The organism is Janthinobacterium aquaticum (genome assembly GCF_009208565.1).
In the GTDB taxonomy this organism is placed as follows: domain Bacteria; phylum Pseudomonadota; class Gammaproteobacteria; order Burkholderiales; family Burkholderiaceae_D; genus Janthinobacterium.
Genome location: NZ_WFLK01000008.1, coordinates 57,672 through 173,014, shown reverse-complemented (window position 1 = coordinate 173,014; position 115,343 = coordinate 57,672). Strand labels below are relative to the sequence as shown.

Here is a 115,343-nt window from a genome sequence, read left to right as displayed (position 1 = left end):
CCGTTGCCGCAGCGTTGCAGTACATTAGCTACTACCACCCTGCCGATTACATCGAACACCTGGCCCGCGCCTATGAGTCCGAGCAAAGCCCGGCGGCGAAAGATGCGATCGCGCAAATCCTGACCAACTCGCGCATGTGCGCGGAAGGCAAGCGTCCGATCTGCCAGGACACCGGTATCGTCAACGTCTTCCTGAAAATCGGCATGGGCGTGCGCTTTGAAGGCTTTACCGGCACCGTCACCGACGCCGTCAACGAAGGCGTGCGCCGCGCCTACAACTTCGACGACAACAAGCTGCGCGCCTCGATCGTGGCCGACCCGCATTTCGACCGCAAGAATACCAAGGACAACACGCCAGCCGTGGTGCACATGGAACTGGTTGAAGGCAACACGGTCGACGTCAAGGTCGCAGCCAAGGGCGGCGGCTCGGAGAACAAGTCGAAGATGATCATGATGAATCCGTCCGATTCGCTGGTGGACTGGGTCATGAAAACGGTGCCGACCATGGGCGCAGGCTGGTGCCCGCCTGGCATGCTGGGCATCGGCATCGGCGGCACGGCCGAGAAAGCCATGCTGATGGCCAAGGAAGTGTTGATGGAAGACATCGACATGTACGAACTCAAGCAACGCGGCCCGCAGAACAAGCTGGAAGAACTGCGTATCGAGCTGTGCGACAAAATCAACTCGCTGGGCATCGGCGCGCAAGGCCTGGGCGGCCTGACGACCGTGCTGGACGTGAAAATCATGATGCACCCGACCCACGCCGCCTCCAAGCCGGTGGCCATGATCCCGAACTGCGCCGCCACCCGCCACGGCCACTTCGTGCTCGACGGCTCGGGCCCTGCCTACATGACGCCGCCACCGCTGTCGACCTGGCCTGACGTATCGTGGGCGCCGGACACCGAAAAGTCGAAGCGCGTTGATTTGAACACACTGACCAAAGAAGAAGTCGCTTCGTGGACCCCGGGCCAGACCCTGCTGCTGAACGGCAAAATGCTGACCGGCCGCGACGCTGCCCACAAGCGCATCCAGGACATGCTGGCAAAGGGCGAAGAGCTGCCAGTGGACTTCAAGAACCGCGTGATCTATTACGTCGGCCCGGTCGATCCGGTACGCGACGAAGTCGTCGGCCCAGCCGGCCCGACCACCGCCACGCGCATGGACAAGTTCACCGACATGATGCTGGAAAAAACCGGCCTGATCGCCATGATCGGCAAGGCCGAGCGCGGCCCGGTTGCCATCGAGTCGATCCAGAAACACCAGTCGGCCTACCTGATGGCTGTCGGCGGTTCGGCCTACCTGGTGTCGAAAGCCATCAAGGGCGCGAAAGTGCTGGGCTTTGCCGACATGGGCATGGAAGCGATCTACGAGTTCGACGTAGTCGACATGCCAGTGACGGTGGCGGTCGACGCCAAGGGCACCTCGGTACACAACACCGGCCCGAAAGAATGGCAGGCAAAAATCGAGCAGCTCAATAGCGTGAGCAAGATTCCTGTCACGGTGGCCTAAGCCGTAAAACCCTCCACGCCGCGCGGCAATCTCAGCGCGGCGTTTTTTATTTTATCGGCCTATATGACTTCAACCCCAAGTGACGGCGCAGCCATCAAGCTGCCGGTCGGCATCTTCGACTCCGGCGTCGGCGGCCTGTCCGTGCTGCGCCATATCCGCGACCAGCTGCCGCTGGAAGACCTGATCTACGTGGCCGACTCGGCCTACGCGCCGTATGGCGACAAGACCGAGCAGCAGGTAATCGACCGTTCGCTGGCAATTGCCGCCTTTCTGCTTGCGCAGGGCAGCAAGGCGCTGGTGGTGGCCTGCAACACCGCCACCATCGCCGCCATCAAGGCGCTGCGCGCGCGCTACCCGGAGCTGCCCATCGTCGGTGTCGAGCCTGGCCTCAAACCAGCGGCAACGGCCAGCCGCAACGGCACCATCGGCGTGCTGGCAACCGAGCGCACCCTGCGCGGCGAAAAGCTGCTGGCCCTGCGCGAACAGGTCAGCGCGGCCACCGGCGCCACGTTCATCTTGCAGCCGTGCATCGGCCTGGCCGACCGCATCGAGCAATGCGCCCTGGGCAGCGACGCCGACGACGCCACCAGCGCCATGCTCGAACGCTATATTGCCCCTGTACTGGCGCAAGGCGCCGACACACTGGTGCTCGGCTGTACCCACTACCCTTTCGTGCAGCAAGCGATCGAGCGCATCGTGCGCAGCCATACCCAGCAGCCGATTATCCTGATCGACACCGGCGAAGCCGTCGCCCGCCAGCTGGCCCGCCTGCTCGACGCCGCCGGCCTGCGCCGCGCCGATATCACTGCACCGCACATGCAGGGCTACACCACCGCTACCGTCGCATCACTGCAGCAAGCATTCGACGGACTGCTCGGCTGGCACCCGCCCGTGGCCCACCTGTCGGTGTAGATCAAGATGCCATTCATGCAATCTATCGAAAAGTAAAAAAAGATCGCATTTATATTTGCAAGTTCGCTGGGTTTCTTTGTATAATTCGGCACCTGTTCAGCAAAACAGCTAAACAAGGTAGTTAGTAAGACAGTGGTGGCTGTAGCTCAGTTGGTAGAGTCCAGGATTGTGATTCCTGTTGTCGTGGGTTCGAGCCCCATCAGCCACCCCACAGAATGAGTAGGAAAATCAAAGGGTTACATGCTTCGGCTTGTAACCCTTTTTTTGTATTTTCTAACGGTTTTTCTTATTTTCCAACGCGGCTTCAGTCGTGATTCAATCGACCTTGACGCGATACCTGTCCAGTACCACCCTACCGGCGCCGGTTTTGATTTCCGTGCCGGCCTCGACCATCATGACGTAATTGGCAGGGCCGAAAATGTCGGGGCGGCGCGTAGCGGCCTCGGCAAAAAAATCCTTCAGGTTGTGGTGGAACGAGCGGCTGTCGACGCGCTTGCGGAACTGCGTCACGTGCCAGCTGTGGCCATGCGATGTTTGCGTGGCTTGCCATACGTACCAGGTCTCGGGTCCGATGAGGAATGGCCGGCTGTCCCTGGCGCCCCAGCCATGCGTCCGGGCATCCTGAGACGATTCGGTGATGATCATGATTTCGCCGCGGATCTCCGTCTGTTTCATGCTCGCGCTGGCGTTGAAGAAGATGTCGAGCGTGTGGTTGTATTTGCCGTCGATACTATCGGCCGTGAAATCCCATGCGACGTTAATGTTGCGCTGATTGTCACCCAGGAGATAAGGCAGACCCGATTCACCAGGCACATTGTGCTGGTTGCTGGCGCCGTAACGCACGCTGGCATAAGCCTTCACGCTGTCGCTGCTGCCGCCGACGCCTGACCAAGTGTAGCCGGCGCCATCCATGCTCGACGGCGCATGCGTAAAGAGACCGACCGCCCACGCGCTGCCGGCGTCACGGATACCCCAGAGATTGGTCGCCAGGTCGTACTGGCCGGCGTAGAGGTGCTGGTCGGCCGGATGCGCAGGGTCGGCTAGCGCGGTATCTGCATGCGCGCCAGCAGGCAGCAAAACCGCGGCGATGGCGCACAGGGCGGGCAGCAAGCGCGGGTGTCGTGTCGGTTGCAATGGTTTGCTGCGCATGCATGCACCTGTATGGAAAGTGGTTTTCTCCAGTATCGCATTTCACTGCCAACCATGGCCGATGCAAGGTCTGACCCACCTGCTACAATTGCCTCGACGCACTAGCACGGGGGCTCTTTGGCACTTGGCAATATCAACGACATCGCCACCTTTGTCGCCGTGAGCAAAGCTGGTGGTTACACTGCTGCGACGGCGCAGACCGGGCTGACCCGCTCTGCCATAGGCAAGAGCATTGTTCGACTGGAAGAAAGGCTGCATGTGCGGCTGTTCAACCGAACCCCACGCAGCTTCAGCCTGACCGACGACGGCCGCGCTTTTTACGCGCGCTGCCTGCTCATACTCGAAGAACTGGAAGAAGCGGAGTCCATGATGGCGACGCGCAGCGAGGCCCACACGGGCTTGCTGCGCATCAGCCTGCCGCTGGTGCTTGGGCAACTGTATGTCATGCCCATCGTCGAGCGCTTTTTGCAGCAATGGCCGGAACTGCGCACCGAAGTGGCGTTCAGCGACCGTCTGGTGGATCTGATCGACGAAGGCTTCGATGTCGCCTTGCGCATAGGTGAACCGAAATACGACTCCAGTTTGATTTCAAAGACTATCGCCAGTGAGGCGATGCTCACCTGTGCAGCGCCAGCTTATCTGGCAGCGGCGGGACCGATAGCCACCCCGGACGACTTGCACGCCCATCAGTGCCTGTTCTTTGCCAGTGCGGGCCGGTCGCTGCCGTGGGCATTTCAGCGCGATGAGCAGAAAATCAGTTTCAGCAAGGCGGCCCGCTTGCAGGCCGACAGTGCCGACGTGCTGTGCCGCGCCGCCGTCAACGGCATGGGCATTGTTCACCTGCCCGCCTATCTGATGCGCGAAGCTATCGCTACAGGACAACTACACGTGCTGCTGCCGGACTATCAGACGGCCCGGCATCCGATCCGCATTGTCTATCCGGTACGCAAGCACTTGTCGCCCAAGGTGCGCCTGTTCATCGACTTTCTGGCCGGGGCATGGCAACGCGCACCGCTCTAGCATCGCGATTCAGGTCGCAGTGCCGTCCAGCGCACTGGCAATAAATGCGACACTGCTACGCAAGGCTGCAACAGCTTGCGACTGCTTATTTCCCATGAAGTGCCAGGCGTGAAACATGCCTGGCCACGACTCCAGCGTCACGCGTACGCCGCTTTCTGCCAGGTGCGTGGCCAGGCGCAAGGCGTCGCTGAGCATGACTTCGGATTCGCCGATCTGGATCATGATCGGCGGCAATCCGGTCACATCGGCAAACACCGGCGACGCCAGGGGCTCATCGGGCGCGGCGCCGCCAAGGAAAAACCCGGCCATAATGTCCAGACCCGCCTTCGAGACCGTCGGGTCGATGCCGTCGCGGGTGCGCATTGAGGTGCCGGTGTGCTGCAGGTTGACCCACGGCGAAATGGCGACGCCAGCCGCTGGCAGCGGCAGATGCTGCGCGCGCGCCGCTACCATCGTTGTCACGACGAGCGCGCCGCCTGCCGATTCGCCGATCAGCACAATTTTTTGTGCAGCAATACCGGATTCAAGCAGGCCGCTGTAAAACGCCAGGCTATCGTCCAGGGCGGCAGGAAAGGGATGCTCGGGTGCCAGTCTGTAGGCCGGTAGATAGACCCGTGCGCCCAACGCCTGCGCATAGTTGCCGCCGATTCCGAGATAGCCGCTCGGGTCGCCGACGAGATAAGCGCCGCCATGGATGTACACCGCTACTGCATCGGTGAGCAACTGCTCAGGGGTGATGAGCGTTCCAGAAACGCCGCCGATTGTGACCGGCTCGAACGTCAAGCCGGGAGGTGGCATATTTTGCGCCAGCACGTCATTGTAGGCAGCACGCATATTGGCCATGGCGGTGGCGTCCGCCCGGCCAAGCAGGGCGGCGCCGACATCGTTAGAAATGGCATTCCATTGCTGGATAAATTGTTGGGTATCGCGGGATAACATGTTGCAGTCCTTTCATGGAAATGGTGACTGCATGTATCGTAGCCATTTCAACAGGGAATGTGCTTCCCTATAAAGTGGCCGCCCAAGCGTGGTGTAACGCTATGGCACATCCATGTTCTGCCCGCGTGAATATCTACAATAGTGCTTGCGGGGCCCGGGCGCCGCGCCGATTCCAGCCAGGCGATGAAATGGCGCAGGCAGGCGGGTTTGTCTGCGTCCATGAGCCGGCCGAAGATTCCTGACGATGCGATTCAAGCCGCGATGCAGCCCGTATTGATCAGCGATGTCAGCACATGGTCGGCCCAGCGGCCATTGATATTGAGATACTGCCGCGCCAGCCCTTCGCACTCAAAGCCCAGGCTGTGCAGTAATTTTTCGCTGTTGATATTGGCCGGCTGATAGTTGGCCATGATGCGGTGCAGTTGCTGCACTTCAAACATATGCGCAATGGCCAGCTTGAGCGCCTCGCGCATCAGCCCCTTGCCTTGCCAGATGTGTCCGAGAGAAAAGCCAAGATGGCAGGCCTGGAACGGGCCGCGGATGATATTGGTGAAGCTGCACTGGCCCACGATGTCGGCGCTATCGTGCAGGCGCAGCAGGAAATGCAGGGCGGCGCCGGCGGCATGCTGCTGCTCGATCTGCAGCAGATGCTGGCCGACCGCCTCTGCGGTGTAATACGACGCGCTGCGCTGCGGCTCCCACTGGGCCAGATGTTCCCGGTTCAGTTCGCGGTAATGCAACACGGCATCGCCATCTTCGCGACTGGCCAGCACCAACGCGAGGCGCTCGCTGAGCAGGACGCCAGGAAGGTTCACGCTGAACTCAGCCCGCCATCACCGACGCCAACGTGGCGGCAATATCTTCCAGCCGCGCCGGCTTGACCAGGAAGTGGCGAAAGCCCACGGCCAGCGCATCGTCCATATACATCGGCAGGCTGTGGCCGGTGACGGCGATCAGCACGGCGTTGGCGGTGTCGGGGTTGTTGTGCAGGCGGCGGCCGATTTCAATGCCGCTGATGCCGGGCATTTCAATGTCCAGATAAACGGCGTCGGGCACGCACAGCTTGACCTGTTCGACGGCCATCTGCCAGTTGCGCACCACCACGGTGTTGTGGCCAAACGCTTCGAGCAACATGGCCAGCGATTCGCCGACCTCGGGGTTGTCGTCGACCACCAGCAAATTGAGCTTGCGGGCAGGTTCAGGCGCGGCCCCGTCGTTCTGGCGACGCTCGCCTGGCGCTGGTTCGGACTCCATGGTGTTCTCGATAGTTTGGCTCATTTTTACGCTGTGGTCAGGTACGGCAAAAACGGCAGTATACAAGAAGCGCAAAAGTTGCCGCGCACGGCCCGGTACGGCTGTTTGTGCTGCCAGCGCAACACCGGCAGTTCTGCCAAGCAATTATGGCTGCCATACAATTGACGCCACCATTGAGAATAATTATCATTCTTATCCCCTTGCTTAGAGAACTCTTATGTCTGCCTCTTCTTTCGTCCTGCGCCCTTGCGTACTGGCTGTCGCCCTTGCCTGTGCCGGCATGCCTCTTTCCTCGCTGGCGCAAGACGCCGTGGCCAACAGCGCCGAGAATGCCGGTCCGGTCCTGGAATCGATCCAGGTCAGCAGCAATCTGCTCGGCACCAGCATGGCGGCCAGCACAAAGAACTTTGCCGGCGCACGCACGGTAGTGCAAAAAAGCGATATCGAAAACTCGGGCGCGGCCAGTGTCAGCGATGTAATGCGCCGCATTCCCGGCGTGCAGATCAGCGACAACTCGGGCAGCGCCGGCAGCGCGGTGTCGCTCAATATCGGCGTGCGCGGCCTGGCCGGCCGCTATTCGCCGCGCAGCACGGTGCTGCTCGACGGCATCCCGATGTCGGTCGCGCCTTACGGCCAGCCGCAGCTGTCGTTCGCGCCGGTCAGCCTGGCCAATATCGAAACGGTGGACGTGGTGCGCGGCGGCGGGGCGGTGCGCTTCGGGCCGCAGAACGTGGGCGGCATTATCAACTTCAAGACGCGCCGCATTCCGACCGAAGCGGGTGTGACGGGCGACGCTACCGTGCGCTACAACAGCTACACCGAGACCGGCCACAACACCCAGGCCAGCGTGTTTGTCGGCACCCAACTCGACAGCGGCCTGGGCCTGGCGGTGCTGTATTCAGGCATGCGCGGCAGCGACTGGCGCGTGGGCAGCGATGAAAAGGTCAACGACTTTGCGCTCAAGTTCCGCTATGACTTGAGCCCAACGGCCGAGGTGTACGGCAAGCTGTCGTACTACGATGTGCTGTCGCGCACGCCGGGCGGGCTGACGCAGGCGCAGTACAAGGCTGATCCGTTCCAGAACACGCGCCCGACAGACTACTGGGATGGCGAGCGCAAGGGCTTTGACGTTGGCTACCTCAATGCGCTGTCGAGCACCCAGGAAGTGGAAGTGCGCGCTTATTACAACGACAGTTCGCGTTCGAGCACGCTGATCAATGCCGCGCGCACCGGCCTGGGCAAGCAGCCGCGCAATTATGAAACCACCGCCATCGAACCGCGCTATACGCAGCGCTTTGCAACAGGCAAGGTCACGCATGATGTGACGGTCGGCTACCGCTACCTGCGCGAGCGCGCCGATGAAACCATCTATAACGTGGTGCTGGCCACCGGCGTGCAGCAGGCTCCCACGCGTTTTGCCGACAACGCCACCGATGCGCAGGCCGTGTATATCGACAACAAGATCGCCATCGACGCCTGGCGGATTACGCCGGGTGTGCGCTACGAGCATATCAAGACCGAGCGCTTCAATCACCTGCCGGCCGACCAGAAGATCGAGCTGCTCAACAACAAGGCGCTGCCGTCATTGAATGTCGCGTATCTGCTCAATGGCAATATGACGCTGTTTGCCAACTACAACAGTTCGTTTGGCGCAGTACAGAACACCCAGCTCAATTCGCAGTCCGACAAGAACCCGCTGCAGCCGGAACTGGCCAAAACGGGCGAGCTGGGCGGTCGCTGGAAGAGCGGCCAGCTGTCGGCCGAAGCGACGCTGTTCAATATCAAGTTCAACAACCAGATCCAGTCGGTCGGCAGCGGCGAAAGCGCGGTGTTCTTCAACCGTGGCGCCACCCACCATCGCGGCCTGGAAACAGCGCTCGACTACCGCTTCGACCAGGCCGGCCCGCTGGCTGGCCTGAACGCCTACGCGACCTATACTTACACCAAGGCCACGCTGAAGGATGGCGTCAATGCCGGCAACGACGTGCCCTATTACTCGCGCAATACCGATACAGTGGGCGCCCACTATCAGTTGGGCACCTGGGGCTTCGACCTGTCGACCAGCCACCAGAGCGGCCAGTATGCGGACGACGCCAATACGGCGGTGGAAAACCTCAATGGCAGCCTGGGCCGCATTCCCGGCTACCGCACCTGGAACACCCAGCTGAAGTGGAAAGTGCCGGGGCAAAAGGGGCTGGAACTGGTCGCCGGCGCCAACAACCTGTTGGATCACCGCTACTTTACGCGGACCTCGGACGGCAATCTGGGCAAGCTGGTCGGCGCGCCGCGCATGGTCTATCTGCAAGGCCGCCTGGCGTTCTGAACATGGCAGGAGGATGTTGCAAGGAATGCACAATTCTTTCTAATATGAAAATATATTTTGTAGATATTGTATCGCCGGGAGAATTTTGGTGATATTCTGTCGATGTGTTTTAAGAAATGAAATTTATATTTAACCAATTATTGGATCAACGATGAAAAAGCTTGCCACCCTCTTCCGAATCGCCGCACTGGCCACCCTGGCTAGCGCTGGTGCCGCCAACGCTGCGACTGAACTGGTCGTGAACGGCAGCTTTGAAGCCAACACCATTTCCGGTGCGGTCCAGCAATTGAGCAGCGTGACGGGCTGGACCTCGTCGGTCAACGGCGGCAACGCTTTCGAGATTCAAAAAGGCGCAACCCAAGGCGGCCAGAGCGGCTTTAACCCGGTCGCGGCCAACGGCATCCAGTACCTGGAACTGAACACCGACCGCTTTACCTCGGTTTCGCAATCCCTTTCCACCACGGCTGGCGGCACCTATATCCTGTCGTTCGCCTACTCGGGTCGCCCGGATACGGCCGGCGGTGCCAACAGCCTGATGAATGTGTACTGGGGTAATACCCTGCTGACGGCCTCGCCACTGGTCGGCAACACCACCGGTATCTGGCAGACCTATAGCGGCAGCGTGACGGCGCTCGGCACCTCGACCGCGCTGCGCTTTGAGTCGGTCGGCCCGGCTTCGTCGCCAAGCTTTGGCTCGTATCTGGACAACGTGTCGGTGGTCTCGGCCGTGCCGGAACCAGGCACCTACGCCATGCTGCTGATGGGCCTGGGCCTGGTGGGCTTCATGGCGCGCCGCAAGCGTTCCGCATAAACCACAAGCACTCAGCCACAGCCGCCCTTGCAATTGCCGGGCGGCTTTTTTCATGGCTGTCAGAGAAGGTAAAACCTTCACAATGTTGCCCGACAGAATTAAATTAAGTCTACAATAGCAGCATATCTTATCAAGCAATGCCCAGCATCGCTCCGCCAAAGCCGTTACCCCCCGCTTTGATCAACGCACGCATTTTTTGAACAGGATGGTGAGCAGTCCACGCCAGACCGGCGGCCAACTGAGCTCGCCACAACGCCATGTCTGAAGAGAAAACAATTACTGAAACCAGTTCCTACGGCAAGGACACGCCGGTCGGACGTCCCGATATCGATGGCCGCGCCGGCGTCTTCGTGCCGACCGCCGAATTTGATATCGACAATAACAGCACCACCATCCGCCGCGGCGCCGGCATTGTCGGCTACGGCAACCTCGATGGCACGCTGACCGTGTATTTCGAATCGAACCGTTTCGACGAGAGCGGACTGCACAAATGGGAAAACAAGGCGCGCAAGGCGTATGACCGCCTGGTCATGACGGCGCCCACGGTATCGAAGGCCAAGCTGGACGCGCGCCTGCTCGAACAGGTCGGCATTATCGATGGCATGGGTATCAACCTCAAGCATCCCGAACGCCTGACCCACTGGCTGGAAATTTCGAACGTGCCGGACACGGCGCCTGAAGAACCGATCGTGCGCTGGAAAAACCGCTCATAAGCGATTTCACGGCATGTCGTCCTACAGGGCGATGGTCATTCTTCCGATTCCTGTAGGCATTACTCTGGCCTACCATAGAGGCATACGGTCAGCAGTGAAGCAAGCGCTGACCATCCCCTACACAGCCCACAGGAGTACGACATGTCCCGCTTCATCCCGATCAGCTTTGGCGCCTTGCAAATAGGCTTGGCCGGCGCGGCGATGTACTTGCTGTGCTCGGCAGACGTGTTACACCAGGCGTCGATCTACTTCCATTAAGCTTAGCCGGCCTGACCTCAGCGCCGGCCGTGATACCGGCCATAGCCACCCCAGCCGCCGCGCGGACCACGATAGCCGGAGCGGCCGAAGCCGAACATGAAGTCCAGGCCGATCGACACGGGCGGATTGTAATAGTACGGCTGTGGCGCATAGACGGGTGCCGGCACATACACCGGTTGCTGCACGTAGACCGGCTGCTGCTGGACATACACCGGCTGCGGCTGTGCATACACCGGCTCGCTGGTATATTCCACGCGCGGCGAACCGACCACGCGCGACGTCTGCACCGGCTCCGACGACACGGTATGCCATTCATAGGGATTGAACGCGGCTTGCGGCGCACGCGTACCGTAATAGGCCGGGCCCGGTGGCGCGACTGCGCATCCACCGAGAGCGGCCATCGAGATTACTGCCAACAAGGTTTTCATCGCACACTCCTTCTATAATTTAGCACTATAAGAAATTAAGCGATGCTTTGCTGCGGTTTTACCCAATGTTACACGCCGAAGCATAGTGCAACATGAAGTGTCGCGTGCCAGCCACAAGCCTGCTGCCGGCCGCCACGATCATCAAATAAACGGGATCTCGCAAACGTCGATGGCCTTGCCAATGGCGTCGTGGCGCTGCGCACACAACTGGTAGCGCACGCCGTGCTCCAGCTCCACCTGTTCAACCTTGCCGTACTGCAGGCCAACAGTGCGCCGGATATCCTGATGGCCAGCCAGTGCCGGTACATCTTTCGGTATGGCCATGGCAGTTTGCACTTCACCCTGGCGCGCCGCCTGGCGCCGCGCCACATCGATATCGAGCGCAAAGGTCACATTGACGCCGCCTTCGGCATACACAAAGCTGGGCACGCTGCGCTGCGCGCGCATCACGCCAAACGCGCATTGTCCTTTGCTGTCGCACTGTTTCAGTTGCGCCAGAGGAAAATTTTCATTCGCCAGCCGGCCATCCTTCAGCGGCCAGCTGGTACGCACGCCGTCGCGCTTGCCATCGACTGGATTGACCCAGCTCAGGCTGTTGACCAGCGACACCGTCTGGCCGGCGGGCAAACCGGATGACCCGCCGACACTGGCGCAGGCCGACAATATCAGGCTGGCGACGGCCAGTGCGGCAACTTTTTGAATGGAATACATAGCAGGCCTTTCGATCCGATGCATGACGATGACGATGAAAGTTGCCAGAGTACCAGATGCCGGCCTGCGCACAGCGCTCTGGCGCACATTCGTGCCACACAGTCGACTGCAACAAAGCAAAACGGGCGACACCATCGCTGGCGCCGCCCGTCATGCTATCAACGCGCACCGCTAGTGCGCGCCGGTATCAGTCCAGCTTCCAGGCGTAATCGACCTTGGTCCAGGTCTGCGCTGCACTGCCGTCCTTGGTGCCCGGCTTGAATTTGCAGGCGCTCAGGCCCTTGACGGCGGCCTTGTCCAGGTTCTTGAAGCCGCTGCTTTTTTCAATTTTCGAATCAGCAACGCTGCCGTCGGCATTGACCAGGAACGACATCGTGACCGTGCCCTGCTCTTCGTTCATCAGCGAGGCTTTCGGATAATCGACCTTGCAGCCTTTCGGATCAAACGTCGCCGGCACTTCGGCCGCCATCACGGCAGACGACAAGGACATCAGCAAGGCGGCTGCAACACCGGTAACTGGCATATTTTTAAACATGTGCTTCCCCATAATAATCAGACAGCGTCATCGCTAGTTCAGTTTTTAAAACGTTAAAAGGTCAATCAATCAGCTGCGCTTAAAACTCTTCCCACTCGTCATTGCTGGTGGCAGCAGCGGCGGCCCGCTTGGGCGCCGGTGTTGTCTTTGGCGCGGCAGCCGTCGCCGGCTCGGTCGCTACGCTCTTGCGCGTCAGCGACTTGATCGGACGCAAGGCCGTTGCCGGCTTGCGTGGCGCGACCGGCGCTGCAACCGCTACCGGGGCCGGCGCTGCAGCAGCCGCTACGCGCTGCTCACCCTCGACCAGCGTGAAGACGCTGACCACATTGGACAGCTCGGCAGCCTGGTCCTGCAGGCTCTGCGCGGCGGCAGCGGCCTGCTCGACCAGCGCGGCATTTTGCTGCGTCATGCCGTCCATTTCGATAATCGACAGGTTGACCTGCTCGATGCCGGCGCTCTGCTCGGCGCTGGCACTGGCGATTTCGCTCATGATGTCGGTAACGCGGCGCACGCTGTCAACCACCTCACCCATCGTGACGCCGGCCTGGCCGACCAGGCGCGTGCCGCGCTCGGTCTTCTCTGCCGAATCGTCGATCAGGATCTTGATTTCCTTGGCCGCGCCAGCCGAACGCTGAGCCAGGCTGCGCACTTCGGACGCTACCACCGCAAAGCCACGGCCCTGCTCGCCTGCACGCGCCGCTTCCACCGCCGCGTTCAGCGCCAGGATATTGGTCTGGAAGGCGATGCCGTCGATCACGCCGATAATGTCGACAATCTTCTTGGCCGATTCGTTGATCGAGCTCATGGTATCGACCACTTGCGACACCACCGAGCCGCCTTTCAGGGCCACGTCCGAAGCGGTAGCGGCCAGTTTGTTGGCTTCACGCGCATTGTCGGCGTTCTGCTTCACGGTCGACGTCAGCTCTTCCATGGCCGAGGCGGTTTTTTCCAGCGCACTGGCCTGCATTTCGGTGCGCGAAGACAGATCGATATTGCCGTCGGCAATTTCACGCGAGGCCATGCCAATGGTTTCGGTCCCCACGCGCACCTGGCTGACAATACCGACCAGGCTGTTGCGCATTTCTTTCATTTCGGCCAGCAGGCTGCCGTTATCGCCGGTCTGGGTCTGGATGCCGATCGACAGGTCGCCCTTGGCGATGCTGCCGACAATGGTCGACGCATAGTCAGGCTCGCCACCGAGCTGCTTGAGCAGGCCGCGCGTAATCACCAGCGCCGCCACCACGCCCAGCGCCACGGCCAGCGCGCCCAGCACGATCATGAACACGCGCGCGCTGTCAAAAGCGGTGCGCGCGTCGGTCTGCATCTGCGCGTTGAGATTGTCTTCCAGCGTGGCCAGCTGCTCGAGCGCTTCCATCCATTTTTTCTGGACCGGACGGATTTCCTTGATCAGCACGCGGGTGGCCGCTTCGGCATCGTTGGCCAGCCACAAGGCCGAGGCTTTGGCAATCGCCGGCATGGCGGCAGCTTCCTGCTCCTTGATCGTGGCCAGCAGCGTTTTCTCTTCGGCGGTCGACTCGATGGCGAACTTTTCCTCCAGTTTCTTTTGCGCTTCCTGGTAGACCGCAGTTTGCGCCTTGATGCGCGCCATGTCGGGTTCCATGTCGGCAGGATCGGTCATCAGCGTGAGCACGCGCAGCGAATTGATGCGGTCGCTGACGTTGGTGCGCATGTCGATCACCAGCCGGGTTACCACGTTGTTGACGTCGATGACGTGATCGAGACGATTCTGGATTTGCGCCATGCGCACGATACCCAGCAACGTCACCGCTGCCAGCAGCACCAGCACCAGGGCGAAGCCCAGACCGAGACGGGTACCAACCTTCATTTTTGTTAAATTCATTTCGGCTCTTCGTAAAATGAAACTATTGATAAGAATTCACCCGACACAACAACGCGAAGGCCGCGTCGCGCCGGACTCCGCCTGCGCATCCGGTCTCCGTGGATGTCAGCGATATCCAGCTGCGCGCAGCCCGGGATACATCCTGCTATAAGCAAACACCAGGCCTGGTGACTGCGCATGCAAATTTCGTCTTACCATATGCATTTTTTGCATCTTAATTACCAATAAGAAACTAAAAATTCACATGATAAATATTTGTCTATAATCAATTATAGGTGTAAATTTTGCCTCAGAGCAAGCAATAACTGGTCGATTGATAGGCGCATTAATTTTCTTCGGGAAAATGGCAACATGACCGACTGATACGTAAATAAAACGCCCCAAAGCTGTGCATGCATGCGCCGAAACGGCGCATTTACAACACATGCCATAGTCTTATGGCATTGTTTTTTTAGATAGAAAAGAAGGAAGTTGCGCGAAGATCAGCTATCCCAGCTGCATTGCAGGACATAGCTGTGGCCGGCTACGCCGAATACATAGACGCTCCAGATGGCGCCCAGTTGTGCGGCCAGATTGCGCTGGCCGTCGGAGACCAGTTGGCGCCACTCGGGTACGTCACCGAGCAGTTCAAGCAGCTGCTGCTCAAAACCGGCATACAGCCGCGCATCAAGCGGCGCCTGGTCGGCGATGGTCATCGGCCGCAAGCGCTCGAGCAACCATTGGCGCGGCGTGCAAGCGAGCCCATGGCAGGCCACCGCCGCCTGCGGCTGCAGCGACAGGTTGCCGGGCGGCACCTCAAGCGCGACACACAGTGCATCGAAAGCGTCAGCTGGCGCAACCGGCCCCAGGTAGAAGCAGCGCAGGGCGCTGCCATCGTCCTTCAACGCGCTGACGGCCTGCAGATAACCATCGAGCTGCAAGCTGACATCGTTGTGCGCGCTGCGTTCCATCAGACCGGCACGGAAAGGCGCGCGGCCGCTTCCAGCAGCAGGCGAGGGTCGCCCGAGGCGAGCTTTTTCGAGTCCGACAAGGTCTGACGGAAACCGCGTGCACCGGGCAGATTCTGCATCAGGCCCAGCATATGGCGCGTAATGCTGTTCAGCTTCAGGCGGCCGCCCTCTTTGGCCAGCTGTTCGGCGATGTACGGCATCATCGCTTCAAGCACCTGCTCGCGCGTCTTGGCCGGCGCCGTATCGCCGTAATAGCGCTGGTCGAACTGCGCCATCAGGAACGGGTTATGGTAGGCCTCGCGGCCCAGCATGACGCCATCGACATGCTGCAGGTGCAGATCGATTTCTTCAATCGTCTTGATGCCGCCATTGATCAGGATTTCAAACTGCGGAAACTCGCGCTTGAGGCGATACGCAAAATCGTATTTGAGCGGCGGCACTTCGCGGTTTTCCTTCGGGCTCAGGCCTTTCAGGATGGCATTGCGCGCATGCACGATAAACGTCGTGCAGCCGGCCTCGGCCACGGTGCCGACAAAGTCGCGCACAAAGTCATACGACTCGCTGTCATCGATGCCGATGCGGTGCTTGACGGTCACGTCGATCTCGACCACGTCGCGCATGGCCTTCACGCAGTCGGCTACCAACTGCGGCTCGGCCATCAGGCAGGCGCCAAACGCGCCCTTTTGCACGCGCTCGGACGGGCAGCCGCAATTGAGGTTGATCTCGTCATAGCCCCATTGCTGGCCCAGCTTGGCGCTGGTGGCCAGGTCCTTCGGATCGCTGCCGCCCAGTTGCAGCGCCACCGGATGCTCTTCCTCGTTGAAGCGCAGATGGCGCTCGACATCGCCATACACCAGCGCGCCGGTGGTCACCATTTCCGTGTACAGCCAGGTATGACGCGTAATTTCGCGGTGGAACTTGCGGCAATGGCGGTCGGTCCAGTCCATCATCGGGGCGACGGAAAGGCGGCGGGAAGGCAGGGAAGAAGAAGTCATGGTGTCGATCAAAAACAGGGCTGCAAATGACAAACCCGCTGCGCGCATCACCGGTTAGTGTCATGCGGCGCAGCGGGTTTGGAAGCAGCATGGCCAGGCGGCCATGCTTGCACTACATATTACGCGTCACGCGACGCTTTTTTACGCTCGTGCTCTTTCAGGAAGCGCTTGCGCAGACGGATCGATTTCGGGGTGATTTCCACCAGCTCGTCGTCCTCGATGAATTCGACCGCGTATTCCAGCGACATCTGAATTGGTGGTACCAGGCGCACTGCTTCGTCGGTACCCGACGAACGCACGTTGGTCAGCTGCTTGCCCTTGATCGGGTTGACGACCAGGTCGTTGTCACGCGAGTGGATACCGATGATCATGCCTTCGTACACTGGATCGTTGTGCGACACGAACATGCGGCCGCGGTCCTGCAGTTTCCAGATGGCGTAGGCAACAGCGGCGCCGTCGTCTTGCGAGATCAGCACGCCGTTACGACGGCCAGCCATTTCGCCACGGGTGTTGTCGACCGGTGCGTATTCATGGAATACGTGGCTCATCAGGCCGGTACCGCGGGTCAGGGTCATGAATTCGCCCTGGAAGCCGATCAGGCCACGTGCCGGGATCAGGTACTCGAGACGCACGCGGCCCTTGCCATCCGATTCCATGTTTTGCAGGTCGCCGCGACGACGGCCCAGTTCTTCCATCACGCCGCCCTGGTTGGCTTCTTCAACGTCAACCGACAGGTTTTCAAACGGCTCGTGGCGCACGCCATCAACCATTTTGAACACCACGCGTGGACGCGACACGGCCAGCTCGAAGCCTTCGCGACGCATGTTTTCAATCAGAATCGTCAGGTGCAACTCACCACGGCCCGACACTTCAAAGATCGTGTCGTCGTCGGTGGGCGCAACGCGCAGAGCCACGTTGGCTTTCAGTTCTTTTTCCAGACGGTCACGCAGTTGACGCGAGGTCACGAACTTGCCTTCGCGGCCAGCCAGTGGCGAGTTGTTGACCATGAAGTTCATGGTCAGGGTCGGCTCGTCGACGGTCAGCATCGGCAGCGCTTCTGGCGTGTCGACTGCGCACAGGGTCGAACCGATACCGATTTCATCGATACCGTTGATCAGGCAGATGTCGCCGGCAACAGCTTCGTCAACCAGCACGCGCTCGAGGCCCTTGAAGTTCAGCACCTGGTTGATGCGGCCCTTGATCGGGGTTGCGCCTGGGCCATTGATGACCAGCACGTCCTGACCAACCTTGACGGTACCGCGGTTGACGCGGCCAATGCCGATCTTGCCGACGTACGACGAGTAGTCGAGCGAGGTGATTTGCATCTGCAGCGGGCCTTCCGGATTGTCGTCACGTACAGGCACGTGTTCCAGGATGGCGTCGAACATCGGCTTCATGTCACCGCCGCGCACTTCTTCAGTCAGGCCGGCGTAGCCGTTCAGGCCCGAAGCGTAGACGATAGGGAAGTCCAGCTGTTCGTCGGTTGCGCCCAGTTTGTCGAACAGTTCGAACGTCTGGTTGATGGCCCAGTCCGGGCGTGCGCCTGGACGGTCGATCTTGTTGACGATCACGATCGGTTTCAGACCCAGGGCCAGCGCCTTGCGGGTCACGAAACGGGTTTGCGGCATCGGGCCTTCCTGGGCGTCGATCAGCAGCAATACCGAGTCAACCATCGACAGAACACGTTCCACTTCGCCGCCGAAGTCGGCGTGGCCTGGGGTATCGACGATATTGATGTGGGTGCCTTCGTACTCAACGGCGCAGTTCTTCGACAGAATCGTAATGCCGCGCTCCTTTTCGAGGTCGTTCGAGTCCATCACACGGGTGTCGACCGCTTGGTTTTCACGGAAGGTGCCGGACTGGCGCAGCAGTTGATCCACCAGGGTAGTTTTACCGTGGTCAACGTGAGCGATAATGGCGATATTGCGAATTGCGCGTTTTGTAGTAGACATGGTCGTTATATTTGCTGAAAAACTGCAGAGTTCGTACGGGCTGTACGGTGCGTTTCGGTACTGGCTGAAACTGGAACCGCGTAGTATAGCATGTTGCGTTGCAAGGCTATCTAAAAATGCTGGCGGGCTCGATGTCTCAGGATGGGATTTCTTAAAAATGCAACAGGGCGTAGGTCGGATTAGGCGCGCAGCGCCGTAATCCGACAACACCGAGGACGCTAACAATATTGTCGGATGGCCGCAGGCCGTAATCCGACAACACCGCGAACGCCAACAATGTTGTCGGATTACGCGGGGCTTTGCCCCGCTAATCCGACCTACGCGCCATTGCGTTACGGGTTGGCGGTGGCAATCAACCGCTCAGGCGCCAGGATGCTGTATTGCTGCAGCTGGCCGGTGCCCAGCAGCTTGTCGCCGTGGTACACGCGCACCCTGCCCGGCTCGGCTGGCACGGCGACGTCTTCCTTGCCCAGCGCCAGGCGCTGGCCTTGCAGGAAGCGCTTGGCCAGCTCGTCCGTCAGTGCAACGGCAGGAAAGCTCGACAGCAAGGCATCGACCGGCGCCAGCGTGGAGAGCGGCGTTTCGTGCGCACCCAGCTCGTCGAGCGTGACCACGCCGGCCAGCGTCAGATCGCCAACCTGCGTGCGGCGCAAGGCGTTCAGGTGCGCGCCGCAACCGAGCGCGGCGCCAATGTCTTCACCGAGCACGCGGATATACGTGCCCTTGCTGCACATCACCGACAGCTTGAGGAACGGCGCTTCATAGCCGAGGAACTCGAGCTTGTGGATCGTCACCGGACGTGCTTCGCGCTCAAGCGTAATGCCTTCGCGCGCATATTCATACAGCGGCTTGCCGTCGCGCTTCAAGGCCGAATACATCGGTGGCGTCTGCATGATGGGGCCGCGGAACTGCGCCAGCACCGCCTCGATCTGCTCCACCGTCACATTGACTTCGCGCGTGGCCAGCACGGCGCCTTCGGTGTCGCCGGTGTCGGTAGTCACGCCCAGGTGCACCAACGTTTCATAGGTCTTGTCGGCTTCAAGCAAGTCCTGCGAAAACTTGGTGGCCTCGCCAAAGCACAGCGGCAGCAGGCCGGTGGCAAACGGGTCGAGCGTGCCGGTGTGGCCGGCTTTTTTGGCGTTCAGGATGCGCTTGACCTTGATCAGCGCGTCATTGCTGGACCAGCCAACCGGCTTGTCGAGCAACAGTACGCCGTCGACCAGGTCGCGCACCCGCTTGACGCCGGGTGGTCGTTTCGGGCCGGCCACGCTTATTGCTCGTCCGGCTTGTTTTCCTGCGGCTCGTCCGGTTCGGCGTCGGCGGCGCGCGTGGCGTTGGCCTTGTCGATCAGCAGCGACATTTCCATGCCGCGCGAGGTCGAGCTGTCGTGCACGAAGTGCAGCTGCGGCAGCGTGTGGATATGCAGTCGCTTGCCCAGCAGGCCGCGGATAAAGCCGGCGGCCGCCATCAGGCCTTCGGTGGTGTTCTTGATCGCTTCCTTGCTGTCTTTCAGGGTCGTGAAAAACACCTTGGCGTGCGCGTAATCGGGCGTGATCTGCACTTCGGTCACGGTAATCATGGTGCCCACGCGTGGGTCCTTGAGTTCGTAGGCGATGATTTCGGCCAGGTCGCGCTGGATCTGGTCTGCCACGCGCAAGCCGCGCGCCGGCATGGTTTTGCTATGTTTAGCCATTTCTGCTGTCCTAAGTGACGCAGGGCGCATGAGTCAAACGGTTGCCCGCCGACCAATGCGCCCCACGTGTTGCGCGGACATCGACATGTCCGCGCGCTTGCTTCTGTGATTACAGGCTACGAGCGATTTCCTGGACTTCGAACACTTCCAGTGTATCGCCAACCTGAATCTCGTTGTAGTTCTTCAGCGACAGACCGCACTCCAGGCCGGCACGGACTTCTTTCGCATCGTCCTTGAAACGTTTCAGGGAGTCGATCTCGCCGCTCCAGACCACGATGTTGTTGCGCAACAGGCGGACAGACGAAGCACGCTTGACCACGCCATCGGTGACCAGGCAACCGGCAATCGCGCCCACTTTCGAGACCAGGATAACCTGGCGGATCTCGACCTGGCCGATGACCGTTTCGCGTTTCTCTGGTGCCAACATGCCCGACAACGCCGATTTGATCTCGTCGATCGCATCGTAAATGATGTTGTAGTAGCGAATGTCGACGCCGTTCGATTCGGCCAGCTTGCGCGCCTGTGCATCGGCACGGGCGTTAAAGCCGATAATGACTGCCTTCGAAGCGACTGCCAGATTGACGTCCGACTCGGTGATGCCACCGACTGCGGCGTGCACGACTTGAACGCGCACTTCCGAGGTCGACAGTTTCTGCAGCGAGCCAACCAGCGCTTCCTGCGAACCTTGTACGTCGGTCTTGATGATCAACGGCAGGTTTTTCACTTCGCCTTCGGCCATCTGGTCGAACATGTTTTCCAGCTTGGCAGCTTGCTGCTTGGCCAGTTTCACGTCGCGGAACTTACCTTGACGGAACAGACCAATTTCACGCGCCTTGCGCTCGTCAGCCATCACAACGACTTCTTCACCAGCGACCGGCACTTCCGTCAGACCCTGGATTTCGACCGGGATCGATGGACCAGCTTCGGCGATCGGCTTGCCGTTTTCATCCAGCATGGCGCGTACACGGCCATACGAGGAGCCTGCCAGAATCACGTCGCCGCGTTTCAGGGTACCGGACTGCACCAGGATCGTTGCCACAGGACCACGACCTTTGTCCAGACGCGCTTCAACTACCAGGCCACGGGCCGGTGCATCGACAGCAGCGGTCAGTTCCAGCACCTCGGCTTGCAGCAAGACTTGCTCGAGCAGGTCATCGATGCCCTGGCCGGTTTTCGCCGACACTGGCACGAATGGCGACTCGCCACCGTATTCTTCCGGCACGACTTGCTCGGCCACCAGTTCCTGCGTGACGCGGTCCACGTTGCCACCCGGTTTGTCGATCTTGTTGATCGCCACCACCAGTGGTACGCCGGCAGCTTTTGCGTGAGCAATCGCTTCCTTAGTTTGCGGCATCACGCCGTCGTCGGCAGCAACGACCAGAATCACGATGTCGGTTGCCTTGGCACCGCGGGCACGCATAGCGGTAAACGCTTCGTGGCCTGGCGTATCGAGGAAGGTGATCATGCCGCGTGGCGTATCGACGTGGTATGCACCGATATGCTGCGTAATGCCACCAGCTTCGCCGGATGCAACCTTGGCGCGGCGGATGTAGTCGAGCAGCGAGGTTTTACCATGGTCGACGTGACCCATGACGGTGACCACCGGTGCGCGCGGCTTGCTTTCGAAGTGCGCGTGTTCGCCCACATCGGCCAGCAGTGCTTCCGGATCGTCCTGCTCGGCAGCAAACGCCTTGTGACCCATTTCCTCGACCAGAATCATGGCCGTTTCCTGGTCCAGCACCTGGTTGATGGTGCACATCTGGCCCAGTTTCATCAGATGCTTGATGACCTCGGAAGCCTTGACGGACATTTTGTGCGCCAGTTCGGCCACCGTGATGGTTTCCGGTACGTGCACATCCTTGACCACCGCTTCGGTCGGTGCCTGGAAGTTCGATTCGCGTTCTTCGTGATGCGACGGACGGCGGCCTTTGCCACCACCACGCCAGCTGTCACGGCCGGTCGAACCCGTGTTGCCACGTGGTTTAGGACCACCGGTCGTGCCGCGTTTTTTCGCGTCATCGGACCAGGTCGACGAGACATTGGCCGACTTGATCGACTTCTTGTCAGCCGTTGCGGCCGGCTTCTTGTCGCCCGGCTTGTCGCCTGGCTTCTTGTCGGCTGGCTTGTGCAACGTGCCTTCCGGTGCTTTTGGCTTGACTGGCACTGGCGCAGGTTCAGGCGCCTTGATGGCGCGACGTGGCGCGTTCATCATGGCCTTGATCTGGGCCACTTCGTCAGCCACGGCTTTACGGGCGCGTTCGGTCGCTTCGGCTTTTTCAGCCGCTTCCTTGGCAGCCTGTGCAGCAGCAGCGGCTTTTTTCTTGGCTTCTTCGGCAGCAGCGGCTTTTTTAGCTTCGGCAGCAGCATCGTCGACTACCGGTGCAGCGGCAGCAGCAGCCGCGACAGCAGGCGCAGCAGCGGCCTTGGCGGCAGCTTTCTTCGCTTCGGCTTCGGCTTCTTTCTTCGCGTTCAGTTCAGCCTGTTGCGTGGCTTTCGCCTGAGCTTCTTTTTCAGCGTCGAGCTTGGCCAGGCGTTCCTGCTTTTCACGCAGGTCAGCTTCCTGGCGGGCGATCAGTTCAGCCTGTTTGCGGGCTTCTTCTTCACGACGCGCCACTTCGGCAGGATCGATCACCGGCGCTGCAGGTGCAACCGGTTCAGGCGCAACTGCTGGCGCCGCTTCGTCGCGCTGGACGAAGGTGCGTTTCTTGCGCACTTCCACCTGGATGGTGCGCGACTTGCCGCTCGAGTCGGCTTGCTTGATTTCAGTCGTTTCCTTGCGGGTCACGGTGATTTTCTTCTTTTCAGTATCTGCCGCTGCGCCGTGGGTACGGCGCAGGTGATCCAACAGCTTGTCCTTATCATCTTTCGACAATGGATCTGACGTCGAACTTTTCTCGACGCCGGCAGAACGCAGCTGCGTCAGCAGCAAATCTGCAGGCATCTTCAGTTCGGTGGCAAATTGGGCTACGTTGTTACTCGCCATTCAGTCCTCTTTTCTTTGTGTCGCGACAGATGATAAAGATACTCAAATTAAGCCTTTGCGGATTCAGCCAGACTCCATGCCTTGGCTTGCAGCGCCTTGGCACGATCGTCATATTTCGAGTCAACCAACTTCATCTCATCGTCGGTCACATCTTCAAATTCACTTGTAATCAGTTCACGCGCACGGTCCGCAGACAAGGCCAGGATTGCGCCAAATTCGTCGTATGCCAGTGCTGCAAATGCTTCAACAGTCTTGATACCAGCCAGACCCAGCTTGCCTGCGGTGATGCGGTCCATGCCTTCCAGACCCACCAGGGCTTCGTCCATGCCTTCCAGACCCTCTTCCGAAGCGATTGCTTCGGTAACGAGCGCATCACGCGCACGGGTACGGAGTTCATTGACGGTATCTTCGTCAAACGATTCGATTTCCAGCATTTCGGAGATCGGCACGTAGGCGATTTCTTCCAGACTGGCGAAACCTTCTTCCACCAGAATGTCTGCAACTTCTTGGTCAACATCAAGCTTTTCCATGAACAGGATGCGCACAGCAGCCGTTTCCTGGGCAGCTTTGTCAGCCGATTCTTCGGCCGTCATGATGTTGATCTTCCAGCCGGTCAGGTCGGCGGCCAGGCGCACGTTCTGGCCCGAACGACCGATGGCGATGGCCAGGTTCTCTTCGTCGACCACCACGTCCATGGCATGCTTTTCTTCATCGACCACGATCGACGACACGTTGGCCGGCGCCAGGGCGCCGATCACGAACTGCGCCGGATCTTCCGACCACAATACGATGTCGACGCGCTCGCCGCCGAGTTCGCCGGTCACGGCCTGCACGCGCGAACCGCGCATGCCGACGCAGGTACCGATCGGATCAATGCGCTTGTCAGCCGTATAGACGGCGATTTTTGCGCGCACGCCAGCGTCACGCGCTGCCGATTTGATTTCCAGCATGCCTTGTTCGATTTCCGGCACTTCCAGTTCGAACAGCTTGGCGATAAAGTCCGGCGCGGTGCGCGACAAAATCACCTGCGGGCCACGCATATTGCGGTCCACGCGCAGGATGAAAGCACGTACGCGGTCGCCGATACGCAGGTTTTCTTTCGGAATCATCTGGTCGCGCGGCAGGCGCGCTTCGATCTTGCCCGATTCAACGATCGCGTCGCCGCGTTCCATGCGCTTGATGGTACCGGTCACGAGCGAGTCGCCACGTTCCAGGAAGTCGGCCAGGATCTGTTCGCGCTCGGCATCGCGCACGCGCTGCAGCACCACTTGTTTGGTGTCTTGCGCAAAGCGGCGGCCAAATTCCACGGACTCGATCGGCTCTTCGATATGGTCGTCCACCTCGATGTCGGCGATCTGCTCTTTTGCCTCGAAATGCAGGATTTCCTGGTCAGGCAGTTGCAGACCCGCTTCGTCAGGCACAACGTGCCAGCGGCGGAAAGATTCGAACTCACCCGACTCGCGGTCGATCGAAACGCGAATGTCGACTTCACCCTCGTAGCGTTTCTTCGTGGCTTGCGCCAACGCGAATTCAAGTGCGCCGAAAACGACATCCTTATCGACGTTTTTTTCGCGCGCCAGCGCGTCAACCAATAATAAAACTTCGCGACTCATGCTTTGCGTCCCTTAAAAACCACCTGCGGCACCAAACGTGCCTTATCCACGTCGGCGAGCGTAAATTCCAACATCGCCGGACCATCCTTACCTTCAAATTCCAACGACAAATTCTCGCCCACGGGTTCTTGCAAGATCCCCTGGAACGATTTCCGGTTGTTCGTACCCGGCATCGCCACGCGCAGCTTGACGATGGCTTCCTGGCCCGCAAAGCGGCCAAAATCTTCCAGCTTGCGCACCGGCCGATCGAGGCCAGGGGAAGAAATTTCAAGACGTTCGTAAGGAACGTTCTCGACCGTCAACACATGCGATAACTGGTGACTGACTGTTGCGCAGTCCTCTACCGTGATCGGACCTTTTTCAGCGGCATCGGCGGCGCTGAAATCAATAAAGACGCGCAGCAGCCCGCGCTCGGCACGTTCAACATCAACGAGCTCGTAGCCCAGACCGGTCACTGTCTTTTCAATCAATTCCAACTGCTGCAAGAAATTCTCCAGAAAAAGGCGGGTTTGCGCTTGAAAACAGGCAAAAACCGCTGCACGGCTTGCATATGGCGCCTTTTTGCGCCCTTACAAACGATTCAACAAAAAAAAAATGGGCATCTGCCCACCTTCTTGTACTACAGCCAGATGCTGCTCTCCTGCCAAACTGCTGTGCGGAGAACTTTTATCAGGCTGCAGATTATAACCTCTTATTAACTTCGCTGCAATCGCACATAACACGGGAACGCTGTACTTTACAACAGTTACACGCGTAACACTCTGCACATGAACAACGTGCAGAGCGTGTCAGCGCGGCTGTTTAGCGATTGCCACCGCTGCGGCGGCGCGGCGCACCCTGGTCCATGCCGCCACGCGGCTGACCGCCGGAACGCACCTGACCAGCACCGCCACCGCCGCTGCGACGCGGCGATGGCGAAGCAAAACCGAAGGTCGTTTGCAGCGGATCAGGCTGGCGCGGACCACTCTGACGGCCACGACCTTCGCCAGCGCCGCCACTGCGACCCTGGCCCTGCCCCTGACCGCCGCCATTGCCACGCGGCGCACCCTGGAAGGGACCTTGCGGCTGGCCACGACCCGGGCCGCGCGCGTCGCCTGGACGGCCGCTGCCGCCCGGACGACCCTGCCCTTGCGCACGGCCGAACTGGCCCTGTCCCTGCGGCTGGCCACGGCGCGGTGCGACCGGGAACGGATCGGCATTGCGGTTGCTGACATCGAGACGGTTGCCGTTCGGCTCGTCATCGCGCTCGCTCTTGCGTGCCTTGCCGCCAGCGGCACGGCCGTCATTCGAGGCCGGCGCTTTCTTTTCCACGCCATAGGCGGTCAGCAGTTCGCGCACGGTGTTTTCATCCATCTCTTCCCAACGGCCGCGCTTCAAGCCACTAGGCAGCATCATGGCGCCGTAGCGGGTACGGATCAGGCGCGACACGGTCAGGCCGATCGCCTCGAACATGCGGCGCACTTCGCGATTGCGGCCTTCGCCGATCACCACGCGGTACCACTTGTTGATGCCCTCGCCGCCGCCATCGGCGATCTTCGAGAACTGCGCCATGCCGTCTTCGAGTTCGACGCCAGCCAGCAGTTTCTGGCGCATGCCTTCTTCGAGCTCGCCCAGCGTACGCACGGCGTATTCGCGGTCGATGTTGTAGCGCGGGTGCATCAGACGGTTGGCCAGGTCACCGGAGGTGGTAAACAGCAGCAGGCCTTCGGTGTTGAAGTCCAGGCGGCCGACGGCCACCCATTTGCCGGCCTTCATGGTAGGCAGGCGGTCAAATACCGATGGACGGCCGTCCGGATCGCTCTGGCTGACGATCTCGCCGGCCGGCTTGTGGTACACCAGCACGCGCGGCGGCTTCTTGCTCACGCGGCGCTGGATCAGCTTGCCGTTGATACGCACATGGTCGGTCGGCAGGATGCGCTGGCCGATATGGGCCGGCTCGCCGTTGACCGACACGCGGCCCGAAATGATCAGGTCTTCCATGTCGCGGCGCGAACCGAGACCGGCTTCGGCCAGCACTTTGTGCAGTTTTGGCGCATCGTCGTCGGAGGTCAGGTCGCGGCGCACGGCAGCTTTTTGCGGGCGGCCATTGCCACCGTCTTCGCTGTCAAACGCATCGGAGGTCACGAACGAGAAGATCGCATCGGCTTCGTTGAGCTTGCCTGGCGCTGCCTGGCGGCCCTTGCCTTTTTTGCGGCTCTTGCCGGCATTCTTGCCGGCGCCCGGCACATCGTTGCGCTGGCGCGGCTGGCGCGGTACGCCATTGCCGTCGGCTTCCGCGACCGGTGCGGCGTCTGCCGATGGGACTGGCGCTGCAGCTACGACAGCAACAGCAGCAGCGGCGGCGGCCTCTTCGGCGTCGCGGCGCGGTTGCTGGCGTAGCGCGCGCTCGGCCTGCACGCCGCGCATCTGGCGCGGACCACGGGCAGGACGCGCTGGCGCAGCGGCAACTTCAGCCGCTTCTGGCGATGCTTCGACCACAACTGCAGCGGCCTTGGCGGCGGCACGGGCGCGTGGCGGACGCGGCGCCGGAACGGCCGGTGCAGCCACCTCGGCTGCAGCAGCGGCAGCTGCTTCGCCCAGGGCCTTGGCCACTGGCTTGGCGCGTGCTTTCTTGACGACGGCTGGCGCCTCACTATCTGCAACGGTAGTAGCAGCAGGCGTGGCGGCATCAGCTTTGGTACGGCGCTTCGGCTTGGCCGCTACCGGCTCGCCAGCAGCAGCGTGCGCTGCCGCATCAGCTTCGATCTGGGCCTTGGTGCGGCGCTTGGGCTTGGCAACCACGGTATCGTCGCTGGCGGTTGCTGTCTCAGGGGTATTCGGATTATTCATTCTTCATTTCTTGGCTGGGCTGACCTGGCGCAGCGTCAACCGTTGGTTCTGGCGCAGGGTCGTGAGGGTCGTCAATATGGGCTTCGTCCGTAGGCGAAACATCGGGGCCGGCATCAGGGCTTGCTGTTACTGTTGTCACTGCGGTTACTTCGGTCACAGTCGGATTGCTGCCTGCACCAGGCTGGGGTGCAACTTCATTGCTTGCTTTGTCAAAATTTTCTTGCAGGGCCGCTTCCAGCGCTTCCAGGCCGTTGCCCTGCATGTCGCTGATTTGCTGCAAAGGCGGCAGCTGGGACAGCGCATTCAATCCCAGGTCATCGAGAAACTGACGGGTTGTGCCCAGCAACGCCGGGCGCCCCACCACATCGCGGTAGCCGATCACATCGATCCAGCCACGGTCCTCCAGCATCTTGATCGTCTGCGAATTGACGGCAACACCGCGAATCTCCTCGATATCGCCGCGCGTGACGGGCTGGCGGTAGGCGATGATGGCCAGCGTTTCCAGCGTTGCCCTGGAATATTTGGGCGGGCGCTCGGGCGTCAGGCGATCAAGATACACCTTCATTTCCGGGCGACTTTGAAAGCGCCAACCCGATGCCAGGCTGACTACTTCAATGCCGCGCCCTTGCCACTCCTGGCGCAACTCTTCGAGCAACTGCTTGATGGTGTCGGCGCCGACACCGACTCCACGGCCACGACCGCTCTCGTCGGCGTCGACAAACAGCTTTTTCAGGCTGTGGATCGTCAGCGACTCACGCGCACACAGCAATGCTGTTTCGAGGACTCTCTTTGCCTCAATTGTGTTCATGGCAATTGTGTACGGATGTGTGTTGCAATTCGTTTGCAGAGAAAGAAATCAAAAGTTCATTTCAACGTAACAGATGGCCGGCATCGCTGGCGATGACTGACTGGTTACAAGTTGAGGCTGTTGTTCCGAGGCTCTGGCTGATGCGCACAAAGCGGGAGTCTTGCAGATGCAGTGAAAGTCCTGCCATCCATGGTGCTGGCCTGCGCCGGCTTTAAATGACCAGCATGCTAATAAACCAGCATTGAAACGATCTGCCTGGCGGTGCTTACCGCTCGCGGCGCATCACGCTCGGCGCAGCCGCTCATGATCATCGTTTCATCCAACGTGTTCCATTGTACCTGATAAAAGCCGGAAAAGCGTAAAACCGGGCAAAACAGCGTTTGCCCGGCTTGCCAGTGGCGTCAGTGCGCGACAGCTCAGGCCGCAGCCAGGCGCTCGCTGAGAATGGCCGAGGTGCCGAGGAAGGCAGGATACTTGGCCGTGATGACGTAAGTGGGTACTTGCGCAATATAGCTGGCAAAGCGACCCTTGGCTTCGAAGCGGGCGCGGAAACCCGATTGATCGAAGCGTGCGCCCAGGCGCGGCACGATACCACCGCCAATATAAATACCGCCCAGGGCGCCCAGCGTCAGCGCCACATTGGCCGCCACTGTGCCGAGCATGCAGCAGAACGCTTCGATGGCGTCATCGCACAGCTGCGACTCGCCAGCGAGCGCGCGGCGGGTGATTTCGGCGGCCGGCAGCGCGTCGTCCTGGCCGGCGCGGTTGGCCAGCGCGCGGTAGATCAGCTCGAGGCCGTCGCCGGAAATCAGGCGCTCGGCCGAAACATGCTCGAATTCACGCCAGGCAAATTGCAGGATTTCCACTTCCAGCTGGTTGAACGGTGCAAAATTGACATGGCCGCCTTCGCTTTGCAGCGCGATCCAGCTGCCATGCGACGGGATCAGTCCCGATACGCCCAGGCCGGTGCCGGCGCCGATCAGGCCGATGGCCGTTTCCGCACGGGCCGTACCTGAACCGACCTGGCGCTTTTCTTCTGGCGACAGCATCGGCACGGCGCGCGCCAGCGCGGTAAAGTCGTTGACCACATCCATGACGGAAAAGCCGCACTCCTCGCGCATGGCGCTGATCGAGAACGACCAGTGATGGTTGGTCATGCTGAGGTAGTCGCCGGCGACCGGATTGGCAATGGCGATCATGGCGTTGCGCACCGACTGGCCGCCAGCAGCGGCCACAGCAGGCAGCGCCAGATAGGCTTGCAGCGCGGCGGCCAGGCTCGGATAGTCGGCGCAAGGCAGCACCTCTACCTGGGTGATTTCACCGGGCGCCGTCTCCAGGGCAAACCGGGCATTGGTGCCACCCACGTCGGCCAGCAAACGCGGACCATCAGGATAGGTGGAAACAGACTCTGCAGATGATGACATGGCGCTCATAGTTTTAAGTGTAAGTGGGAGGCATGGGACGCCAAGCTTAAAGGAAAAACGCGTAACGAGGCAAGCAAAGTTTGTAGTTTAAGTACAGAGAAAGCAGGCTTTATTGGTAGTTCCACTCCAAGCACGGTTTTTATGGCACGCAGCATTTGCAGCATAAAATTAAGTAAGTGCCTGCTATCGCGCTATGCAAACAGTGATTGCTGCGTCGCAGCAAAAGCCGACCAGATGCAAGCTGATGCCGGATTTTGCACGATTCCCCACAAATCTCACGGCATCGACTGTTTTTTGTATTTTTACTACAACCGCTGGCACGCAAACGCAGCAAACGCAGGGTCAGTTCCGCCATTTGGACACAGGCTGGGCTGTGGCAGCCGCACCATTGGTATCGAGGCACAGCATCAGCACGATACAGACGAGGTCGTGTCCGTTTGGCGGAACTGACCCCGCTTGGGGGTTATGGCGCTGGCGCGAGTTCGGTGGCGAGGCCGTCTTCGGGGGCGGGCTTGTCGGAGCGGTAGACGGCGTTCCAGGCGTCGAGACCGCCATGCAGCGGCTTGGCGCGGTGGAAACCGTGCTGGTGCAAGAGCTTGGCGACCTGGGCGGCCGTCACATCATTGGGGCAACTGCAGTAGACAATGATATGGCGATCCTTGTCCAGGCCGATCAGGGCCGAGATCGGCTCCTTGCCGTTATAGAACAGCGCGCCGGGTACAGCCGGCTCGAGCGCCTGGGCAGTGGCGCTGCGCGCATCGATCAGTTGCGGCTCGTGGCCCTGCTCGATCAGTTCGAGCAGTTCATGGATGCCGATGCGCTCGATCTGCAGCGCCTCGCGAAAGCGCCGGCGCTCAAGGAATTTGTACAGCAGGAACATGGCCAGCAAGGTGGCCAGGATCAGCAACGCGGTACTGCCCATGGTGCTCAGCAGATCAAGCACCTGCTGCACGCTGTGGTGGAAAATCACGCCGACCATGACGCCGGTGCCACACCACAGCAGGCCGCCCAGGCCGGCATACAGGAAGAAACGCGGCGCCGGCGTGCCCATCGCGCCTGACATCGGCGCGGCAATGGTGTTAAAACCAGGTACGAATTTGGAGACGATCAGCGCTTTCGGGCCCCAGCGCTTGAACTTGTCTTCGGTCTGGCTGACGCAGTAATCGGGCGACAGGGAAATGCGGCACAACAGGCGCAAAATGCGCTTGCCGAAGTGGCGACCTGCCCTGAACCAGGTCAGATCGCTGATCAGGCAGGCGCCCAGCGCGGCAATCAATACCAGCGCCAGGTTCAGGTCGCCATCGACCACCAGCGCGCCGGCCACCACCAGGATCGGAAAGGCGGGAATCGGCAGGCCGAGCTGCTCCACCAGGACGATCCCAAAGACAATCAGGATACCGTAGTGTTCGAGCAGGAAGATAAGGTTGGGCATGGCGCTATCTTACCGCAAAGCGTACTCAGTTTTGCACTCCCTTCGGTATGGCACTAAGCAAAGTACGGGTATAGGGATGGACCGGATTGCGGTACAGCTCGTCTGAATCAGCCATCTCCACCACCTGTCCCTTGTGCATCACCATCACCTGGTCGGCGATGTATTTCACCACCGACAGGTCGTGCGAGATAAAGATATACGACAGGCCAAACTCGTCCTGCAGGTCCTGCAGCAGGTTCAGTACCTGCGCCTGCACCGACACGTCGAGCGCCGAGACCGATTCATCGCACACCAGGATTTCCGGCTGCATGGTCAGGCAGCGCGCAATGGCGATGCGCTGGCGCTGGCCGCCGGAAAATTCATGCGGATAGCGGTGAAACGCATGTTCGGGCAGGCCGACCTTGTCGAGCAGCCAGTAGGCCTTGGCAATCCTCTCCTTGTCATTGGCGCCGATGCTGTGGATGCGCATCGGTTCAAGCAGGATCTGGCCCACCGTAAAGCGCGGATTGAGCGAGGCATAAGGGTTCTGGAAAATGATCTGGATACGGCGCTTGTAGGGCAGGTATTCCTTGGCCGGCATGCTGATCAGATCCTTGCCGTGGAACAGCGCGGTGCCGCCGGTGGCCTGATGCAGGCGCAGCAGCGTCAGGCCCACCGTTGTCTTGCCGGAACCCGATTCGCCCACCACGCCCAGCGTCTTGCCACGCGGCAAGGTGAACGACACATCCTTGACGGCCTGGAACTCGCGCTTGCCAAACAACCCTTCGCGGAAGTAAAAACTCTTGCTCAGGTTATTGACCACCAGCACCGGTTCATCCTCGGGCAAATAACCGCGCGTGCGTTGTTTTGTTACCACACCAGGGCCGGCTTTGCCGTCCATATAGTCGGCAATCACCGGCAGACGCCATGGCCGTTCGTCCAGCGACGGGCGGCAATGCAGCAAAGCCTGGGTGTAAGTATCCTTGGGCGCATCAAACACCTGGCGCACCGGCCCGGTCTCACGCACTTCGCCGTGGCGCATCACGATCACATGGTCGGCAATCTCGCCCACCAGACCCAGGTCATGGGTAATGAACAGCACCGACATCTGGTGTTTCTTTTGCAGCGCAGCGATCAGGTCCATGATCTGCTTCTGGATCGTGACGTCGAGTGCAGTGGTCGGCTCGTCGGCGATCAGCAGTTTAGGCTCGCAGGCAATCGCCATGGCAATCATCACGCGCTGCTGCTGGCCGCCCGACATCTGGCTCGGGTAGGCGTCGATCTTGCTGGCCGGATCGGGAATGCCGACTTCATCGAGCAGCGCCAGCGTGCGTGCCCGTGCCTGCTTGCGGTTCATGCCCATATGCTGGCGCAGCACTTCGGCAATCTGAAAACCCACCGTAAACACCGGATTGAGCGACGACATTGGCTCCTGGAAAATCATCGAGATATCCTTGCCGCACATCTCGCGCCGCTCGGCCACCGACAGTTTCAGCAGGTTGCGTCCGCCAAACATGATGGACGAGGCCGGATCGATAATGGTGTTGTCCGGCGGCAGCAGGCCCATCACGCCCAGCGAGCTGACCGATTTGCCGCTGCCCGATTCGCCCACCAGCGCCACGGTGCTGTTGCGCGGCACGTCAAAGGAAATGCCCTTGACGGCCTCGAAGGTAGTTTTCTTGTCAATACGGAAGGTCACGCGCAGGTCGCGCACTTCCAGCAGATTATTCTGGTCCATGGGCTTTCCTATTTCACTTTGGGGTCGAGCGCATCGCGCAGGGCATCGGTAAACAGCGAGAACGCCGTCACCAGGATGGCCATGGCCGTGGCGGCGGCCGTCAGCTGCCACCATTTGCCCAGGATCAGTTCATTTTGCGCCTCGTTGAGCATGCTGCCCCACGACACCGTGCCGACCGGCACGCCGAAGCCGAGGAAACTCAGGATCACTTCGGCCTTGATAAAGCCCACCACCAGGATCGACATCTGCACCAGCGCCACATGGCTGACGTTGGGGAAGATATGCGAGAACATCTTGCGCCAGTGCGAGGCGCCAATCGCATCGGCCGCCATCACGTACTCGCGCGCTTTGTGCTTGATGTATTCGGCGCGGATCAATCGGTACGGCCCGGTCCAGCCGGTCAGGCCAAGGATCAGCACGATGGTCAGCACGCCTTTTTGCTGCAGCACGGCGGCCACCGTCAAAATCATCAGGATCGACGGAATCGAGGTAAAGATGCTGTAGAACCAGTTGAAAAAGTCATCGATCTTGCCGCCGAAATAGCCGGACACGGCGCCAAACAGCGTGCCCAGCACCACTGCCAGCAAGGCCGCCACCAGGCCCACCACGATCGAGGTCTCGCCGCCCTTGATGGTTTTTTCCAGGATGTCATGGCCCCATTTGTCGGCGCCGAACGGCAGGGTAGCGGCCTTGTGGGTAATGACTTTCTTGCTCTTGCCCATGCTGGCGCGCAAGGCGGTCAAATCGTCGGCCAGCGGGTCGGTCACGCCGTACATGTCGACGCTGGCAGACGGACTGCCGCCCATCTGGGCGCGCAGTTCGGCAATATCGTCGGCCAAAGGATCGAGCACATTGACCGGCGTGGGAGCGCCGACACCATCAGGCATGGCGTGTGGAATGGCGCCGTCGGCACCATTATCGGCATCGGCGCCGACAAAGGTGGGCGGCGCGTAGCTGACAGCGACCTCGTCTTCCCAGCTGGAAGCGACCAGGCCGCTGGCTGAGGCCAGCACCAGCAGGAAAAAGGCGCCGACTACCGCCAGCGAGAACATTGCGATCTTGTCGCCGCGCAAACGGCGCCACGCCAGGGCCCACAGGCCGGGCGAAGTATGGGTATTGGACATCGGTTCTTTCTACTTCAGTTGGACGCGTGGATCGACAGCCTGGTACATCAGGTCGGTCAGCAGGTTGAACAGCATGGTGGCTGCCGCCACGTACACGGTAATGGCCTTGATCACCGGAAAATCGCTGCGTTCGACCGCCAGGATCACTTCACGCCCGATGCCGGGAATGCCGAAGAAACGTTCAAGCAGGAAAGCGCCGATCAGCAGCGCCGGCAGGTTCGACATCACATAGGTAATGATGGGAATGGCGGCGTTGCGCAGCACGTGCACCCACATGATGCGCCGCTCACTCAAGCCCTTGGCGCGTGCGGTGCGCACATAGTCCTGGTTGGCTTCATCAAGCACAAAGGTGCGAAACAGGCGCAGCGTGGGCGCAATCGACACGGCCAGGCCGATCAGGATCGGCAGCGTGGAGTAACGCAGCAGGTTTTCCCAGAAGCTGTCGCCCCAGCCCTGCACCGGGAACAGGCCCAGCTTGTAGGCAAAGCCGTACTGGAACACGATGATGTAGACCAGGATGGAAATCGACATGCCCACCGTGCAGGCAATCATCACCGCGCGGTCGGTCAGCGAGCCGCGCACGAAGGCGATCGCCAGCGCCAGCGCAATGCCGAAAAACGTTTCCAGCACGGTCAGCGGAATCAACACCATCATCGACGGCCCCAGGCGCGAGGTGATGATGTGCGAAACGGACTCGCCGGTAGCCCAACTCTGGCCAAAATCAAACGTGACGATCTGCTTGATAAAGATCCACAGCTGCACATAGTAAGGTTGATCCACGCCAAGCTGGCGGCGGATATTGGCGATGCTCTCGGCACTCGACATCTTGCCGGCCAGGATATAGGCCGGGTCGCCGCCGACCCAGTTGAACAGCACGAACACCAGCAGCACCACGCCCAGCATGGTGGGCAGCATCTGCCACAGGCGGCGCAGGATATAAGCAAACATGATAATTCCTTGTCTTGATCAGCTGCGCTTATTTGGCTGCCGGGGCGGCCTTGGCCGCAGGTGCGGGGGCGCCATTGCTGTCGATATCCATATAGGCCCATTCCTGGAACAGGATCGGATGCTTCTTGTAGCCCTGCACGGTTTTCTGCGCCAGCATATTGCGGTAGCGCGCGTAGCCGATCAGCGCACCGGCATTGACTTCCAGGCGGCGCGCCATCTGGTGGTACAGCGCGTCACGCTCGGGGCTGGCCGGCATGGCCTGGCTGGCCGCGTACAGCTTGTCATATTCCGGGTCCTGGTAGCAGCCGTTGTTGTTCTGGTGCGTGTTCGGACCATAGAACAGCTGCATGAAGTTGTCGCCGTCCGGATAGTCGGCCAGCCACGGCGCGGTGCGCGACTGCAGCTTGCACTGCTTTTCCGTTTTCAGGATGTCGGAAAAGATCATGCGATCGTTTTCCATGCGGATGCCGAGCGAGTTATAGGTCTTGCGCCACATTTCTGCCTGCAGCACGCCGTTCGCTTCATTGCGCGAGGCATAGCGGATCAGCAATGGCTTGCCGTCCGGCAGCGTGCGCCAGCCGTCGGCGCCCTTCTTGTAGCCATACTTGTCGAGCAATTTATTGGCCAGCACAGGGTCGTATTGCAGCAGGCTCTTGTAGTGCGGATCGTAGCCGACCACGCCTGGCGGAATCGGGTATTCAAGGCGTTTGGCCTGGCCGTTCCAGATAATGCGGATTTCCTCGTCGATATTGTGCGCCATGGCAATGGCGCGGCGCAGCGCGATCTTTTCCTTGGTAAAGCCACCGAGCACCGGGTCTTCCATATTCCAGTAGTAATAGCTGATTTCCGGGTCGAGCAGGCGCGACAGTTGCACGCCCTTCTCGGCCAGCTCGGGACGCAGCTTGCCATTGAGCATGGCCTTGGGCGCCAGCGGACCGTCGAGCCAGAACACATCGGTGCCACCGCTCTGGAACGACAGCCAGCGCGACTGGTCTTCAATCATCACGGTAATTTCAATGCGGTCGATGGCCGGCATCGCTTTGCCCTGCATCTGGCGCACGATGCGTTGGTCGTCCGGGTCATCGCCTGGCGTGAAATTCCAGGTTTCCGGCAGATGCTGCGGATTTTTGTTGAGCACAATGCGGTTGCCGCGTGTCCATTCGCCCAGTGTGTAGTAGCCGGTGCCGACCGGGTTCGACGCCACTTCGCCCTTCACATCGCCATATTTCTCCACCACTTCGCGCGCCACGGCAGCCGTGGGCACATAGGCCAGGATCATCGGGAAATTGAAGTCGGTCTTGGTCAGGGTAATGCGCAGCGTGTAAGGGTCGACAATCTCAAGACCAGCCACCTTTTTGCTGTAGTCGAGCTTGTTGGCCTTGGCCGCTTCCTTTGCCAGATCATCGAGTCCCACCACCTTGCCTTCAAACAGCCAGCTGTGCGGCGAAGCCAGGCGTGGATCGAACAGGCGCTTCCACGAATACACATAGTCGGCCACCGTCAGCTCGCGCTTCTTGCCGCCAAACGCCGCGTCCGGCGTGTACAGGATGCCTTTTTTCAGGTGGATGGTATAGGTCTTGCCGTCGGCCGACACTTCCGGCATGGCCGCCGCAGCAGCGGGCACCACCTTGACCGGGCGCGCCAGGTAATCGTAGGTGTACAGGGTGTCAAATACGGCCTGGGTAATATGATTGGAGTACAGGTCGCGCGCGGTGGCTGGATCGAAGCCGGTTTCGGCCGCTGGCAGAATATAGCGCAGCGTCTTGATCGGCTTGGCTGCAGTGGCTGCCGTGACTGCATCGGCTGCCGTGGCGGCCAGCGGCATCAACCCCACGCAGGCCAGCAGCGCCAGGCGCCGCATCCATATTGACTTCATGTAATACCCTTCTCTGATGAAACTGCCGCACCATATGGGTGCGCCTGTACTGGTTTTGCCCTGGGATACAGGACGCCACCGCCAAAACCAACCAGGCACGCAAGTTCCGTGCCGCATGCGCCAATAGTGCTTTTGCAAGCCTCGTAGCGACGCCAAAGCGCGTAACGATAACGCATATTTTGCCGTGTGGGCAGAAAGCCGCATGGTTGATGCAGATCAAATAACTGTGTCGGATCAAGCTTGCTGCACTGCACCGTGGCGATTGCTACTCTCTCTTGCCACTGCTTTTGCGCGCTCTGGCCAGACTGCAATATTGCATCGCAACATCGCACCTCATACCGGCTTTGCGCTGGCTCAAATCGGCCACTGGCGGCGGCTGTTAAAAACATGAACCGGGCCCCGCGCCCTCTTCCTTCATCTGACCCTGGAGCGAACATGTCCCAACCACTTCCCCCTTTGCGCCTGCTGTGCGCAGCCTTGCTGGCCCTGCCGATGGCGCCAGCGCTGGCGCAGTCTGCCGATACACCGGACGAGCCGGAGATGCAGCGCGTCGAGGTCACCGGTTCGTCGATCAAGCGGCTGATATCGGAAACGGCCACGCCACTGTCGGTACTGCGCGCCGAGGACTTTGCCCGACAGGGCTTGACGACGGCGCAGGAAGTGCTGTCGCGCCTGCCGGCCAATGGCTCGATGATGGGGAGCGGCAATGCAATCGGCGGCAATACCAGCGGCCTGCCCACCGGCGGCCAGGCCAGCGCCGACCTGCGCGGCCTGGGCGGCGACAAGACGCTGGTACTGCTCAACGGCAGGCGCATTGCCAACCACCCGTATGACGGCGCCAGCGTCGACCTGAACATGATCCCGATTGCCGCCCTGGAACGGGTGGAAGTGCTGCGCGATGGCGCGTCAGCCATCTACGGCACCGATGCGATCGGCGGCGTGATCAATTTCATTACCAAGCGCGCGCTCAATGTCACCACCATCACGGCTGAAGTAGTGGCGCCGCAGCACCGGGGCGCCGATGAACAGCGCGCCAATCTCTCTGGCGGTTTTGGCCGGTTTGACACCGATGGCTACAATGTTTTTGGCGTACTCGACTACCACCGGCAACAGGTGCTGACCTCGCAGGAGCGCGCTTTTTCCAGCTCCGGCATCGTGCCCGGGCGCGGCCTGTCGGTCACCAGCGGCACGACCTTCCCCGGCAATTATTTCGACGCCGCCGCCAACAACGGCGCCGGCTTGGCCGGCAATCCCTACGCGGCCAGCGGCTGCCTGCCGCCGCTGTCAGTCGCGATGGCCAACGGCACCTGCCGCCAGGAATACACGCGCCAGATCGACGACCTGCCCGCACAACGGCAGATTGCGCTCTACAGCAAGGCCGCCTTCAGGCTCGGCGCCGGCCACCAGGCCAGCATCGAATACCTGCATGCGCAAAACCGCGTGCAGGCGCGCACGGCGCCGCCGCCGCAGACCGGCCTGGTGCTGCCCGTCAGCAGCCCCTACTATCCTGGCAATGTGGGCGGCGTGCCGGCCCAGGCCGGTTTGTCAGGCCAGCCACTCAGCGTCAACTGGCGGCCGGTGGAAGCGGGCCAGCGCCAGATCGATTCAAAAGGCCAGGCCGACCGGCTGGTGCTGGCGCTGTCGGGCGAGGCGGCCGACTGGGATTACAAGGCCGGCCTGGCGCGCGCCATCAGCCGCTCCAGCGAAGACTTTACCGGCGGCTATGTGCAGGATGCGGCGTTTGCCGCAGGCGTACTGAACGGCATTCTCAACCCGTTCGGCCTGCAAAACGCGGCCGGCGCACAATACCTGGCTGGCACCGCGCTGCGCGGCGAAGTCCAGAACGCGCGTGTAACCACTACCGGCCTCGATATACAGGGCAGCCGCGAACTGATGCAGCTGGCCGGCGGCCCGCTGGCGCTGGCGCTGGGCGCCGAGTGGCGCCAAGAAAAAGCCGGTTTCAATGTCAACCGCGAGATTGCCGGCCAGGCCGCCAGCTCAGGCCTGTCCGGCTCGCTGTCGAAACACGGCGCGCGCCGCATCCAGGCACTGTTCGGCGAACTGAGCCTGCCGTTGCTGCGCAAGCTGGAAGTGCAGCTGGCGGCGCGCTTCGACCATTACAGCGATGTCGGCAGCACCACCAATCCCAAACTGGCGCTGCGTTACCAGGCCAGCGACGCGCTGGTACTGCGCGGCTCGGCCAGCACCGGCTTTCGCGCGCCGACGCTGTTTGAAAAAAATGCGCCGCCATCGAAAAACGATACCAACGACAGCTATGACGATCCGTTTCTGTGCCCGGGCGGCGTGCCCCAGCCGGGCGCCAATCCGCTGCGCGATTGCGACTTGCAGCAGTACAAGCTGCAAGGCGGCAACCCCGACCTGAAACCGGAAAAATCGACCACCTTTGCCGCCGGCATAGTGTTTGAGCCGCTGCGCGAAATGACGATTGCCATCGATTACTGGCGCATCGACCTGAAAGACAAGATTGCCGCCCTGCCCGAGCAGGCCATCTTCGGCAACGTCGAGAAATACCGGGCGCTGTTTTTGCGCAACGCCGATGGGTCGCCCTACGCGATTGCCGACCTCAACGACAATCTGGGCGAAGTGAAAACCGATGGCGTCGATATCAGCCTCAATACGCGCATTGGCCGCCTGGCGGGCGGTGCCTGGGGCGATCTGTCGTTGTCGGTCGACGGCAGCTGGACCCGCAAGTACGACTACCAGAACGAACGCGGCGGCCCCTTTATCACCAACGTCGGGCGCTATGCCGACAACGGCCCGGTGTTTCGCTGGAAGCATATGGCGGCGCTGAACTGGCGCCTGGGACGTTGGAACGCCACGCTGGCACAGTCATACAAGTCGGGCTATGTCGACCAGAACAGCGTCGAGGCCGCCTATCGTCATGACGTGCCGTCCTACAGCCTGTTCAATCTGTCTGCCAGCTATGGCGCGCAGGGCTGGTTGCTGACGGCTGGCGCCAAGAATATTTTCGACAAGGAACCGCCGTTCTCCAACCAGGGCACGCTGTTTCAAAAGGGATATGACCCACGCTATACCGACCCGGTCGGGCGCGCCTGGTATCTGCGCGGCAGCTATAGCTTCTAGGCAAAACGGGGAATGGATAGCAGCAGGAACCATGATCCAGATCAGCTCCTGCAAGGAGGGCGCCGGCAGCCATGCTGTGCGCCGTTTTATTGTACGCCTCTCGACTGAACTGGCAAGAAAACACGATACTTTACTCCTGAAGTAATACAAAAAAATAGGAATTTGTTGCATTTCGTCCAAAAACCCGAGTGGAAATTGACATTTTTTTGCGTGAATGCTCTGATGACGTGCTGCAAAATTTTCCGAATTTTTGTCGGCCAATAGTGGAAGCGGCAAATAAATTATCAGAAGGCAATTAGTTAATTCAAAATAAATGCCATCTTTATCACAATAGCAAGGAATTTTAGTTATGGTAGAAAATGTAATCGCACGTTCGCTGCGTTTGATGTTTGCCGGCAGCCTGGCGCTGGGCATGCATGCAGCGTATGCGCAGGAAACAACAGATGCACCGATGCAACGTGTTGAAGTGACGGGCTCAAGCATCAAGCGCCTGTCGTCCGAAACGGCTTTGCCGATCACTTCGATCAAGGCTGACGATTTCGCCAAGCAAGGCCTGACGACGGCGCAGGAAGTGCTGGCCACCATTTCCATGAACCAGAGTTCGCAAAGCAGCTCGCAGTCGGTCGGTTCCGGCACGGGCGGCCAGTCGCAGGCGGATTTGCGCGGCATCGGCGGCGACAAGACGCTGGTGCTGCTGAACGGACGCCGTATCGCCAGCCATCCATTCAACGGCTCATCGGTCGACCTGAACATTATTCCAATTTCCGCACTGGAGCGCGTGGAAGTGCTGCGCGACGGCGCCTCGGCCATCTACGGCACCGACGCCATCGGCGGTGTGATCAACTTCATTACCAAGCGCTCGGTCAAGGGCGGCTCGGTCACGGTCGAGCACTACGAACCACAAAAATCGGGCGGCGGCGACGAGTCGCGCATCAACCTGTCGGCTGGCTACGGCGACCTGAACAAAGATGGCTTCAATGTCTTCGGCGTGGTCGATGTGCATCGCCAGGCAGCGCTGAACGCCAGCGACCGTGCTTTCTCGGCCAGCGGCTACATCCCGAGCAAGGGTGTCGACAATCTGAGCAGCACCCCGTTCCCGGCCAACTTCTACGATACCGGCAACGGCCTGTCGGGCAACCCGGCGTTTGCTGCCGGCTGCGTCGGCCCCAACCTGTACAAGAACACCTCGGGCAAGAGCACTTGCGCGATGGACGTCACGCCGTACATGCAGACGATTCCAAAAACCCAGCAGGAATCCTTCCTGGGCAAGGCCAGCTTCAAGCTGAACCAGGATCACCTGGCCACGATTGAATACCTGCATGCACGCAGCACCAATGAAGCACGCATTTCGCCGCCACCAATGTCGAATATCGGCATCCTGATGTCGGCCAGTTCGCCCTACTATCCAGGCGGCAGCGCTGGCGTGCCGGCCGTGCCTGGCCTGTCGGGTCAGGACCTGGACATCAGCTGGCGTCCGGTGGCTTCGGGCCAGCGTAGCGGCTTTGACACCAGCACCTCGGATCGCCTGGTGCTGGCAGCCGAAGGCGTACTCGGCAGCTGGGACTACAATGCAGGCCTGAGCCATTCGATCAGCAAGGCCACCAGCGCCTTTACCGGCGGCTACCTGGCTGACCAGCGCATCATCGACGGCGTCGGCAGTGGCTTGCTGAACCCGTTTGGCGAACAAAGCGCTGCGGGCCAGGCCTATCTGAACGACTCGTTGCTCAAAGGCAAATACCTCGACGCGCGCATGACCAGCACGGCGATCGACGCCAAGGTCAGCCGCGAACTGTTCAACCTCCCGGCAGGCGCCGTCGGTTTCGCCGTCGGCACCGAGTTCCGCCGCGACAAGGCCGAATACAATGTCGACACCGCCCTGGCTGGCCAGGCCTCGAGCTCCGGCTATGCCGAAGCGCAGGACCAGTCCGGCAGCCGCACCATCAGCGCGATTTTCTCCGAGCTGAGCATTCCGGTCGTGAAAGACCTGGAACTGTCGCTGGCCGCGCGCTATGACCATTACAACGATGTCGGCGGCAGCTTCAATCCGAAGATCGGCGTACGCTGGCAGCCAACCAGCCAGGTCTTGTTCCGCAGCTCGTACAACACCGGTTTCCGCGCACCGACGCTGTATGACCTGCATGGTCCGCAAAGCAAGACCTTCACTGCCAACAAGTACGACGATCCGCGCCTGTGCCCGGGCGGTACTGCTGCCCCTGGCGCCAACGGCAACGTAGCCTGCGGCGCCCAGCAATATATCCGCTCGGGTGGCAATCCTGACGTCGGCCCGGAAAAATCGAAGACCTTCAGCGCCGGTATCGTGCTCGAGCCGGTCAAGTCGCTGACCGTATCGCTCGACTACTTCCAGATCAAGCTGCGCGACAAGATCGGCACCGTGGCTGAACAGACGCTGTTCGACAACTACGACAAGTACAAGGACAACTTCATCTATTCGAACAACGGCACCAAGCTCGAATACGTGCTGGCCACGCTGGACAACCTGGGCGAAATGCACACCTCGGGCATCGATCTGGGCCTGAACTGGAAACTGCCACGCAGCGACTACGGCAACTTCACCTTTGCCTTCGACGGCACCTGGGTCAAGAAGTATGAGTACCAGAACGAGCGCGGCGGCGAGTTCGTGCAGAACGTCGGCGTGTATGGCGACAATGCACCGGTATTCCGCTGGAGGCACAATGCGTCGCTGCAGTGGAATCTGGGCAACTGGAACGCTACCCTGGCCAACAAGTACATGAGCGGCTACCGCGACCAGAACTACGTTGACGAGCAGTATGAGCAAAGCGTCAAGGCCTACTCGGTCTGGTCGCTGTCGAGTGCTTACTCCGGCTTCAAGAACACGGAACTGACCGTCGGCGTGAAAAACCTGCTCAATGAAGATCCGCCGTTCAGTAACCAGATCGGCACCTTCCAGACCGGCTACGATCCACGTTTTACCGATCCGCTGGGCCGTACTTTCTACGTGCGCGCGACCTACAAGTTCTAAACTGATTGTTCAGCTGATCTCGGCTGAACAACAAAAAGCCCGGAAGGCTCACCGCCTTCCGGGCTTTTTTATGGCCGACAACAATCAGTCCTTGTCGCCCTGCAGACGGCGCTGCTTCACGGCAGCGGCCAGCGTTTCCAGCACTGCCACGCTGGCGCTCCAGTCGATGCAGCCGTCGGTCACCGACTGGCCGTAGACCAGCTCCTTGCCTGGCACCAGGTCCTGGCGGCCGGCGACCAGGTTCGATTCGACCATCACGCCGACGATGCGGTCGTCGCCACCGGCCACCTGGGCGGCAATATCGGCGCATACCGGCACCTGGTTTTCCGGCTTTTTCGAGCTGTTCGCATGCGAAGCGTCGATCATCAGGCGCGCTGCCAGGCCTTGCGTGGCAATCGCCTTGCAGGCCTCTTCCACGCTGGCCGCGTCGTAATTGGGCGCCTTGCCGCCGCGCAGGATGATATGGCAGTCTTCATTGCCATTGGTCGAGACGATGGCCGAGTGGCCACCTTTGGTCACCGACAGGAAATGGTGCGGCTGCGAAGCGGCCTTGATCGCTTCCACTGCGATCTTGACGTTGCCGTCAGTGCCGTTCTTGAAGCCGACCGGGCACGACAATCCCGAAGCCAGTTCACGGTGCACCTGCGACTCGGTGGTGCGCGCACCGATCGCGCCCCAGCTGATCAGGTCGGCGATATATTGCGGGCTGATCACGTCAAGGAACTCGGTACCGGCCGGCAGGCCCAGTTCATTGATATCGCGCAGCAGTTCGCGCGCCATGCGCAGGCCATCGTTGATGCGGAAACTGTTGTCCATGTACGGGTCGTTGATCAGGCCCTTCCAGCCCACCGTGGTGCGCGGTTTTTCAAAGTACACGCGCATGACGATTTCCAGTTCGCCGGCGAAGCGCGCGCGCTCCTTGACCAGCAGGCGCGCATATTCCATCGCGGCCTTGGTGTCGTGGATTGAGCAGGGGCCGATCACCACCATCAGGCGGTCGTCCTGGCCGTGCAGGATACGATGCAGGGCGATACGGGCGTTGGCGGCGGTCTGTTCGGCTTGCTCCGAGCAGGCAAATTCGCGGATCAGGTGGGACGGCGGAGTCAGTTCCTTCATTTCGCGAATACGCAAATCATCGGTGCGGGGCATTATTTTCTCCAATTTTTGAACAGGGGTAAAACATCTGGGTAAAAAAAAACCGCCATCAGTGGCGGTTTTTTTAGAATTTGCTGGGATCTCGTTGTTGCTGCTACGTGAACCGTCCGCTACTCCACCGCCTTTGGGTTGGAATTGCTAAAGTAAAAATACACGGTAAAAAAGTGGCGAGCGAACATGCGTGAAATCCGTAAGTGATGGTCGACTATAAACCCATAGTACAAAGTTTGGCAAGACTATTTATCGGCAAACCTGCATCAGACCATGCTTAGCGTGGAAAATCGCATAAAAATAGCGGAAAAGTTGCGCAGCTTCATGAACGGCGCGCTTATCGCCCCCAAACCTACCGGCACTCCTTACATAACTTTACATCAGGCAGATTGACCGCCTCGGCAGAGTACCGGCATCTGGCTTATGTCCAAATGTAAGCGTGGTCGATCTGGCATCGCACCACCCTCGCAAGCCCACCGGCGCCGGCTTCCGGCGTGCAGCGAGTCCCTGAGCGATGCCAGCATGGCGCCGTGACAGCACATTCCGGTCTTTACATCTGTGAGCATTGATTACTGTTGGTAATTTTCACTCTTGTTTTTCTGCTTATTGATGCGCCCGCTTGCCACATGTTCTGATGACTTCGCCCTGTGTTCCAGGAGAACGCCGGGCAAAACGTATCGGTGACATCCACACCAAGCCGAACAATCAACTTCAAGCAAAACTTCAGGAATGTTAGCCATGATGATAGAAAGCGTGTTGTCCCGATCCCTGCGCCTCATGTTTGCCAGTTCGCTGGCGCTGGGCGTGCATGCAGTCCAGGCGCAAAGCCTCGAAGGCGATGCCGCGCCAGCGGCAGAAACGGCTGGCAGCGGGGAACTGCAGCGAGTGGAAGTGACGGGTTCGAGCATCAAGCGCCTGTCATCCCAGACAGCACTGCCGATTACCTCGATCAAGGCGGAAGACTTCATCAAGCAAGGCTTGACCACCGCGCAGGAAGTGATGAACACCATCCCGATGAACCAGAGCTCGGTTGGCAGCAGCCAGTCGATTGGCGCCGGCACGGGCGGCATGTCCAGCGCTGATCTGCGCGGCCTGGGCAGCGACAAGACACTGGTGCTGCTCAATGGCCGGCGCATCGCCAGCCATCCGTTCAACGGTGCGGCAGTCGACCTGAACATCATTCCGCTGTCGGCGCTGGACCGGGTCGAAGTGCTGCGTGACGGCGCCTCGGCCATTTACGGCACCGACGCCATTGGCGGGGTGATCAACTTCATTACCAAACGCTCGGTACAGGGCGCCACCGTCAGCGTCGAACATTATGCACCGACCAAAAGCGGCGGCGGCGACGAGTCGCGCATCAATCTGTCGGGCGGCTTTGGCAACCTGGCCACCGACGGCTATAACTTCTTTGGCGTCGCCGACGTGCATAAACAGTCGGCCCTGGCAGCGAGCTCTCGCGCTTTTTCCAGCACCAGCGTGATTCCCAACCGCGGCGTGGACAACAGCAGCGGCACCTCACAGCCCGCCAACTTTTTTTCGGACAATGGCGTGACCGGCAACCCGTACGCCGCCGCCGGCTGCCCCGGCAAAGGTTTGATCGCAACAGCCAGCGGCACCTGCCGCACCGATACCGTCACCTATATCGACGACATTCCCGAGACCAAGCAGGAGTCGCTGCTGGGCAAGGCCACCTTCAAGCTCAGTGCCGACGATACGGCCACCGTCGAATATCTGCACTCGCGCAGCACCAGCACGTCGAACATCGCACCGTCACCGCTGACCGGCATCACGATGACGTCAGCCAGCCCGTACTACCCGGGCAATGGCAACGTGCCGGGCGTGACAGGCCTTGCCGGCGAAGACCTGACGTTGAACTGGCGCACGGTGGCAGCGGGCAAGCGCACCGGTTTTGACACCAGCACCTCGGATCGGCTGGTACTCGGTTCGGAAGGACTGATCGGCGGCTGGGACTATAACGTCGGCCTGACGTATTCGATCAGCAAGGCCGCCAGCGCCTTCGTCAACGGCTATACCAACGACAGCCTGGTGAAAGCCGGTGTACTGGACGGCACGCTCAATCCGTTTGGTGAACAGTCGGCGGCTGGCGCAGCCTACCTCGATGCGGCCCAGCTGCACGGCGAATACCTGAACGCCAAGATGACCAGCACCGGCGTCGACGCCAAGGTCAGCCGCGAAATCTACCAGTTGCCAGCCGGCGCGGTCGGCTTTGCCGTCGGTACCGAATTGCGCCATGACAAGGCCGAGTACCACGTCAACCGCGACCTGGCCTCGCAGGCGCAAAGCTCGGGCTACGCCGACGCGCAGGACCAGGCCGGTTCGCGCAATATCGCTGCCATCTATTCGGAACTGAGCGTGCCGCTGCACAAGGAGGTCGAGCTGTCGCTGGCAGCGCGCTATGACCATTACAACGATGTTGGCGGCAGCTTCAATCCGAAAGTCGGCCTGCGCTGGCAGCCAAGCAAGCAAGTGCTGCTGCGCACCTCGTACAACACCGGTTTCCGCGCGCCGACCCTGTACGACCTGCATGGCCCGGCCACATCCACCTTCACCGGCAACTCCTATGACGATCCGGTACTGTGCCCGGGCGGCACGGTGGTGGCCGGCGCCAATCCGAACGTCGCCTGCGGCCAGCAGCAATATATCCGCAGCGGCGGCAACACCAACCTGAAGCCGGAAAAATCGAAAACCTTCAGCGCCGGCATCGTGTTTGAACCGGTCAATTCGGTGACCATGTCGCTGGACTATTTCAATATCAAGATCCGCGACAAGATCGGCACCGTGGCCGAACAGACGCTGTTCGACAACTACGAGAAATACCAGTCGGCATTCGTCTATTCGGCCGACGGCAAGACGCTGCAGTATGTGAACGCCGTGCTCGACAACCTGGGCGAGGTGCATACCTCGGGCATCGATACCAGCCTCACCTGGCGCCTGCCACGTAGCAGCTACGGCAACTTCACTTTCCAGTTCGACGGCAGCTGGGTACACAACTACGAGTACCAGAACGAGCCTGGTGGTGCCTACATCCAGAACGTCGGCGTCTATGCGGACAACAATCCCGTCTTCCGCTGGAAGCACAACGCCTCGCTGACGTGGGCGCTGGGCAAGTGGAGTGCCAACCTGTCGAACAAGTTCATGAGCGGCTACCGCGACCAGAACTATGTCGACGCCGGCTATGAACAGAACGTGAAAGCGTATTCGACGTTCTCGCTGTCAGGCGCCTATTCGGGCTGGAAAAACACCGACATCACGGTCGGCGTGAAAAACCTGTTCGACAAGAACCCGCCGTTCACCAACCAGGGCACGGTATTCCAGACCGGCTATGATCCGCGCTACACCGATCCGCTGGGACGCACGCTGTACGTCAAGGCATCGTACAAGTTCTGACTGCAGTGACATGGCGGCGTGAAAGCCGGGCTTACAGCCATGCTGCCAAGTCAAAACACACTACTGGCAAACCGTAAAACGTAGGTCGGATTAGGCCCCACAGGGGCCGTAATCCGACAACACCACTGTCGCCAACAATCCCGTCGGATTACACCCCGGAAGGCGGGCGGGGTCGCACCTGATCCCGCCGTCAAGTTTTTCCACCCAAAAGCAAGCCCCCTACCCCGTCCCACCCACAGTCAGGCCATCAAGCCGCAAGGTCGGCTGGCCCACGCCAACCGGCACGCTCTGCCCCTCCTTGCCACACACGCCAATGCCGGGATCGAGGCGCAGGTCGTTGCCGATCATCGACACGCGGTTAAGCACATCAGGGCCATTGCCGATCAGGGTAGCGCCTTTGACCGGATAGCTGAGCTTGCCGTTTTCGATCATATAGGCTTCGCTGGCCGAAAACACGAATTTGCCGTTGGTAATGTCGACCTGGCCGCCGCCGAAATTGACGGCGTACAAGCCGTTCTTGACCGAGGCCAGTATCTCGCCCGGGTCGCGCTCGCCGGCCAGCATATAGGTATTGGTCATGCGCGGCATCGGCAGGTGGGCAAACGATTCGCGCCGCGCATTGCCGGTGACCGGCATTTTCATCAGGCGCGCGTTAAGGGTGTCCTGCAGATAACCGGTCAGCACGCCGTCCTCGATCAGCGTGGTGCACTGGGTGCGATTGCCTTCATCGTCAATATTGAGCGAACCGCGCCGCCCGGCCAGCGTGCCATCGTCAACCACGGTCACGCCCTTGGCCGCCACGCGCTCGCCGAGGCAACCGGCAAAGGCGGATGAGCCCTTGCGGTTGAAGTCGGCTTCCAGGCCGTGGCCGATCGCCTCGTGCAACAAGATGCCGGGCCAGCCCGGCCCCAATACCACCGTCATCGGGCCGGCAGGCGCTGCGCGCGCCTCCAGGTTGAGCAGCGCCGAAGCGACTGCCTCATCGGCATAGTGCTGCAACAGGGCGTCGCTGAAGTAACCGTAGCCGGCGCGCGCGCCGCCGCCGCCGGAACCGCTCTCGCGCCGGCCGTTTTGTTCGGCAATCACGGTAATCGACAGGCGCACCAGCGGACGAATATCGGCCGCCAGCACGCCATCGCTGCGCAGCACCAGCACCACGTCGTGTTCGCCGGCCAGTTCCACCATCACCTGCGACACGCGCGGGTCTTTCGCGCGCGCCATCGCCTCGATGCGTTCGAGCAGGCGCACCTTGGCGCCGGCCTCGAGCGAGGCGAGCGGATCGTCGGGCAGGTACAGCGCACGGCCACCCTGTGGCTGTACCTGGCTGGCAATCCTGGCGCGGCCGGCGCCGGCGCGCGCAATCGTGCGCGTGGCGGCCGCCGCTTCGAACAGGGCGCGCTGCGACAGTTCATCGGAATACGAAAACGCGGTCTTGTCGCCCGAGATGGCGCGCACGCCGACGCCCTGGTCGATCGCGAAACTACCGGTCTTGACACTGCCCTCTTCCAGGCTCCAGCTTTCGCTTCGGGTGCACTGGAAATACAGGTCGGCATAATCGACCTTGTGGCTGAAGATGGCGCCCAGCGCCTTCAACAGCACCGCTTCGTCCAGGCCGTAGGGCGTCAGCAACATGTCGCGCGCTGTCGCGAGGCTGGCCAGGTTCGGATCAAAAGCAGTCATGCCTGGCCCGCTTACATGGTGCGGTGCGCCAGCGCAGGCAGCGACTCGCGCACGCCGGCCAGGAACACTGGATCGATCTGGCCCTGCACCACGCCCTCGCCTTCGTCCAGCACCGCTTTGACTTCGCCCCACGGATCGATCAGCATGCTGTGGCCCCAGGTGCGCCGGCCGTTCGGATGCAGGCCGCCTTGCGCTGCCGCCAGCACATAGCACTGGTTTTCAATCGCGCGCGCGCGCAGCAGCACTTCCCAGTGGGCGCGGCCGGTGGTGTGCGTAAAGGCGGCCGGCACCACGATCAGCGCACAGTTGCCGATTGCGCGGTACAGTTCGGGAAAGCGCAGGTCGTAGCAGATCGACAGGCCGACCTTGCCGAACGGCATATCGAAGCTGCCGACCTGCGTGCCCGGCACGATGGTGCGCGACTCGTTGTACGATTCGCTGCCGCGGGTAAAGCCGAACAGATGAATCTTGTCGTAACGGCCGGCCGCGTTGCCCTGCGGGTCATACACCAGCGTGGTGTTAAGCACCTTGCCGGCCTGTTCCGAAATCAAAGGCAGGGTGCCGCCGATCAGCCAGACGCCGTGCTGGCGCGCCATCTGCGCCATGGTGTCCTGGATAGGACCGCTGCCGGGCTGCTCGGCATGGGCCACCTTGTCGGTATCGTGCTGGCCCATGATGGCCCAGTATTCGGGCAATACCACCAGGGTGGCGCCGCCGGCGGCGGCCTCGGCCACCAGGCGCCGGGCGGTGGCCAGGTTGTCACTGACCGACGGGGTGGAAATCATCTGGATTGCTGCAACGGTATGCATAGGGTACCTGCTTTCAGTTGGAGGGAGAGGCGTCCTGCGCTGGCGGCGCGCCGGCAGCGCCCGGGTTCATTTTAGCGCCATCGAGCTTGGTCACGACCGGCGACTTCCACGGTCCGGCAATCTGCATATGATAGGTCAGCGCCTTCATCACCGGCGCGCGCAGGAACAGCTGCGCCAGGAAGCTGCCGATGCCGATCACCGGGTTGACCGCCAGCGCATACACCAACGGCCCGGTGCCAAGGTTAAATTCAGGGATCACCACCACGTGCAGATTGGTCGTTTCATTGGCGATATCGGCCGTGCCGCTCATCAGCACGGTGGCCGCCACGCCATGCATCTTGAGGTTGTCGGTGCTGACCACGCCGCGCTTGATGCTGGCGTTGGCGCTGATGCCGTCAAACGCCAGCCCTTCCGAAAACACATCGTGGAAGTCGAGCTTGAGCAGGCGCGGCAGGGCCTGCAGGCTCAGCACGCCAAGCAGCTTGGCCGCGCCCGGATCCTGCTTGAGGAACTGGCCCGACTCCACGTTCATGTCGACCTGGCCCGACAGGCTGGGAATATCGAGCGAATACGGCACGCCGTTCCAGGCGATATCGCCAGACAGGCGCCCTTTGCCGCGCCGCAAGGTGTCGGCAAAGCCAAACCGGTCGAGCAATTTTCCGGCGTCGACGATATCGAGGCCGAAGCGCAGGCTGGTGGTGCTCTGGCCGTCCCTGATCACCCACTTGCCATTGCCGCTGAAGGCGCCGTCGGGATTGGACAGTTGCAACTTGCCGATGCGCCACTCGCGGCTGCCCGCCGCCATGGTGTTATAGGCCTGCAATTCGAGCCGACCGATCTGCCGGTTGAACAGCTCGAAGCGCTCGGCCACGATATCGAGCGAGGGGATCGACTGCACCGCACTGCTCTTGCCCTCCAGCAGGCTCTTCACATCATTGGCGGCCGACTCGGGAATGATCAGCGACGACAGGCGCGCCGTCATCTTGCCCAGGCCCGACGGCGTTTCCAGCCAGGTGACATAGCCCGATACCTGCTTGGCGTCGATATTGGCCTGCCACACATCTTTCTGGTGCGTGGCACCCACCACCACCTCTTCGAGCTTGCGTTCGCCCAGCATCAGTTCGCTGGCGCGCACCGCCATCATGTCCGGCACCACGTACTGCGCAATATCGGGTGCATCGGCGTCGGCTGCGGTGGTCGCTGTGGCCGCTGGCGCGTCGGCGGCACCGCTGCCGGCAATGGCGCTGCCTGCTGCGATCCAGCTGTCGAGATCAAAATGCTTGAGGCTGACATTGAGCATCATGCCGCTGTCGGGCTCGGGCGCCTGGGCATTGACGCCGATGCCGCCGCGCACCAGCCGCCACGGCTCCTTGCCCTGCTTCTGGCGCTGGTAGCGCGCGGCCACGCCACTGCCCAGGGCAATGCGGATGTCATCGGTGCGCAGGCCGGCCGCATTGGCGGCGTTGGCGCTGAGCGTGAATTTCACCGGCAGGCTGTCGGCCGCAGCCTTTTTCAGCGGTGCAGGAAAATCCAGTCCCAGGCCGCTCAGCGGCGACTCGACGTTGACCACCAATTGATGATCGCGGGCCGTGATCAGGCCGTTATAGCGCGCGCTGCCGTTGAGATGACGGGTCAGGCGCTGCAGCACCGGCGCCGGATAGGTCTTGCGCAGGCCATCGACCGTGACGCTGCCGGCAATGCGCACCTGGATCGAGTTGTCGGGCTGCGAGCCGCCCGAGATGGCCAGCGGGCCACCGAGCAGGCTGCCGTTCAGGCCATTGAGATTGACGCCTTTTTCGTTAAATTCGATACGACCCTGTGCACCCAGCACTGGCGGCATGTCGTTAAACAGCACCACATCGTTGCCGGCCAGCTGCAAGCTGCCCTGCACGGTCGATTCCAACAGGCGTTCGATCGGCAGGTGCAGCTTGAGCGCCAGCCGGGCGTTGCCGGTGGCCGTCGTCTCATCGGTGAAATGGTCGATCCAGCCCAGCACCGGGCTGGCCGTCACATATTTGAGAAATTCCTGCATTGGCCCGGCGGCGTTGCCGTCGATATCGAGCAGGGTGTCATGCACGGTCAGATCGGGAATCACCGCCTTGACGTTGGTCAGCGCCACGCCGCCGGTGGTGGCGGTGTCGCCGCGAATTTCCATGCGCGCGCGCTCGAACACAAAGCTGCCTTTGATCTTCTCGGCCTGCGGCCACAGCGGCGCCTTGCCGGCCTGCGGCCCGCTTTCGGCGTATTCGCCGGGCGCATAGTTGAGCGTGCCGTTGTCGATCTTGCCGGCAATGCGGAATTCGCCGCGGTTGCGCTGGGCCGGCGTATCGGCCTTGAACGGAAAATGTTCGAGCTCGCCGCGCAGGCGCACGCTGACGTCGTTGGCCATGCCCCCTTCAAGCGCGCCGGTCAGCCAGTGGCGCAGATGTTCGGGCGTCTGCAGCGGCAGGTAGCGGCCGATGGTATTGATTTCAAAATGATCGAGCGTGCCGGTCAGGTCGACCTGGCCCAGCTTGCTGCCGTCGAGCGGCATGCGATGCGAGCCGCGCAGGCTGGCGCGCAGTCCCTGCTGGTCAAAATCGAGCTGATCGAGATTGACCTGCAGCATATTGTCGGCTTCGAACGTCCACTGCGCCTTCATGCGGAACTGCGCAAACGGCATGGCCGGCTCGGCAAAGTAGCCGGGCAGCTGCAGCACCAGGTCTTGCGCATCGATCTCAATCTTGCCGCCCTGCTCGCTGGCGTCGATGCTGCCGCTGAGCTTTTCAAAGCCGGGAATCGCCGGCGCCGCCGCTTGGGCCGGCGTGGTGGCGGTTCTGGCAATGGCCAGGCGCGCCGGCTGGGCGTTCAGGCCCAGTTCAAGCAGCCGGCCGCGCACGCGGTAGCTGCTTGGTGCGGCCATATCGCCCTGCCACGCGGCGGAAAAGTCCTGCAGCGCGCCGCGCGGCGCGATGGCGTCAAGCTGCGCGCGTTGCTGCGTGCCGAGGGGCAAGCGCGTGGCCAGCGCGGCCAGCGTCTGCAAATCGAGCCGTTGCGCCGTGATTTCGGTTTGCGCCGGATTGCGCCGGGTGGCCGCCACGAAGCGCTCGGACAGCGTGGTCGGCGGCAGGCTCAGGCCATCGGTGGTCTGCAAGGAAAAATTGCTCAGTTCGATCTGGTGGCCGTTGGCGCCAAAGGTCGGCTTGCCGTCGGGCGTCTTGGCCGACAGGGTCTCTTTGGCCGAGACGCGCCCGTTGACGCTGTGCAAATCGAGCATCGGCAGCGCCTTGCCCAGCCTGGCGCTCACATCGTTCAGGCCCACATCGGCCGTAAAACCGGCCAGGCGCGCGTGATCGAGATTGAGCCAGGCGCGCAGTGCGCCCTTGCCCTGCTGCAGCTCGAACGGATAATCAAGATAGGTGCGCCAGGCCGCCAGATCGGCATTTTTCAGGTCGGCATACAGCTCGCCCTTCCACATCGACATATCGGCGATGCGCTTGGTAAAGGCCGGATGCGTAAAGTGAGCGCGCACATCGATCGGCGCGGCCAGTGCGGCCGGCGGCGCCGCCTGCAGGCCGAGCCGGTGGCTGCGCCAGCGATTGCGCAGCAGCAGGTTGACATCGGTCAACGCCAGCTCGGGCGCGCCGCGCAATTCGTCGGTCCAGCGCACCTTGCCATCGCGGATAATGATCTGGTGCTGCGCAAACAGCCAGTCGGCGCCGGCGCCGTCACCCTCCTTGCGGGTATCGATCAGCACGCCGGCAACATACAGCCCACCATCCTTGCTGCGCCGCACGGCCAGGTCGGGCCGCGTTACTTCCAGCGTATCGAAGCGCAGCGAACCGAGCACGCTCCACCACGATAGCGTGGCCGACACGCTGGGCAGGCTCAAGGCCTGGCGGCCCTGCTGGTCGCGCAGCGTGACGTCGCCAAGAAACAGGCTGGGATGCAGGCCGTGCCAGGAAGCATAAATGCGCTCGATGCTGACCGGGTTGCCCACGGCGTGGCTGGCCGCGCGCTCGATATCGCCTTTGTAGTAGTCGATATTGGGCAAGATCGCATAGCGCAGGAACAGGAACAGCACGGCAAACAGGAAATACGCGACCAGCACGCTCTTGACGACAAAGCCCAGCACATGGTGCGTGGCCAGATTGGCCATGCGATAGGCGGCATGGAGCCGCTGCCAGCGCGCTGCCAACGGCATATGTTCTGTCGTGTTTGCTTCTGGCGGAATTTGCATCTATAACTTTTATTAACTGGCCCGGCGTCAAGTAATGACAAAAATCGTCTGGTTTTTTGCTTGCAGGCGACACTTTACAGGTATAGACCAGCATCCTGGCGCTTGCGTCCGTACCACACCTCCCTTACCATCGTTCAAGGGGGACGCGAGCAACATGCCAGGCGGCACAATTTTACCGCATCCTCCGGTATTTGCCGTCAAGTTACAACCATATTCGACCCATACCCGGAACAAAATCGCCCACATGAGCCACACGTCCCTGATCTCCGCCTCGCGCTTTCACCAACGCTGGCTCAATGCTGCCCCCGAACGCGCCGCGCAGATCGCGCAACTGGTGCGCGCCCCGCTCGACCAGTTGGACCTTGCCGGAGCGCTCGCTGCCGAAGCCGACGCCGCCACGCCGCCGCTGCCGCTCGAACGCGCCATGCGCCGCCTGCGCAACCTGCTGGTATGCGGCCTGATCGAACGCGACCTGTCCGGCCAGGCCGACCTCAACGAAGTGGTCACAGCCATGACCGCCTTTGCCGACTTTGCCATCCGCACCCACGTCGAGGCCATCATGACCGAGATGGTGGCGCAGCACGGCATGCCGGTCGGCGAAGAGTCGGGCCTGCCGCAGCACCTGATGGTGTTGGGCATGGGCAAGCAGGGCGGCGGCGAACTCAATGTCTCGTCCGATATCGACCTGATCTTCGTCTATCCGGAAGACGGCGAAACGCAGGCCGGGCCGGGCCAGCGCAGCCTGTCAAACCATGAATTCTTTATTCGCATGGGTAAAAAACTGATTGCCGCACTGGCTGAAATCACCCAAGACGGCTTTACTTTCAGGGTCGACATGGCGCTGCGTCCAAACGGCAACTCGGGGCCGCTGGCCGCCAGCCTGGGCATGATTGAGCATTACCTGATCGTCCAGGGCCGCGAGTGGGAGCGCTATGCCTGGGTCAAGGCGCGCGCCGTGACCGGCACCGAAGAAGACATCGCCGCCCTCGACGCCATCGTGCGCCCGTTCGTGTTTCGCCGCTACCTCGATTTTGGCGTGATCGATGCGATCCGCACCATGCATGGCCAGATCCGCGCCGAGGTCAACCGGCAGGAGCGGCTGCACCCGGACCGCAGCAACAACGTCAAGTTGGGCCGTGGCGGCATCCGCGAGATCGAATTCCTGGCGCAGGTGTTCCAGCTGATACGCGGCGGGCGCGACCCCGACCTGCGCGCCCGTTCCACGCGAGAAACCTTGCGCACGGTGGCCGACAAGGGCCTGCTCGAACTGCTGACGGTGCAGCGCCTGCTCGACTCGTACACGTTCCTGCGCAATCTCGAACACCGGCTGCAGTATCTCGACGATGCGCAGACCCACACCCTGCCGGCCAGCGACGCCGACCGGCTGGTAGTGGCGCAAATGATGGGCCTGCCCGACACCGCCACTCTGCTGGCGCAGCTTGAAGCGCACCGCGTCTTCGTGGCCGGCCAGTTCGATGAAATGTTCAGCGACAAGACCAGTGCACCGCCTGCCGACTCGGTACTCGATCCGCAAAGTTCGAACGATATGGGCGCCGCCGACCAGCAGGAAGCGGTCGAAGCGCGCTTTGCTGCACTGGGCTTTCACGAACCGGCCGCCTGCGCACGGCGCCTGCTGGCCACCTGGCAGGCGCCGCGCCTGCAGTCGCTGCCCGAAGCGAGCCGCACGCGCCTGGTCGCACTGGTCAACTCGGCCCTGCCATTGATTGCCGATTGCTCGGTATCGAACGGCAACGCCAGCCAGCTCGCGACGCTGGGTCGCCTGCTCGATTTCCTGGAAGCCATCGCGCGCCGCTCGGCCTACCTGTCGCTGCTGACCGAATACCCGCATACGCTCGAGCGCGTGGTGCGCATGGTGTGCGCCAGCGGCTGGGCCGCCACCTTCCTGACGCAGCACCCGATCCTGCTCGACGAACTGCTCGACGAACGCGTGCGCAACAGCGTGCCCGACCCGCAGGCGCTGGCGCAGGACCTGCAGCGCCAGCTTGACGATGCTGCTGGCGATACCGAGCGGCAGATGGATATCCTGCGCGAAACCCACCATGCGCAGCTGTTCCAGTACCTGGCGCAGGACCTGGCGGGCGACCTCAGCGTGGAAAAGCTGGCCGACTACCTGTCGCAGCTGGCCGATGTGATCGTGGCCGCCACCGTGCAGGCGGTCTGGCAGACGCTGCCCACGCGCCACCGCGAAGTGCCGAAGTTCGCCGTGATTGCCTACGGCAAGCTGGGCGGCAAGGAACTTGGCTATGTGTCGGATCTGGACGTGATCTTCCTGTTCGACGACGACGACCAGGAGGCGCCCGGCCTGTACGCCAAGCTGGCGCAGCGTTTCATTACCTGGATGACCTCGTACACCTCGGCCGGCATCCTGTTCGATATCGACATTGCGCTGCGCCCCGACGGCGCCTCGGGCATGCTGGTGTCGAGCGTGCAGGCGTTCGAACGCTACCAGGGCAGCGCGGCCTGGGTATGGGAACACCAGGCGCTGACGCGCGCACGCTTTTGCGCCGGCGACGTCAATATCGGCAAGCATTTCGAGCGCATCCGCGAAGCCATCCTGCGCAAGGACCGCCCCAAAAACGGCCCCCTGAAAGGCGAAGTGGTGGCGATGCGCAAGAAGATGCTCGACGCCCATCCACCGCGCCCGGGCGCTTTTGATCTCAAGCAGGATCCGGGCGGCATGATCGATATCGAGTTCATGGTGCAATACCTGGTACTGCAGCATGCGGCGCAATATCCGCAGCTGACCGCCAACGCCGGCAATATCGCGCTGCTGCGCCTGTGCGGCGAGCTCGGCCTGATCGATGCCACTCTGGCCGGCGCGGTGGCCGACGCCTACCGCGCGCTGCGCAAGCTGCAGCACCAGTTGCGCCTGCAGGGGCAGGATCTGGCGCGCGTGGCGCCCGAGCGCGTGCAGCTGCATGCGGACAATGTCACGCGGCTGTGGCTGGCCATCTTTCCTGACGCCTGAGGCAGGCGCCGCCATGCCCGTGCATTATCTGTCACGCTTGAGTGGTGCGGCGCGCGATGCGCAGGCCAATCTGCAGCTCGGCTGCCTGCTGGCACTGGTGGCCGGCGCTGTCAACGCCGGTGGTTTTCTGGCCATCGGCGGCTACACCTCGCATATGACCGGCATCGTCTCGGGCATGGCCGACGACCTGGCGCTGGGCAAGGTGACGGTGGCGCTGGCCGCCTTCGGCGCCTGGCTGGCGTTTGTCTGCGGCGCCGCTGTGACGGCCATCATGGTCAACTGGGGCCGCCGCCGGCGCCTGCACAGCCAGTTCGCCGCCAGCCTGCTGCTTGAAGCGGCGCTGCTGCTGCTGTTCGGCCTGACCGGCAATTACCTGGCCGCCATGCCCAATGTGCTGGGGCCGGTCACCATCTTGCTGCTGTGTTTTGTGATGGGCCTGCAAAACGCCATCATTACCAAAATCTCCGGCGCCGCCATCCGCACCACGCATGTGACGGGCCTGTCGACCGATATCGGCATCGAACTGGGCAAGATGGCCTATTACAACCGGCGCGAACTGCCGGGACAGATGGTGCGTGTCAACCGCAGCAAGCTGAAAACGCACGCCCTGCTGATCATGTGTTTTTTCAGCGGCGGCGTCAGCGGTGCACTGGCTTTCAAGCATATCGGTTTTCCAGCTGCCACAATTATCCTGGCCTGCGTACTGGGAGCACTGGCTGGCGTGCCCGTACTCAAGGATGCGCGCCTGCTGTGGCGTTTTTACCGGCGCCAGCTGAGCGACCAGCAGGCGAAAAAAAACCCGGGCAAGCCCGGGTTCTGAGACAGCAGCTGCGGCTTACTTGGCAGCCATCAGTGCTACGGTGGTGTCGAGCATGCGGTTCGAGAAGCCCCACTCATTGTCGTACCACGACGATACTTTCACCAGGCGGCCCGACACTTTGGTCAGGGTCGAATCGAAGTTCGACGAGGCCGGGTTATGGTTGAAGTCGATCGATACCAGCGGCTCGGTCTGGTAGGTCAGGATGCCTTTCAGGGCGCCTTCCGAAGCGGTTTTCATCAGGGCGTTGACTTCTTCCACGGTGGTGTCGCGCTTGGCGATAAACGACAGATCGACCAGCGACACGTTGATGGTCGGCACGCGAATCGCGAAGCCGTCCAGCTTGCCGTTCAGTTCCGGCAGCACCAGGCCGACAGCGGCTGCAGCGCCGGTCTTGGTCGGGATCATGCTCATGGTGGCCGAACGGGCGCGGCGCAGGTCTTCATGCATGACGTCCGACAGTACCTGGTCGTTGGTGTAAGCGTGCACGGTGGTCATCAGGCCGGTTTCCAGGCCGATAGCGTCGTTGAGCGGCTTGACCAGCGGGGCCAGGCAGTTGGTGGTGCACGATGCGTTCGAAATCACGGTGTCGGTCGATTTGAGCACGTCCTGGTTGACGCCGTAGACGATGGTGGCGTCCACGTCCTTGCCGCCCGGTGCCGAGATAATGACTTTCTTGGCGCCGCCTTTCAGGTGGGCCGACGCTTTTTCTTTGGTGGTAAAGAAGCCGGTGCACTCGAGCACTACGTCCACGCCCAGCTCGCCCCATGGAATTTCAGCAGGGTTACGCTGTGCGAATACGCGGATCGGATCGCCGTTGACGATCATGTTGTCGCCTTCAACGGTCACGGTGCCAGGGAACTTGCCGTGGGCGGTGTCGTAGCGGGTCAGGTGGGCATTCGACTTGGCGTCGCCCAGATCGTTGATGGCAACGATCTGGATGTCCTGTTTCTTGCCGCCTTCGTAGAAAGCGCGCAATACATTACGGCCGATGCGGCCGTAGCCATTGATTGCAACTTTGATCGTCATACTCTGCTCCTGATTAAAAGAAAGGTACTAAGCACATTAAAAATCTGCTTGCCGCCGCGCCCATCTGCGGGGCGCTGGCGGCAGGATTGCATCAGTTAGTTGGCAATAACCAATTTCGTCTTGGCCACGACATTGTCAACCGTAAAGCCGAAGTGCTTGAACAGCACGCCAGCCGGCGCCGATTCACCGAAGGTATCGATGCCAACCACGGCGCCTTCCAGGCCCACGTATTTGTACCAGAAGCTTGACACGCCAGCTTCGATGGCCACGCGCGGCACGCCTTTGGTCAGCACGCTGGCCTTGTAGGCGGCGTCCTGGCGGTCAAACACGTCGGTCGACGGCATCGACACCACGCGCACGCTGATGCCTTCGGAGGCCAGCGCGCTGGCCGCGGCAACGGCCAGTTCGACTTCCGAACCGGTGGCGATCAGGATCGCCTTCGGCTCGGCCACGTCGTTCAATACATAGCCGCCACGGGCGATATTGGCGATGGTGTCGCTGGAGCGCTCCTGGTACGGCAGGTTCTGGCGCGAGAAGATCAGCGTCGATGGGCCATCCTTGCGGCGCACGGCGGCGCCCCAGGCTACGGCCGATTCAACCGTGTCGCATGGACGCCAGTTGTCCAGGTTCGGGATCAAACGCATCGACGAGATATGCTCGACCGACTGATGGGTCGGGCCGTCTTCGCCCAGGCCGATCGAATCGTGGGTAAATACGAAGATCGAACGCAGTTTCATCAGTGCAGCCATGCGCAGCGCATTGCGGCTGTAGTCCGAGAACGTCAGGAACGTGGCACCAAACGGGATGTAGCCGCCATGCAGCGTGATGCCGTTCATGATGGCGCTCATGCCGAATTCGCGCACGCCGTAGTTGATATGGTTGCCAGGCTTGCCCGAACGCACGGCAATCGATTCTTTCCAGTTGGTCAGGTTCGAGCTGGTCAGGTCGGCCGAGCCGCCCAGAAATTCCGGCAGCGACGAAGCCAGTGCCTGGATGGCGTTCTGGCTGGCCTTGCGGGTCGCGATGTTTTCTTTTTTCTCGACGCACGAAGCAATCGCGGCGGCCAGTGCCGCTTCAAACGCTTCCGGCAGGTCGCCCTTCATGCGGCGCGTCAGTTCGGCAGCCTGCTGCGGGAACTCGCGGCTGTAGGCGGAAAAACGTTCGTTCCAGTCCGCTTCGACCAGTGCGCCCTGCTTTTTCGCATCCCAGGCGGTGTACAGCTCGGCCGGCATTTCGAAAGGTGCCGCATCCCAGCCGATATATTCGCGTACGGCAGCAATTTCCTTGTCGCCCAGTGCGGCGCCGTGCACCTTGTCGCCGCCTTGCAGGTTCGGCGAGCCCTTGCCGATCACGGTTTTGCAGCAGATCAGGGTCGGCTTGGTGGCGGTCTTGGCAGCAGCAATGGCAGCGGCCACGGCGTCGACGTCATGGCCGTCGACGGCGCGGATCACGTTCCAGCCGTAGGCTTCAAAACGGGCCGGGGTGTCATCGGTAAACCAGCCTTCGACTTTGCCGTCGATGGAAATGCCATTGTCGTCGTACAGGGCGATCAGCTTGTTCAGGCCCAGCGTGCCGGCCAGTGCGCATACTTCATGCGAAATACCTTCCATCAGGCAGCCGTCGCCCAGGAAAGCATAGGTGTAGTGGTCGACGATTTCATGACCGGGACGATTGAATTCAGCCGCCAGCAGTTGCTCCGACAGCGCCATGCCGACGGCATTGGCAATACCCTGGCCCAGTGGACCGGTGGTCGTTTCAATGCCTGGGGTGATATCGACTTCCGGGTGGCCCGGCGTTTTCGAATGCATCTGGCGGAAATTGCGGATGTCGTCCATCGACAGGTCGTAGCCGGTCAGGTGCAGCAGCGCATAGTGCAGCATCGAGCCGTGGCCGTTCGACAGCAGGAAGCGGTCGCGGTTCTGCCATTTCGGATTGGCAGGATTGTGGCGATAATGCCCATTCCACAGAGCAACAGCGATCTCGGCCATGCCCATCGGCATGCCTGGGTGACCGGAATTGGCCTTTTGTACAGCGTCCATCGCCAGTGCGCGGATCGCATTGGCCATTTTGTTGGTTGGGGGCGTAGTTGTCATGGTGGTATGGGTCAGTCGCGAGTTTGGAATTCGTTGCAGCAAGGCAGATAAGCCGCGGGCAAGCCAGCGGGCTTTTTGTAGCCAACTATTTTACCAGACTGAGGGAGCGCAATTTAGAATTGCAGGGATCTGCCTTGCCATCTGGCGATACTTTGCTGTTTTTTTCCATCATTTAGTTCATACAGGAATTGCATGCCGCGTTTTTTCTGCCCCCAGCCGCTCGTTACCGGCGCCATTATCGACCTGCCTGAAGCGGTCGCCCACCATATCCAGGTGGTGCGCCTGGCCGTCGGCGAAGAAGTCACGCTGTTCAATGGCGAAGGTGGCCAGTACCAGGCCCGCCTGGCGTCGGTTGCCAAACGCAGCGTCACGGCCGAGGTGCTGGCGCACGATCCCCGCGAAGCCGAGCTGCCATTTGCCATTACGCTGGCCCAGGCGTTGCCGGAAGCGTCGAAAATGGACTGGATTATTGAAAAAGCCGTTGAACTGGGCGTGGCTGCCGTGCAGCCGCTGGCAGCGCAGCGCTGTGTGGTGCGCCTGTCAAGCGAGCGCGCCGAAAAGAAACTGTCGCACTGGCAGGGCATTATCGTGTCGGCCTCAGAGCAGTGCGGGCGCAACCGGCTGGCATCGTTGAGTTCGCTGGAGGAGTTTTCCAGATGGATTGCCCACCCGGCTGCAGCACCTCGCATTTTGCTCAGTCCGCGCGGTACACAGACGCTGGCCGAGTGGGCCGCAGCGCGGCAGGCACACGATCTTGCTCTGATGGTTGGACCGGAAGGTGGTTTTTCTTCCAGCGAAGAAGATGCAGCGATTGCTGCAGGCGCGATTGCCCTCAGCATGGGGCCGCGTGTGCTGCGCACGGAGACAGCGGCGTTGGCGGCGATTACCACCTTGCAGGCGCGGTGGGGCTGAGCACATGGTTCGCCAGCAAGAACGGCCAGGCAGCAAATGCAGCCTGACCGCTCGGCCATCAACTACCTTTGTGGCAAGTTGATGGTGGCACTGTTTGTCGTGCGCTCATTTTCCAGCTGCTGCAGGTCAACATTCCTGCTTTCAGACTGACTGCTTTTTTTCTTCGGAATATTGGAACCGAGCGAAATATACGTTTCGCGATCCGCTTTGGAGGCTGTCTGCTCGCCATTAACGGAACTGGCGCAACCAGCGAGCAGGACCACACTTCCCATTACCAGTACACTGATCAATTTCATACTTATCCTTTGGATACCGCAATTATTTGGCCTTGGCCATCGTTGCGGCAGAATGAAAACACCCCGCCAGAGTTGGATCTGGCGGGGCGTAGCTTACGCAGCAACAGATATGTCGCTGCTCACTTGATGCTTAGAACGTGTAAGCCAGACCCAGGCTCAAGAAGCGGCCAACAGCGCCGGCTTGATGCAGCGAAGCGTTATACGACGTTTGCGTGGTGGCATTGCCGTAGGTGCTCAGGTCAAACGGTGGCTGACGATCAAACACGTTCAGGATCGAACCTTTCAGCGTCAGATTCGGGCTGACCTTGTACTGGACGTTCAGGTTGGTGGTCGTGAACGATGGCACGTGGCAGTATTGCAGCGGCTGGCTCAGATTCTGGAAGTAGTTGCGGCCAGCGATATCTGCCGCAGCAGTGGTGCAATCAGTACCGCCAACCGATGGATCCAGTGCCGAGAAGCTGCTGGTGTAGTTCAGCGTGGTGTTGATATCCAACGGACCACGCGTCCAGCCCAGGCTCAGCTGAGCGCGGTCTTTCGGCGAGCCGGTAGCACCCGACACCACCGACGGACCTTGCGTACCAGCCAGCTGATACGTCACCCCAGCAACGGTTTGCTCGTAGCTGATGGTGTGAGCATAGCTCAGATTGGCACGAAGCACGCCGTTTTCGTTCAGGTTCCAGCGGTAGCCGATATCGGTTTCCACGCCCGAGGTCTTGGTCGAGCCACCGTTGATGTAAGCCGATTCAGCAAACAGGATCGGGCCAACAGACGGGGTACCGACTACAACATTGTTGCCAACGCCGGTAGCGATATCGAGCGGCACGGCAGGGCCACGCACAAACGTTTCAACGTACGTAGGATCGTTGCCGGCAGCGGTCACGATCTGGTTGCGCACTTCGATATTGTAGTAATCGATGGTGGCATTCAGACCCTTGAACGGTTGCAGCACGGCACCCAGGGTGTACGATTTCGACTTCTCTGGCGACAGATCCTTGTTAGGACGCTGAACATACGTAGGCTGGATGTTGCAGGCGCCTGGTACGTTGCCGGCGCTGTACTGCTGGCCGTTAGCGCACAGAATCGGATCATTGATACCGTGGTACAGGAAGAACGAACCCGAGTTGCCGGTTTCGGCAGGGTTAGGCGAGCGGAACCCGCGAGCAAAAGTACCGCGCAGTGCAACTTCCTTCATTGGCGTCCATTTCAGCGTGGCAGCCGGGGTAAAGGATTTATTGGTATCGAATTTGTCGTAACGGCTCGACAGATTGAACTCGACGTTGTTGATCGGGGTAGCGGCCAGCTCGGCAAAAATTGCCTTGTTGGTTTCTTCACCGAAAACGAAAGCCGAAGTCGAACCAACCTGGCCGTTCAAGGTCAGTGGCGACGGTGGTGCATCCCAAGTACGTTTGTGCCAGTGCGCGCCAACTGCCAGTTTCAGCGGTCCTGCGCCCAGTTGCGACATCAGTTCACGCGAACCAACCACATCAACGTAGTTGAGCTTTGATTCCAGCGTGTTCGAGAAACGTGGCGAGACCTGGTCGATCAGCGATTGCGTATTGCCGCCCAGCGCATTCCATTGGCCGGAGCGCAGCAGACTATACAGCGCAGTACGATCAACAAAACCACTGTAGTCGACTTCAACCTTCGACTTGGTCAGACCGCCAGCCAGTTGCATATCCCAGCCCATGGCCGCGCCGGTAAAGTCAACTGCCAGGCGAGTGGTCGTTGCCTTGTTTTGCTGCTGCGAGGTGCCGTCCAGTCCAGGAATGTAGCCGTACAGGCGAGCATTGTTGCCAAATGGATTGGTCAGGCTACTGCCCACAGCGGCGCCTGGTGCGAACGTAGTGCTTGGAATGGCGCCAAAGCCCGGGGTCAGTGCACCGTTGTTGTTGACGTTGGTACCGGCAAACGAGGTTGGCGAGTATGCCGGTGGCATGCCACGATTGTTCAGGTTGTCACGCTGGAATACCGATGCCTTGATCGACATTTCCCAGTCTTGCGGCAGCTTTTTGGTAAAGCCGACCAGCAAGTTCTTGTTTTCAGTTTCAGGCTGGATAAAGCCGTAGGTATCTTCCTTTGCGCAGCCACCGGCACGGTATGCCGTGTAGTTGCAGGTAGGGTCGAGGAACAGGAAGTTGGCTGCATTTTGCGCGCCGCCGGCACCCGATGGGTTGTACAGGAAAGGCGAACTGCCTGGGGACAGGAAGCTGTTGCGAGCGTTTGGCACACCGTAGGTCAAGTTCTGGCCACCACGCTTGCTCCAGTCCAGATCATCCCAGGCGAACTGCTTGCGGTCATCGATGCGGATGGCACCCTGACGACGCCATTCGGCGGTCGCGAAGACATTGTAGCCGTCGGCGTCGAGGTCACCGAAACCGGTCGACAGCGATGCACGGTGGGTGGTGCCGCCGCCATGTTCGGTGGTGCCGCTGTCAGCCGAGAAACGCGTGCCGTTGAAGCTTTTCTTCAGCTTGATATTGACCACACCGGCAACAGCATCGGAACCATACAGCGAAGAAGCGCCGCTTTTCAGCACTTCGATGCTGTCGATGGCGTCAAAAGGAATGTTCGATACGTCAACGAAGGAGCGTTGCGAATCGTCGCCGATCGCGTAAGGCGACATGCGGTGACCGTCGATCAACACCAGGGTCGAGCCGACCGTCAGGCCGCGCAGCGAAACGCCCGATGCGCCGTTGGCGAAAGCGCCCGAGAAACCGGTTCCGAGCGTGCCGGCGCCGTTCGATGCCAGATCCGACAGCAGTTCGGCAATCGAAGTTTTACCGCTGCGCTGGATTTCCTGCGCAGTAATGACCTGAACCGGGGCTGCCGTCTCGGTGTCGGTACGGCTGATCAGCGAACCGGTTACGACCACGCGTTGCGGGGCCTCGGCGCCTGGTGTGGCTTGCGCCATCGCGGAGCCAGCGGCTCCGACCGAGAATGCACCGGTTGCCAATACTTGTAAAACGGCAATGTGCATGGACTTCATACGCAACTTCATATAGACAACTCCTTTTGTATTCTGAAATTTTATGAAAACGCCTTTTGTAAAAGCTGTTCCCGCTGGTTGTATCCGTCTGTAATTAATGTGACGTAGCCGTTACATCAGACCATGCGGGTCAGAACACTGTCAATTGAACAGCTGAAGCTATGGATAGAAAACAACACATAAAATTTACCATACTCAATTTTCACCATAGCTTATTCGGTATTGGTGCATGAAGTCGCCATATTGGTGCCAAGGCTGCACATTATTGGTGCACTAGATTTTTGCGCATTGCAGCATAAAAATAAATTTCAAATATTTTATATGCAATTATTTTTGAACAATTTGATAGCTGCTCATAGGAGGAAAGCTGAATAACTTCTTAAAAAAAAATTGTGCAGTCGCACATGAACGGTGCATAGTTTGGATAGCTAAAGGTGCACCAGCAAATGTCAAAATACTTGATGCAGCTCCACCTTGCTTTCTGGCCAGTTGCAGTATTACAAAACACCTCCTGCTGAAATATTGAATCGCGCTTTCTTTTAAAATAAAATTTTATTTAGTTAAAAACAAAAATACTGAACAATCCAATTGAGCCGCACCAGTGCAGGCGAGATGAGATGCGTGCACATTAAATGTTGCGTTCACGACATCAGATTGGCATCACTATCTGCCGAGCCTCAAGCCGATGCAGGTAAAATAGCGGGTTGGCGCATTTGCGCAGGCAATACCCTGTCATGACCTTTGCCATAGGCTGAGGAGGCAGAGATCCCGGATAGATAGAACTATGTTGCGACTGAACGAAGTAAAACTCCCCCTCGAACACGACGAAGCTGCCCTGCCCGCCGCCATCCTGGCGCGCTTGGGCATTGCAGCCGATGAGCTGCTTGGCTACACGGTCTTCAAGCGCAGTTATGACGCACGCAAGCGCAGCGCCATCGTGCTGATTTATTCGCTGCACGTGGAAGTGCGCGATGAGGCGGCCGTGCTGGCGCGCCTGCAACACGATATCCACCTGATGCCGGCGCCCGATACCGACTACAAATTCGTCGCCGGCGGCCAGCAACTGGCAGGACACGCGAACGGACCGCGCCCGATCGTGATCGGCACCGGCCCGTGCGGGCTGTTCGTGGCACTGATCCTGGCGCAGATGGGTCTGCGCCCGCTGATCCTGGAGCGCGGCAAGCAGGTGCGCGAGCGCACCGTCGACACCTTTGGTTTCTGGCGCAAGCGCGAACTCAATCCGGAATCAAACGTGCAGTTTGGTGAAGGCGGCGCCGGTACCTTTTCGGACGGCAAGCTCTACAGCCAGATCAAGGACCCGAAACACTACGGCCGCAAGGTACTGACCGAATTCGTCAAGGCCGGTGCGCCCGAAGAAATCATGTACGTCAGCAAGCCGCATATCGGCACCTTCCGCTTGGTCAAGATGGTCGAACAGATGCGCGCTGAAATCGAACAGTTGGGCGGCGAATACCGCTTTGAGAGCAAAGTGGTCGACCTCGACATTGCGCCCGGCCCGGATGGCGGCCAGGTACGCGGCGTGGTGCTGGCCAGCGGCGAGACTATTGCCAGCAACCATGTAGCGCTGGCCATCGGCCACAGCGCGCGCGACACGTTTGAAATGCTGCACCAACGCGGTGTTTATATTGAAGCCAAACCGTTCTCGATCGGCTTTCGCGTCGAGCATCCGCAGTCGCTGATCGACAGCTGCCGCTTCGGCCCCAGCGCCGGCCATCCGATCCTCGGTGCGGCCGACTACAAGCTGGTGCATCATGCCAGCAACGGCCGCTCGGTCTACAGTTTCTGCATGTGCCCTGGCGGCACGGTGGTGGCGGCTGCGTCCGAGCCGGGCCGTCTGGTCACCAACGGCATGAGCCAGTACTCGCGCAACGAACGCAACGCCAACAGCGCCATCGTGGTCGGCATCACGCCAGCAGACTATCCAGGCGACCCGCTGGCCGGCATCGCCCTGCAGCGCGAACTCGAAGAGCGCGCCTTTGCGCTGGGCGGTGGCAATTACGATGCGCCGGGCCAGTTGGTGGGCGACTTCGTGGCGGGACGCGCCTCGACCGAATTTGGCAGCGTGGTGCCGTCGTACAAGCCAGCGGTGCACCTGACCGACCTGGCGCCGTCGCTGCCCGAGTATGCGATCACGGCCCTGCGCGAAGCCTTCCCGGCATTTAACAAGCAGATCAAGGGCTACTACAAGGCCGATGCGGTATTGACGGGGGTGGAAACGCGCACCTCGTCACCGATCCGCATCAAGCGTCGCGACGACGATTTGCAAAGCCTCAATACGCGCGGCCTGTTCCCGGCCGGCGAAGGCGCGGGTTATGCCGGCGGCATTTTGTCGGCTGCAGTGGACGGTATCAAGGTGGCAGAAGCCATTGCCATGGCGATGGCAAACAGCTAACACGCATTGCCACATCTCTGCTTAAAAAAAAGCCAGCGGCTGCAGGATGCAGCGCTGGCTTTTTTGATGCATCTGTCGCCACTACGCACTGTCAAGGACAGGGCAGCGGCAAGGCAGACACAAGATCAGAAACGATACGACGCGTTGACGTACAGCGTACGGCCACGTGAATCGTAGTAGCGGTCATCATAGCCGAACTGCTGACCGCGACCGGAGCCGGAAGTCGATGGAACGAACGGCGGGTTTTTGTCCAGCAGGTTCAACACGCCGGCAGTCAAGGCCCAGCTCTCGCGTGGCGTCCATACTGTCTGCCAGTCGAGCGTCGAGAAGAATCCCACTTTCATGCGGATATCTTCCTGACCGGTGACGTTACCGGCATTGTCGAGTACCTCGACACTTGTTTCCTGATCGCGATAGCCTGAGCGGAAATTGACCGTCAGCGTATTGGCCCAATTGCCGGTTTTCAGGGTGGTCGCCAGCTGGCCGCGGGTGCGGAAGGTCACGGTGCCCAATTCGGCAAAGTTGCCGATGGCCGAATAGTAGGCGCCGTCACGCTCGAGCTGGATCTGCTCGCGCAGCATCTGCGTCACATTCAGCTGCGAGGTCAACAGACCGATCGGGCTGCGATAACGCACGCTGACATCGACATCGACACCGGTAGCGTACGATTTGCCCAGATTCTGGTTATTGGCCAGGAAAGCCAGGTAAGTCTTGCCCGTGCCTACATCGGTATTGACACCCCACGAACCAGGGAAATTGGCCGGATTGGCAAACACCAGTTGCTCCGTCAACTGACCAAACGAATCGCGGATCTGCACATGCCACAGATCGGCGCCCAGCGTCAGTGCATTGAAAGGCTCATAACGGAAACCCAGCGTGGCCTGGCGCGATTTTTCCGGCTTCAGGTCGCGGTTACCGCCAGCCAATTGGTCATACTGGCGATTACCTGACTGGCACACCGCGTTGAGTGAAGTGGCAATCGCCTGCAAGGCCGGCGTGCAGGTGTATTTTTCACTGGTGACGCCGTAGCCGGTCTGGCGTGCGTTTACCTGTGGCACCGTAGGGGCGTGGAAACCATTGCCTACCGAACCGCGGATCAGCAATGCCGGCGCAGGCGTCCATTTGAAGCTGGCCTTGGCGGTGGTCGCATTGCCAAAATCGGAAAAATCGTCAACTCGCAGGGCCGCGCCCAGTTCCAGCTGTTTCAGCACAGGCGCAATCAACTCGCCAAAGACGCCCTTGGAAGTGCGGCTTGCACTGTAAGGCAGACTGCTGGCTGCATCGCCAAAACGCTGATCGCACTCAAGCCCACTGGTCCCACCACACAATACACCTGCAGCCGGATCTGCCAGTGCACCTTGGGCAAACAAGCTGGGCTTGGAGGAGAATTCTTCGCGGTTGATATTTGCGCCTACACCAAGCATCAATCCCCCACCAGCCAGACGCATCAGTTCACGCGAACCGTTCAGGTTTATCGTTTGCAGACGCGAGGTACCGCCATCCCAGTAGCCGGAATAGGTCGCATCCTTGATAGCCTGCTGGGCCGCCGCCGATTGCTGGCCCGGACCAACGAACGGATCGAGCAGACCACTGGAGGTGAGCTTGCCGACGGCAATGGCGCCAGGATAGCCAGCAATACTTCCCTTCACGCGGCTTTCCGAAAAATTGTAGGTCGCATTGTAATCCCAGCCCGCTGCATTGCCGCGCGTGCCGACCACCACACTGGCGAACTCCGCCGTGTCGTTCGAGGTTCGCTGCCCCATGTCAAACAAGCGATAGTAGGCCGTGCTGTCACCGGTAATGCCAAGCGGCAACAAGTATTTAGTGTGCAAGGCGCTGCCGGCGTCAATGCTGATGGCGCCTGGCACGGGCGCAATGCGCGATACCTGTTTTGAACGCGACAAAAGCACATCGGAAAATACTTCATGGCCAGCTATCTTGAAAGTGGCCGACGCCATAAAGTTATCGCGCTTACGCTCAGGATAGATTTCCAGGTCTTTGGTAAAGTCATAGCCGCAGTAATCATCGGCCAGACCGCTGCCGTCGTTATACGGCTCGATCACGCGGAAAGTCTTTTCAGGGCAGCTGCCATTGGTACGTTGATACGGACTGATCAGTTGCCCAAGATCATCCGTGGCGTTGGCCGGAATCGGACTGGCCGAAAATTGCTGCTTCTGATACCGCTTGCCATTGGCCGAAAACTGTACTTTGCCGGTATTGGCAAAGGAGCGGTCAACCGAAGCGAGCTTGGTTCGCTCGTCATGGCCAAAGGTCAGCACGACGTTGTAACCATCTTCATCGACATTGCCGAAACCCTTGGTGGCGCTGATGCGCTTCTCGCGTGCACCATCTTTCGGGCTGGAATAGCCGATGGTAACGTCGCCCTTGGTCGTGTCATGCTTGGTAATAAAGTTGACTACGCCGGCGATCGCGTCGGCGCCATACAGTGCCGATGCGCCGTCTGTCAGCAGTTCCACGCGCTCAATGGCCGAGATGGGAATTGAATTCAAGTCGAAGCCGGCGGCAAAACCTGTCAATGTCTGGCCGCCAAACTGTGCCAGGCGCTTACCGTTCAACAGAACCAGTGTACGAGTCTCGCCCACATTATGTACCGAGATACCGGAAAATCCGAACGTGCTGCCACCTACTGAGCCGGTTTCGCCGGTAGAACCCTGTGCCGATGACAGATTTTTTACCAGATCCGTGACCGAAGTGGCGCCGGAAGCGCGAATCGCGTCGGCAGTCAGGATGGTCACTGGCAACGCGCCTTCAGCAGCAATGCGTTTGATTGAGGAGCCAGTTACTTCGACTCGCTGCAATGGGGCTTCGCCGGCCTGAGTGTCCTGCGCCATGGCAGACTGCGACAACAGCGAAGCTGCCGCAACCACGCCACCGGTGCATAGCGTGCGGACAGCACGAAAGATAACGGTTTCTTGAAACATGGGAATCCCTTCTTTTTATATTTTTGATGCACTGAGTCTGGATCTGAAACAAGCAGGTAACAAACTACCTGTCATCCATGCCATATCAAGGCAAGCCAAGTACCTTGATCACCCATGAAAACATGCTGGGAATCGTGGTGTCAATCAAACTCACCAGGCATATGGCGAATATGCAACGTTATTAAAATAAATTCTCATTAAGACAATATATTTTCATTTTGGTGATAAATATTATAATTTAAATAACAAAATAGACGTCGCAGAGCCCTGCCATGGCCATATGTCAGCTCGACAGCGGCAAGCGGATATGAATATGGCAGCCAGCCACGCCCTCGACAGCGCGTATCTGGCCGCCCTGCTGCTGCACGATGGTCTGCACGATATGCATGCCCAGGCCGGAGCCGCCCTGGCCGCGCTTGGTGGTAAAAAACGGTTCAAACATATGTTCGCGCACGGCCGGCGCCAGGCCGATACCGTCGTCGGCAAACTCCAGCCATAGCCACGAGGCGGCCGCATCGGTCTCGATGCCGGCGCAGATGGTGATCTTGCCGGGGCCGCCCTGCGGATAGCCGTGCCGCGCACTGTTCATCAGCAGGTTCGACAGTATCTGCGACAACTTGCCGGCCGCCAGGCGCACCCGGCAGTCAGGCGCAATGCCCAGCTCTACCTGCAGCGCCGCCTTGCGCAATTCGGGGCTGTGCGCCGACACCAGCCCTTGCACATAGTCATGCAACGCCAGGTCGGTCACGTATTCGCTGACCTGGTCGACCGCCAACTGCTTGAAGTTACCGATCAGCTCGGCAGCGCGCGTCAGGTTGCGCTCGACCAGCGCGGCCGCACCCTTGAGTGCATCGGCGACCTCGATCAGTTCGGCGCGGCTGACCTTGGGCGCGGCCAGCCGCTGCACCAGCTGGTCGGCATAGCTGGCCATGCTGGAAGCGGCCGTCAGCGCCACGCCAATCGGGGTATTGACCTCATGCGATACGCCCGCCACCAACGATCCCAATGCCGCCATCTGCTCCTGCTCGACCAGGCTGGTCTGCGCCACCAGCAGCGATTCCGTGCGCTGCTGCACCATCGCCTCGAGTTGCTGCGCACGTTCCTGGTGCTGCAGTTCGGCCGCGCCGCGGGCTGAAAAGATCGACAGCAGCAGCAAGGCCAGCAGGCGCTTGTTGTCATCGATGGGACGCGTGTCGATAGCCGACAGGATGCCCAGCGTACGCCCTTCGGTATCGATCATCGGCATGCCGACATAGCTTTGCGCGCGCATCCCGACCAGCAGGGAGTCAAGCGGGAAACGGCGCTGGATGTCGCTGCCGTGGAAGCACATTTCCTGGCAGGTCACGTCCTGGCACGGTGTATGCTGCAGGCTGTATTGCAGGTTGTCCTGGTAGGCGCCGCTGCCCCACAGGGCCAGGGTGCGGATGCCTTCGGTGCCGTCGTCGAGTGCAATCAGGCGTCCGGCCAGCACATAATCGACATCGAGCGCTTCGGCCAGTTCGCGCACCAGAATACGCAGGAAATCGTCGCCGCGCGCACGCGCCGTGGAGGCGGTAATCGAGCGCAGCGCCGCTTCGGCCAGGGTGCGCCGCTGCGCCTGGTCAAACAGGGGTTCTTGCGAATTCACATCAAATAGCGGAATACTCATGAATGCTCCCTGCGCACCCTCGCGTGCGTCCATGGCCGGTCGGCGTGGCCTGTCGGCGCGACGCGCCGCTCCCGATTGTACCCTTAGAAGTTGTTCAATAGCTTAGATTTACCGGTATTTTACAGCCACCCTGCACGCTTGAAGCGGCGGTACATATAGCCGGCCACGCCGCACATCACCAGCACGGCGACCGGATAGCCATAATGCCAGTCGAGCTCAGGCATGAATTTGAAGTTCATGCCCCACACGCCGGCAAAGGCGGTGAATACGGCAAAGATAGCCGCCCAGGCCGCCAGTTGCTTGTTGACTTCGCTTTCATCGATGGCCACCATCGACAGGTTGACCTGGATCGCGGTGCTGATGGTGTCGCGGATGGAGTCGAGCGAGCTGTTGATGCGCGCCAGATGATCGTGAACATCACGGAAATATTCCTGCGTATCGTGCGCCAGCGGCGGCACCCGGCCGCCATGCAGCTTGCCGACTGCCTCCATCAACGGCGCCACCACATGACGCAGCACCATCACCTTGCGCTTCAGCTGGTACAGCCGTTCGATATTGTCGCGCTCGGCGCCGGAATCGAACATGCGGTCTTCGATCTGCTCGAGCTCCGATTCGAGCGCATCGAGCACGGGAAAGTAGCGGTCGACCACCGCATCCATCAGCGCATACAGTACAAAGGCCGAGCCCTGGCGCAGCAAATGCGGTTCACGCTCGGCGCGCGCGCGCACGCCCAGGAAGCCCTGGGCGCTGTTGGTGCGCGAGGACAGCACATAGTTGCTGCCGACAAAAATATCGATTTCACCCAGCACCAACTCGTCGCCGGCCATCTCCACGATCTTGACCACGGCAAACAGCGAATCGCCATATTCCTCGATTTTCGGGCGCTGGTGGCCGCGCTGGGCGTCCTCGACCGCCAGTTCATGCAGGCAGAATTCATGCTGCATCTGCTTGAGTTCTTCGGGGGTTGCATCGCGCAGGGCCACCCAGACAAAGCAGTCCGGGCGTTCCACATAATCGCTGATATCGTCGACTGGCACGTCGGCCAGTTTCTTGCCATCCTGGTAGGCTACACAGTTAATCAGCATACGGTTTCCACCATCTTCAATACGGTAGCCGCCAGCTTACCCGATCGTGACGAAAATGGTATTTTCCCGCAATAAGGCATCCTCCTGCTAATCCTCCTTGGCGCCGTCGATGCCCAGTTCGGAAATCTTGCGCGTGATGGTATTGCGCCCGATTCCCAGGCGCACAGCCGCATCGTTCTTGCGCCCGTGCGTATGCTTGAGCGCCGTCTTGATCAGGGCCGACTCGAACTGGCGCCCCAGCACCGCCATCACCTCCTGCTGACCGGCGCCCAGCATGCCGGCGGCCTGCAGTTCCAGCAGGCCGATCCAGCCTGGCGGCGCGCCATTGGCTGGTGCGGCAGCGTCGAACACCTGCCCGCCCTGCGGCGCAGCGGCAGGAAGTGCTGTGGCCGCTTCCTGCGCGATCGGCGCCACCGCCAGGCTGCTGGCAGGAACGCCTTCACCCTGCTCCTGCGTCAGCTCCAACGGCAAGTCCTTGATCTCGACCGTCTGCCCCGGCGCCATCACGGTAATCCAGTTGCACAGGTTTTCCAGCTGGCGCACATTGCCGGGCAGCTCGAGGCCGCTCAGGAACTGCATGGTGGCGTCGCTCATGCGCTTGGCCTCAACGCCAAGCTGGCGCGCACTTTGCACCAGAAAGTGGCGCACCAGAATGGGGATATCCTCGCGCCGCTCACGCAAGCTCGGCAGGCGCAAACGGATCACGTTGAGCCGGTGATACAAGTCTTCGCGGAACAGCCCGTCGCGCACACGCTGCTCGAGGTTCTGGTGGGTGGCGGTAATCACGCGCACATTGGCCTTCATCGGCTGATGGCCGCCAACGCGATAGAAGTGGCCGTCCGACAGCACGCGCAGCAGGCGCGTCTGCAGGTCAAACGGCATGTCGCCGATCTCGTCTAAAAACAGGGTACCGTTCTCGGCCTGCTCGAAGCGTCCGCGGCGCGTCGTTTGCGCGCCGGTAAAGGCACCGCGCTCGTGGCCGAACAGCTCGGATTCGAGCAGATCTTTCGGGATTGCCGCCGTGTTCAGGGCAATAAAGGGTTGCGCCGAGCGCGGGCTGTGCTTGTGCAGCGCGCGGGCCACCAGTTCCTTGCCTGAGCCCGATTCGCCGGTAATTAACACCGTCACGTTCGACTGCGACAGGCGGCCAATGGCACGGAATACCTCCTGCATGGCCGGCGCCTGGCCGAGGATTTCCGGCGTTTCCGACGGCCCTGACTCGACGCTTGTTTCGCGCAGGCTCTCGTCGAGCGCGCGGCGTATCAGTTCGACCGCCTTGTCGATATCGAAAGGCTTGGCCAGGTATTCAAAGGCGCCGCCCTGGAAGGCCGCCACGGCCGAATCGAGGTCGGAAAAGGCCGTGATGATAATGACCGGCAAGCCAGGATGGCGCGACTTGACCGTTTGCAGCAGTTCCAGTCCCGAGGCGCCCGGCATGCGGATATCGGATACCAGCACTTGCGGCGTGTCGAACTCGAGCGCCGCCATGGCGTCGCGTGCGTTGGAAAAACTTTTGGTGGCGAGGTTTTCGCGGGCCAGGGCTTTTTCCAGCACCCAGCGGATTGATTCGTCGTCGTCAACTATCCAGATTGGCTTCATTAGTGTGTGCGTCCCGCAATGGATTTCATGAGTGGGATACGACGGCAGGCGCTTCCCACGCTTATGGCAAAGGTAAAACGATCCTGAAATCGGTATATCCAGGCCGGCTTTCGCACTCGATCACGCCCATGTGCTGTTGCACGAAGGTCTGTGCCAGCGTCAACCCCAAACCGCTGCCGCCTTCCCTGCCCGACACCAGCGGGTAGAAAATCCGGTCGCGGATCTGGGGTGCGATGCCCGGTCCATTGTCAATGATATGCAAGTCTAATGCCAGGCCGTAACGCACCTTGGCCAGGGTCACCTGGCGCGCCACGCGGGTCTTGAAAACCAGCTCGGCATCACCGGTTTCGATGCGCTCAGACAAGGCTTGCGCCGCGTTATGGGCAATATTGAGCACCGTCTGTATCAGTTGCTCCTTGTCGCCGCGAAACTCGGGTATCGAGGCGTCGTAGTCGCGCAAAATCGTCAGCCCGACCGGAAACTCGGCCAGGATCAGGCTGCGCACGCGCTCGCACACTTCATGGATATTGACGTCGCCCACGATATGCGGCCGGCGGTGCGGCGCCAGCAGGCGGTCGACCAGCGTCTGCAGACGGTCCGCCTCCTTGATGATCACCTGCGTGTATTCACGCAACTCACTGAGGTGCAGCGCCGGCAGTTCCAGCTCCAGCAGCTGCGCCGCGCCGCGGATGCCGCCCAGCGGATTCTTGATCTCATGGGCCAGGTTGCGGATCAGCTCCTTGTTGACCTGGCTCTGGTCGAGGATGCGCTCTTCACGGTCGAGCTTGAGCTGCTGCACGTTTTCGCGCAATTCGACGACGATGCTGGCGTCGGCGCCGTCGAGCGCGCTGATAATGCTGTGCACACGCAGCGGCTCACGCCCTGCCCGCTCCAGCGTCAGGTCCTGGCGCAGGTCGGAAAACTTGTGCTCGAGCGCCTGTGCGCAGATGCCGGCCAGCTCGTCCGGATTGAGAAACAGCGCCGTCAGCTTTTGCCGCGACAGCGCCTTGAGGGAACTTTCCAGCAGGTTTTCCGCCGCCGCATTGGCAAAGCTGATGCGCCCGTCACTGTCGAGCACGATCACGGCCGAAGCCAGCAAATCAAGCCCGGCCAGATGGGGCGGGCGGCCATTCATGGTGTCTGTCATCATCGGATATTGGCAATCTCGCGTCTCAGGGCCTCGACGTTCTGCTGTGTGCGGCCGATATTGTCTTTCAGTTGCACCACGCGCTCCTGGTACAGCGCGTAGTTGCGCTCATTGCCCTGCCGCTCGGGCTGGCCCTGGTTGAATTCCTGGCGCAGGGTGGCCAGTTTCTGCTCCTCGCTGCGCAGTTCGTCTTGCAAGATCTGGCGCCGGTCCAGGTCGCGCGCGCGCTGTTCGGCACTGTCGACACGGGGAAAAGCACCTGCTGCTGCGGCACTGGCCGCCACCACGGCTGGCGCCCTGGCAGTGGGCGCGGCAATCGGCGCGCTGCGCCGCGGCGCCTCAATCATCGCGCCGGGCAGATCGAGCAGCTTGCAGGCAGCATGCTCACGCTTGTCGGTATAGGTCTTGTGTCCTTGCGCATCGCTGCAGACATACAGCTGCCCATGCGCGTGAGCACTGGCAGCGAGCAAGCTTGCCGCCAGTGCGATTCTGTATTGCTTGGTCAATCTTCACTCCTGTCAGCCGGTACTGCGCCGACTATACAACATGCATGATCGAACTTCGCCAAAAAAAACGCGGGGCAGACCATCGTCTTGCCCCGCGTCACAGACACTGCCGGCAGTGTGCCGGCATTACGCCATTACAGCGAGTAGTACATGTCGAACTCGGCTGGATGCGTGGTCATGCGCATGCGCTGCACGTCCTGCATTTTCAGTTCCAGGTAAGCGTCGATCATGGAGTCGCTGAATACGCCGCCACGGGTCAGGAATTCGCGGTCCTTGTCCAGCGCTTCCAGGGCTTCTTCCAGCGAAGCGCAGACGGTAGGGATCAGTGCATCTTCCTCAGGCGGCAGATGGTACAGATCTTTCGAGGCGGCTTCGCCCGGATGGATCTTGTTGGCAACGCCGTCCAGACCGGCCATCAGCAGGGCTGCAAAGCACAGGTACGGGTTGGCCAGTGGATCCGGGAAACGCGCTTCGACGCGACGGCCTTTTGGATTGGCCACGTGTGGAATACGGATCGAGGCCGAACGGTTTTTCGCCGAGTATGCCAGCTTGACCGGTGCTTCGTAGCCAGGAACCAGGCGTTTGTACGAGTTGGTGCCAGGGTTGGTGATCGCGTTCAGTGCCTTGGCATGCTTGATGATGCCGCCGATGTAGTACAGCGCGAAGTCCGACAGGCCGGCATAGCCGTCGCCAGCAAACAGGTTCTTGCCGTCTTTCCATACCGATTGGTGCACGTGCATGCCCGAGCCGTTGTCGCCAACGATCGGTTTTGGCATGAAGGTGGCGGTCTTGCCATAGCTGTGCGCGACGTTCCAGACCACGTATTTCAGGTTTTGCGTCCAGTCGGCGCGCTCGACCAGGGTCGAGAACTTGGTGCCGATTTCATTCTGGCCGGCGCCGGCAACTTCATGGTGATGCACTTCGACCGGAATGCCCAGCGATTCGAGGATCAGGCACATTTCCGAACGCATGTCCTGGAAGCTGTCCACTGGTGGCACTGGGAAGTAGCCGCCCTTGACGGTAGGACGATGGCCGCTGTTGCCGCCTTCGATGTCCTTGCCGGTCGACCAGGAGCCTTCGTCCGAACCGATCTTGACGAAGCAGCCCGACATGTCGATTTTCCAGCGAACGTTGTCGAAAATGAAAAATTCTGGCTCAGGGCCGAAGTAGGCGGTGTCGCCCATGCCCGACGATTTCAGGTAGGCTTCTGCGCGTTTCGCGATCGAGCGCGGGTCGCGGTCATAGCCTTTGCCGTCCGACGGCTCGATCACGTCGCACTGCATGAACAGCGTGGTTTCTTCCATGAACGGGTCGATATTGGCAGTGCTTGGGTCCGGCAGCAGGATCATGTCGGACGCTTCGATACCTTTCCAGCCAGCGATCGAGGAGCCGTCAAAGGCGTGGCCCGATTCAAATTTGTCCATGTCGAAATGGGACACGGGTACCGTCACGTGCTGCTCTTTGCCACGGGTGTCGGCAAAGCGGAAATCAACGAATTTGACTTCGTTCTCTTCTACCATCTTCAAGACTTCTGCGGCTGTCATTGCCATGCGTATCTCCTAAATGAATGTGGGGTGAGCCGACCTTAATGCGTCCGGGCTGATGGATCGAAGCAAACATTGCGTGTCACCAAAACTCACAGGAATCATAGCAGATTCCATGCCAGCTTAGACAAGGCCAAGGCCGCCCGGCTGAAACCGTCGCGCTCACTGTGTAAGACTGCTCCTACTCGATTTCTATGCATTTTCTCATGACTTGTCGTGAGAAACAAAAATGCACCAAGCAAGTGCGAGAAACAAATAATGCACCAACGATGTGCATTTTCTTCTGAAAATTTGTAAACGCCACATCTTGGTGCATCCCGACTGGTGCAGCACCAGCACATTGCGGTGCGCCCACGCCACACTATAATCAGGCCACCGCTACTTTCATCGAGAACGCCATGACCACCGCTGAGCTGTTGCAACAAGCGCGCGCACGCGCCGACGCCACTACCCCTTATGCAGGCGCCGTGACGCCGCAGGAAGCCTACGCGCTGCTGCAAGCGGACGCCGCCATCAAGCTGATCGATGTACGCACCAATGCCGAGCGCGACTGGGTGGGCCGCGTCACCATCGCCGAGGCCCAGCATGGTGCAGTGCAATGGTCAACCTATCCGGGCGGCCTGCCCAATCCCGATTTTGTGGATCAGCTCGCCACCCAGGCCAGCAAAGAGCAAGTGCTGCTGTTCCTGTGCCGTTCCGGCGTACGTTCACGCCATGCAGCCAAACTGGCCACCGAACACGGCTATGCCAACTGCTTTGACATCCTGCAAGGCTTCGAGGGTGACAAGGATGCCGAAGGCCACCGCAAGCAGACAGGCGGCTGGTGTCAGGCCGGGCTGCCGTGGCTGGGCGCCTGAACGCATTTTTGACACACCTTTGATCTGCCTGCCGGTTGCCCCGCCGTCAGACGCGTAAAACCATCCATGGCACTTCTTTTTATGTACACGACAAAAATACCTTGAAACGAAGTACCTTTTATAGTACAACGTAAGGGTGCATCATGGATGCTTCCGATTTACAGCAGATCAGCCTGGTCTTTTATGCCAACGGTAATGGCAGCGAACCGGTGCGCGACTGGCTGCGCAGCCTGCCAGCCGAAGAGCGCCATGTGATTGGACAGGACCTGATGCATGCGCAGTGGCGCTGGCCGGTCGGCATGCCCTTGTGCCGCCACCTGGGCCATGGCCTGTGCGAAATTCGCAGCAGCCTGCCGGGCAACCGTATTGCGCGCGTCATTATCTGCAAGCATGCCGATTGCCTGGTTGCACTGCACGGCTTTATCAAGAAAACCCGCACCACGCCGGACGACGATCTGGCCCTGGCGCGCAAACGATCAAAGGATCTGTCATGAACAACCCTAGTCCCCATCTTGGCAGCAGCCTCGACGACTTCCTCAGGGAAGAAGGCATTTTCGAGCAGACCCGCAACCAGGCCGTCAAGGAAGTCATCGCCTGGCAACTGGCGCAAGCCATGCGCGAGCAGTCGCTGTCCAAGACCCGCATGGCCGAACTGCTGCAAACGAGCCGCTCGCAGCTTGACCGCCTGCTCGATCCGACCAGCGACGTCACCCTGTCCACGCTCGAGCGCGCAGCCAGCCTAGTCGGACGCAAGCTGTCGATCACGCTGGTCTGAGCCCGGCTCGTCCATCAGCGTGAGGATGCGTTTGCGCACGAAGTTGATATGGCTGCGCAGACCGTACAAGCCATCGGCAAACGATAGTGGAATAGAAATCTGGTTGACCATCTCTTCGATTTCATCGAGCCGTTTCAGCTGCTGCGCATAGACGCTGGCGCGCTGCGCCGGCGGCACGTCTTCCAGCGCCTGCTCGACGCGGCGCAACTGGCCATACCAGCGATACAGGCGCGAACGCACGCGCCAGACATACAGCGGCGGCACCACGCGCGACAGTGGCAGTATCAGGGCGCCCAGCGCCACTACCAGCACCCACATGCGATCAAAAAAATTGGCCAGCCAGAAACTCATATAGCGCTGCAGCACCGGCGCGCCATCCTTGTAAAATTTCAGCGCTTCGGGCGCCACCGGAATTTCCGTATACCGCGCCGACGGGAACTGGCCCTGCTGCTGGAACCAGCCGGTGCCGCCATGGATGCCGGCCGCCGCCTGCACGAACAGGTCGACCAGCGCCGGATGCAGGTCGTCGCGCGCCACCAGCGTCGCCGTCGGTGCGATCAGGTGATAATCCTGCGAGGGAATATTGCGCCCCAGATCGACAATACCGCGCGGCAGCACCACATGGGTCAGGAACGGCAGGCGCCGCGTATAGGCTTCGGCCTGGGAAAAATCAAACAGCCGGATGCCTGGCGTTTGCAGCAGCATCTGGATCAATGGCGCTTCCGGCGCCGAGCTGAATACCAGGGCGTCGATGCGCCCTTCGAGCAGTTCCATGGTGGCCGGCGTATTTTGCAGACTGCTTACCGTCAGCTCGTTCGCCTCCACCCCATTGACAGCCAGCAATTGACGAAACAGTCCCGGCACGCCTGTGCCTTCCGGCCCCAGATTGATCTTCATGCCTTTCAACTGCGTCAGTTCGGTCACGGCCTTGTCGTCGCGCATAAACAGCCAGACCGGCTCGGTAAACAGGCTGCCCAGCGAGATCAGGCCATGGCGTTCGGCGTCGGCATGCTCGGTCGAGCCGCTTTGCACAAAGGCGATATCGGTGCCGCCGCTATTGAGGCGCTGCAGGTTTTCCTGCGAGCCCAGCGAGGGCTGCAGGGTTACCTTGATGCCGTGTTTGGCCAGCGCGGCCGCATACTTTTTGCCGAACTCTTCATAAGCGCTATTGTCCTGGCCGGTCGACAGCCTGACCTGGCGCGGCGGCGCAGGGTCGACCAGCCAGTAGGCCAGCGCGCAGACGGCGGCAATCAGCAGCAGGGTCGGGCCGGCGGTGGCGAGAAAATCGCGCAGGGAAAAGCGGCTGAACGCGAGGATTTTGGACATATGGTGGCGCATGGGTTTCATGGGGGGCTACGATGCCAAGAAATGCGCAACTATGCAAGGCCACAGATGCACACTACCGCAGCTTGGGCTACAGTAGCAGCTCTGACACTACCGGAGCACCGCATGTTGAAAATCCTGGGCAAAGCCGCCTCAATCAATGTCCGCAAGGTTTTGTGGACCTGCGACGAACTCGATCTGGCATATGAACGCGAAGACTGGGGCAGCGGCTTTCGCGCCACCGACGAGCCAGCCTTTTTGCAACTCAATCCCAACGCCATGGTGCCGGTACTGATCGACGGCGAGCTGGTGCTGTGGGAATCGAATACCATCTGCCGCTACCTGTGCGCGCAGTATGGCCAGGGCAAGCTGCTGCCGGCAGCGCCACGCGCGCGCGCCGAAGTGGAAAAATGGATGGACTGGCAGCTGGCCGACCTGAACAATTCCTGGCGCTATGCCTTTATGTCACTGGTACGCCAGAGCCCCGCGCACCAGGACCCGGACCAGCTGGCGGCCGGCATTGCTGGCTGGAACAAAATGATGGGCGTGCTCGAACAACAGCTGCAAGCCACCGGCGCCTATGTGTGCGGTGAGCAATTCACGCTGGCCGATATCGTGCTGGGTGTATCGGTCAAGCGCTGGCTGATGGCGCCGATGGCGCGGCCAGACTATCCGGCGATTGCAGCCTACCATGCGCGGCTGGCGGACAAGACGGCGGTGTTTGCGGGGTAACAACCGGCGTAGGTCGGATCAGGCCCTTCGGGCCGTAATCCGACAATACCGCAGACGCCAACATGTTGTCGGATTACGCCTGGCTTTGCCAGGCTAATCCGACCTACCCGCCGCTCCCGCCGGCACCGTCACCACCGCCGCTGGCTGCGCCTGCGGTTCGATCAGCGGCATCAGACTCGGCGCCAGCGACACCAGCAACTGCACCGGCAGTGCGCTGGTAAAGTCGTAGTTCTTCGACTCCGGTCCGCGCACGTAGGCGGTCATGCTGCCGTAGAAGCGCTCGCCGATATTGAACACAAACGTGGCCGAGCGGTTCACATAGCGCGACTCGATCAGGCGACCGCCAGCACCATACACATCGAAGCGCTGGTCGCCGGTGCCGGTCTTGCCGCCGACCGGGATCGGCACGCCGTCGGCGCCCACGAAAGCGGCCTTGGCGCGCTTGGCGGTGCCGTCCGAGACCACCGCGCGTATCGCCTTGGCAACGGCGCGCGCCACGTCTGGCGACAGTACCTGCTCGGGCTTTTCCTGGTCGGCGCGTTTGACCATGGTGTCGTACGGCGTATTGGCGGCAAAATGCAGCGAATCGATACGCACGCTCGGGTTGCGCACACCGTCGTTGATGATAATACCCATCAGCTCGGCCAGCGAAGCGGGCCGGTCGGCCGAAGCGCCCAGCGTGGTGGCGTACGACGGCACCAGCGAATCGAACGGGTAGCCCATCTTTTTCCACTGGCGGTGGATTTCCAGGAAACCCTCCACTTCCAGCAGGTTGGCAATGCGGCGGTCCTGCGCGTGCTTGCGGTGGGTGTTGAACAGCCACTTGTACACTTCCTGGCGCTGCTTTTCGCTGGCCGCGACCATCTCCGAGAAGGTCGCGCCTTCATGCTGGCGCAGGAAGGCCACCATCCACAATTCCAGCGGATGTACATTGGCCAGGTAGCCGCGGTCGGCCAGCGACCAGTTTTCCATTGCGTATTGCTGGTACAGCTTGGCGACGCGCTCGGGCGGCACTTCGTTTTGCGACGGCAAATTGGTGTTGAGGAAGTCGGCAAACTCGGCCTGCGTCCCTTGCGGGTTGACGGTGCGGTAAATATTGGCCAGGCGTACCGGTGTCGGGCGGATACTGGCCAGCAGCACTTTTTCCTGCTCGTCGACGCTTTTGCCGCGGTATTTCTGGTAGAAGCGGTGCAAAAATTCGCGCCCTTCCTTGTCGGCAAAGCGGCTCAGGTATTGCGCGCGGCGCGGATCGTCGGCGTCGGCCAGCAAGGAGGCCGACGAATCGGGGCGCGAGAACATGTAGTAGCGCGCCACGTCGCGCATCAGGCGCACGAACACCAGGTTGGTCGACTGCTGCAAAGCGTGCTGCACGGTCATGATGCGGCTGTCGTCGAGCTTGGAGAAGTTGCCGAAATGATGCAGGCCGCCGCCGGTAAAGAATCCTTCGGCCGGGTTGCCCGAATAGGTGCGCTGCATGGCCGCTTCCAGCATCGCCGGCAGCGCACGCGCCTCGCCCTCCGGCTTGGCAGCCAGATAGGCAATCGCCCATTGCGACAGCATGTCTTTCGGGTCGACCGTCACCTGCTTCAATTGGGCCGCACTCATGTCCTTGTAGCGCTGGTGCAACTGGTCGATGATGTCGAGGTAGCTGACCAGTGTGCGCAGCTTGGCGGTCGATCCCAGGTCGAGCTTGGCGCCTTCGTTGATATCGAGCGGCTGGTCGTAGTTGTCGGTCTGCACGCGCAGCAAATTGGCTTTCGCGCCTTTTTCCAGCAGGGTAAAGCTGTACACCACATTGGCCGGATCGCCATTGCCCAGCATGCCCTTGCCGGTCAGGCCGGCCGCTTTCGCCACTTCCGGGTCGCGCAGTTCGCGCAGCACCCTGGTCACCGCATTTTGCGCCTGCGCGTCGAGCGTGCTGACCACTTTCAGGTCCAGACGGTCGAGGTTGTACAGGCGCGGGTCGCCCAGCATGCCGGCCAGGTGGTTGCGCACCGCATTGGAGGCCTTGCGCGTGACAAACGAGGTGGCAGCTTCGGACTGCACGCCCGAGGCGGTCGACGGGCGCAGCGGCTGGCTAATCGCCTGGTCGCGCAGCTGCGGCGTGATCACGCCCGCTTGCGCCAGGATGCGCAGGTGGCTGTTGGTCAGCGCTTCGAGGTCGGCGCCGCCAGCCACCAGGTAATGCGAAGGACGGCGCTGCGCAATCAGCAAGCTCAGCGCCTGCTTGTAGGCCAGCGCACTGCCCGGCTGGTCAAGTTTGGCGTTGAGCAAAGTCTTCACCTCATTGAAGTCGCGGCCATACCAGACCCACATGCCGTCGCCGATGCCGTTGACTTCGCCAAAGCCGCTCTTGGCCGACAGCGGTACCGTATTGAGGTAATTGACGACGATCCTGCGCCGCGCCACCACCGTGTTTTCACCGTCCTGGTACGAGCGCAGGCTGGCCGACATCATCTGCAGCAGCTTGTCCTTCATGGAGCTGGTGCGCCCGTCCTCGGAATGGCGGTATTTCTCGATCTGCGTGGCCAGCGTGCTGCCGCCGCCGCCACGATGGCCGCCCACCATATTGAGCGCCTTGTCGAAAATCGCCTTGCTCAGACGGTCCCACTCGACGGCCGGATTGCGCTGTGGCGTGGCCGGGTCGAGCAGTTCGCGGTTTTCAATAAACAGCAGGCTTTGCACCAGCGCCGGCGGCGCTTCGTCAAAGCCCTTGTAGCTGCGCTCGGGGTAGCTGGCGGCAAACAGCGGTGTGGCGCGCGAGTCCAGAATGGTCAGGCCGGCGCGGTTTTTTTCATGGTAGGTGGCGAACATGCCCATATCGACCAGCTCCACCATCTTGGGCGACATGCGCGCCTGCGCCGTGACGGCGTAGTCGCGCTCGGCCAGGCGTTTGAGATAATTGGGCAGGCTGGCATAGCCGAGCCGCTCGTCATACGGGCCATGCTGCGGATAGCGCACGCTGCCGGCCGGCGCCGGACCGGGTTCGACCTTGAACGTCAGTTGGTTACTGAGGCGATTGAAAAACTCCGCCTGCAGGGCCGAGGTGCGTACTTCGCGCATCACGAACCAGGCCACGCCGGCAATCAGCGCCAGCACGATCAACAGGAAAATCGGCCATACGCGCGTGCGCCGCTTCTTGCGCGGACCGGTTGGCGGCGGCACCGCATGGTCGCTGCTGGGTGCTTCGGAAGGCCGTGTCTGGGCATGGGCCAGGTTGTCGCCTGTGTCTTTCATGGGATGCTGGGTATAAGTAGGGATTCAAGGACGCAGGCACTGTGCTGGCGCTGCAGCAGTGCAATACACGCTAAGTCGGTGGCCAGATGGGGCCCGTAAGGATGCTGCTTGCTCAACATGATGTGGGACCGCTAAATCAAAAAAACGCAGGAGCGAACGACCGGGCAAATGCGTACATTGCCTCGCGGTCAGTGCATACCATTGCACCACAACGGCGGGAAAAGGACGGGTGAGCGCACACAAAAATCTTGCTAACTTGCAGATTTTCGCAAAAAAACAACGACCGGACAGTACGCTTGCGTACATAGGACGCAGGCGTACTGTACCGGTCGCTACCGCTGCCGCTCAGAGCAGGGTGACTTCGGCCTGCAGGGCCGCGAGTTCGGCGCGCATCTCGGCAAATGCCGCCCCCGCCTGCTCCGGCTCGCCCTTGACGCCCAGTTCGATATGGCGCCGCGTTTGCGCGTCGCCCACGCTGGGCAGGCTGAACACTTTGATCAGCGGATACTGCGCTTCAAGACGCACCATCAGTGGCGTCAGCAGCGACTCGGCCGTTTCATACACCAGCAGCGCATGTTCGGCATGCGGCACCTGGTTGAACAGATGCGCATAATGGGTATCGAGCACCCATTCGATCATGGGCCAGGACATGACGGGAAAACCCGGCACGAAATAATGCTCGCGCACGGCAAAGCCGGCAATCTTGTTGTAGGGATTCGGTATCAGCTCGGCGCCCTGCACGAATTCGGCCATTTTCAGGCGGTGCAGGTTTTCCGGCGATTCGAGGTCGACCGGCGTGCCCGCATCTGCACCCATCTCGGTGATGCGCTGCTGGATATTAGCCTTGCCCTGCGGATGCAGGATCAACGGCAGGCCCAGCGCATCGGCCGCCGCCTGGCGCGTATGGTCGTCCGGCGTCGCGCCGATGCCGCCAAAGCACAGCACGATGTCGCCGCTGGCAAACGTGCGTTTGAGCAGCGCCACGATGCGCGCCGGCTCGTCGCCCACGTATTCGGCCCAGCTCAATTGCAAGCCGCGCGCCTTGAGAAGCTGCACCACCTTGGGGAAATGCTGGTCGGTGCGCTTGCCCGACAAAATTTCGTCACCGATAATAATCAATCCGATAGCCATCAAGCGTCCTTGTTCGATTTGAAAGTTAAGCGTCGGCCGCAGCCACATCGCGCATGCCCTGTACGCCGCGCAGGGCCGACAGGGCTTCCAGGCAGTAATACTGGAACCACAGCCCGGTAAAGATAAAGATCACCACATACAGCCAGATGGCAAACGCCGCCAGGAACGGGAAGAACACCACCGACATCACGCCGCCCATCCACAGCATGCCGGGCACGGCGCCGGCCGCGCCCGAGACCACGCCGATCAGCAGCAGCTGGGTGCGGCGCGAACGCATGATGGCGTGGCGCTCTTCTGCACTGGCGTAATCGGCCATGGCGTCATAGGCCATCACGCGGTAAGTCAGCCAGCCCCACAGCAGCGCCTGCCCGACCAGCGCGGCCGGCGGAAACGCATACAGCGGCAGCAGCGCGGCCCACACCACGATAAAGAGCAAAAAAGTGGCCAGTGAGGTACCCACGCTGCCCAGCAGGCTGCCACCGTGCTTTTTTTCCAGTTGCGGAAAATGCCGCCCGCCCACATGGCGGCCAATGGCCGGCATGGCCAGCACGCCCATGAAGATCAGCGCCATCAGGATCATCAGCGGCAGCAGCATGAACATGGCGATCAGCGGCACGATCACGGTTTTGAGCATGCCCAGCCCGAACGTGCCCAGCACGGCGCTGCTGGTGCGAAACAGGTCATGCTCGGCAAACAGTACCTGCAGGCTGTCGATCAGCGGCTGCAGGCCCCAGTACAGCAGCAGCCCCCACAGCAGCAGCGACAGCAGGAACGGCAGCGCGCTCAGCAGCAGCATCTTGCCATGCAGCTGCGATAGCAACGCCCGGCCATAGGAATTGAATACATTGCGCATCAAGCGGTCCTTCAGAGAACAACGATGGTGAATCAAAGCTGCATTCTAAAGGCAAACCAGGCGGCGCAGAGGGAACGGCTGGCGGCGCCCGCGCGTAAAATAGCGCTTTATATCTGCTTGCTCTACAATCTGTAGCTTTTATCGTCCCTACAAGGAAAGTCATGTCCCACACTACTACCGCTTCCGGCCTGCAATACCTCGATACCGTTGTCGGCGAAGGCGCCGAAGCTCAAGCCGGCAACAACGTTGTCGTGCACTACACGGGCTGGCTGCAAAACGACGACGGCAGCGCCGGTTCGAAATTCGATTCGAGCAAGGACCGCAACGATCCATTCGAGTTCCCGCTGGGCGCCGGCCGCGTCATCCAGGGCTGGGACGAAGGCGTGCAAGGCATGAAAGTGGGCGGCAAGCGCCAGCTGATCATCCCGGCATCGCTGGGCTATGGCGCACGCGGCGCCGGCGGCGTGATCCCGCCAAACGCCACCCTGATTTTCGACGTCGAACTGCTGGACGTATAAGCGGCTGCCCGGCCACGGAGAAACGCCGCCGTCCTGGCGGCGTTTTTTTTGAGTAGTGCCTCTACTGCGCTGCGCGCTTTCTTGACTATGATGTTGAGCAACGCGGCAAGCGATGGCCACTCCATCGCTGCTGCCGCCGTTTCCGTTATCACCGTACACAGGAGGCACCATGAGTTTGCAAGAACAGTTCGACCAGGCCCAGCTCGATTCCAAGACGCTGTCCGAGCGTCCCGACAATATGACGCTGCTGAAGATCTATGCGCTCTTCAAGCAAGGCTCGAGCGGCGACGCTACCGGCGAGCGCCCGGGCATGACCGACTTTGTCGGCCGCGCCAAGTGGGACGCCTGGCATGCACTGGCCGGCACCTCGAAAGAAGAGGCGCAGCAGCAATATATCGACCTGATCGACGATCTGAAGGACTGATCACTTCGTTTTAGCGTGAAAATGGGCCAGAACAGGCCCAAAACTCGCAAAAAACCACCATTTTTTGGCCAAACCGGCCAAAAACGTCAAAAGCGGCTACCAGATTGATAGCCGCTTTTTTATTGCCTGCCGATTACTTCTTTGCTGCGGCGCGCGCTTGCGCCAGCCAGCCGTCAAACTCCTGCTGGTGATATTTGATCCAGCCATCGGTGTGGCGCTCGATCTCTTTCTGGCTATTCTGTCCCTGGCGCATGCGTTCGTTCTGCGCGTTGATATCGCCAATCGGCAACTTCATCACCTCAAACAGCTTGGCCGCCGCTGGATTGTCAGCCAGGAACTGCTTGTTGGCCACGATGCGCAGCGTATTGACGGAAAAACCGTAATCACTGCCATCTTCCAGACGCGTGCTGGTGTTGTCGGCCGTGGCCGAGAACGGTACTTGCAGCCAGACCACTTCCTTGCCCGGGCGCAGCACGCCACTGACCCAGTACGGGGTCCAGGTGTAATAGAGGATCGGCTCGCCGCGCTTGTAGCGGCCCATCATGTCGGCCACCAGCGCCGTATAGCTGCCCTGCACATGCTGGACGGTATCGTGCAGCTTGTAGGCGTCGAGATGATGATTGATCATCGCCTCGCAGCCCCAGCCCGGATTGCAGCCAACCAGGTCGGCCTTGCCATCGCCGTCATGGTCGAACAGCTTGGCCAGTTTCGGGTCATGTAGCTGATCGATATTGGTGATGTGATACTGGTCCGCCGTTTTCTTGTCGATCAGGTAGCCCTGTGCTGCCGGACCCGCATAGTAGCCAATGCGGGCCAGCTTGGCGTCGCCCCCGGCCTTCTCATAGAACTCCTTGTGCAGCGGATCCCAGTGCACCGGCAAAAACGTTGCGTCGCCGTTGGCCACGGCAATATGGGCGGTCGGATAGTCAACTTCCTTGATCGGCTGCACATCGTAGCCCAGACGCTGCAGGGCCTTGTCGACCAGCATGGTCTGGAACGTCTCCTCGGCAATCGCCCCTTGCAGGGCTTGCACCTTGACGCCCTTGCCTGGCAGGTCGCTGGCGCTTTGCGCCATGGCCAGGCTGGTGGTCAGCGCCAGCGCGGCAATGGCCAGCGCCGACATCCATTTGAATTTGCGTTGCGATTTCTGTGTCTGCTTGAAATGATCTGTCTGATGCATGAAATTCCTTTCTCGTTATTATTGTGCATTGGCAAGCGATGCCTGCTGCGATACGTTGGCGGCGCCATCCTGCTGGGCCGGCTTGCTGCGCACCAGGCGCAGCACGAAACCGACCGGACCGGTCTGGTACCAGTGGCGCACGCCGCGGCGCGGCTGGCCCATGGCCTGCGTCAGGCGGTCCAGCGTAATGGCCAGCAGCACGATACCGAGGCCGCCGACTGTAGCCAGGCCCATGTCCAGGCGGCCGATACCGCGCAATACCATCTGGCCCAGGCCGCCAACGGCAATCATCGAGGCAATCACCACCATCGACAGCGACAGCATCAGCGACTGGTTGATGCCGGCCATAATCGACGGCATGGCCAGCGGGAACTGCACGCGGCTCAGCAACTGCCAAGGCGAGGCGCCATAAGCGCGCGCCGCTTCAATCAGGTCGGGACGCACCTGGCGGATACCAAGATTGGTCAGGCGCACCAGCGGCGGCAGCGCAAAGATAATGGTGACGATCACGCCAGGCGCATTGCCGATACCAAACAGCATCACCACCGGCACCAGGTAGACAAACGCCGGCGTGGTCTGCATGGCGTCAAGCAGCGGGCGCATGATGTTCTGCGCACGGTCGCTATTGGCCAGCAAAATACCCAGCGGCAAGCCGATGGCCAGGCAGAAAGCCAGCGAGGTCAGCACCAGCGACAGCGTGGTCATCGCTTCTGGCCAGATGCCCAGCATGGCCACGGCCAGCATGGCAATCACGGTGCCGATGGCCAGCGTGCGGCTGGTAAATTGCCAGGCCAGCAGGCCGAGAATGGCAATGATGCTCAGCGATGGCAAACTCATCAGCGCACCTTCCACGCCCGATAGCACGCCATCGATCGGCGCGCGCACGGCCTGGAAGAACGGGCGGAAATGCTCGACCACCCAGCCCAGCCCCTGGTTGATCCAGGCTTCCAGCGGCAACGAGCCGTCGAAGATTTGCGACAGGTGCAGGCCCGTGTCATGCGCTGGCTGCGCGGCCACTGGCGCATCGAGCCAGGCCGTATTGGCGCCAGCGTCGGTGGCCGTCCATGGGTTGATCTGGGCGGCGGCTGGCGCAGCAGCGACGCTGCTCTCTACAACCGGTTCGGCGATGGAATTGACGACTGGATTCATGCTTGTCCTTTCTGTGTTTGTGCTTCGGCAATGGGCGGCGTATCGCGGTCAAGGAACTTCAGCAAGGTCGTCTTGCTGATGGCGCCGCGGAAACTACCATCATCGGCCACGACCGGTACGGCATACGGCAATTGCGCCACCTGGCCAAACAGGCCGGCTACCGGCTCATCTGCATTGATGGTTGCCACGTCTGGCAGATAAGCGTGCGCCAGGCCCAGTGGGCCGATATGGCCGTCAAGCGCATTGCGCAGCGAGTCGGCCGATACCACGCCGAGGAACTTGCGCTGCGGGCTGACCACATAGGCGTAGGCCCGATCCTGCTCTTCAAGCATCGACAGCGCCGCACGCGAACCGCGCGCTGGCGACTCCGACACCACGATCTGGCTCTTGCGGGCAATATCGCTGGCCTTGAAGACCGCAGCGGCGTCGACGCCGCGCACGAAATTGCGCACGTAGTCGTTGGCAGGCTTGCGCAGGATTTCCTCGGGCGTGCCAACCTGCACCACATGGCCGTCTTTCATGATGGCCACGCGGTCGCCGATGCGCATTGCTTCGTCGAGGTCATGCGAAATAAAGACAATGGTGCGGCGCTTGATCTGCTGCAAACGCAGCAGTTCGGACTGCATTTCGGTACGGATAATCGGGTCGAGCGCCGAGAACGCTTCGTCCATCAGCAGGATCGACGGGTCGCACGCCAGCGCGCGGGCCAGGCCCACGCGCTGCTGCATACCGCCCGACAATTCGTCCGGATAGCTGGCGCCGTAACCGGCCAGGCCAACTTGCTCCAACGCCTGATTGGCCAGTGCATGGCGCTCGGCCTTGGGCACGCCGGCCAGCTCCATGCCGAACGCGGTGTTGTCGAGTACGGTAATTTGCGGCAGCAGTGCAAACGACTGGAACACCATGCTGATGTCCTTGCGGCGCAAAGCGCGCAGCTGGGCGTCTGGCAGCGTGTTGATATCGCTGCCGTCGATCAGGATGCGGCCATCGGTGGGCTCGATCAGGCGGTTAAGCATGCGCACCAGCGTTGATTTGCCGGAGCCGGACAGGCCCATGATCACGAAGATCTCACCGGCCTCGATGGTAAAGGTGGCGTCGAATACGCCGATGGTGCAGTCGGTCTGCGCCAGGATGTCCTGCTTGCTGGCGCCCTGACGGACGAGATCAAGTGCCGCTTCGGGTTGATCGCCGAACACCTTGAATACATGGTCGATAATAATTTGTTTTGCCACGTTGTGGTTCTCCCTCGATTTTGACGAATGGATTGAATCCCGGCAGGCATGTTTGCCTGCAGCAGGAATCAGCGAACCCCTGACCGTCAGCAATACAGCGGCGCAAAGCGCCGGCCAGCGACTGGAAAGGGGATGACACGTAGAGCCGGAAACAGCCGTCAGCTGTACCAGGGTGCCGAGTGCGGAGTAAAAGAGGCTGGGTACAGGACTTTTAACGCCGCCGATGCCAGGCAATTACATGGCACCAAATATAATTGAACGGACTAACGCCGCTCAAAAAATTACCGGATGTGAGCGCAGGGCTCAAGGATGATGCGCCACTGAAAACAGTGGAAAGCCAGCGTGCAGAACGATGAAAAACTACTGCTTGGCAGGCTTTGTTGCAAGAGACTGTTGTTGTAAATATGCGTCAAGTATAGCGCAAAAAGATGCAAAAGTCCAATAGCTTTCCAAATTGAAATATGCTAGCAATGTGCGGCAGCGCACGCAATGGAGGGAGGAACAGGCGGGAGAGCGGGGAAAACCGTGGGCGAACAGTGTTGCTCGCCCGATACAAAATTGCCCGGAATCAGTGAACGATTCAAGCTGGTTCAGTAAAGACCTTGCGCATTTTTTCAGCAATTTTGCCTTCGATCATGGGCGCAAACGCACTGAGCATAAAGCCCAGTTTCAGGTTCAGCTGCGCCTGCTCTTTCTGCAAGGTCAGGCTGCCGTCGACGCCGCTGCGCTCGAAACGCAACACATCGCCATCCCAGGCGCAGGCCAGGTCATATTCCTGTGCCAGCTTGTCGGCCACCTGCTGCGCCGCCGCGCGCGCTTTTTCTGCTGTCAGCTGATGTTGCTGAACTATATTTATATCCGCCATCAAACCATCCTTTTATTAAAAACGGGTACTGCCAGGCCGACATGATAACAGTCACGGCGCAGCCATGACTCCGCCACTTGCCCCGAAGACACTCCCCGCTGCCCCGCCATCGTTTGTGCCAGCGCAAAGGCATGCACTGTGCGGCGCGGCACCATATCAGCTCCCACCCATACCGAGGAGAGTTGCCATGGATCAAAAAGTGATCGTGCCGGTCGAAGCCGTGCTGACGCAATGCGTATCGTTGCCCGTCGGCTATGTGCCGACGCCGTCGGCGCCTTACCGCCAGCATCGCAAACAGGCGCAGCTGACCTTGCAGCCTGGCACCCCGCGCCTGAACCAGGGAGCAGCGCAGCGCAGCAACGCCATTCCCGTGGGCGCGCGCGTGCTGGTATGGAAACAGGACCCGTCCGTCAGCGAAGTGGGCACGCGCAAAGCCTTTTTGCCCGGCCTGATCCTGCAGGGCCCGCGCGACGCGCGCATCACCTTTGGCGTGCCCGGCATTGCCCAGGTCAGCCCGAATGCGTTTGGCGACTTTATCGTCTCGCCCAACACCGACCAGTTCGATGCGGTGCACACCTTTGCCATCGTGCGCATGACGCTGACCATGTTCCAGCGCGCACTGGCCAACGCAGACACGGCGCCACCGCTGCCGTGGCAATGGAACAGCGCCAGCAATACCGCGCCGCTGCATGTGTTTCCCCACGGTCTGCCCAATGTCATGAACGCCTATTACAGCCGCAATGACAAGGCGCTCAAGTTCGGTCACTTTATTCCCAGCGGCGCCACCGAACGCGTCTATACCTGCCGCTCGCTCGACATCGTTGCTCATGAAACAGGCCACGCCGTGCTTGACGGCCTGAAACCGGACTGGCTGCTCAACAACAATCCGCCGCAAACGGGTGGCCTGCATGAATCGTTTGGCGACCTGACCGCCATTTTCCTGGCGCTGTCGCAACTGGACCAGGTTGAAGCGGTCATTACGCAAACCAAGGCCGATCTGCACGACAAGACCTTCCTGGCCGACCTGGCAGAACAATTCGGCCTGGCGCTGGGCCGGCCCAACGGCCTGCGCAATGCCGACAACAATATCAAGCTGTCCGAAGCGGGCACCGAGGTGCACGCCATCTCGCAGGTGTTTACCGGCGCCGTCTACGATATCCTGGCCGATATCTTCGAGTACGAGCGCCAGCCGCAGTTGCAGGATGATGCAGCCGTGCTGCTCCATTGCGGCGACTACCTGTGCAGCCTGGTGCTGCGCTCGCTGCTGGCGTCACCGGCGCGCGCCGCCACCTATGCCCACGTGGCCAATCATATGCTGGCGCTGGCCGAGGCCGACGGCAAAACCGACTACCTGGACTTTATCCGCGCCAGCTTTACCGTGCGCGAAGTACTGGGCCAGGCGCTGGACCAGGCGGCCGACGAGGAAAACGGCTTTGCCGCGGACACCACCGATGCCGACGGCGCCGTACAGGATCGGCGCGCCTGCTGCGGCACCATGAACCATGCCGAATACAGCGACTCGGACGAGGCCCTCGACGCCGAGCGCGCCGCGCTGGCGGCTTGGTGCCGCTCGTACGGCCACCCGGCAGGGCAGCAGAGCGACCAGGGTGCATAAGAGCATGAAGATAAGCGCCACCAGCAGCGGCGGCTTCGCCGGCCTGAGCGAACATTACGAGATCGATACTCAAGTGCACCCGCAAGGCCGCGCCGTGGAAGCGGCGCTGGCGCACGCCGGCCTTTTTGCGCAGCTGCAGGAAAGCGTGCAGCCGGTCGGCGCCGATCTGCGCCGCTGGCAGATCGTGGTCGAATCGCCCGAAGGGCGCAGCAGCATGACCTTTATCGAAGACGGCAGCGCCGCCAGCGCACCATGGCAGGCGCTGGTCGCGCACCTGCGCCAGCAGGGCTGAAACGCACGCCGTCCAGCGGCCAGCCGCCTTCCCCGCTGATTTGACCGGGATCAAGCGCTGGCCGATTGATCCCCTGCCGTCGCCAAAAAATGAATTTGCTTATATGTATTGTATATAAGCGCGATTTGTGAGAAATAGCGAATTGGCTTAAAATACCATGCTTTGCTTTAGTACGCGCCGACGACGTTCCTGCAGGCGCTACAGCACCTCCCCTCCAAATTGATAGGACTGTTATGACCCACGTTGTCACCGAATCCTGCATCGCCTGTCGTTATACGGACTGCGTCGATGTCTGCCCGGTAGATTGTTTCAGAGAAGGCCCGAACTTCCTGGCGATCGATCCGGACGAATGTATTGACTGCGCAGTATGCGTGGCCGAGTGCCCGGTGAACGCGATTTTCGCGGAAGAAGACGTGCCGGGCGACCAGCAGGCCTTTATCAAGATTAACGTCGATCTGGCGCGCAACTGGCCGTCGATTACCAAGACCAAGCCTGCGCTGCCGGAAGCCGAAGAGCTCAAGGACGTCAAGGACAAACTGCACATGCTGATTCGCTGAGCGTATCGGCAAGGCACATGAAAAAGCAGCGGCAACGCTGCTTTTTTTTACGCCTGGCGGGTCGTTCTGACATGTTTGCCGGCTTGATCACGAGTGTGGCGTAAATGAAAAAACGCCGCAAAGTGTGGCCTTAGGCGCGGTAAAGCACAGTTTGTCCTCAACAACTGGCCCAGAATTGGATTATGATATTTGAGCCGATAAATGGCACTTGGAAATAAACAAGGACTTGAACAAGGACTCAATATGCTTTACCAACTGCACGAACTGCAACGCTCCTTCCTCACTCCGGTGATGCAATGGGCAGACATGTCCTCCAAGTTATTTACCAACCCGGTTTCCCCTCTGGCCCACACCCCGTTTTCGCAACGCATCGCAGCCGGCTACGAGCTGATGTACCGCCTTGGCAAAGACTACGAAAAACCACAATTTGATATCAAATCCGTTCTCGTCAATGGCGAGAGCGTCGACATCCTCGAACACGTTGTCGTGAGCAAGCCGTTTTGCCGCTTGATCCACTTTAAAAAAGACCGCACCGATCTGCAACAGCCCAAAGTGCTGCTCGTTGCACCCCTGTCCGGCCACCACTCGACCCTGCTGCGCGACACCGTGCGCGGCCTGCTGGCCGGGCATGATGTCTATATTACCGACTGGACCGATGCGCGCATGGTGCCGCTGACCGAAGGGCCGTTCCATCTGCACGATTATATTTATTACGTACAGGACTTTATCCGCCTGCTGGCGCCGGACCTGCATGTGATTTCCGTCTGCCAGCCCACTGTGCCGGTGCTGGCCGCCATCTCGCTGATGGCGACCGCCAAGGACCCGCAGATGCCGAAAACCATGACCATGATGGGCGGACCGATCGACCCGCGCCGCTCACCGACGCAAGTCAATAACCTGGCGACGGAAAAGAAATTCTCGTGGTTTGAAAACACCGTGATCTACGCAGTGCCGCCCAACTATCCGGGGTTTGGCCGCAAGGTCTATCCGGGCTTTCTGCAGCATGCCGGCTTTATCGCCATGAATCCGGGCCGCCACGCCCAGAGCCACCGCGAGTTCTACATGCACCTGGTAACGGGCGACGACGAACCGGCAGAAGGCCATCGCCAGTTCTACAACGAGTACAACGCGGTGCTGGACATGCCTGCCGAGTACTACCTGGAAACGATCAAGACGGTGTTCCAGGACTTCAGCCTGCCGCTGGGCACTTGGGACGTCGGCGGCCAGCTGGTGCGGCCGCAAGACATCACCAACGTTGCGCTGTTTACGGTCGAAGGCGAACTGGACGACATCTCCGGCGCCGGCCAGACCCAGGCCGCGCATGACCTGTGCAGCAGCATTCCGGCCGACATGAAACAGGATTTCGTGGCGCCAAAATGCGGCCACTACGGCATCTTCTCGGGCCGCCGCTGGCGCGAGATCATCTGCCCGAAAATCGGCGAATTTATCCAGAAGCATTCCTGATACGGCTCTACCTGAAAAACGGCACGCCAGCGCAAGCTCGCGTGCCGTTTTTTTATGGCATGAGCACGGGCGTGCCGGCCAGGCTCTGATCGAGCCGCTTCCAGTACTCGCGCACCAGCCTGACCGTATCGACCTCGCGCGCCGCCTCGTTGAAGCGGCGCTGCTGGCGGGCGCCTTCGTCGTTACGCTGGAAACACACATGCACGGATCGCTCGGCAAACAGCTTGTCGATGACGCCGATGCGCTCGCGGTCAGCGCGGGTGAAACTGCTGCCCATCAGCAGATGCTGCAGCACATGGCGCTCGATCACGATGGCGCGATAGCGGCCGATCAGCAGTTTTTTCAGGTTGGTCATATCGTTCAGTCCCTCTTCGGCCGTCAGTTCGCCGCGCGCCGCCATGGCGTCGAACTGCTCGCCGTTCGAATAGCCGGCCACGGTGCCGATGCGCATGCCTTTCAGGTCGGCCAGGCTGGCAGCCGACACGCCATCGTCCTTCAGGTAGGCCAGCACGCCATGGGTATTGCCAATCGGCACAGAGAAATGGCAGAGCTTTTCACGTTCCGCCGTGCGCCAGACTGCCATCAGGCCGGCATAGCGGGGACTGCCCAGGCCGATCTGCATGGTGCGCTTCCAGGGGAAATAATCATATTGCACCGTCTCGCCCAGGCGCTCGTAAATCGCGCTGACCAGCGACGCCGACATGCCTTCACCAGGCAGGCTGTGCGAGACAAAGGGCGGCCAGTCATCGACGGCCAAACGCACGGCCTGCCGCGCACCTGCGACACCTTCGCCATGCGCTGGCGACAGAGCGCACAAGATTAGCAAACAGAAGGGCAAACCAACTGTGCGGAGAATACGCATGGCCTGCTCCTGCTGTCGGTTTTACGGGTAGAAATCATGCTCCCATAAAATAACAAATATTTAAAGTTGTTTCTTGGAAGCCATGCATTCCTGTTGGAAATAATATACAGGCGCTGGCGGCCGCCAGCCGTGTCTACTACGCCATGCCCATGAGCGCATACAGGTTTTTTACTGTGGCGCTGCGCAGATGGCCGATAATAGCGTTTTAGCGTAATGAAGATCACCGTGTCGCAACCTGCCCCCCCCGCACTTGATAAACCGCTGGCCGACCAGCTCGAAGACCTGCTGCCGCAAACCCAATGCACCAAATGCGGCTACAGCGGCTGCCGTCCGTATGCCGAGGCGATGGCCGCCGGCACGGCCGACATCAACCAGTGCCCGCCCGGCGGCGCACAAGGCATCGTCCTGCTCGCCGGCAAGCTGGGCAAAAAGGTGATTCCACTCAATCCGGTCAACGGCCTGGAACGGCCGCGCTCGATTGCCTATATCGACGAGTCCCTGTGTATCGGCTGCACCCTGTGCATCCAGGCCTGTCCGGTCGACGCCATCGTCGGTGCGGCCAAGCAGATGCATACGGTTGTCACCAGCCTGTGCACCGGATGCGACCTGTGCGTGGCGCCCTGCCCGGTCGACTGCATCGTGATGTACCCAATCAGCGGCGAGGCCACCGGCTGGGATGCCTGGAGCCAGCCAGAAGCCGATGCGGCGCGCGCGCGCCACGATTTCCGCACGGCGCGCCTGCAGCGCGAAGCACAGGAAAACGAAGCGCGCCTGGCCGCCAAGGCCGTCTCGAAAATGCAGGAAGTCACGCAGGAAAATCCAGTCTCGCCCGAAGAGCTGGCCGAGAAAGAGCGCAAGCGCGCCATTATTGCCGCCGCCATGGAGCGCGCACGCGCCAAGGCGGCCGCCGCTGCCAATCCGACCCCTACCGCTGCTGAGACACCGAAAAAAGACGCATGAACAACGCCAAACGCCTGGAAATTTTCACGCGGTTTCGCGCCGCCAACCCGTCACCGAAAACCGAACTCGAATACACCACGCCATTCGAGCTGTTGATTGCCGTGCTGCTGTCGGCACAGGCCACCGATGTGTCGGTCAACAAGGCCACGCGCCTGCTTTATCCGGTGGCCAATACCCCGGCCGCCATGCTGGCGCTGGGGGTTGATGAACTGAGCAGCTATATCCGCACAATCGGCCTGTACCGCACCAAGGCGAAAAACGTGATTGCCACCTGCCAGATCCTGCTCGACCAGCATGGCGGCGAAGTACCGCGCGACCGCGCCTCGCTCGAAGCGCTGCCCGGCGTGGGCCGCAAGACGGCCAATGTGGTGATGAATACGGCATTTGGTGAACTGACCATGGCGGTCGACACGCATATCTTTCGCGTCTCCAACCGCACCGGCCTGGCGCCGGGCAAGAATGTCGAGATTGTCGAGCAAAAGCTGCTTAAATTCGTGCCGAAGGAATTTTTGCTCGACGCACATCACTGGCTGATCCTGCATGGCCGCTACACCTGCGTGGCGCGCAAGCCGCACTGCTGGAACTGCATGATTGCCGATTTGTGCGATTACAAGGAGAAAACGCCGGCGCCGGCGCTGACGTGATGCTTCGGGTAACACCCCTACCCGACCTGCAAACCGGATTAAAGCCCGAGCCGCCCGCATAGGCCTGTCGGGCCAAGCGAGCCCGAAAAATGTCGAGGGCAAGGCGCAGCGACGAAGACAGACTCTCGGCAGTATCCCTGCTGCTAACATTGTTGTCGGATTACGCCGCTACGCGGCTAATCCGACCTACGTGATAAGCGCTGACTTGACGTATTGCCCGCCAGGCCTTTTTACAGTAACACCATATTATCGCGATGAATCAGCTCGTGACCTTCCACAAATCCCAGCAACGCTTCGATCTCGGTTGAAGGTTTGCGCATAATGCGGCGCGCTTCGCCGCTGGTGTAATTCGACAGGCCGCGCGCCACCGGCACGCCGGCAGCATCGATGCAGGTAATCACGGCGCCGCGGCCAAACTCACCGTTGACGGCGGTCACGCCGATCGGCAACAGCGACTTGCCTTCGCGCGTGAGTTTTTGCACCGCGCCGGCATCGAGCACCACCGCGCCGGCCGTCTGCAGATGGTCGGCCATCCATTGCTTGCGCGCCGTCAGCTGGCCCGTCTGCGCGCGCAGTTCGGTGCCGATCGCTTCGCCTTGCGCCAGGCGGCTCAATACGTCGCTGTCGCGGCCCCAGGCAATGATGGTGTGGGCGCCCGATTTGGCGGCGCGCCTGGCGGCCAGGATCTTGGTCAGCATGCCGCCACGGCCCAAGCTGCTGCCGGCGCCGCCGGCCATCGCTTCCAGTGCAGGGTCGCCGGCTACACCGTGCGTGATCAGGGTGGCGGACGGGTCCTTGCGCGGATCGGCCGAGAACAGGCCGTGCTGGTCGGTCAGGATCACCAGCGCATCGGCTTCGATCAGGTTGGCCACCAGCGCACCCAGGGTGTCGTTGTCGCCGAACTTGATCTCGTCGGTGACCACCGTATCGTTTTCATTAATGATCGGTACCACGCCCATGCGCAGCAAGGTGGTCAGGGTCGAACGGGCATTCAGATAGCGTTCGCGGTCGGCCAGGTCGGCGTGCGTGAGCAGCACCTGCGCGGTGCCGAGATTGTGCGCGCGAAAGCTGCTTTCATAGATCTGCGCCAGGCCCATCTGGCCGACTGCGGCGCAAGCCTGCAGTTCGTGGATATCGGTGGGACGGCGCTCGAAACCGAGGCGCAGCATGCCTTCGGCAATCGCGCCCGAGCTGACCAGCACCACCTGCTTGCCCAGTGCACGCAGGCCGGCGATCTGGGCCGCCCAGCGGGCGATGGCGGCATGGTCGAGGCCGCGGCCGTCATTGGTGACCAGGGACGAGCCGACTTTGATGATGATGCGGTTTGCTGTTTGAATCACGGAATTCATGGACGGCGCTCTTCGCTATAGTTTCTGTCCGCGCGCCGGACGCAACAGCAGCAAGGCCAGCCCTGCCAGCAGTTCCATCACGCACAGGAACAACATAAAACCCCGGGGCATGCCAAAGCTGATGGCCGCAAACAGGCGGCCGGCCGGATGCGCCAGGACCAACAATGCAGTGATATCGCTGAAGACGGGCGGTTCGCCCTGCCGTGCTGCGAACAGCGCCAGCGCCGCGGTAGCGGCCCAGACGCCGGTATGACTGGCGTAAAACTGGCTGTAGCCGTTCACGCCATTGAGAAAGATGCCCATGCCGGCCGCCATCTCATCGGCGAACAGCAGGCTGGCGACCGCACTCATGCCATAAGCATACGCGATCAATTGCAATACGCGGCGTTGCCACAGCTGCTTGCGCAAGAGCGTGGCAACGCCCGCCTGATCCGACATCAGGATACAGCCTTAGTCGAGAATCTTGAAACGCGGATCGTCCGGATCGATCGACGAGATGCCGCGTGCTTCTTCGGTCATCTGCGTTTCTTCGGCACGGCTTTCGCTGTGCTTTTTCTCTTCCAGATGCTGGTAAATCGCGTTCACCAGTTCCGGGCAACCCTGATGACTGAGCGCGGAAATTTCAAATACCGGACCCTTCCAGCCAAAGCGCTTGATAAAGTCCTTGACGATCTTGACGCGCTCTTCCTGCGGCACCATGTCGAGCTTGTTCAGCACCAGCCAGCGCGGCTTGTCGACCAGCGACTCGTCGTACTTTTTCAGTTCCTTGACCAGCGCTTTGGCTTCCTTGACCGGATCGACGTTGGTTTCAAACGGCGCCAGGTCGACAATGTGCAGCAACAGGCCGGTGCGCTGCAAATGGCGCAGGAATTGATGGCCCAGGCCGGCGCCGTCGGACGCGCCTTCGATCAAGCCGGGAATATCGGCGATCACAAAGCTTTTCTCGTGCGACACGCGTACCACACCCAGGTTCGGATGCAGCGTGGTAAATGGGTAATCTGCAATCTTTGGACGCGCGTTCGATACGGCCGAAATAAAGGTCGACTTGCCGGCGTTCGGCATGCCCAGCAGGCCCACATCGGCCAGTACCTTCAGTTCCAGGCGCAGTTCGCGGCGTTCGCCTTCCTTGCCCTCGCCCTTCTGGCGCGGTGCACGGTTGGTGGAAGATTTAAAATGGATATTGCCCCAGCCGCCTTCGCCGCCCTTGGCCAGCAGTTCGATCTGGCCGTGTTCGGTCAGGTCAGCAAGGATTTCACCGCTGACATTGTCGATAATCAGCGTGCCGACCGGCATGCGCAGATGAATATCGTCAGCACCCTTGCCGTAGCAGTCAGCGCCGCGGCCAGGCTCGCCGTTCTTGGCCTTGTGCATTTTGGAAAAGCGGAAGTCGACTAGCGTGTTGACATTGCGGTCGGCCACGGCCCAGATGGACCCGCCCTTACCGCCATCGCCGCCATCGGGGCCGCCGAAAGGCCGGAACTTTTCACGGCAGAAAGATGCGCAGCCGTTGCCGCCATCACCTGCGATGACTTCGATTTTTGCTTCGTCGATAAACTTCATAATTTGCCGCCATAAAACTAAAAAGGCTCTACCTTGGGCAGAGCCTTTCGATTGAAGGCTTGCGCCTTACGTCATGCGTTCAATGCGGAGCACACGCTCCGCGTTGAATTACGCTGGTACTGCTTCGTTGGCTACAACGGTCACGAATTGCTTCGAGCCTGCGCCTTTGACAACGAACTTCACTTTGCCTGCGACCAGCGCGAACAGAGTGTGGTCTTTGCCGGTGCCTACGCCTTCGCCGGCGCGCACTGGGGTGCCGCGTTGACGAATGATGATGCCGCCTGCATTGATCGATTGGCCGCCGTAGACTTTAACGCCCAGACGTTTTGATTCTGAATCACGGCCATTTCGCGTAGTGCCGCCGCCTTTTTTATGTGCCATTTAAGACTCCTTGATAGCTGATTAAGTTATTTCAGATAACAGCGATTAGCCGTTGATCGAAACGATTTGGATTTCGGTAAAATTCTGGCGATGGCCTTGATGCTTCTGGTAGTGCTTACGACGACGCATCTTGAAAATTTTGACCTTGTCGTGACGACCGTGCGACACAACCTTAACCAGTACCGTAGCACCTTCGACCAATGGCGCGCCAAATTTGATGGCGTCGCCCGCACCTACTGCGAGAACTTGATCGATGGTCAGTTCGGAACCAATGTCAGCCGGTATCTGTTCTACTTTAAGTTTTTCGCCAGCGACAACTTTGTATTGTTTGCCACCGGTTTTTATGACCGCGTACATGATTTGAAACCTCATCAGATGTTAAAAAAATTTGTCCCACTGCCGGGCAAGGCAAGCCGTACACAACAGGGAGAACCAGCGATTATACACGGCCTGATAATTTGCGTCAAAAACTATGCACAAAGCCCGTCGATCGTGGTATGTCGACAACCTTGCCAGCGCCTCAGAGAGGCCATCGGCAGCTAAAAAGCGTTTACTGGTGATAATAAAGTCAATCAATTGCCCTGCAGCCATAGCCAAAAGTCACGCGCGCACAAGCCTTGTCGTATAATCGCGGCACCCACAATCTATTGCAGGTTCGCCTTGTCTGACGCTAACAAACACGTTAACCAAAACACCATCGTGCAAACGATTGCCGCCGACATGGACGCAGTCAACACGGTGATCCGCCAAAAACTGCATTCCGATGTGATTCTGATCAACCAGATCGCCGAATACATCATCAGCGCCGGCGGCAAACGCATCCGCCCTGTGCTGATTTTGCTGGTGGCCAATGCCCACGCCTATCGCGGCACCGCTCATCATGAACTGGCTGCCGTGGTGGAATTCATCCACACCGCCACCCTGCTGCATGACGACGTGGTCGATGAATCGTCGATGCGGCGCGGCCGCCAGACGGCCAATGCGCTGTTCGGCAATGCCGCATCGGTGCTGGTGGGCGACTTCCTGCATTCGCGCTCGTTCCAGCTGATGGTATCGCTGAACAATATGCGCGTGATGCAAATCCTGTCGGACGCTACCAACGTGATTGCCGAAGGCGAAGTGCTGCAACTGCTGAACATGCACGACCCGGACGTCACGCAGGAAAGCTACCTGAACGTGATCCGCTCGAAAACAGCAAAGCTGTTCGAAGCATCGGCGCAACTGGGCGCGCTGATCGCCGGCGCTACCGAAGCCGATATCGAAGCGGCTGCTGAATACGGCCGCTCGCTGGGCACCGCTTTCCAGCTGATCGACGATGTACTCGACTATGCTGGCGACGCTACCGAAATCGGCAAGAATATCGGCGACGATTTGCGCGAAGGCAAGCCCACCATGCCGCTGATCTGGCTGATGGAAAACGGCACGCCAGAACAGCGCGAACTGGTGCGCAGCTGCATCGAACAGGGCGACGAACAGCATTTCGACGCCATCCTGGCCGCCATTACCAATAGCGGTGCGCTTGACTACACGCGCCAGCAGGCGCAAATTGCCGCCCAGCGCGCAACTGACGCGATTGCCGGCTGGCCCGACAGCGAGTACAAGACCTCGCTGCTGCAACTGAGCGCGTTTGCGGTCGACCGCAATCATTGATCAGGCAGCAAACGTCGCTGAAGATGGCGCCGATGGCGCCATTTTTTATTTCTGCGGCAAAATCTCCAGCACCTTTTCAGCCGGCCGGCACAGGCGCACGCCCAGGTCGGTCACCACGATCGGGCGGTTGATCAGAATCGGATGGGCTTGCATGGCGTCAAGCAGCGAAGCGTCGCTCAGTGCCGCATCTGCCAGGCCCAGTTCGTCATACAGCGCGCCCTTGTCGCGCATGGCGGCGCGCGCAGTCAATCCCGCGCGCGCGATCAGATCGACCAGTTCATCGCGGCTCGGCGGCTGTTTGACATAGTCGATAATCACCGGTTCGAAACCGGCGTCGCGGATCAGCTGCAAGGTGTTGCGCGAGGTACCGCAGGCGGTGTTGTGATAGATGGTGATGGTCATGCCAGGCTCCGTATCCTAAAGTAGCAATTATAAAAGGACGAGCCCGGACGCTGTGCCAGCCAATGGCCGGCCCTACGTAATCTACCGTACCGACGCAACTGAAGCTATTGGCTACATTGATTTTAAAATCATCACGATCGGGATCTTATGGCACACGCAAAACCTCTGAAAATCCTGGGCTGGACCCTGGGCACGCTGCTGGCGTTGATCGTCCTGCTGATTATCTTCATCATGACGTTCGACTGGAACCGCGCCCGCCCCTATATCAACCGCAAGGTGTCCGAAAGCACCGGCCGCGAATTCATGATCGGCGGCGACCTGAAGGTAAAATTCCACCAAGGCCTGGCTACCGAGACCGGCTGGCGCCGCTACGTGCCGCGCCCCACCATCAGCGCCGACGATGTGCGCATGAGCAATCCCGACTGGGCCACCGCCGGCCCGCAAATGGCCAGCGCGCGCCATATCAACGTCACCGTCCACCCCTTGCCGCTGCTGCAGCACCGCGTGGTGCTGACCGACCTGGCGCTCGACACGCCCGATATCGCCCTGCAGCGCCGCGCCGACGGCAGCAACAGCTGGACCCTGAAAGACAATGGCCCGTCCGACTGGGACGTGGAAATCCAGCGCATGGCGTTTGAAGCCGGCACCATCCGCTATCTCGACCAGGGCATCGACCTGGACCTGCGCGCCAAGGTCAGCTCGACCGCGCCCGACGCCACGCCCAACGACGCACCGGCAGGCCAGCAGGTGGAAAAATACGGTATCGCCTTTACCTTGGGCGGCACCTATCGCAAGGCGCCCGTGACCGGCGGCGGCAAGGCTGGCGCCGTGCTGTCGCTGACGGGCGACCATACCGTGTACCCGCTGCAGGCCAACGCCGTGCTGGGCAAGAACAAGGTCAGCGTCGACGGCACGCTGACCGATCCGCGCTCGCTGTCGGGCATCGACCTGCAGCTGACGCTGGGCGGTGCCAGCATGGCCGACCTGTATCCGCTGACCGGCGTGCTGCTGCCTGAAACCCCGCAATACGCGACCAAGGGTCGCCTGCTGGGCAAGAAGAACGGCGAGAACTGGGACTGGACCTACAAGAACTTTACCGGCAAGGTCGGCCAGAGCGACCTGGCCGGCACGCTGCAATACCTGCCGCGCCAGCCGCGCCCCTTGCTGCGCGGTGAACTGGTGTCGCAGCAGCTGCGCCTGGAAGACCTGGGCCCGACCATCGGCGCCGAAAGCAACGCCAGCAAGAAAGCACGCGGCAAGGTTGCCAACCAGCCGGCCGACAAGGCGCTGCCGGTGGAACAGTTCAATACCAACAAATGGGATGCGCTCGACGCCGACGTGAAATTCACCGGCAAGAAACTGGTGGCCACACACGATATTCCGTTCAACGATATCGTGGCTGAAATCCACATGAAGGACAAAGTGCTGAGCCTGACGCCGCTGAACTTCGGCATGGCCGGCGGCGACATCACGTCCAATATCACGCTTGACGGCCGCCAGAAAAACATCGCCGCCCAAGCCAAGGTCGCCGCGCGCAAGCTGAAAATTCGCGAGTTGTTCCCGAAACTGCAATCGATGCAGGCCAGCTTCGGCGAAGTCTATGCCGACGCCGCCCTGACCGGCCACGGCAACTCGGTCTCATCGATGCTGGCCACCTCCAACGGCGAACTGGCCGCCACCGTCAGCGAAGGCACGGTCAGCCAGTTCATCCTGGAGTTGGCCGGCCTGAACCTGGCCAACGCCGTGTTCGTGAAAGTGTTTGGCGACAAGCAGGTGCAGCTCAACTGCATGGCCAGCGACTTTGCCGTTACCAACGGCAACGCCAACGTGCGCCGCTTCGTGCTTGACACCGACAACGCCGTGGTCAACGTGACCGGCAACGTCAACCTGGCCAAGGAAGCGATGAACCTCGATATCCGTCCGAAAACCAAGGGCGCCCGGATTATCTCGCTGCGCACCCCGCTGTACGCCAAGGGCACCTTCAAGGACCCGCAAGTGGGCCCGCAAAAAGGCCCGCTGGCCCTGAAAGCCGGCGCCGCCGTCGCGCTGGCCACGGTGGTCGCCCCGGTCGCCGCCCTGATCCCGCTGATCAACGTCGACCGCGCCCCCGACACCGACTGCGCCGCCGTGATGGCCGAAGCGCGCGCCGTACGCAAGGCCCCCAAGGCGCCAGCGACCAATGCACCGGCCAAAAAGGTGACTGAGGCGGAAATCAAGAAGGCGCAGCAGGAGAAAAAATAAGCAGCAGAGGCCGGAAGGCGAAAAGACTAGGACTTTTCGTCTATCCTGCTGAACCGCAGCTTGCGCACCTCGTCGACCATGACCTCAAACGCCGTCACGCGCTGGCCTTGCCCCCGTATAAACACGATACCGCCCAGAAAGCTTTTATCGCCAATAAAGATGTCCGGTTTGACGGCAGTCATATTGACCGGACCGGTACGCAGATTGTCGGCCACCAGCACGCCGTTGTTGATACGAAGGGCAAACGAGGAATTGAGCAGCTCGGAATGGTACAGGCCGGCAAACTGCTTGAGCTCGTCTGCAGCATAAGACAGTGGCGCATGCGCTTCAAAGATGACCGGGTCGCTGCCGCTCATGGAAAATGCCATACGCCGGCCGTTTTCGTCACCTGAGAACTTGATGAAATAGGCATCGTCGCCTTCGATCTGCATCTGGAACAGCCCATCGCCCAGAGGGGTCAGCGTGCGGTCGGCCGTACCGCCGGTTCGGGTGTAATGCAGTACACCGGCCTTGAGGTGAATTCTTGCTGCCAGCGCCCGTTCCACACTCCAGTATGATCCGGCATATTGCTCAAGCTGACCGGTACTGACCTCGGCGCGGGGGATGCTGGCGTAATCGATGGTCACCGGCTCGGCATAATGGCTTTCCATCAATAACGATGCCGTGCGCATGCCGTAACTGCCGTTGTAGGCGAGGCCGGAACTGAGCGTGATGACCGTCACGTCCTGCTCCGGAAAATGAAACAGCGAGCTGGCGTAACCGCCGGCACTGCCTGCCTGATAGATCTTGGCGATGCCGCGCTCCTTGCCGACATGCTGCTGCGCAAAAGTCGAGATGCTCGACATGTCCCTGATAAGCTTGCCATTGTCGAGCCGGATAGGCGTATCGAGCTTGACCGACAAAGCCTCCCTGCCGGGTTCATGCGCAGCGTGCTTCGAGCGCCAGGTCGCCATATCCCTGATTGTGCTGTAGAGCGCGGCGGGCCCGGCCGGCGCAACGTTGTAGTCAGGCCGGTAAGCGCCCTTGCCGTCGCCACGATAGGGCACGGCCAGCCGGGTCAACGGCCGCGATGGGTCGGATACAAATACGGTGCCGGACATGCCTATCGGAATAAAGATATGTTGCTTGCAGTAGTCTGCAAACGACAGGCCCGACACGGCTTCGACAATTTGTGTCAATACAAACAGCCGCGTATCGCCGCCTGGCGAGAAGGCCGTGCCCGGCTCAAAATTGGGCGCCGCCTGATACCTGATCAACCGCATGACGTCCGGCGCTTGGCCGGCCTGTCCGGGCTGCCACCCGGCCAGCGCCTTCAGAACCTGGTAGCCGTACAAGCCGTCGGTTGAACTCAGTAAATGCGCCACGGTGATTTTCTTGCCAAAATCAGGCAGTTGGGGAAGATATTTTCTTGCGTCATCATCGAGACCGAGTTTGCCCTGGCTCTGCAACTGCAGCACGGCAAAAGCAATAAATTCCCACGCCAGCGCATCGATCTGGAATTGTGTGTCGATGGTGGCGGGCACCTTGTGCTCAAGATTTTCCTGGCCGAAAGCCTTCAGATAAACGATTTGCTTGTTTTTTAATAATGCAATGGCAATCGCTGGCTTGTCCTGGGCGCCAAATTCCTCGAATATCCGGTCCGCCTGTGCCTGCGGAAACGCTGCATCGGCCTGCGCAGCCCCGGCATGCTGCAGGAAAAGAAGACCTGCCAGCATAATGCCTGCCAACTTGAACGTGTCGCTCATTTCATGGCTCCTTTACAGTGGCTGACGGTTCTCGACGGATTTGACCACCTGTTCGGCCACGGAAGCAGTGGCCGATGGATCCTGCCCGGTAATGATTTTTCCATCCACCACATAGAAATTATCATTCCATTTTTTTGAATAAATGAACTGCCCACCGTTACGGGTGATTTCCTTGTCGATTGAATAGGGGAAGGACTTGTAATACTCAGCCCCGGTATCTTCAAACAGATCGGGAAAGCCGGTGATCTTTTTATCGGCAAAGATGGCTTTGCCATCGGCGTCTTTCAGATTGACGATTCCGGCGGTGCCGTGACAAATGGCCGACACGATTCCACCCGTGCGATAGATTGTCTGGACAAGACTTTGAATTTCCGGGTTGTCGGCCACCCCGAACATGGCCGAGCCACCGCCGCTGTAATAGACCGCCTGATAATCTTTTGCACGTACCTGCTGCGGCGTGAAAGTATTTTTCAGCAAGGTCATGAAACCGGTATCGTACAAATATTGCTTTTGCAGCGGATCCGACGTTTCAATATAGCCAAGCGGAATGGCGCCGCCAGCCGGACTGATAAAGTCCACCGCATAGCCGTGTTTTTTGAAAACATCATATGCCACCGCTATTTCAGCAAAATGATTGGCCGCATTGAGCCTGGTTTCGCCATACGTATGCTGGCTGGAGGTCACAAACAGTATCCGCTTGCCGGGTACTGGCGCCTTTTCCCATGTATAGCTTTTCTGCACGATTTTCCATGCGCCGTCATATTTCAGCAGCATGAAGTAATCGGTATAGCGCCTGAAATCCGGTACCAGCACCTCCACTTTTGCGGTCGCGATATTGTTTTCCACATCGATAGCCACGATGCGCCCTACCCGGCTGTTTTTTTCACCGGGCCTGAAGCCGGCGATATATTGCTCACCCGAGCGCGCAATCAGCTCACCGGCCTCGCCTACCGTGTAGAGCTTGAAGTCCGGATGAAAGGCGCGCCGCAGCTTGAGCGGATCGGCATTGGCGGTTCCCTCGATATAGTCGGTCAGCGTTCGGGCGATCTGTTCGGTATCGCTGCCCTGGTGCTGCAATCGCTCATTTGAACGTGCTGCAACATGGGACAGGCACAACAACAGCCAAGCGCCCAGCAGGGCGCGGATAAACAATGAACTCATACATGATCCCGTGATTTGCAGGTACCTTGTCACCGAAGGTAAATACGGTGGTACAGCGGTCGCATCAAGCGACAGCGATGCCAAGGTGCAAATGTAGGGTTAAAGCGCAGGCTGGGGCTGGCAAAGCATGATTACGCACTCCGGATACATGATTCCGTAGCCTGTCTGCGCTGACCGGCTAGGCACCGGATTTTGATAACACAACAGCACCGGCAGCATGGGCCGCGCGGTAGCTTGCCGGGGTCTGTCCGGCGATCTTCTTGAAAGCTGCAAAAAAAGTTGAATTGGAATTGAAGCCGCTGCGCTCGGCTACCAGCTCCATCGTCAGATGGGCTTCATCGATCAGCAGGCGCCTGGCATGCTCGATACGAAATTCATTGATATAAAGATTGAAACTTTTTTGCAGATTGTCGTTGATCACCTGCGAAACGGTGGTGGGCAAATGGCCGACTTTTTTGGCCAGCAGGGCCAGGCTCAAACCGGGATTCAGATAAAGATTGTGCTGGCACATTTGCTCGCTTAGCGCGGAGAGCAGCGCCGCAGCATCCTGTGGCGACAGACGGCGGTTCTGGTATTTTTTCGTTTCCTTGTGCTGGTGCTCGTCTTTCAATATATATGTGAGGATGCTGACATGCACGGTAAATGTAAACGAGAGCGCTCCCACAATATAGGAAGTAAAAGGCGTGCTGACATACGCGGCGAGAATCAAGAAACTGCTGAAATACACGCCAAGCAGAAGAATGGCCTGGCGCGACACTTTACCTTCTTCCGAAAATAATACAGCGCGTGAGCGCCATAATTTTTTCCCGGCACAGACAAGATAGGCAAACCAGTAAAGATGCATGCAGCAAATTGCATAATACCAATTCTCGGATTGGCGCGAATACGGAAAGAATACGGCAATCCCGATCAGCAGCAGCGGCAACAGAAAATGCCGGTACCATTTTCTGGCAACCGGCGTGTTTTTTATTTCCGCAAGCTGGTAATCGACATATAAAAAGGTCAGCGGCCCGATCAGCAAGCAGGCAGCCAGTCCGAACTGAATAAAACCGATAGCCAGATCGGCGTTGAAATAATAAAAAGTCGATTTAAGCGTGCGAAAGCCGATTGCCAGCAATAACCCGCCCAGCATGTAATTGGACAGGCCCGCCGCCGGACGGCTGAACAGGTAAAGCGCCAGCAAGATGCCATTGACTGCACCAAGCGCACTGGCTAAAAAGAGCAGTTGGCCCGACATCACTGGCAAGTTCATCAGACCAGCCCGGTCAGATAATAAACCCCAATCACCATAAACACGATCACCGTCTTGATAATCGTGATGCCAAAGATATCGCGATACGACTGCTTGTGCGTCAGGCCCGTCACGGCCAGCAGGGTAATCACCGCGCCGTTGTGCGGCAGGGTATCCATTCCGCCGCTGGCCATGGCGACGATGCGGTGCATGACTTCGAGCGGGATATGGGCCGCGTTGGCGGCGGCGATAAAGCTGTCGGACATGGCGGCCAGCGCGATGCTCATGCCGCCGGAGGCCGAACCGGTAATGCCGGCCAGGGTGGTAACGGAAACGGCGGCGTTGACCAGCGGGTCGGGCACGCTGCGCAGCGCGTCGCGCACCACGATAAAGCCGGGCAGCGCGGCAATCACGCCGCCAAAGCCGTATTCGGAAGCCGTGTTCATGGCCGCCAGCAGCGCGCCGCCCACTGCACCCTTGGTGCCTTCGGCAAAGCCGTCCTTGATGCGCTTGAAGGCAGTGATGCAGACCAGCAAAATACCCAGCAGCAGCGCGCCTTCAACCGCCCAGATGCCGACCACCGATTTGATCGAGGTGGTGACAGGGTCATGCAGGCCCGGCAGCTCGGCGCTGGTGATCAGGTGGCTGTCGCCATACCAGCGCGGTATCCAATGGGTCAGCAGGAAATTGGCCACGCCAACCAACACCAGCGGCGCCACCGACAGCAGCGGCGACGGCAGGTTGTTGACATCGACCTTGGCCAGCGGCTGGGTGTCCACGCCGTAGCCTTCGCCGGTAGCCATCACCGAGCGGCGGCGCCATTCCAGGTACATCAAACCGAACACGATGGTGAGAATGGCGCCGATGGTACCCAGCCACGGCGCGGCCCAGCCGGTGGTGTGAAAAAAGGTGGTGGGGATAATGTTCTGAATCTGCGGCGTGCCCGGCAAAGTATCCATGGTGGCGGTAAACGCACCGAGCGCAATGGCGCCCGGCATCAGGCGCTTGGGGATATTGCTCTGGCGGTACAACTCGGCCGCAAACGGATAGACGGCAAACACCACCACGAACAGCGATACGCCGCCGTAAGTAAGCGCACCACAGACAGCCACGATCACGGCATTGGCGCGGGTGCGGCCGATATAGCGGATGGCGGCCGCGACGATGGACTGCGAAAAGCCCGACATTTCAATCAGCTTGCCAAATACGGCGCCCAGCAGGAATACGGGGAAGTAGAGCTTGATAAAGCCGACCATCTTTTCCATAAAGATGCCGCTGAAAACCGGCGCCACGGCCGACGGATCGGTCAGCAGCACCGCGCCCAGCGCCGCGACGGGAGCAAACAGAATAACGCTGTAGCCGCGGTAGGCGGCCAGCATCAGGAACGCCAGCGCGGCGAGCACAATCAGAAAAGACAGCATCGGTCATCCCGTAAAAAAATAATCAGATACCAAGTATGTCAAAGTATCATGCTCTACGTTAATTTTCTACATCAGGGATCAACGCTGCCCTATCGTCTGCGAACCGATAGTGCGCAATCGTACCGACCATAAGGCGCCATCATGCGACCTTGCAGTTTTCCCGAGACGAGTACCGCCCATGTCCGACAAGCCGCAGCACCATGGAAAGCGCGCCGTACTGGTCACGCCAGATGGCCGCTATATCATCGTGCGCGGCCGGCTGTGGCGCGCCGCCAATCCGGGCCTGTCGCCCGAAGTGCGGCAAGGCCTGGTTCATCAGCTGATGGACGCCAGGCGCGCCGTCAAGGCAGCCATGCAGGCCGGCGATGCAGCAGCCGAGCGCACCGCACGCGCAAACGTGGACAGCGCCAAGCAGGCGCTGGGCGAGCGCGGGCCGGTCTGGTGGCGCGATGGCGCACCGGACCTCAACCGCAAACTGGTAGCCAATACTGCCTATGCGTCCTGGTTTGCCGGCCAGGCCGGCGCGCAGGACGCTGCCGCTCAGAGCGCGGCGTCGACCAGCAGTTCCGGGCGCAGCGCGCGGATGCGCAACTCCGTGAAATAGCCGCCTGCCTCGTTATAGCGCAGGTAGTGGCGGCTGCAATTCATGCAGCGCGACACCTGGCTCAGGTTGGCCGGATAGTAGCGTGGCGCAATCGGTGCGTCCACGCTGTCGTAGGTGGTGCCGTTCGGATGGTATTCGGCAAAGGTCGGCTCCTCGTACGGGTCTTCGCGCAAGGTGCCCACTTCTTCAAAACGCTCCAGTTCCAGCGAGGTCGGCAGGCGCTGCCACGCATCGAGCGGCACGCTGCAGCAGCTGCATGGTTTGCTCACTTGCGCCGAGGCAGCAGCGAGCTGCTGCAAAGCGGGAAAATCAATGAATTTCATGGTTGTTTCAGTTTGTTTGAGTTGTCGGACAGGCGCCGCTGGCGCTGCCAAAACCGCGCACCACCTGCGCCATCTCGCTGGCGATCTTCTGCACGGCGTGGCGGTGACCGAGCACCAGTTCATCGTAGCCGGCGCCGACCTTTTCGCTGGCCACGGTGCGGCAGGTCAGCACCTGATTGCTCGACAATTGGCGCACGCTCCAGACGGCGTCGATCAGCGCGTGGCTGTCCATCACCGATTCAAAGCGCAGCACATTGGTGCTGATGCGGTAGACCGGCAGCTTGTCCGGATACGGCGTGCGGAACACGTCAATGGCGCCCAGGTCGGCCGTGACGGCGGTCGACAGTGACTGGCCGATTTCGCCGGCCAGCGGCCCGGCCCAGCGCTGCTGTTCACGCAGCTCAATGCGGCCCGAGGTCGACGTCACCACGAACTGATTGCGGTTGACCTGCTGCGGCACGCTGACGGCCAGCACTTCCACGTAGTATTGAACAGGCTTGGCCGGCTGTGTGTCAGCACCGCCGGACAGGGTATAGAAATGCTCGGGCGGCGAGGTCGAGCAGGCGCCCAGCATCAGGGCCGCAGCGGTGGCCAGCGTGAGTGCTTTGATCATTTTTTGTCATCTCCTTTTTTGCCACGAATCAGCGCTTCGGGGTGGCGTTCCAGGTAATCGGTCAGCGCATTGAGCGACTGCAGCGTTTGCGTCAGCTGCTGCAATGCCTGGCGTACTTCGGACTGCAGCGGCGAATCCTTCTGCAGCACTTGCTCGGCCGAACCGAAGGTATGCTTGGCCGCGGTCAGCGTATCGCGCATTTCCGGCACCACTTCCTTGTCGAGCTGCGTGAACAGCACATTGGCCTGCTTGAGCGTGTCGTTCAGATTGTCGCCGATCTCGCCGAACGGAATCTGATCGAGCTTGCGGGCGATGCTGGCCACCTGCGTCTGCAGTTCGTCGAGCGTATTGGGTACGGTCGGCACTTCGATCGGATACTTGCTGGTGTCAATCATCACTTTCGGCGCTTTCGGGAAGAAGTCGAGCGCGATATACAGCTGGCTGGTCAGCAGGTTGCCGGTACGCAGCTGCGCGCGCAGGCCGCGACTGACCATGCGTTCCAGTACCTGATGGCCGGCCGTGGTATCGCCCTCGCCCAGCGCCGTCTTGAAGCCGGAACCCAGGCGACCCGGATACAGGTTGACCGTGACCGGCATGCGGAAGTTCTTTTTCACCGGGTCGTACTCTACGCCGACCGAGCGCACTTCACCGAGCACGATGCCGCGAAAGTCGACCGTGGCGCCGGGCTGCAGGCCGCGCAGCGACTGGTCAAAATAAAACACCGTGGTCAGCGCTTCGCCATCGGGCGCGCGCATGGCGCTCGCTTCATCGGCCGCCAGGCGATAACTAGTGCCAGCAACCGCCGGTTCGGCCGGTTTGTGGCCGTTTTCCGATTCAAATGCGATGCCGCCCACCAGCAGCGCCGCCAGCGACTGCGTATTGAGCTTGAAGCCGTTCGAGTCGAGCCGCACATCGACGCCGCTGGCATGCCACCAGCGCGCATTCTTGCCCACGAACTGGTCGTACGGTGCATTGACGAACACCGACAGGGTAATGCCGTTGCCATCCTTGTCGAGCCCATAGCTGACCACATTGCCGACCCGCACGCGGTGGTAGAACAGGGGTGAGCCGACATCGATCGAGCCGAGGCTTTCGGCATGCAGCGTAAACAGCTTGCCCTTCTGGTCGCCGGCCACCGGCGGCGCCGTTTCCAGGCCCGTGAACTGCTCCTTCTTCGTTTCCGACTTGCCCGTATCGACGCCGATATAGGCGCCGGACAACAAGGTGCCCAGGCCCGTCACGCCGCTGGCGCCGATCTGCGGACGCACCACCCAGAAACGCGAATCGGCGGTGGCAAAGCGGCGCGCCTCCTTGCTCATTTCGATGGTGACCAGCACCCGGCTCAAATCGTCGCCCAGGTTGATCGCGCGCACCTGGCCGATATCGACGTCCTTGTACTTGACCTTGGTCTTGCCCGGTTCCAGTCCTTCAGCGCTCTTGAAGCTGACGGTCACCGTCGGCCCCTTGTCGAGCACCGACTTGGCCGCCAGCACGCCGCCGATCAGCGCGGCCAGCAAGGGAATCAGCCACACCAGCGAAGGCAGCCAGCGGCTGGCCTTGTCCACCTCGGGTTCCGGCAGTAGGCGTTCATCGGGCGCGCTGACGCCGCGCTCTTCCTTGTCAGACATGCTGTTCTCCAATCACTGTATGTTTGCTTGTTTCCGTATGCTTGCGCTGCGCTGCCTGCTCGTCGATCGGATCCCAGATCAGGCGCGGATCAAAGCTCATCGAAGCGAGCATGGTCAGCACCACCACCGCACCAAAGGCCAGCGCGCCGGGACCGGCCGTAATCACGGCCAGCGCATCGAAGCGCACCAGCGCCACCGTCAGCGTGACGACAAAAATATCGAGC

The 115,343-nt window shown here is 60.5% G+C and carries 90 protein-coding genes and 1 tRNA gene (2 of these 91 cut by a window edge); 29 read left to right on the top strand and 62 right to left on the bottom strand.

Translation table 11 applies throughout. From position 1 onward, the window contains the following. From GCM43_RS14545 to GCM43_RS14535, 3 genes are all read left to right on the top strand, one after another. On the top strand, positions 1 to 1,508 hold the 3' portion of the coding sequence (locus tag GCM43_RS14545) for a fumarate hydratase (RefSeq protein WP_152245474.1). 34 nt of this gene lie to the left of the window's left edge; 1,508 of the gene's 1,542 nt are visible here — the last part of the coding sequence; its start codon lies beyond the left edge, outside the window; it ends in the stop codon at positions 1,506 to 1,508. Between the two features lie 63 nt (positions 1,509 to 1,571). Then, positions 1,572 to 2,420: a glutamate racemase gene (gene murI / locus GCM43_RS14540; RefSeq protein ID WP_152245472.1), complete on the top strand. Its 849-nt coding sequence runs from the start codon at positions 1,572 to 1,574 to the stop codon at positions 2,418 to 2,420. A 135-nt stretch (positions 2,421 to 2,555) separates the two neighbouring features. Beyond that, a tRNA-His gene (locus tag GCM43_RS14535) sits at positions 2,556 to 2,631 on the top strand. A 104-nt stretch (positions 2,632 to 2,735) separates the two neighbouring features. Here GCM43_RS14535 and GCM43_RS14530 read toward each other — a convergent pair. Then, the gene (locus GCM43_RS14530; RefSeq protein ID WP_152245470.1) at positions 2,736 to 3,569 is read right to left on the bottom strand and encodes a glycoside hydrolase family 12 protein; all 834 of its coding nucleotides are present in this window, start codon (positions 3,567 to 3,569) and stop codon (positions 2,736 to 2,738) included. Between the two features lie 117 nt (positions 3,570 to 3,686). On the opposite strand from GCM43_RS14530, the gene GCM43_RS14525 reads away from it, so the two are divergent. Then, a complete protein-coding gene (locus GCM43_RS14525) occupies positions 3,687 to 4,589 on the top strand; it encodes a LysR family transcriptional regulator (RefSeq protein ID WP_152245468.1) in 903 nt (300 codons plus the stop codon). 9 nt (positions 4,590 to 4,598) lie between these two features. Here GCM43_RS14525 and GCM43_RS14520 read toward each other — a convergent pair whose 3' ends face one another. The 3 genes from GCM43_RS14520 to GCM43_RS14510 form a co-directional block, all read right to left on the bottom strand. Then, entirely contained in the window at positions 4,599 to 5,528 is a 930-nt protein-coding gene (locus tag GCM43_RS14520) for an alpha/beta hydrolase (RefSeq protein ID WP_152245466.1), read from the bottom strand. Positions 5,529 to 5,779: 251 nt separating this feature from the next. Continuing rightward, positions 5,780 to 6,343, bottom strand: a complete 564-nt coding sequence (locus GCM43_RS14515) for a GNAT family N-acetyltransferase (RefSeq protein WP_152245464.1) — start codon at positions 6,341 to 6,343, stop codon at positions 5,780 to 5,782. 7 nt (positions 6,344 to 6,350) lie between these two features. Next, the gene (locus GCM43_RS14510; RefSeq protein WP_152245462.1) at positions 6,351 to 6,806 is read right to left on the bottom strand and encodes a response regulator; all 456 of its coding nucleotides are present in this window, start codon (positions 6,804 to 6,806) and stop codon (positions 6,351 to 6,353) included. Positions 6,807 to 6,999: 193 nt separating this feature from the next. Here GCM43_RS14510 and GCM43_RS14505 point away from each other — a divergent pair, with 193 nt between their 5' ends. The 3 genes from GCM43_RS14505 (at position 7,000) to GCM43_RS14495 (ending at position 10,629) form a co-directional block, all read left to right on the top strand. Beyond that, positions 7,000 to 9,105, top strand: a complete 2,106-nt coding sequence (locus tag GCM43_RS14505; protein ID WP_152245460.1) for a TonB-dependent receptor family protein — start codon at positions 7,000 to 7,002, stop codon at positions 9,103 to 9,105. Positions 9,106 to 9,256: 151 nt separating this feature from the next. After that, a complete protein-coding gene (locus tag GCM43_RS14500) occupies positions 9,257 to 9,916 on the top strand; it encodes an FxDxF family PEP-CTERM protein (RefSeq protein WP_152245600.1) in 660 nt (219 codons plus the stop codon). A 257-nt stretch (positions 9,917 to 10,173) separates the two neighbouring features. After that, positions 10,174 to 10,629, top strand: coding sequence for a hypothetical protein (locus tag GCM43_RS14495; RefSeq protein ID WP_152245458.1), 456 nt, complete (start codon positions 10,174 to 10,176; stop codon positions 10,627 to 10,629). A gap of 275 nt (positions 10,630 to 10,904) precedes the next feature. Here GCM43_RS14495 and GCM43_RS14490 read toward each other — a convergent pair whose 3' ends face one another. The 20 genes from GCM43_RS14490 to GCM43_RS14395 all read right to left on the bottom strand — a co-directional run bounded on the left by GCM43_RS14490 (position 10,905) and on the right by GCM43_RS14395 (position 36,766). Continuing rightward, positions 10,905 to 11,315 (bottom strand): hypothetical protein, encoded by a 411-nt coding sequence (locus tag GCM43_RS14490; RefSeq protein ID WP_152245456.1) that lies wholly within the window; start codon positions 11,313 to 11,315, stop codon positions 10,905 to 10,907. Between the two features lie 141 nt (positions 11,316 to 11,456). After that, entirely contained in the window at positions 11,457 to 12,026 is a 570-nt protein-coding gene (locus GCM43_RS14485; RefSeq protein ID WP_152245454.1) for a hypothetical protein, read from the bottom strand. Between the two features lie 187 nt (positions 12,027 to 12,213). Beyond that, positions 12,214 to 12,549, bottom strand: a complete 336-nt coding sequence (locus GCM43_RS14480; protein WP_413770959.1) for an energy transducer TonB — start codon at positions 12,547 to 12,549, stop codon at positions 12,214 to 12,216. Positions 12,550 to 12,640: 91 nt separating this feature from the next. Next, positions 12,641 to 14,422, bottom strand: a complete 1,782-nt coding sequence (locus GCM43_RS14475; RefSeq protein ID WP_226929492.1) for a methyl-accepting chemotaxis protein — start codon at positions 14,420 to 14,422, stop codon at positions 12,641 to 12,643. Positions 14,423 to 14,904: 482 nt separating this feature from the next. Next, positions 14,905 to 15,372, bottom strand: a complete 468-nt coding sequence (locus GCM43_RS14470) for a hypothetical protein (RefSeq protein ID WP_152245450.1) — start codon at positions 15,370 to 15,372, stop codon at positions 14,905 to 14,907. Next, entirely contained in the window at positions 15,372 to 16,367 is a 996-nt protein-coding gene (dusA, locus tag GCM43_RS14465; protein ID WP_152245448.1) for a tRNA dihydrouridine(20/20a) synthase DusA, read from the bottom strand. The genes GCM43_RS14470 and dusA overlap by 1 nt, the downstream gene beginning before the upstream one ends. A 119-nt stretch (positions 16,368 to 16,486) precedes the next feature. After that, entirely contained in the window at positions 16,487 to 18,319 is a 1,833-nt protein-coding gene (gene typA, locus GCM43_RS14460; RefSeq protein ID WP_152245446.1) for a translational GTPase TypA, read from the bottom strand. Positions 18,320 to 18,651: 332 nt separating this feature from the next. Beyond that, positions 18,652 to 19,587: a tRNA pseudouridine(55) synthase TruB gene (gene truB / locus GCM43_RS14455; protein WP_152245444.1), complete on the bottom strand. Its 936-nt coding sequence runs from the start codon at positions 19,585 to 19,587 to the stop codon at positions 18,652 to 18,654. A gap of 2 nt (positions 19,588 to 19,589) precedes the next feature. Then, positions 19,590 to 20,012 (bottom strand): 30S ribosome-binding factor RbfA, encoded by a 423-nt coding sequence (rbfA, locus tag GCM43_RS14450; RefSeq protein WP_152245442.1) that lies wholly within the window; start codon positions 20,010 to 20,012, stop codon positions 19,590 to 19,592. 109 nt (positions 20,013 to 20,121) lie between these two features. Then, on the bottom strand, positions 20,122 to 22,995 hold the full coding sequence (infB, locus tag GCM43_RS14445; protein ID WP_152245440.1) for a translation initiation factor IF-2: 2,874 nt from the start codon (positions 22,993 to 22,995) through the stop codon (positions 20,122 to 20,124). A gap of 47 nt (positions 22,996 to 23,042) precedes the next feature. Then, positions 23,043 to 24,608 (bottom strand): transcription termination factor NusA, encoded by a 1,566-nt coding sequence (nusA, locus tag GCM43_RS14440; protein ID WP_152245438.1) that lies wholly within the window; start codon positions 24,606 to 24,608, stop codon positions 23,043 to 23,045. Continuing rightward, positions 24,605 to 25,093 (bottom strand): ribosome maturation factor RimP, encoded by a 489-nt coding sequence (gene rimP / locus GCM43_RS14435; protein ID WP_152245436.1) that lies wholly within the window; start codon positions 25,091 to 25,093, stop codon positions 24,605 to 24,607. The genes nusA and rimP overlap by 4 nt, the downstream gene beginning before the upstream one ends. A 316-nt stretch (positions 25,094 to 25,409) precedes the next feature. Next, positions 25,410 to 27,437, bottom strand: a complete 2,028-nt coding sequence (gene rluB, locus GCM43_RS14430; RefSeq protein ID WP_152245434.1) for a 23S rRNA pseudouridine(2605) synthase RluB — start codon at positions 27,435 to 27,437, stop codon at positions 25,410 to 25,412. Further along, positions 27,430 to 28,245 carry an SMC-Scp complex subunit ScpB gene (gene scpB / locus GCM43_RS14425; RefSeq protein ID WP_152245432.1) on the bottom strand — a complete coding sequence of 272 codons (816 nt, stop codon included), beginning with the start codon at positions 28,243 to 28,245 and terminating at the stop codon, positions 27,430 to 27,432. Before scpB ends, rluB begins: the two co-directional genes overlap by 8 nt. A 416-nt stretch (positions 28,246 to 28,661) precedes the next feature. Then, positions 28,662 to 29,678: a glucokinase gene (locus GCM43_RS14420; RefSeq protein WP_152245430.1), complete on the bottom strand. Its 1,017-nt coding sequence runs from the start codon at positions 29,676 to 29,678 to the stop codon at positions 28,662 to 28,664. Between the two features lie 454 nt (positions 29,679 to 30,132). Next, positions 30,133 to 31,101 carry a VTT domain-containing protein gene (locus GCM43_RS14415; protein WP_152245428.1) on the bottom strand — a complete coding sequence of 323 codons (969 nt, stop codon included), beginning with the start codon at positions 31,099 to 31,101 and terminating at the stop codon, positions 30,133 to 30,135. A gap of 25 nt (positions 31,102 to 31,126) precedes the next feature. Then, a complete protein-coding gene (locus tag GCM43_RS14410; RefSeq protein WP_152245426.1) occupies positions 31,127 to 32,818 on the bottom strand; it encodes an ABC transporter ATP-binding protein in 1,692 nt (563 codons plus the stop codon). Between the two features lie 8 nt (positions 32,819 to 32,826). Then, positions 32,827 to 33,942, bottom strand: a complete 1,116-nt coding sequence (locus tag GCM43_RS14405) for an ABC transporter permease (RefSeq protein WP_152245424.1) — start codon at positions 33,940 to 33,942, stop codon at positions 32,827 to 32,829. A gap of 9 nt (positions 33,943 to 33,951) precedes the next feature. Beyond that, complete coding sequence (locus tag GCM43_RS14400) at positions 33,952 to 34,890, bottom strand: ABC transporter permease (RefSeq protein WP_152245422.1); 939 nt, start codon at positions 34,888 to 34,890, stop codon at positions 33,952 to 33,954. A 28-nt stretch (positions 34,891 to 34,918) separates the two neighbouring features. Next, entirely contained in the window at positions 34,919 to 36,766 is a 1,848-nt protein-coding gene (locus tag GCM43_RS14395) for an ABC transporter substrate-binding protein (RefSeq protein WP_152245420.1), read from the bottom strand. 435 nt (positions 36,767 to 37,201) lie between these two features. Between GCM43_RS14395 and GCM43_RS14390 the strand changes: the two genes are divergently transcribed. After that, complete coding sequence (locus tag GCM43_RS14390; protein WP_152245418.1) at positions 37,202 to 39,871, top strand: TonB-dependent receptor plug domain-containing protein; 2,670 nt, start codon at positions 37,202 to 37,204, stop codon at positions 39,869 to 39,871. A 349-nt stretch (positions 39,872 to 40,220) separates the two neighbouring features. Then, the gene (locus GCM43_RS14385; RefSeq protein WP_193315623.1) at positions 40,221 to 42,872 is read left to right on the top strand and encodes a TonB-dependent receptor; all 2,652 of its coding nucleotides are present in this window, start codon (positions 40,221 to 40,223) and stop codon (positions 42,870 to 42,872) included. 84 nt (positions 42,873 to 42,956) lie between these two features. On the opposite strand, the gene aroG is transcribed toward GCM43_RS14385, so the two are convergent. Further along, positions 42,957 to 44,021 (bottom strand): 3-deoxy-7-phosphoheptulonate synthase AroG, encoded by a 1,065-nt coding sequence (gene aroG, locus GCM43_RS14380; RefSeq protein WP_319636962.1) that lies wholly within the window; start codon positions 44,019 to 44,021, stop codon positions 42,957 to 42,959. A gap of 735 nt (positions 44,022 to 44,756) precedes the next feature. Between aroG and GCM43_RS14375 the strand changes: the two genes are divergently transcribed. Then, positions 44,757 to 47,426, top strand: a complete 2,670-nt coding sequence (locus GCM43_RS14375; RefSeq protein WP_193315622.1) for a TonB-dependent receptor — start codon at positions 44,757 to 44,759, stop codon at positions 47,424 to 47,426. Between the two features lie 219 nt (positions 47,427 to 47,645). On the opposite strand, the gene tldD is transcribed toward GCM43_RS14375, so the two are convergent. Genes tldD through GCM43_RS14360 form a run of 3 tightly spaced genes read right to left on the bottom strand, consistent with a single transcriptional unit; the run spans position 47,646 to position 54,134 of the window. Continuing rightward, on the bottom strand, positions 47,646 to 49,106 hold the full coding sequence (tldD, locus tag GCM43_RS14370) for a metalloprotease TldD (RefSeq protein WP_152245416.1): 1,461 nt from the start codon (positions 49,104 to 49,106) through the stop codon (positions 47,646 to 47,648). An 11-nt stretch (positions 49,107 to 49,117) separates the two neighbouring features. Continuing rightward, positions 49,118 to 49,915: a carbon-nitrogen hydrolase family protein gene (locus GCM43_RS14365; protein WP_152245414.1), complete on the bottom strand. Its 798-nt coding sequence runs from the start codon at positions 49,913 to 49,915 to the stop codon at positions 49,118 to 49,120. 13 nt (positions 49,916 to 49,928) lie between these two features. Then, positions 49,929 to 54,134 carry a YhdP family protein gene (locus GCM43_RS14360; RefSeq protein ID WP_152245412.1) on the bottom strand — a complete coding sequence of 1,402 codons (4,206 nt, stop codon included), beginning with the start codon at positions 54,132 to 54,134 and terminating at the stop codon, positions 49,929 to 49,931. A gap of 244 nt (positions 54,135 to 54,378) precedes the next feature. Here GCM43_RS14360 and glnE point away from each other — a divergent pair, with 244 nt between their 5' ends. Further along, positions 54,379 to 57,123 (top strand): bifunctional [glutamate--ammonia ligase]-adenylyl-L-tyrosine phosphorylase/[glutamate--ammonia-ligase] adenylyltransferase, encoded by a 2,745-nt coding sequence (gene glnE, locus GCM43_RS14355; RefSeq protein WP_152245410.1) that lies wholly within the window; start codon positions 54,379 to 54,381, stop codon positions 57,121 to 57,123. Between the two features lie 13 nt (positions 57,124 to 57,136). After that, positions 57,137 to 57,943, top strand: coding sequence for a YoaK family protein (locus GCM43_RS14350; RefSeq protein WP_152245408.1), 807 nt, complete (start codon positions 57,137 to 57,139; stop codon positions 57,941 to 57,943). A gap of 15 nt (positions 57,944 to 57,958) precedes the next feature. Here the strand turns inward: GCM43_RS14350 and gap are convergent, their stop codons facing one another. Beyond that, the gene (gene gap / locus GCM43_RS14345) at positions 57,959 to 58,969 is read right to left on the bottom strand and encodes a type I glyceraldehyde-3-phosphate dehydrogenase (RefSeq protein WP_152245406.1); all 1,011 of its coding nucleotides are present in this window, start codon (positions 58,967 to 58,969) and stop codon (positions 57,959 to 57,961) included. A 95-nt stretch (positions 58,970 to 59,064) separates the two neighbouring features. After that, positions 59,065 to 61,062 (bottom strand): transketolase, encoded by a 1,998-nt coding sequence (gene tkt / locus GCM43_RS14340; protein ID WP_152245404.1) that lies wholly within the window; start codon positions 61,060 to 61,062, stop codon positions 59,065 to 59,067. Between the two features lie 192 nt (positions 61,063 to 61,254). Between tkt and GCM43_RS14335 the strand changes: the two genes are divergently transcribed. Then, a complete protein-coding gene (locus GCM43_RS14335; RefSeq protein ID WP_152245402.1) occupies positions 61,255 to 61,974 on the top strand; it encodes a 16S rRNA (uracil(1498)-N(3))-methyltransferase in 720 nt (239 codons plus the stop codon). Positions 61,975 to 62,036: 62 nt separating this feature from the next. Here GCM43_RS14335 and GCM43_RS14330 read toward each other — a convergent pair whose 3' ends face one another. Together GCM43_RS14330 and GCM43_RS14325 are read right to left on the bottom strand one after the other, a co-directional pair. After that, the gene (locus GCM43_RS14330) at positions 62,037 to 62,270 is read right to left on the bottom strand and encodes a hypothetical protein (RefSeq protein ID WP_152245400.1); all 234 of its coding nucleotides are present in this window, start codon (positions 62,268 to 62,270) and stop codon (positions 62,037 to 62,039) included. 130 nt (positions 62,271 to 62,400) lie between these two features. Next, entirely contained in the window at positions 62,401 to 65,256 is a 2,856-nt protein-coding gene (locus GCM43_RS14325; protein WP_226929491.1) for a TonB-dependent receptor, read from the bottom strand. A 784-nt stretch (positions 65,257 to 66,040) separates the two neighbouring features. Here GCM43_RS14325 and GCM43_RS14320 point away from each other — a divergent pair. Continuing rightward, the gene (locus tag GCM43_RS14320; protein ID WP_152245396.1) at positions 66,041 to 67,669 is read left to right on the top strand and encodes an NAD(P)/FAD-dependent oxidoreductase; all 1,629 of its coding nucleotides are present in this window, start codon (positions 66,041 to 66,043) and stop codon (positions 67,667 to 67,669) included. Positions 67,670 to 67,794: 125 nt separating this feature from the next. Here the strand turns inward: GCM43_RS14320 and GCM43_RS14315 are convergent, their stop codons facing one another. The 7 genes from GCM43_RS14315 to glnA all read right to left on the bottom strand — a co-directional run bounded on the left by GCM43_RS14315 (position 67,795) and on the right by glnA (position 78,146). Beyond that, positions 67,795 to 70,611 carry a TonB-dependent receptor domain-containing protein gene (locus tag GCM43_RS14315; RefSeq protein ID WP_152245394.1) on the bottom strand — a complete coding sequence of 939 codons (2,817 nt, stop codon included), beginning with the start codon at positions 70,609 to 70,611 and terminating at the stop codon, positions 67,795 to 67,797. A gap of 283 nt (positions 70,612 to 70,894) precedes the next feature. Continuing rightward, on the bottom strand, positions 70,895 to 72,259 hold the full coding sequence (locus tag GCM43_RS14310; RefSeq protein WP_152245392.1) for a GAF domain-containing sensor histidine kinase: 1,365 nt from the start codon (positions 72,257 to 72,259) through the stop codon (positions 70,895 to 70,897). 119 nt (positions 72,260 to 72,378) lie between these two features. Next, positions 72,379 to 73,344 (bottom strand): magnesium/cobalt transporter CorA, encoded by a 966-nt coding sequence (gene corA / locus GCM43_RS14305; protein ID WP_152245390.1) that lies wholly within the window; start codon positions 73,342 to 73,344, stop codon positions 72,379 to 72,381. 87 nt (positions 73,345 to 73,431) lie between these two features. Next, positions 73,432 to 74,943, bottom strand: coding sequence for a nitrogen regulation protein NR(I) (ntrC, locus tag GCM43_RS14300; RefSeq protein ID WP_152245388.1), 1,512 nt, complete (start codon positions 74,941 to 74,943; stop codon positions 73,432 to 73,434). Between the two features lie 61 nt (positions 74,944 to 75,004). Further along, positions 75,005 to 76,093 carry a nitrogen regulation protein NR(II) gene (gene glnL, locus GCM43_RS14295; RefSeq protein ID WP_226929490.1) on the bottom strand — a complete coding sequence of 363 codons (1,089 nt, stop codon included), beginning with the start codon at positions 76,091 to 76,093 and terminating at the stop codon, positions 75,005 to 75,007. After that, positions 76,090 to 76,596, bottom strand: coding sequence for a DUF4124 domain-containing protein (locus GCM43_RS14290; protein ID WP_152245386.1), 507 nt, complete (start codon positions 76,594 to 76,596; stop codon positions 76,090 to 76,092). The genes glnL and GCM43_RS14290 overlap by 4 nt, the downstream gene beginning before the upstream one ends. A gap of 134 nt (positions 76,597 to 76,730) precedes the next feature. Continuing rightward, positions 76,731 to 78,146 carry a type I glutamate--ammonia ligase gene (gene glnA, locus GCM43_RS14285; protein WP_152245384.1) on the bottom strand — a complete coding sequence of 472 codons (1,416 nt, stop codon included), beginning with the start codon at positions 78,144 to 78,146 and terminating at the stop codon, positions 76,731 to 76,733. A gap of 392 nt (positions 78,147 to 78,538) precedes the next feature. Here glnA and GCM43_RS14280 point away from each other — a divergent pair, with 392 nt between their 5' ends. The 3 genes from GCM43_RS14280 to GCM43_RS14270 all read left to right on the top strand — a co-directional run bounded on the left by GCM43_RS14280 (position 78,539) and on the right by GCM43_RS14270 (position 79,772). After that, on the top strand, positions 78,539 to 78,997 hold the full coding sequence (locus GCM43_RS14280; protein ID WP_152245382.1) for a rhodanese-like domain-containing protein: 459 nt from the start codon (positions 78,539 to 78,541) through the stop codon (positions 78,995 to 78,997). Positions 78,998 to 79,140: 143 nt separating this feature from the next. Further along, on the top strand, positions 79,141 to 79,491 hold the full coding sequence (locus tag GCM43_RS14275) for a type II toxin-antitoxin system RelE/ParE family toxin (protein WP_152245380.1): 351 nt from the start codon (positions 79,141 to 79,143) through the stop codon (positions 79,489 to 79,491). Beyond that, entirely contained in the window at positions 79,488 to 79,772 is a 285-nt protein-coding gene (locus tag GCM43_RS14270) for a helix-turn-helix domain-containing protein (RefSeq protein WP_152245378.1), read from the top strand. Before GCM43_RS14275 ends, GCM43_RS14270 begins: the two co-directional genes overlap by 4 nt. On the opposite strand, the gene GCM43_RS14265 is transcribed toward GCM43_RS14270, so the two are convergent. Then, positions 79,737 to 81,098 (bottom strand): TAXI family TRAP transporter solute-binding subunit, encoded by a 1,362-nt coding sequence (locus GCM43_RS14265; protein WP_152245376.1) that lies wholly within the window; start codon positions 81,096 to 81,098, stop codon positions 79,737 to 79,739. The two genes, GCM43_RS14270 and GCM43_RS14265, sit on opposite strands and share 36 nt — an antisense overlap. Before the next feature lie 123 nt (positions 81,099 to 81,221). On the opposite strand from GCM43_RS14265, the gene GCM43_RS14260 reads away from it, so the two are divergent. After that, the gene (locus GCM43_RS14260) at positions 81,222 to 81,827 is read left to right on the top strand and encodes a glutathione S-transferase family protein (RefSeq protein ID WP_152245374.1); all 606 of its coding nucleotides are present in this window, start codon (positions 81,222 to 81,224) and stop codon (positions 81,825 to 81,827) included. Positions 81,828 to 81,920: 93 nt separating this feature from the next. Here the strand turns inward: GCM43_RS14260 and GCM43_RS14255 are convergent, their stop codons facing one another. The 3 genes from GCM43_RS14255 to GCM43_RS14245 form a co-directional block, all read right to left on the bottom strand. Then, the gene (locus GCM43_RS14255; RefSeq protein WP_152245372.1) at positions 81,921 to 85,064 is read right to left on the bottom strand and encodes a transglycosylase domain-containing protein; all 3,144 of its coding nucleotides are present in this window, start codon (positions 85,062 to 85,064) and stop codon (positions 81,921 to 81,923) included. A 345-nt stretch (positions 85,065 to 85,409) separates the two neighbouring features. Beyond that, entirely contained in the window at positions 85,410 to 86,195 is a 786-nt protein-coding gene (locus tag GCM43_RS14250) for a competence/damage-inducible protein A (RefSeq protein ID WP_152245370.1), read from the bottom strand. Between the two features lie 25 nt (positions 86,196 to 86,220). Then, positions 86,221 to 87,048 carry an EI24 domain-containing protein gene (locus GCM43_RS14245; protein WP_152245368.1) on the bottom strand — a complete coding sequence of 276 codons (828 nt, stop codon included), beginning with the start codon at positions 87,046 to 87,048 and terminating at the stop codon, positions 86,221 to 86,223. Positions 87,049 to 87,209: 161 nt separating this feature from the next. On the opposite strand from GCM43_RS14245, the gene GCM43_RS14240 reads away from it, so the two are divergent. After that, a complete protein-coding gene (locus tag GCM43_RS14240) occupies positions 87,210 to 87,566 on the top strand; it encodes an FKBP-type peptidyl-prolyl cis-trans isomerase (protein ID WP_152245366.1) in 357 nt (118 codons plus the stop codon). 169 nt (positions 87,567 to 87,735) lie between these two features. After that, complete coding sequence (locus GCM43_RS14235) at positions 87,736 to 87,990, top strand: acyl-CoA-binding protein (RefSeq protein WP_152245364.1); 255 nt, start codon at positions 87,736 to 87,738, stop codon at positions 87,988 to 87,990. A gap of 133 nt (positions 87,991 to 88,123) precedes the next feature. On the opposite strand, the gene proX is transcribed toward GCM43_RS14235, so the two are convergent. From proX to GCM43_RS14215, 4 genes are all read right to left on the bottom strand, one after another. Continuing rightward, positions 88,124 to 89,170 carry a glycine betaine/L-proline ABC transporter substrate-binding protein ProX gene (gene proX / locus GCM43_RS14230; RefSeq protein ID WP_152245362.1) on the bottom strand — a complete coding sequence of 349 codons (1,047 nt, stop codon included), beginning with the start codon at positions 89,168 to 89,170 and terminating at the stop codon, positions 88,124 to 88,126. An 18-nt stretch (positions 89,171 to 89,188) separates the two neighbouring features. Then, positions 89,189 to 90,319, bottom strand: coding sequence for a glycine betaine/L-proline ABC transporter permease ProW (proW, locus tag GCM43_RS14225; RefSeq protein WP_152245360.1), 1,131 nt, complete (start codon positions 90,317 to 90,319; stop codon positions 89,189 to 89,191). Beyond that, positions 90,316 to 91,551, bottom strand: a complete 1,236-nt coding sequence (gene proV, locus GCM43_RS14220) for a glycine betaine/L-proline ABC transporter ATP-binding protein ProV (protein WP_152245358.1) — start codon at positions 91,549 to 91,551, stop codon at positions 90,316 to 90,318. The genes proW and proV overlap by 4 nt, the downstream gene beginning before the upstream one ends. A 580-nt stretch (positions 91,552 to 92,131) precedes the next feature. Next, the gene (locus GCM43_RS14215) at positions 92,132 to 92,416 is read right to left on the bottom strand and encodes a polyhydroxyalkanoic acid system family protein (protein WP_152245356.1); all 285 of its coding nucleotides are present in this window, start codon (positions 92,414 to 92,416) and stop codon (positions 92,132 to 92,134) included. Between the two features lie 187 nt (positions 92,417 to 92,603). On the opposite strand from GCM43_RS14215, the gene GCM43_RS14210 reads away from it, so the two are divergent. The 4 genes from GCM43_RS14210 to GCM43_RS14195 all read left to right on the top strand — a co-directional run bounded on the left by GCM43_RS14210 (position 92,604) and on the right by GCM43_RS14195 (position 96,344). Further along, complete coding sequence (locus tag GCM43_RS14210) at positions 92,604 to 94,031, top strand: gluzincin family metallopeptidase (RefSeq protein ID WP_152245354.1); 1,428 nt, start codon at positions 92,604 to 92,606, stop codon at positions 94,029 to 94,031. 4 nt (positions 94,032 to 94,035) lie between these two features. After that, positions 94,036 to 94,323 (top strand): protealysin inhibitor emfourin, encoded by a 288-nt coding sequence (locus GCM43_RS14205; RefSeq protein ID WP_152245352.1) that lies wholly within the window; start codon positions 94,036 to 94,038, stop codon positions 94,321 to 94,323. A 233-nt stretch (positions 94,324 to 94,556) separates the two neighbouring features. Beyond that, complete coding sequence (gene fdxA, locus GCM43_RS14200) at positions 94,557 to 94,880, top strand: ferredoxin FdxA (RefSeq protein WP_152245350.1); 324 nt, start codon at positions 94,557 to 94,559, stop codon at positions 94,878 to 94,880. 243 nt (positions 94,881 to 95,123) lie between these two features. Beyond that, on the top strand, positions 95,124 to 96,344 hold the full coding sequence (locus GCM43_RS14195) for a polyhydroxyalkanoate depolymerase (protein WP_152245348.1): 1,221 nt from the start codon (positions 95,124 to 95,126) through the stop codon (positions 96,342 to 96,344). A gap of 52 nt (positions 96,345 to 96,396) precedes the next feature. Here GCM43_RS14195 and GCM43_RS14190 read toward each other — a convergent pair whose 3' ends face one another. After that, complete coding sequence (locus GCM43_RS14190) at positions 96,397 to 97,107, bottom strand: substrate-binding periplasmic protein (protein ID WP_226929489.1); 711 nt, start codon at positions 97,105 to 97,107, stop codon at positions 96,397 to 96,399. A gap of 312 nt (positions 97,108 to 97,419) precedes the next feature. Here GCM43_RS14190 and rsxB point away from each other — a divergent pair, with 312 nt between their 5' ends. Both rsxB and nth read left to right on the top strand, forming a co-directional pair. Continuing rightward, positions 97,420 to 98,166: an electron transport complex subunit RsxB gene (gene rsxB, locus GCM43_RS14185; protein WP_152245344.1), complete on the top strand. Its 747-nt coding sequence runs from the start codon at positions 97,420 to 97,422 to the stop codon at positions 98,164 to 98,166. Further along, complete coding sequence (gene nth / locus GCM43_RS14180) at positions 98,163 to 98,810, top strand: endonuclease III (protein WP_152245342.1); 648 nt, start codon at positions 98,163 to 98,165, stop codon at positions 98,808 to 98,810. Before rsxB ends, nth begins: the two co-directional genes overlap by 4 nt. A 230-nt stretch (positions 98,811 to 99,040) precedes the next feature. Here the strand turns inward: nth and proB are convergent, their stop codons facing one another. From proB to rplU, 5 genes are all read right to left on the bottom strand, one after another. Next, complete coding sequence (proB, locus tag GCM43_RS14175; protein ID WP_152245340.1) at positions 99,041 to 100,159, bottom strand: glutamate 5-kinase; 1,119 nt, start codon at positions 100,157 to 100,159, stop codon at positions 99,041 to 99,043. Between the two features lie 15 nt (positions 100,160 to 100,174). Then, positions 100,175 to 100,597, bottom strand: a complete 423-nt coding sequence (locus GCM43_RS14170; protein ID WP_152245338.1) for a hypothetical protein — start codon at positions 100,595 to 100,597, stop codon at positions 100,175 to 100,177. A 12-nt stretch (positions 100,598 to 100,609) separates the two neighbouring features. Further along, complete coding sequence (gene obgE / locus GCM43_RS14165) at positions 100,610 to 101,719, bottom strand: GTPase ObgE (protein WP_152245336.1); 1,110 nt, start codon at positions 101,717 to 101,719, stop codon at positions 100,610 to 100,612. 108 nt (positions 101,720 to 101,827) lie between these two features. Further along, entirely contained in the window at positions 101,828 to 102,100 is a 273-nt protein-coding gene (rpmA, locus tag GCM43_RS14160; RefSeq protein WP_152245334.1) for a 50S ribosomal protein L27, read from the bottom strand. A gap of 45 nt (positions 102,101 to 102,145) precedes the next feature. Further along, positions 102,146 to 102,457: a 50S ribosomal protein L21 gene (rplU, locus tag GCM43_RS14155; protein ID WP_152245332.1), complete on the bottom strand. Its 312-nt coding sequence runs from the start codon at positions 102,455 to 102,457 to the stop codon at positions 102,146 to 102,148. Positions 102,458 to 102,760: 303 nt separating this feature from the next. Between rplU and ispB the strand changes: the two genes are divergently transcribed. Next, positions 102,761 to 103,750: an octaprenyl diphosphate synthase gene (gene ispB / locus GCM43_RS14150; protein WP_152245330.1), complete on the top strand. Its 990-nt coding sequence runs from the start codon at positions 102,761 to 102,763 to the stop codon at positions 103,748 to 103,750. Between the two features lie 45 nt (positions 103,751 to 103,795). Here the strand turns inward: ispB and arsC are convergent, their stop codons facing one another. Next, entirely contained in the window at positions 103,796 to 104,152 is a 357-nt protein-coding gene (gene arsC, locus GCM43_RS14145; RefSeq protein WP_152245328.1) for an arsenate reductase (glutaredoxin), read from the bottom strand. 147 nt (positions 104,153 to 104,299) lie between these two features. Between arsC and GCM43_RS14140 the strand changes: the two genes are divergently transcribed. Continuing rightward, positions 104,300 to 106,393: an AsmA family protein gene (locus GCM43_RS14140; protein ID WP_152245326.1), complete on the top strand. Its 2,094-nt coding sequence runs from the start codon at positions 104,300 to 104,302 to the stop codon at positions 106,391 to 106,393. A 26-nt stretch (positions 106,394 to 106,419) separates the two neighbouring features. Here the strand turns inward: GCM43_RS14140 and GCM43_RS14135 are convergent, their stop codons facing one another. From GCM43_RS14135 to GCM43_RS14120, 4 genes are all read right to left on the bottom strand, one after another. Next, on the bottom strand, positions 106,420 to 108,138 hold the full coding sequence (locus tag GCM43_RS14135) for a serine hydrolase domain-containing protein (RefSeq protein WP_152245324.1): 1,719 nt from the start codon (positions 108,136 to 108,138) through the stop codon (positions 106,420 to 106,422). Positions 108,139 to 108,150: 12 nt separating this feature from the next. Further along, complete coding sequence (locus tag GCM43_RS25825) at positions 108,151 to 109,299, bottom strand: nuclear transport factor 2 family protein (protein WP_193315621.1); 1,149 nt, start codon at positions 109,297 to 109,299, stop codon at positions 108,151 to 108,153. A 178-nt stretch (positions 109,300 to 109,477) separates the two neighbouring features. Beyond that, positions 109,478 to 110,551, bottom strand: a complete 1,074-nt coding sequence (locus GCM43_RS14125; protein ID WP_152245322.1) for an AraC family transcriptional regulator — start codon at positions 110,549 to 110,551, stop codon at positions 109,478 to 109,480. Next, positions 110,551 to 111,948 (bottom strand): GntP family permease, encoded by a 1,398-nt coding sequence (locus GCM43_RS14120; protein ID WP_152245588.1) that lies wholly within the window; start codon positions 111,946 to 111,948, stop codon positions 110,551 to 110,553. Before GCM43_RS14120 ends, GCM43_RS14125 begins: the two co-directional genes overlap by 1 nt. 181 nt (positions 111,949 to 112,129) lie before the next feature. Here GCM43_RS14120 and GCM43_RS14115 point away from each other — a divergent pair, with 181 nt between their 5' ends. Continuing rightward, on the top strand, positions 112,130 to 112,555 hold the full coding sequence (locus tag GCM43_RS14115) for a hypothetical protein (protein WP_226929488.1): 426 nt from the start codon (positions 112,130 to 112,132) through the stop codon (positions 112,553 to 112,555). Here the strand turns inward: GCM43_RS14115 and GCM43_RS14110 are convergent. The 4 genes in view from GCM43_RS14110 to GCM43_RS14095 are tightly spaced (at most 7 nt apart) and all read right to left on the bottom strand, a layout consistent with a single transcriptional unit that may run on beyond the window. Continuing rightward, positions 112,492 to 112,878: a hypothetical protein gene (locus GCM43_RS14110; protein ID WP_152245320.1), complete on the bottom strand. Its 387-nt coding sequence runs from the start codon at positions 112,876 to 112,878 to the stop codon at positions 112,492 to 112,494. The genes GCM43_RS14115 and GCM43_RS14110 overlap by 64 nt on opposite strands. Positions 112,879 to 112,885: 7 nt before the next feature. Next, positions 112,886 to 113,491, bottom strand: coding sequence for a PqiC family protein (locus GCM43_RS14105; protein WP_152245318.1), 606 nt, complete (start codon positions 113,489 to 113,491; stop codon positions 112,886 to 112,888). Further along, a complete protein-coding gene (locus GCM43_RS14100; protein WP_152245316.1) occupies positions 113,488 to 115,119 on the bottom strand; it encodes a PqiB family protein in 1,632 nt (543 codons plus the stop codon). The genes GCM43_RS14105 and GCM43_RS14100 overlap by 4 nt, the downstream gene beginning before the upstream one ends. Next, a protein-coding gene (locus GCM43_RS14095) for a paraquat-inducible protein A (RefSeq protein ID WP_152245314.1) crosses the window boundary here: on the bottom strand, positions 115,112 to 115,343 show its final stretch. 1,073 nt of this gene lie beyond the right edge of the window; only the last 232 of its 1,305 coding nucleotides appear in the window; the start codon falls outside the window, past its right edge; it ends in the stop codon at positions 115,112 to 115,114. The genes GCM43_RS14100 and GCM43_RS14095 overlap by 8 nt, the downstream gene beginning before the upstream one ends.

What these genes read in the sequence shown, in the direction of transcription:
- GCM43_RS14325 (WP_226929491.1), bottom strand. Translation starts at nt 65,256, where the DNA reads ATGAAGTCCATGCACATTGCCGTTTTACAAGTATTGGCAACCGGTGCA.
- proW (WP_152245360.1), bottom strand. Translation starts at nt 90,319, where the DNA reads ATGAATCCAGTCGTCAATTCCATCGCCGAACCGGTTGTAGAGAGCAGC.
- GCM43_RS14170 (WP_152245338.1), bottom strand. Translation starts at nt 100,597, where the DNA reads ATGTCGGATCAGGCGGGCGTTGCCACGCTCTTGCGCAAGCAGCTGTGG.
- proX (WP_152245362.1), bottom strand. Translation starts at nt 89,170, where the DNA reads ATGCATCAGACAGATCATTTCAAGCAGACACAGAAATCGCAACGCAAA.
- GCM43_RS14385 (WP_193315623.1), top strand. Translation starts at nt 40,221, where the DNA reads ATGGTAGAAAATGTAATCGCACGTTCGCTGCGTTTGATGTTTGCCGGC.
- GCM43_RS14115 (WP_226929488.1), top strand. Translation starts at nt 112,130, where the DNA reads ATGTCCGACAAGCCGCAGCACCATGGAAAGCGCGCCGTACTGGTCACG.
- GCM43_RS14255 (WP_152245372.1), bottom strand. Translation starts at nt 85,064, where the DNA reads ATGAAAGACACAGGCGACAACCTGGCCCATGCCCAGACACGGCCTTCC.
- GCM43_RS14420 (WP_152245430.1), bottom strand. Translation starts at nt 29,678, where the DNA reads ATGAGCGCCATGTCATCATCTGCAGAGTCTGTTTCCACCTATCCTGAT.
- glnL (WP_226929490.1), bottom strand. Translation starts at nt 76,093, where the DNA reads ATGATGACAGACACCATGAATGGCCGCCCGCCCCATCTGGCCGGGCTT.
- GCM43_RS14240 (WP_152245366.1), top strand. Translation starts at nt 87,210, where the DNA reads ATGTCCCACACTACTACCGCTTCCGGCCTGCAATACCTCGATACCGTT.
- GCM43_RS14470 (WP_152245450.1), bottom strand. Translation starts at nt 15,372, where the DNA reads ATGGAACGCAGCGCGCACAACGATGTCAGCTTGCAGCTCGATGGTTAT.
- nusA (WP_152245438.1), bottom strand. Translation starts at nt 24,608, where the DNA reads ATGAGTCGCGAAGTTTTATTATTGGTTGACGCGCTGGCGCGCGAAAAA.
- GCM43_RS14490 (WP_152245456.1), bottom strand. Translation starts at nt 11,315, where the DNA reads ATGAAAACCTTGTTGGCAGTAATCTCGATGGCCGCTCTCGGTGGATGC.
- GCM43_RS14135 (WP_152245324.1), bottom strand. Translation starts at nt 108,138, where the DNA reads ATGAGCGACACGTTCAAGTTGGCAGGCATTATGCTGGCAGGTCTTCTT.
- GCM43_RS14270 (WP_152245378.1), top strand. Translation starts at nt 79,488, where the DNA reads ATGAACAACCCTAGTCCCCATCTTGGCAGCAGCCTCGACGACTTCCTC.
- glnE (WP_152245410.1), top strand. Translation starts at nt 54,379, where the DNA reads ATGAGCCACACGTCCCTGATCTCCGCCTCGCGCTTTCACCAACGCTGG.
- GCM43_RS14485 (WP_152245454.1), bottom strand. Translation starts at nt 12,026, where the DNA reads ATGTATTCCATTCAAAAAGTTGCCGCACTGGCCGTCGCCAGCCTGATA.
- GCM43_RS14315 (WP_152245394.1), bottom strand. Translation starts at nt 70,611, where the DNA reads ATGTTTCAAGAAACCGTTATCTTTCGTGCTGTCCGCACGCTATGCACC.
- GCM43_RS14235 (WP_152245364.1), top strand. Translation starts at nt 87,736, where the DNA reads ATGAGTTTGCAAGAACAGTTCGACCAGGCCCAGCTCGATTCCAAGACG.
- GCM43_RS14330 (WP_152245400.1), bottom strand. Translation starts at nt 62,270, where the DNA reads ATGAAATTGATCAGTGTACTGGTAATGGGAAGTGTGGTCCTGCTCGCT.
- GCM43_RS14530 (WP_152245470.1), bottom strand. Translation starts at nt 3,569, where the DNA reads ATGCGCAGCAAACCATTGCAACCGACACGACACCCGCGCTTGCTGCCC.
- GCM43_RS14140 (WP_152245326.1), top strand. Translation starts at nt 104,300, where the DNA reads ATGGCACACGCAAAACCTCTGAAAATCCTGGGCTGGACCCTGGGCACG.
- rplU (WP_152245332.1), bottom strand. Translation starts at nt 102,457, where the DNA reads ATGTACGCGGTCATAAAAACCGGTGGCAAACAATACAAAGTTGTCGCT.
- typA (WP_152245446.1), bottom strand. Translation starts at nt 18,319, where the DNA reads ATGTCTACTACAAAACGCGCAATTCGCAATATCGCCATTATCGCTCAC.
- tkt (WP_152245404.1), bottom strand. Translation starts at nt 61,062, where the DNA reads ATGACAACTACGCCCCCAACCAACAAAATGGCCAATGCGATCCGCGCA.
- GCM43_RS14350 (WP_152245408.1), top strand. Translation starts at nt 57,137, where the DNA reads ATGCCCGTGCATTATCTGTCACGCTTGAGTGGTGCGGCGCGCGATGCG.
- GCM43_RS14480 (WP_413770959.1), bottom strand. Translation starts at nt 12,549, where the DNA reads ATGCCAGTTACCGGTGTTGCAGCCGCCTTGCTGATGTCCTTGTCGTCT.
- murI (WP_152245472.1), top strand. Translation starts at nt 1,572, where the DNA reads ATGACTTCAACCCCAAGTGACGGCGCAGCCATCAAGCTGCCGGTCGGC.
- GCM43_RS14110 (WP_152245320.1), bottom strand. Translation starts at nt 112,878, where the DNA reads ATGAAATTCATTGATTTTCCCGCTTTGCAGCAGCTCGCTGCTGCCTCG.
- GCM43_RS14310 (WP_152245392.1), bottom strand. Translation starts at nt 72,259, where the DNA reads ATGAGTATTCCGCTATTTGATGTGAATTCGCAAGAACCCCTGTTTGAC.
- rluB (WP_152245434.1), bottom strand. Translation starts at nt 27,437, where the DNA reads ATGAATAATCCGAATACCCCTGAGACAGCAACCGCCAGCGACGATACC.
- GCM43_RS14415 (WP_152245428.1), bottom strand. Translation starts at nt 31,101, where the DNA reads ATGCCCAACCTTATCTTCCTGCTCGAACACTACGGTATCCTGATTGTC.
- ntrC (WP_152245388.1), bottom strand. Translation starts at nt 74,943, where the DNA reads ATGAAGCCAATCTGGATAGTTGACGACGACGAATCAATCCGCTGGGTG.
- GCM43_RS14215 (WP_152245356.1), bottom strand. Translation starts at nt 92,416, where the DNA reads ATGGCGGATATAAATATAGTTCAGCAACATCAGCTGACAGCAGAAAAA.
- GCM43_RS14100 (WP_152245316.1), bottom strand. Translation starts at nt 115,119, where the DNA reads ATGTCTGACAAGGAAGAGCGCGGCGTCAGCGCGCCCGATGAACGCCTA.
- GCM43_RS14245 (WP_152245368.1), bottom strand. Translation starts at nt 87,048, where the DNA reads ATGCGCAATGTATTCAATTCCTATGGCCGGGCGTTGCTATCGCAGCTG.
- GCM43_RS14375 (WP_193315622.1), top strand. Translation starts at nt 44,757, where the DNA reads ATGATGATAGAAAGCGTGTTGTCCCGATCCCTGCGCCTCATGTTTGCC.
- GCM43_RS14520 (WP_152245466.1), bottom strand. Translation starts at nt 5,528, where the DNA reads ATGTTATCCCGCGATACCCAACAATTTATCCAGCAATGGAATGCCATT.
- rbfA (WP_152245442.1), bottom strand. Translation starts at nt 20,012, where the DNA reads ATGGCTAAACATAGCAAAACCATGCCGGCGCGCGGCTTGCGCGTGGCA.
- gap (WP_152245406.1), bottom strand. Translation starts at nt 58,969, where the DNA reads ATGACGATCAAAGTTGCAATCAATGGCTACGGCCGCATCGGCCGTAAT.
- GCM43_RS14335 (WP_152245402.1), top strand. Translation starts at nt 61,255, where the DNA reads ATGCCGCGTTTTTTCTGCCCCCAGCCGCTCGTTACCGGCGCCATTATC.
- GCM43_RS14360 (WP_152245412.1), bottom strand. Translation starts at nt 54,134, where the DNA reads ATGCAAATTCCGCCAGAAGCAAACACGACAGAACATATGCCGTTGGCA.
- GCM43_RS14410 (WP_152245426.1), bottom strand. Translation starts at nt 32,818, where the DNA reads ATGGACCAGAATAATCTGCTGGAAGTGCGCGACCTGCGCGTGACCTTC.
- GCM43_RS25825 (WP_193315621.1), bottom strand. Translation starts at nt 109,299, where the DNA reads ATGAGTTCATTGTTTATCCGCGCCCTGCTGGGCGCTTGGCTGTTGTTG.
- dusA (WP_152245448.1), bottom strand. Translation starts at nt 16,367, where the DNA reads ATGACTTCTTCTTCCCTGCCTTCCCGCCGCCTTTCCGTCGCCCCGATG.
- GCM43_RS14265 (WP_152245376.1), bottom strand. Translation starts at nt 81,098, where the DNA reads ATGTCCAAAATCCTCGCGTTCAGCCGCTTTTCCCTGCGCGATTTTCTC.
- GCM43_RS14405 (WP_152245424.1), bottom strand. Translation starts at nt 33,942, where the DNA reads ATGTCCAATACCCATACTTCGCCCGGCCTGTGGGCCCTGGCGTGGCGC.
- GCM43_RS14390 (WP_152245418.1), top strand. Translation starts at nt 37,202, where the DNA reads ATGTCCCAACCACTTCCCCCTTTGCGCCTGCTGTGCGCAGCCTTGCTG.
- GCM43_RS14395 (WP_152245420.1), bottom strand. Translation starts at nt 36,766, where the DNA reads ATGAAGTCAATATGGATGCGGCGCCTGGCGCTGCTGGCCTGCGTGGGG.
- GCM43_RS14275 (WP_152245380.1), top strand. Translation starts at nt 79,141, where the DNA reads ATGGATGCTTCCGATTTACAGCAGATCAGCCTGGTCTTTTATGCCAAC.
- aroG (WP_319636962.1), bottom strand. Translation starts at nt 44,021, where the DNA reads ATGCCCCGCACCGATGATTTGCGTATTCGCGAAATGAAGGAACTGACT.
- tldD (WP_152245416.1), bottom strand. Translation starts at nt 49,106, where the DNA reads ATGACTGCTTTTGATCCGAACCTGGCCAGCCTCGCGACAGCGCGCGAC.
- GCM43_RS14495 (WP_152245458.1), top strand. Translation starts at nt 10,174, where the DNA reads ATGTCTGAAGAGAAAACAATTACTGAAACCAGTTCCTACGGCAAGGAC.
- GCM43_RS14510 (WP_152245462.1), bottom strand. Translation starts at nt 6,806, where the DNA reads ATGAGCCAAACTATCGAGAACACCATGGAGTCCGAACCAGCGCCAGGC.
- proB (WP_152245340.1), bottom strand. Translation starts at nt 100,159, where the DNA reads ATGAATTCCGTGATTCAAACAGCAAACCGCATCATCATCAAAGTCGGC.
- GCM43_RS14500 (WP_152245600.1), top strand. Translation starts at nt 9,257, where the DNA reads ATGAAAAAGCTTGCCACCCTCTTCCGAATCGCCGCACTGGCCACCCTG.
- scpB (WP_152245432.1), bottom strand. Translation starts at nt 28,245, where the DNA reads ATGAACACAATTGAGGCAAAGAGAGTCCTCGAAACAGCATTGCTGTGT.
- GCM43_RS14105 (WP_152245318.1), bottom strand. Translation starts at nt 113,491, where the DNA reads ATGATCAAAGCACTCACGCTGGCCACCGCTGCGGCCCTGATGCTGGGC.
- GCM43_RS14260 (WP_152245374.1), top strand. Translation starts at nt 81,222, where the DNA reads ATGTTGAAAATCCTGGGCAAAGCCGCCTCAATCAATGTCCGCAAGGTT.
- GCM43_RS14475 (WP_226929492.1), bottom strand. Translation starts at nt 14,422, where the DNA reads ATGAATTTAACAAAAATGAAGGTTGGTACCCGTCTCGGTCTGGGCTTC.
- corA (WP_152245390.1), bottom strand. Translation starts at nt 73,344, where the DNA reads ATGCTGATTAACTGTGTAGCCTACCAGGATGGCAAGAAACTGGCCGAC.
- GCM43_RS14250 (WP_152245370.1), bottom strand. Translation starts at nt 86,195, where the DNA reads ATGGCTATCGGATTGATTATTATCGGTGACGAAATTTTGTCGGGCAAG.
- glnA (WP_152245384.1), bottom strand. Translation starts at nt 78,146, where the DNA reads ATGGCAATGACAGCCGCAGAAGTCTTGAAGATGGTAGAAGAGAACGAA.
- GCM43_RS14320 (WP_152245396.1), top strand. Translation starts at nt 66,041, where the DNA reads ATGTTGCGACTGAACGAAGTAAAACTCCCCCTCGAACACGACGAAGCT.
- infB (WP_152245440.1), bottom strand. Translation starts at nt 22,995, where the DNA reads ATGGCGAGTAACAACGTAGCCCAATTTGCCACCGAACTGAAGATGCCT.
- obgE (WP_152245336.1), bottom strand. Translation starts at nt 101,719, where the DNA reads ATGAAGTTTATCGACGAAGCAAAAATCGAAGTCATCGCAGGTGATGGC.
- rpmA (WP_152245334.1), bottom strand. Translation starts at nt 102,100, where the DNA reads ATGGCACATAAAAAAGGCGGCGGCACTACGCGAAATGGCCGTGATTCA.
- rsxB (WP_152245344.1), top strand. Translation starts at nt 97,420, where the DNA reads ATGAAGATCACCGTGTCGCAACCTGCCCCCCCCGCACTTGATAAACCG.
- GCM43_RS14210 (WP_152245354.1), top strand. Translation starts at nt 92,604, where the DNA reads ATGGATCAAAAAGTGATCGTGCCGGTCGAAGCCGTGCTGACGCAATGC.
- GCM43_RS14195 (WP_152245348.1), top strand. Translation starts at nt 95,124, where the DNA reads ATGCTTTACCAACTGCACGAACTGCAACGCTCCTTCCTCACTCCGGTG.
- arsC (WP_152245328.1), bottom strand. Translation starts at nt 104,152, where the DNA reads ATGACCATCACCATCTATCACAACACCGCCTGCGGTACCTCGCGCAAC.
- GCM43_RS14505 (WP_152245460.1), top strand. Translation starts at nt 7,000, where the DNA reads ATGTCTGCCTCTTCTTTCGTCCTGCGCCCTTGCGTACTGGCTGTCGCC.
- GCM43_RS14400 (WP_152245422.1), bottom strand. Translation starts at nt 34,890, where the DNA reads ATGTTTGCTTATATCCTGCGCCGCCTGTGGCAGATGCTGCCCACCATG.
- GCM43_RS14205 (WP_152245352.1), top strand. Translation starts at nt 94,036, where the DNA reads ATGAAGATAAGCGCCACCAGCAGCGGCGGCTTCGCCGGCCTGAGCGAA.
- fdxA (WP_152245350.1), top strand. Translation starts at nt 94,557, where the DNA reads ATGACCCACGTTGTCACCGAATCCTGCATCGCCTGTCGTTATACGGAC.
- GCM43_RS14125 (WP_152245322.1), bottom strand. Translation starts at nt 110,551, where the DNA reads ATGAACTTGCCAGTGATGTCGGGCCAACTGCTCTTTTTAGCCAGTGCG.
- GCM43_RS14365 (WP_152245414.1), bottom strand. Translation starts at nt 49,915, where the DNA reads ATGCATACCGTTGCAGCAATCCAGATGATTTCCACCCCGTCGGTCAGT.
- nth (WP_152245342.1), top strand. Translation starts at nt 98,163, where the DNA reads ATGAACAACGCCAAACGCCTGGAAATTTTCACGCGGTTTCGCGCCGCC.
- GCM43_RS14280 (WP_152245382.1), top strand. Translation starts at nt 78,539, where the DNA reads ATGACCACCGCTGAGCTGTTGCAACAAGCGCGCGCACGCGCCGACGCC.